The 100,295-nt window shown below is 72.4% G+C and carries 87 protein-coding genes and 3 tRNA genes; 33 read left to right on the top strand and 57 right to left on the bottom strand.

What is annotated here, in order from left to right; genetic code table 11:
• Positions 1 to 107 precede the first annotated feature (107 nt).
• The 23 genes from NOCJ54_RS0113405 to NOCJ54_RS0113295 form a co-directional block, all read right to left on the bottom strand.
• A complete protein-coding gene (locus NOCJ54_RS0113405; protein WP_028655897.1) occupies positions 108 to 512 on the bottom strand; it encodes an NUDIX hydrolase in 405 nt (134 codons plus the stop codon).
• A gap of 38 nt (positions 513 to 550) precedes the next feature.
• A complete protein-coding gene (locus NOCJ54_RS28350) occupies positions 551 to 1,135 on the bottom strand; it encodes a copper resistance CopC family protein (RefSeq protein WP_051485827.1) in 585 nt (194 codons plus the stop codon).
• On the bottom strand, positions 1,114 to 2,079 hold the full coding sequence (locus NOCJ54_RS28345; protein ID WP_051485826.1) for a polyprenyl synthetase family protein: 966 nt from the start codon (positions 2,077 to 2,079) through the stop codon (positions 1,114 to 1,116). The genes NOCJ54_RS28350 and NOCJ54_RS28345 overlap by 22 nt, the downstream gene beginning before the upstream one ends.
• Complete coding sequence (locus tag NOCJ54_RS0113390; RefSeq protein ID WP_028655896.1) at positions 2,079 to 3,473, bottom strand: nucleotide pyrophosphatase/phosphodiesterase family protein; 1,395 nt, start codon at positions 3,471 to 3,473, stop codon at positions 2,079 to 2,081. Before NOCJ54_RS0113390 ends, NOCJ54_RS28345 begins: the two co-directional genes overlap by 1 nt.
• A 24-nt stretch (positions 3,474 to 3,497) precedes the next feature.
• Positions 3,498 to 4,664, bottom strand: a complete 1,167-nt coding sequence (gene eboE / locus NOCJ54_RS0113385) for a metabolite traffic protein EboE (protein ID WP_028655895.1) — start codon at positions 4,662 to 4,664, stop codon at positions 3,498 to 3,500.
• A complete protein-coding gene (locus tag NOCJ54_RS0113380; protein ID WP_028655894.1) occupies positions 4,661 to 5,530 on the bottom strand; it encodes a TatD family hydrolase in 870 nt (289 codons plus the stop codon). Before NOCJ54_RS0113380 ends, eboE begins: the two co-directional genes overlap by 4 nt.
• Before the next feature lies 1 nt (position 5,531).
• Positions 5,532 to 6,170, bottom strand: coding sequence for an EboA domain-containing protein (locus NOCJ54_RS29960; RefSeq protein ID WP_186449791.1), 639 nt, complete (start codon positions 6,168 to 6,170; stop codon positions 5,532 to 5,534).
• Positions 6,167 to 7,033: a sugar phosphate isomerase/epimerase family protein gene (locus NOCJ54_RS29955; RefSeq protein WP_051485825.1), complete on the bottom strand. Its 867-nt coding sequence runs from the start codon at positions 7,031 to 7,033 to the stop codon at positions 6,167 to 6,169. The genes NOCJ54_RS29960 and NOCJ54_RS29955 overlap by 4 nt, the downstream gene beginning before the upstream one ends.
• Positions 7,030 to 7,911 (bottom strand): SCO3242 family prenyltransferase, encoded by an 882-nt coding sequence (locus tag NOCJ54_RS0113365; protein WP_028655893.1) that lies wholly within the window; start codon positions 7,909 to 7,911, stop codon positions 7,030 to 7,032. Before NOCJ54_RS0113365 ends, NOCJ54_RS29955 begins: the two co-directional genes overlap by 4 nt.
• On the bottom strand, positions 7,908 to 9,080 hold the full coding sequence (locus tag NOCJ54_RS0113360) for an inositol-3-phosphate synthase (RefSeq protein WP_084255188.1): 1,173 nt from the start codon (positions 9,078 to 9,080) through the stop codon (positions 7,908 to 7,910). Before NOCJ54_RS0113360 ends, NOCJ54_RS0113365 begins: the two co-directional genes overlap by 4 nt.
• Before the next feature lie 3 nt (positions 9,081 to 9,083).
• Positions 9,084 to 10,046, bottom strand: coding sequence for a helix-turn-helix transcriptional regulator (locus NOCJ54_RS25760; protein WP_186449792.1), 963 nt, complete (start codon positions 10,044 to 10,046; stop codon positions 9,084 to 9,086).
• Between the two features lie 25 nt (positions 10,047 to 10,071).
• Entirely contained in the window at positions 10,072 to 11,079 is a 1,008-nt protein-coding gene (locus NOCJ54_RS0113350) for a sugar phosphate isomerase/epimerase family protein (RefSeq protein WP_028655891.1), read from the bottom strand.
• 303 nt (positions 11,080 to 11,382) lie between these two features.
• Positions 11,383 to 17,463 carry a ThuA domain-containing protein gene (locus tag NOCJ54_RS30320; RefSeq protein ID WP_157514902.1) on the bottom strand — a complete coding sequence of 2,027 codons (6,081 nt, stop codon included), beginning with the start codon at positions 17,461 to 17,463 and terminating at the stop codon, positions 11,383 to 11,385.
• A 185-nt stretch (positions 17,464 to 17,648) separates the two neighbouring features.
• Positions 17,649 to 18,815 carry a xylose isomerase gene (gene xylA / locus NOCJ54_RS0113340; RefSeq protein ID WP_028655890.1) on the bottom strand — a complete coding sequence of 389 codons (1,167 nt, stop codon included), beginning with the start codon at positions 18,813 to 18,815 and terminating at the stop codon, positions 17,649 to 17,651.
• Entirely contained in the window at positions 18,812 to 20,011 is a 1,200-nt protein-coding gene (locus NOCJ54_RS0113335) for a Gfo/Idh/MocA family protein (protein WP_051485824.1), read from the bottom strand. The genes xylA and NOCJ54_RS0113335 overlap by 4 nt, the downstream gene beginning before the upstream one ends.
• 70 nt (positions 20,012 to 20,081) lie before the next feature.
• Complete coding sequence (locus NOCJ54_RS0113330; protein ID WP_232221777.1) at positions 20,082 to 21,140, bottom strand: substrate-binding domain-containing protein; 1,059 nt, start codon at positions 21,138 to 21,140, stop codon at positions 20,082 to 20,084.
• 45 nt (positions 21,141 to 21,185) lie between these two features.
• Entirely contained in the window at positions 21,186 to 22,325 is a 1,140-nt protein-coding gene (locus NOCJ54_RS0113325; protein WP_084255184.1) for an ABC transporter permease, read from the bottom strand.
• Positions 22,322 to 23,848, bottom strand: coding sequence for a sugar ABC transporter ATP-binding protein (locus NOCJ54_RS0113320; protein WP_028655886.1), 1,527 nt, complete (start codon positions 23,846 to 23,848; stop codon positions 22,322 to 22,324). Before NOCJ54_RS0113320 ends, NOCJ54_RS0113325 begins: the two co-directional genes overlap by 4 nt.
• The gene (locus NOCJ54_RS0113315) at positions 23,845 to 25,095 is read right to left on the bottom strand and encodes an ROK family transcriptional regulator (RefSeq protein ID WP_232221776.1); all 1,251 of its coding nucleotides are present in this window, start codon (positions 25,093 to 25,095) and stop codon (positions 23,845 to 23,847) included. The genes NOCJ54_RS0113320 and NOCJ54_RS0113315 overlap by 4 nt, the downstream gene beginning before the upstream one ends.
• A gap of 287 nt (positions 25,096 to 25,382) precedes the next feature.
• A complete protein-coding gene (locus tag NOCJ54_RS25750) occupies positions 25,383 to 26,525 on the bottom strand; it encodes an ROK family protein (RefSeq protein WP_051485823.1) in 1,143 nt (380 codons plus the stop codon).
• Positions 26,526 to 26,588: 63 nt separating this feature from the next.
• A complete protein-coding gene (dmpG, locus tag NOCJ54_RS0113305; RefSeq protein WP_028655884.1) occupies positions 26,589 to 27,605 on the bottom strand; it encodes a 4-hydroxy-2-oxovalerate aldolase in 1,017 nt (338 codons plus the stop codon).
• On the bottom strand, positions 27,602 to 28,549 hold the full coding sequence (locus NOCJ54_RS0113300) for an acetaldehyde dehydrogenase (acetylating) (RefSeq protein ID WP_028655883.1): 948 nt from the start codon (positions 28,547 to 28,549) through the stop codon (positions 27,602 to 27,604). Before NOCJ54_RS0113300 ends, dmpG begins: the two co-directional genes overlap by 4 nt.
• Positions 28,546 to 29,361 carry a 2-keto-4-pentenoate hydratase gene (locus NOCJ54_RS0113295; protein WP_028655882.1) on the bottom strand — a complete coding sequence of 272 codons (816 nt, stop codon included), beginning with the start codon at positions 29,359 to 29,361 and terminating at the stop codon, positions 28,546 to 28,548. Before NOCJ54_RS0113295 ends, NOCJ54_RS0113300 begins: the two co-directional genes overlap by 4 nt.
• A 69-nt stretch (positions 29,362 to 29,430) precedes the next feature.
• Between NOCJ54_RS0113295 and NOCJ54_RS0113290 the strand changes: the two genes are divergently transcribed.
• Positions 29,431 to 30,201 carry an IclR family transcriptional regulator gene (locus tag NOCJ54_RS0113290; protein ID WP_028655881.1) on the top strand — a complete coding sequence of 257 codons (771 nt, stop codon included), beginning with the start codon at positions 29,431 to 29,433 and terminating at the stop codon, positions 30,199 to 30,201.
• Between the two features lie 241 nt (positions 30,202 to 30,442).
• Entirely contained in the window at positions 30,443 to 31,000 is a 558-nt protein-coding gene (locus tag NOCJ54_RS0113285) for a hypothetical protein (RefSeq protein WP_157514901.1), read from the top strand.
• A gap of 178 nt (positions 31,001 to 31,178) precedes the next feature.
• Here NOCJ54_RS0113285 and NOCJ54_RS0113280 read toward each other — a convergent pair.
• A tRNA-Leu gene (locus NOCJ54_RS0113280) sits at positions 31,179 to 31,262 on the bottom strand.
• Between the two features lie 220 nt (positions 31,263 to 31,482).
• Here NOCJ54_RS0113280 and NOCJ54_RS0113275 point away from each other — a divergent pair.
• From NOCJ54_RS0113275 to pknB, 7 genes are read left to right on the top strand one after another with little or no spacing between them, the layout of a single operon-like run.
• Complete coding sequence (locus NOCJ54_RS0113275) at positions 31,483 to 32,205, top strand: FhaA domain-containing protein (RefSeq protein WP_028655879.1); 723 nt, start codon at positions 31,483 to 31,485, stop codon at positions 32,203 to 32,205.
• Positions 32,206 to 32,673 (top strand): FHA domain-containing protein FhaB/FipA, encoded by a 468-nt coding sequence (locus NOCJ54_RS0113270; protein ID WP_028655878.1) that lies wholly within the window; start codon positions 32,206 to 32,208, stop codon positions 32,671 to 32,673.
• Positions 32,673 to 34,205, top strand: a complete 1,533-nt coding sequence (locus NOCJ54_RS25745; RefSeq protein ID WP_084255182.1) for a PP2C family protein-serine/threonine phosphatase — start codon at positions 32,673 to 32,675, stop codon at positions 34,203 to 34,205. The genes NOCJ54_RS0113270 and NOCJ54_RS25745 overlap by 1 nt, the downstream gene beginning before the upstream one ends.
• On the top strand, positions 34,205 to 35,590 hold the full coding sequence (locus tag NOCJ54_RS0113260; RefSeq protein ID WP_028655877.1) for an FtsW/RodA/SpoVE family cell cycle protein: 1,386 nt from the start codon (positions 34,205 to 34,207) through the stop codon (positions 35,588 to 35,590). The genes NOCJ54_RS25745 and NOCJ54_RS0113260 overlap by 1 nt, the downstream gene beginning before the upstream one ends.
• Positions 35,587 to 37,095 (top strand): peptidoglycan D,D-transpeptidase FtsI family protein, encoded by a 1,509-nt coding sequence (locus NOCJ54_RS0113255; protein WP_028655876.1) that lies wholly within the window; start codon positions 35,587 to 35,589, stop codon positions 37,093 to 37,095. Before NOCJ54_RS0113260 ends, NOCJ54_RS0113255 begins: the two co-directional genes overlap by 4 nt.
• On the top strand, positions 37,092 to 38,603 hold the full coding sequence (locus NOCJ54_RS25740; RefSeq protein ID WP_051485822.1) for a serine/threonine-protein kinase: 1,512 nt from the start codon (positions 37,092 to 37,094) through the stop codon (positions 38,601 to 38,603). Before NOCJ54_RS0113255 ends, NOCJ54_RS25740 begins: the two co-directional genes overlap by 4 nt.
• Complete coding sequence (pknB, locus tag NOCJ54_RS25735) at positions 38,600 to 40,564, top strand: Stk1 family PASTA domain-containing Ser/Thr kinase (RefSeq protein ID WP_051485821.1); 1,965 nt, start codon at positions 38,600 to 38,602, stop codon at positions 40,562 to 40,564. Before NOCJ54_RS25740 ends, pknB begins: the two co-directional genes overlap by 4 nt.
• 15 nt (positions 40,565 to 40,579) lie before the next feature.
• Here pknB and NOCJ54_RS25730 read toward each other — a convergent pair whose 3' ends face one another.
• Entirely contained in the window at positions 40,580 to 41,380 is an 801-nt protein-coding gene (locus NOCJ54_RS25730) for a DUF881 domain-containing protein (RefSeq protein ID WP_051485820.1), read from the bottom strand.
• A gap of 90 nt (positions 41,381 to 41,470) precedes the next feature.
• Here NOCJ54_RS25730 and NOCJ54_RS0113235 point away from each other — a divergent pair, with 90 nt between their 5' ends.
• Complete coding sequence (locus tag NOCJ54_RS0113235) at positions 41,471 to 41,977, top strand: cell division protein CrgA (RefSeq protein WP_028655875.1); 507 nt, start codon at positions 41,471 to 41,473, stop codon at positions 41,975 to 41,977.
• 181 nt (positions 41,978 to 42,158) lie between these two features.
• On the opposite strand, the gene NOCJ54_RS0113230 is transcribed toward NOCJ54_RS0113235, so the two are convergent.
• Together NOCJ54_RS0113230 and NOCJ54_RS0113225 are read right to left on the bottom strand one after the other, a co-directional pair.
• On the bottom strand, positions 42,159 to 43,082 hold the full coding sequence (locus NOCJ54_RS0113230) for a rhomboid family intramembrane serine protease (RefSeq protein WP_028655874.1): 924 nt from the start codon (positions 43,080 to 43,082) through the stop codon (positions 42,159 to 42,161).
• Between the two features lie 43 nt (positions 43,083 to 43,125).
• Complete coding sequence (locus tag NOCJ54_RS0113225; RefSeq protein WP_028655873.1) at positions 43,126 to 43,665, bottom strand: peptidylprolyl isomerase; 540 nt, start codon at positions 43,663 to 43,665, stop codon at positions 43,126 to 43,128.
• 165 nt (positions 43,666 to 43,830) lie between these two features.
• On the opposite strand from NOCJ54_RS0113225, the gene NOCJ54_RS30530 reads away from it, so the two are divergent.
• Positions 43,831 to 43,953 (top strand): hypothetical protein, encoded by a 123-nt coding sequence (locus NOCJ54_RS30530; protein WP_261376616.1) that lies wholly within the window; start codon positions 43,831 to 43,833, stop codon positions 43,951 to 43,953.
• 15 nt (positions 43,954 to 43,968) lie between these two features.
• Here the strand turns inward: NOCJ54_RS30530 and NOCJ54_RS0113215 are convergent, their stop codons facing one another.
• Both NOCJ54_RS0113215 and NOCJ54_RS25725 read right to left on the bottom strand, forming a co-directional pair.
• On the bottom strand, positions 43,969 to 44,304 hold the full coding sequence (locus NOCJ54_RS0113215; protein ID WP_028655872.1) for a DUF3817 domain-containing protein: 336 nt from the start codon (positions 44,302 to 44,304) through the stop codon (positions 43,969 to 43,971).
• On the bottom strand, positions 44,301 to 45,107 hold the full coding sequence (locus tag NOCJ54_RS25725; RefSeq protein WP_198020217.1) for an SURF1 family protein: 807 nt from the start codon (positions 45,105 to 45,107) through the stop codon (positions 44,301 to 44,303). The genes NOCJ54_RS0113215 and NOCJ54_RS25725 overlap by 4 nt, the downstream gene beginning before the upstream one ends.
• Before the next feature lie 115 nt (positions 45,108 to 45,222).
• Between NOCJ54_RS25725 and NOCJ54_RS0113205 the strand changes: the two genes are divergently transcribed.
• Positions 45,223 to 45,957, top strand: coding sequence for a FadR/GntR family transcriptional regulator (locus NOCJ54_RS0113205; RefSeq protein WP_028655871.1), 735 nt, complete (start codon positions 45,223 to 45,225; stop codon positions 45,955 to 45,957).
• Entirely contained in the window at positions 45,954 to 46,712 is a 759-nt protein-coding gene (locus NOCJ54_RS0113200) for a sterol desaturase family protein (protein ID WP_157514900.1), read from the top strand. The genes NOCJ54_RS0113205 and NOCJ54_RS0113200 overlap by 4 nt, the downstream gene beginning before the upstream one ends.
• 42 nt (positions 46,713 to 46,754) lie before the next feature.
• Here the strand turns inward: NOCJ54_RS0113200 and NOCJ54_RS0113195 are convergent, their stop codons facing one another.
• Genes NOCJ54_RS0113195 through egtB form a run of 3 tightly spaced genes read right to left on the bottom strand, consistent with a single transcriptional unit; the run spans position 46,755 to position 50,045 of the window.
• A complete protein-coding gene (locus NOCJ54_RS0113195) occupies positions 46,755 to 47,738 on the bottom strand; it encodes a hypothetical protein (protein WP_157514899.1) in 984 nt (327 codons plus the stop codon).
• 31 nt (positions 47,739 to 47,769) lie between these two features.
• Entirely contained in the window at positions 47,770 to 48,741 is a 972-nt protein-coding gene (egtD, locus tag NOCJ54_RS0113190) for an L-histidine N(alpha)-methyltransferase (protein WP_028655868.1), read from the bottom strand.
• The gene (gene egtB / locus NOCJ54_RS0113185) at positions 48,738 to 50,045 is read right to left on the bottom strand and encodes an ergothioneine biosynthesis protein EgtB (RefSeq protein ID WP_051485818.1); all 1,308 of its coding nucleotides are present in this window, start codon (positions 50,043 to 50,045) and stop codon (positions 48,738 to 48,740) included. The genes egtD and egtB overlap by 4 nt, the downstream gene beginning before the upstream one ends.
• A 213-nt stretch (positions 50,046 to 50,258) precedes the next feature.
• Between egtB and NOCJ54_RS0113180 the strand changes: the two genes are divergently transcribed.
• The gene (locus NOCJ54_RS0113180) at positions 50,259 to 50,732 is read left to right on the top strand and encodes a UPF0158 family protein (RefSeq protein ID WP_028655866.1); all 474 of its coding nucleotides are present in this window, start codon (positions 50,259 to 50,261) and stop codon (positions 50,730 to 50,732) included.
• 11 nt (positions 50,733 to 50,743) lie between these two features.
• Here NOCJ54_RS0113180 and NOCJ54_RS0113175 read toward each other — a convergent pair whose 3' ends face one another.
• Complete coding sequence (locus NOCJ54_RS0113175; RefSeq protein ID WP_028655865.1) at positions 50,744 to 52,204, bottom strand: plasmid pRiA4b ORF-3 family protein; 1,461 nt, start codon at positions 52,202 to 52,204, stop codon at positions 50,744 to 50,746.
• Between the two features lie 122 nt (positions 52,205 to 52,326).
• On the opposite strand from NOCJ54_RS0113175, the gene NOCJ54_RS29930 reads away from it, so the two are divergent.
• Positions 52,327 to 53,238, top strand: coding sequence for a nuclease-related domain-containing protein (locus NOCJ54_RS29930; RefSeq protein WP_198020216.1), 912 nt, complete (start codon positions 52,327 to 52,329; stop codon positions 53,236 to 53,238).
• 322 nt (positions 53,239 to 53,560) lie between these two features.
• Here NOCJ54_RS29930 and NOCJ54_RS0113165 read toward each other — a convergent pair.
• From NOCJ54_RS0113165 to gyrB, 6 genes are all read right to left on the bottom strand, one after another.
• Positions 53,561 to 53,633 (bottom strand) — tRNA-Ala (locus NOCJ54_RS0113165).
• A 31-nt stretch (positions 53,634 to 53,664) separates the two neighbouring features.
• On the bottom strand, positions 53,665 to 53,790 hold the full coding sequence (locus NOCJ54_RS30315; protein WP_222430621.1) for a DLW-39 family protein: 126 nt from the start codon (positions 53,788 to 53,790) through the stop codon (positions 53,665 to 53,667).
• A 61-nt stretch (positions 53,791 to 53,851) separates the two neighbouring features.
• Positions 53,852 to 53,925 (bottom strand) — tRNA-Ile (locus NOCJ54_RS0113155).
• A gap of 120 nt (positions 53,926 to 54,045) precedes the next feature.
• Complete coding sequence (locus NOCJ54_RS0113150) at positions 54,046 to 54,552, bottom strand: DUF3566 domain-containing protein (RefSeq protein ID WP_028655863.1); 507 nt, start codon at positions 54,550 to 54,552, stop codon at positions 54,046 to 54,048.
• Positions 54,552 to 57,245, bottom strand: coding sequence for a DNA gyrase subunit A (gyrA, locus tag NOCJ54_RS25720; RefSeq protein ID WP_051485817.1), 2,694 nt, complete (start codon positions 57,243 to 57,245; stop codon positions 54,552 to 54,554). Before gyrA ends, NOCJ54_RS0113150 begins: the two co-directional genes overlap by 1 nt.
• Before the next feature lie 51 nt (positions 57,246 to 57,296).
• Complete coding sequence (gene gyrB, locus NOCJ54_RS0113140; RefSeq protein WP_051485816.1) at positions 57,297 to 59,393, bottom strand: DNA topoisomerase (ATP-hydrolyzing) subunit B; 2,097 nt, start codon at positions 59,391 to 59,393, stop codon at positions 57,297 to 57,299.
• A gap of 403 nt (positions 59,394 to 59,796) precedes the next feature.
• Here gyrB and NOCJ54_RS0113135 point away from each other — a divergent pair, with 403 nt between their 5' ends.
• The 4 genes from NOCJ54_RS0113135 to NOCJ54_RS28330 all read left to right on the top strand — a co-directional run bounded on the left by NOCJ54_RS0113135 (position 59,797) and on the right by NOCJ54_RS28330 (position 64,697).
• A complete protein-coding gene (locus NOCJ54_RS0113135) occupies positions 59,797 to 60,390 on the top strand; it encodes a class F sortase (protein WP_157514898.1) in 594 nt (197 codons plus the stop codon).
• 120 nt (positions 60,391 to 60,510) lie between these two features.
• A complete protein-coding gene (locus tag NOCJ54_RS30525) occupies positions 60,511 to 62,331 on the top strand; it encodes a DUF7507 domain-containing protein (RefSeq protein ID WP_157514897.1) in 1,821 nt (606 codons plus the stop codon).
• Positions 62,332 to 62,581: 250 nt separating this feature from the next.
• Complete coding sequence (locus tag NOCJ54_RS0113125) at positions 62,582 to 64,000, top strand: DUF11 domain-containing protein (protein ID WP_028655860.1); 1,419 nt, start codon at positions 62,582 to 62,584, stop codon at positions 63,998 to 64,000.
• An 82-nt stretch (positions 64,001 to 64,082) separates the two neighbouring features.
• Positions 64,083 to 64,697 (top strand): class F sortase, encoded by a 615-nt coding sequence (locus NOCJ54_RS28330; RefSeq protein ID WP_198020215.1) that lies wholly within the window; start codon positions 64,083 to 64,085, stop codon positions 64,695 to 64,697.
• An 11-nt stretch (positions 64,698 to 64,708) separates the two neighbouring features.
• Here the strand turns inward: NOCJ54_RS28330 and NOCJ54_RS0113110 are convergent, their stop codons facing one another.
• The 8 genes from NOCJ54_RS0113110 to dnaA form a co-directional block, all read right to left on the bottom strand.
• Entirely contained in the window at positions 64,709 to 65,395 is a 687-nt protein-coding gene (locus NOCJ54_RS0113110; RefSeq protein WP_051485813.1) for a response regulator, read from the bottom strand.
• Between the two features lie 2 nt (positions 65,396 to 65,397).
• The gene (locus NOCJ54_RS0113105; RefSeq protein WP_028655858.1) at positions 65,398 to 67,740 is read right to left on the bottom strand and encodes an ATP-binding protein; all 2,343 of its coding nucleotides are present in this window, start codon (positions 67,738 to 67,740) and stop codon (positions 65,398 to 65,400) included.
• 136 nt (positions 67,741 to 67,876) lie between these two features.
• Positions 67,877 to 68,734: a hypothetical protein gene (locus tag NOCJ54_RS25705; protein WP_157514896.1), complete on the bottom strand. Its 858-nt coding sequence runs from the start codon at positions 68,732 to 68,734 to the stop codon at positions 67,877 to 67,879.
• A gap of 198 nt (positions 68,735 to 68,932) precedes the next feature.
• Positions 68,933 to 69,535: a DUF721 domain-containing protein gene (locus NOCJ54_RS0113095; protein WP_028655857.1), complete on the bottom strand. Its 603-nt coding sequence runs from the start codon at positions 69,533 to 69,535 to the stop codon at positions 68,933 to 68,935.
• Entirely contained in the window at positions 69,528 to 70,694 is a 1,167-nt protein-coding gene (recF, locus tag NOCJ54_RS0113090; protein ID WP_028655856.1) for a DNA replication/repair protein RecF, read from the bottom strand. Before recF ends, NOCJ54_RS0113095 begins: the two co-directional genes overlap by 8 nt.
• A gap of 46 nt (positions 70,695 to 70,740) precedes the next feature.
• Positions 70,741 to 71,649, bottom strand: a complete 909-nt coding sequence (gene gnd / locus NOCJ54_RS25700) for a phosphogluconate dehydrogenase (NAD(+)-dependent, decarboxylating) (RefSeq protein ID WP_036517904.1) — start codon at positions 71,647 to 71,649, stop codon at positions 70,741 to 70,743.
• Between the two features lie 456 nt (positions 71,650 to 72,105).
• A complete protein-coding gene (gene dnaN / locus NOCJ54_RS0113080; RefSeq protein WP_028655855.1) occupies positions 72,106 to 73,248 on the bottom strand; it encodes a DNA polymerase III subunit beta in 1,143 nt (380 codons plus the stop codon).
• A gap of 711 nt (positions 73,249 to 73,959) precedes the next feature.
• Positions 73,960 to 75,537 (bottom strand): chromosomal replication initiator protein DnaA, encoded by a 1,578-nt coding sequence (gene dnaA / locus NOCJ54_RS0113075; RefSeq protein ID WP_028655854.1) that lies wholly within the window; start codon positions 75,535 to 75,537, stop codon positions 73,960 to 73,962.
• A 600-nt stretch (positions 75,538 to 76,137) separates the two neighbouring features.
• Between dnaA and rpmH the strand changes: the two genes are divergently transcribed.
• The 11 genes from rpmH (at position 76,138) to NOCJ54_RS25665 (ending at position 84,864) form a co-directional block, all read left to right on the top strand.
• Positions 76,138 to 76,275: a 50S ribosomal protein L34 gene (gene rpmH, locus NOCJ54_RS25695; protein WP_036517902.1), complete on the top strand. Its 138-nt coding sequence runs from the start codon at positions 76,138 to 76,140 to the stop codon at positions 76,273 to 76,275.
• A 51-nt stretch (positions 76,276 to 76,326) separates the two neighbouring features.
• Positions 76,327 to 76,722: a ribonuclease P protein component gene (rnpA, locus tag NOCJ54_RS0113070; protein ID WP_028655853.1), complete on the top strand. Its 396-nt coding sequence runs from the start codon at positions 76,327 to 76,329 to the stop codon at positions 76,720 to 76,722.
• The gene (yidD, locus tag NOCJ54_RS25690; protein WP_084255171.1) at positions 76,719 to 77,030 is read left to right on the top strand and encodes a membrane protein insertion efficiency factor YidD; all 312 of its coding nucleotides are present in this window, start codon (positions 76,719 to 76,721) and stop codon (positions 77,028 to 77,030) included. Before rnpA ends, yidD begins: the two co-directional genes overlap by 4 nt.
• A gap of 32 nt (positions 77,031 to 77,062) precedes the next feature.
• Positions 77,063 to 78,061, top strand: a complete 999-nt coding sequence (gene yidC, locus NOCJ54_RS25685) for a membrane protein insertase YidC (RefSeq protein ID WP_051485830.1) — start codon at positions 77,063 to 77,065, stop codon at positions 78,059 to 78,061.
• Between the two features lie 104 nt (positions 78,062 to 78,165).
• Positions 78,166 to 78,627 carry a Jag family protein gene (locus tag NOCJ54_RS25680; protein ID WP_232221780.1) on the top strand — a complete coding sequence of 154 codons (462 nt, stop codon included), beginning with the start codon at positions 78,166 to 78,168 and terminating at the stop codon, positions 78,625 to 78,627.
• 117 nt (positions 78,628 to 78,744) lie between these two features.
• Positions 78,745 to 79,488: a 16S rRNA (guanine(527)-N(7))-methyltransferase RsmG gene (rsmG, locus tag NOCJ54_RS0113050; RefSeq protein WP_028655852.1), complete on the top strand. Its 744-nt coding sequence runs from the start codon at positions 78,745 to 78,747 to the stop codon at positions 79,486 to 79,488.
• Entirely contained in the window at positions 79,485 to 80,642 is a 1,158-nt protein-coding gene (locus NOCJ54_RS25675) for a ParA family protein (protein ID WP_332248993.1), read from the top strand. Before rsmG ends, NOCJ54_RS25675 begins: the two co-directional genes overlap by 4 nt.
• Before the next feature lie 167 nt (positions 80,643 to 80,809).
• Positions 80,810 to 81,682 (top strand): ParB/RepB/Spo0J family partition protein, encoded by an 873-nt coding sequence (locus tag NOCJ54_RS25670; RefSeq protein WP_232221778.1) that lies wholly within the window; start codon positions 80,810 to 80,812, stop codon positions 81,680 to 81,682.
• A gap of 313 nt (positions 81,683 to 81,995) precedes the next feature.
• Positions 81,996 to 83,219, top strand: coding sequence for a pyridoxal phosphate-dependent aminotransferase (locus NOCJ54_RS0113035; RefSeq protein ID WP_442937334.1), 1,224 nt, complete (start codon positions 81,996 to 81,998; stop codon positions 83,217 to 83,219).
• A 62-nt stretch (positions 83,220 to 83,281) separates the two neighbouring features.
• A complete protein-coding gene (locus NOCJ54_RS0113030) occupies positions 83,282 to 84,055 on the top strand; it encodes a lysophospholipid acyltransferase family protein (RefSeq protein ID WP_028655850.1) in 774 nt (257 codons plus the stop codon).
• A 104-nt stretch (positions 84,056 to 84,159) separates the two neighbouring features.
• Entirely contained in the window at positions 84,160 to 84,864 is a 705-nt protein-coding gene (locus NOCJ54_RS25665; RefSeq protein WP_157514894.1) for a GNAT family N-acetyltransferase, read from the top strand.
• Here the strand turns inward: NOCJ54_RS25665 and trxA are convergent.
• The 7 genes from trxA to NOCJ54_RS0112990 form a co-directional block, all read right to left on the bottom strand.
• Positions 84,854 to 85,183 carry a thioredoxin gene (gene trxA, locus NOCJ54_RS0113020; protein ID WP_028655849.1) on the bottom strand — a complete coding sequence of 110 codons (330 nt, stop codon included), beginning with the start codon at positions 85,181 to 85,183 and terminating at the stop codon, positions 84,854 to 84,856. The genes NOCJ54_RS25665 and trxA overlap by 11 nt on opposite strands.
• 46 nt (positions 85,184 to 85,229) lie before the next feature.
• Positions 85,230 to 86,219: a thioredoxin-disulfide reductase gene (trxB, locus tag NOCJ54_RS0113015; RefSeq protein ID WP_028655848.1), complete on the bottom strand. Its 990-nt coding sequence runs from the start codon at positions 86,217 to 86,219 to the stop codon at positions 85,230 to 85,232.
• A 77-nt stretch (positions 86,220 to 86,296) separates the two neighbouring features.
• Entirely contained in the window at positions 86,297 to 87,118 is an 822-nt protein-coding gene (locus NOCJ54_RS28325) for a hypothetical protein (protein ID WP_028655847.1), read from the bottom strand.
• Positions 87,119 to 87,175: 57 nt separating this feature from the next.
• On the bottom strand, positions 87,176 to 87,916 hold the full coding sequence (gene sigM, locus NOCJ54_RS25655) for an RNA polymerase sigma factor SigM (protein WP_051485811.1): 741 nt from the start codon (positions 87,914 to 87,916) through the stop codon (positions 87,176 to 87,178).
• Complete coding sequence (locus NOCJ54_RS28320; RefSeq protein ID WP_198020214.1) at positions 87,900 to 89,798, bottom strand: protein kinase family protein; 1,899 nt, start codon at positions 89,796 to 89,798, stop codon at positions 87,900 to 87,902. Before NOCJ54_RS28320 ends, sigM begins: the two co-directional genes overlap by 17 nt.
• Before the next feature lie 103 nt (positions 89,799 to 89,901).
• Complete coding sequence (gene murJ, locus NOCJ54_RS0112995) at positions 89,902 to 91,584, bottom strand: murein biosynthesis integral membrane protein MurJ (protein ID WP_028655845.1); 1,683 nt, start codon at positions 91,582 to 91,584, stop codon at positions 89,902 to 89,904.
• Positions 91,581 to 93,800 carry a DUF6049 family protein gene (locus tag NOCJ54_RS0112990; protein ID WP_157514893.1) on the bottom strand — a complete coding sequence of 740 codons (2,220 nt, stop codon included), beginning with the start codon at positions 93,798 to 93,800 and terminating at the stop codon, positions 91,581 to 91,583. Before NOCJ54_RS0112990 ends, murJ begins: the two co-directional genes overlap by 4 nt.
• Before the next feature lie 121 nt (positions 93,801 to 93,921).
• On the opposite strand from NOCJ54_RS0112990, the gene NOCJ54_RS0112985 reads away from it, so the two are divergent.
• Positions 93,922 to 95,343, top strand: a complete 1,422-nt coding sequence (locus tag NOCJ54_RS0112985; RefSeq protein WP_442937336.1) for a CCA tRNA nucleotidyltransferase — start codon at positions 93,922 to 93,924, stop codon at positions 95,341 to 95,343.
• A gap of 13 nt (positions 95,344 to 95,356) precedes the next feature.
• Here the strand turns inward: NOCJ54_RS0112985 and NOCJ54_RS0112980 are convergent, their stop codons facing one another.
• The gene (locus NOCJ54_RS0112980; protein ID WP_028655842.1) at positions 95,357 to 96,379 is read right to left on the bottom strand and encodes a hypothetical protein; all 1,023 of its coding nucleotides are present in this window, start codon (positions 96,377 to 96,379) and stop codon (positions 95,357 to 95,359) included.
• A 155-nt stretch (positions 96,380 to 96,534) separates the two neighbouring features.
• On the opposite strand from NOCJ54_RS0112980, the gene NOCJ54_RS0112975 reads away from it, so the two are divergent.
• Entirely contained in the window at positions 96,535 to 97,017 is a 483-nt protein-coding gene (locus NOCJ54_RS0112975; protein ID WP_028655841.1) for an SRPBCC family protein, read from the top strand.
• A 42-nt stretch (positions 97,018 to 97,059) separates the two neighbouring features.
• Positions 97,060 to 98,073, top strand: coding sequence for an endonuclease/exonuclease/phosphatase family protein (locus NOCJ54_RS28315; RefSeq protein ID WP_051485810.1), 1,014 nt, complete (start codon positions 97,060 to 97,062; stop codon positions 98,071 to 98,073).
• A 100-nt stretch (positions 98,074 to 98,173) separates the two neighbouring features.
• On the opposite strand, the gene NOCJ54_RS0112965 is transcribed toward NOCJ54_RS28315, so the two are convergent.
• Positions 98,174 to 99,256: an inositol-3-phosphate synthase gene (locus NOCJ54_RS0112965; protein ID WP_028655840.1), complete on the bottom strand. Its 1,083-nt coding sequence runs from the start codon at positions 99,254 to 99,256 to the stop codon at positions 98,174 to 98,176.
• Between the two features lie 70 nt (positions 99,257 to 99,326).
• Positions 99,327 to 99,917: a PadR family transcriptional regulator gene (locus tag NOCJ54_RS25640; RefSeq protein WP_036517889.1), complete on the bottom strand. Its 591-nt coding sequence runs from the start codon at positions 99,915 to 99,917 to the stop codon at positions 99,327 to 99,329.
• Positions 99,918 to 100,295 lie beyond the last annotated feature (378 nt).

Below are 100,295 nucleotides of genomic sequence, written 5' to 3'. Positions count from 1 at the left end.
GCAGCGTGGCGCCCGCGCCGAAGGCGCGTCGAGGGCAAGTGCGGGCCGAGCTTGCGAGGCCTGCGCGCAGCCCTCGACAGGCGACACGCTCGCGCAATCAAGCACAGCTAGCGCAGCGCGGGCAGCACGTGGTGCTCGAGCATCGGGGCGAGGTCGTCGAGGCCGGCGGGGTCGAGGGGGGTCCAGCGGAGCTCGGCGATCTCGGCGGCCGCGACCGGGTCGCCGGCACTGGTCGCGGTGAAGACCGTGGAGACCAGCCGGTGGCCGGGCTCGTTGGCGGCGTCGGAGACGTACTCACCGAGCAGCTCGACGTCGGCGAGCTCGAGGCCGACCTCCTCGCGGGCCTCGCGGACCGCGGCGTCGCGGGCGTCCTCGCCCGGCTCGAGCTTGCCGCCGACGAGCATGAACCGCGAGGTGCCGCGCTTGCGGACGGTCAGCACCGCGCCGTCGCGGACCAGGGCGACCGCGGCGACGACGATGGTCGGGGCGTCGGGGCTGGTGGGGGCGGGCACGAGGCCCAGTCTCTCGCGCCGGGCGACCGCGCCCGCGATCAGGCCCGGGACTGCTCGCCGCCGAGCCGCCGGCGGCGTACGACGACCAGGCCACCCGCGCCGGCCACGAGGACGCCGCCGAGGACGAGGATGCCGAGGCTGCCGTCCCAGCCGCCGGAGCCCTCCGCCTGCTCGCGGGCGATGGCGGTCGCGGTGGGACCGGACGTCGGGCCGACCTCGAAGTGGATCTCGCCGGTCACCTCGTGCCCGTCGGAGGAGACCACCTCGTAGGCGATCACGTAGTCCCCGTCAGGTCCGGCCCAGAGGTTCTGCCGGACCTCCGCACCGTACACGGAGGGCGCGCCGTTGGTCACGTCGCCCTCGGGTCCGGTCACGGTGACCTCGCGCACCTTGCGCACCGGTCCGCTGAGGGTGAGCACTGCCCGCGACGGCAGCTCCTCGACGACGCCGGAGTCGGCGGGGTCGGAGAGGACCAGGTCGTCGTGGGCGGCTGCCGGTGGCGCCGGCACCCACGCCGCGAGCGCGGCGAGCAGCGCGACCACCAGGGCCAGGATCGCCGGGCGCCGCGGGGCGTGGTCGAGGGGGTGGTCGAGGGGATGGGTCAGGGGGTCGAGGTAGCGCATGGCTGGGGCTCCGTCATCGGGGTGGGGGTGGCGAGCCGTCGGTCGACGCGGTCGAGGACCGCGGTCACGCCGGCAGCGAGGGGGTGGTGGTCGTCGGCGCCGGACGCGCGCAGGGCCCGGCGCAGCGACGCGGTGGCCCACCGGGCAAGGTCGTCGGGGACGCCCGCCGCGGCCAGGGCGGCAACGGCGGCATCGAGCTCGCGGCCGACCAGGCCGGCGACGTCCTCGCCGGTGTCGCGCCCGGCGAGCAGCGACACCGCGGTGGGTACGCCGTTGGCCGCATCCAGCCCGGTGGGCTTGCCCATCCGGTCCGGGTCCCCCAGCACGTCGAGCAGGTCGTCGAGGTGCTGGAAGGCCATGCCGAAGTGGAGCGCGAACCGGCCGAGGGCACGGACCCGCCCGGGCGGTGCGCCGGCGATCAGGGCGCCGGCCTCGGCGCTGGCCCGGAAGAGCTCTGCGGTCTTGAGCGAGACGTACTCCGCGTGCGCGGCGATCGAGGGGGCGGCGACGAGGTCCGGCTCGAGGAGCTGTCCGGTGGCCATGCAGGCGAGCGCCCGGGCCCACGTGGCTGCCACCCCGGCGTCCGCGGCGGCGGCGACCCCGCGGGCCAGCAGCAGGTCGCCGACGACGATCGCCTGCTCGGCGCCGACGGACGCGACGACGGAGGGCCGCCCGCGGCGCAGCGGTGAGCCGTCGATGATGTCGTCGTGCACCAGCGTCGCCAGGTGCAGCAGCTCGATCGCGGTGGCCCCCGCGACGAACCGCTCGGCGAGGTCGTCGTCGACGCCGCCGGCAGCCGCCGCGCTCCGCAGGAGGAGGTCGGGGCGCAGCAACTTGCCCGGGCGCATGGCGTCGGCGACGACCCGGTCGAGGGACGCGGCGCCGCAGCCCGCCGGCGCGCGCAGCCGCTCGCGCACGCGGTCGAGCAGGAGCGCGGGGTCCATCACGGCACCGTCGACCCCACTGCTCGCCCGGCACCGACGCCGACGAGGTCGAGCAGCAGGTCCCGCACGCCCTGCGCGGCGACCCGGTCGCCCAGCACGCCGGGCTGGTCGCAGATCACCATCGGCCCCTCCTCGTCGCGCGCGGGGAGCCGGCCGTGCGTGCCGCGCACCGGTGCAGGGTCGAGCGGGACGACCTTCATGGAGTACCGCAGCCCGGCGGCCTTGCGGGCCAGGGTGAGCGCGGCCCGGGCCTTGACCAGCCGGTCGTCCGGGTCGAAGAAGAGCTCGGCGGGGTCGTAGCCCGGCTTGCGGTGGATCTCGACGCCGCGGGCGAAGTCCGGCGCGCGGGCGTCGTCCTCCCAGTAGTAGTAGGTGAACCAGGCTGTCGGCTCCGCGACGAGCACCAGCTCGCCGGCCCGCTCGTGGTCGAGGCCGTACGCCGCCTGGCCGGACCGGTCGAGCACCTCCGCGACGCCGGGCAGGTCTGTGCAGATCTCCCGCACCCGCTCGAGGTCGGCAGGATCCGCGACGTAGACGTGCGCGACCTGGTGGTCGGCGACGGCGAACGCCCGCGAGGCCCACGGGTCGAGGTACTCCATCCCGTCCTGCGTGTAGACCTCCAGCAGGTGCGCGGCCCGCAGGGCGCGGTTGACGTCGACGGGGGTGTCGGCCCGGGTGATGCCGTACTCGGACAGCACGACGACGCGGGCTCCGAGCAGCTCGGCGTCCATGAGCAGCGGCGAGAGCGCGGTGTCGACGTCCCGCGCGGCCTTCCTCGCCTGCGGGGAGTCCGGTCCGTAGCGCTGGAGGTCGTAGTCGAGGTGCGGCAGGTAGGCCAGGGTCAGGTCGGCCCGCGGCAGCAACCGGCGGGTCGCGCCGACGATCCACTCGGTGGAGCGGATCGAGGCGGTCGGCCCCCAGTACTGGAACAGCGGGAACGGGCCGAGCTCGTCGACCAGCTCGTCGTGCAGCCCGACCGGGCGCGTGTAGCAGTCCGGCGCCTTCTTGCCGTCGGCGTAGTAGATCGGCCGCGGGGTGACGGTCCAGTCGGTCGACGCGCCCATGGCGTACCACCAGCACACGTTCGCCACGGTGTAGTCGGGCACGTGCCGGCGCACCGTCTCCCACACCTTCTCCCCCGCGACCAGGCGGTTGTGCTGGCGCCAGAGGTAGACCTCGCCGAGGTCGCGGAAGTACCAGCCGTTGCCCACGATGCCGTGCTCCGACGGCGGCAGGCCGGTCAGGAAGGTCGACTGGACCGAGCAGGTGACGGCCGGCAGGACCGGGTCGAGCGGTGCGGACGAGCCCCGCTCGGCCAGGCGCCGCAGCCGCGGCATGTGCTGGAGCAGGTCGGGGGTGAGGCCGACGAGGTCGACGACGAGCAGCTGGTCCATGGGGTCCTCCGGGTGGGTGGGTGCTCAGCAGGGGGTGAGGCCGAGGCCGACGACCTCGCGGTGGACCCAGCCCAGCTCCGCGGCCATGCCCTCCGCGAGCGCGGCGTCGCCGTCGGGCTGGCCGCCGGGGAGCACCGACCAGGTGTAGGTCTCGACCTCGAGGTGGTGGACCCGGGCGCGGGGACCACCGACCAGCGCGGCCAGCGAGGCGGACAGGTCGTCGCGGCTGTTGCGCAGCGGCGGGGTCGGGTCCGCGTGCACCGGGACGTGGAAGTGCACCCGCCACGGGGTGCCGGTGCGCAGCGCCCGCCGGCCGTCGAGCGCCTCGGGCAGGTCGTCGCGACCGACCAGCCGCGCACCCGCCTGCTGCCGGACCTGGTGCAGGAAGCGGTCCTCGGCGTACGACGACAGGGCGGTGCGCGCCGCGACGTCGGCCGGGTCGTCGACGACCAGCGCGGCGGCCGGCTGGGCCTTCACGACGCGCAGGCCGGCCTGGTCGAGGCTGGCCAGGGCGTCCTCGGCCGACTCGAACCCGACGGCGAGGTGGCACAGGTCGAGGCACACGCCGACCCAGTCGCGGTCCACGGCACCGAGCCGGGCCACGGCCTCGGCGGTGGTCTCGATGACGCAGCCCGGCTCCGGCTCGAGGCCGACCCGGACGGTGCGCCCGGTCTCCCCGGCGAGCGCGGCCAGGCCCTCGGCCAGCTCGGCGAGGTGGTCCTCCGCCGCGTGCTGCCGGTCGGCCAGCCAGGGCGCGTGCCAGCCGAGCGGGAGCGAGGAGATCGAGCCCTGCGCGACGTCGTCGGGCAGCAGCCCGGCGAGCACGCGCGCCGCGGCGAGGGTGTGGTCGAGGCGGTCCCGCTCGCTCCACGTCGGGTGGTAGACCGCCTTCTTCACGACCTCGCCCTGGAAGTCGGCGTACGGGAAGGCGTTGAGGGTGACCACCTCGACCCCGTGGTGGTCGAGGATCTTGCGGAGGCGCTGCAGCTCGGCCGGGTCGGCGGCGAGGCGGTGCGCGGCGACCGCGGGCAGCCACATGCCCAGCCCGACCCGGTCGACGCCGAGCCGCCGGCGCAGCTGCTCGCCGAAGGTCGTCGCCTGGGCCGCGATGCCGTCGATGTCCTGCGCCGGCAGCACGTTGGTGCCGTAGGCGAGGTGGACGAGCGAACCGTCGGGGTGCTGGTACCTCATGCGTCGGCCCTCGGCCCGCGGAGCACGGAGTTGCCCTGGAAGGTCTGGGCGAGGTCCGGCTCCGCGTCGACCTGGTCGAGGAGGAGCCGGCCGCTCTGCCCGAAGAACTCGACGGGGTTGCGCCACAGCACGCGGTCCACGTCGTCCTCGCTGAACCCGGCCTCGAGCATCGCCTGCCCGGTCTTCGCGGTCTTGAGCGGGTCGCTGCGGCCCCAGTCGGCGGCGGAGTTGACCAGCACCCGCTCCAGCCCGCGCTCCTGGAGGATCCGCACCATGCGGTGCTCGTCCATCTTGGTGTCGGGGTAGATCGAGAAGCCCATCCAGCAACCGCTGTCGGCCACGGCGCCGACCGTCATCTCGTTGAGGTGGTCCACGACGACGCGGTGCGCGCCGATGCCGGAGGCCTCCACGAGCTCGAGGGTCCGCCGGGTGCCGGCCTCCTTGTCGCGGTGCGGTGTGTGCACCAACGCGGGGAGCTCGAACTCGACGGCGAGCTCGAGCTGGCGCACGAACGCCTTCTCCTCCTCGGTGGTCATCGAGTCGAAGCCGATCTCGCCCACCGCGACCACGCCGTCCTTCGCGAGGTAGCGCGGCAGCACGTCGAGCACCTCGGTGCAGCGCGGGTCGTTCGCCTCCTTGGGGTTGAGCGCGATCGTGCAGTGGTGCACGATCCCGAACTGCGCGGCCCGGAACCGCTCCCAGCCGACGAGCGCGTCGAAGTAGTCGACGAAGGACGCGACGTGGGTGCGGGGCTGGCCGAGCCAGAACGCCGGCTCCACCAGCGCGCGTACGCCGGCCGCGTGCATCCGCTCGTAGTCGTCGGTCGTGCGCGACGTCATGTGGATGTGGGGATCGAAGATGCGCATCTCAGCCCTCCTGGCCGGTGGTGGTGTCGGTGCGGGCGAGCAGGGACGTGGCGTCCTCCGGCACCGGCCGTCCCGCCGCCCGTCGTTCGTCGGCGTAGCGCCGGACCATCGCGACGAGCTCGGCGTCGGCGCGGGTGTCGAGGTCGGCCACCTCGGCGAGGGGAACCCCGACGAACAGGCACTTGAGCACGCCGTGGCGCCACTCGTGGTCGGAGAGGGTGCGGGCGTGCGGGCCCATCGCCGCCGCGACGAGGCGGACGTCGTTGGTCCGCAGCGCGTCGAGCAGCACCTCGCGCCCGTCGACCTGCCCGTCGAGCACGGACAGGGCCAGCAGCACCGCCCGCTTCTCGTCGGCGTCGCCGTAGCGGTAGAGCTGCTCCAGCTCGGCGCCGACCTCCTCGGGGCCGAGCGCCGCGGCGGCCCGCACCACGAGCTCGACCCGGACGGCGTCCTCGATCCGCGGACCGCCCTCGCCGAGGTCGCCCCGGGCCGTGCGCCGGGCCGCGGCGGGGAAGACCCGGCCGAGGGTGCGCGGGTCGGCCGCGACCCGGGCGGCCATCTCGTCGAGGGCGGCGACGGCGGCGGGCGGCAGGGCCGAGCGCAGCCGGTCGGCGGGGACCAGGAGCGGGGTGGACGTCATCGGGCTCCTCCTGCCGGGGTGGTGGCGCCGAGCCGGTCGAGCGAGGCGCGCAGGGCGGACATGGTCGACGCGGCCACGGCGGGGGCCGCGTGCGAGTGGCGGGGCAGCTCGACGCAGGCCAGGCCGGCGTACCCGACCTCGACGAGGGCGGCGAGCACGGCGTCGAGGTCGAGCTCGCCGTGGCCGAGCTCGAGGTGCTCGTGGACGTCGCGCACCATGTCGTCGACCTGCACGTTGGCCAGCAGCGGCCCGGCACGGCGCACCGTGTCGGCCGGCGGGCGGGGCTCGTTGCAGACCAGGTGGCCGAGGTCGAGGGTGACCCGCAGGTGCTCGGGCGCGCCGAGGCGTTGCCGGAGCTCGAGCACGTCGTCGAGGGTGGCGAGGAACATGCCGGGCTCGGGCTCGACGCAGAGCACGACACCGAGCGCGGCGGCCGCGTCGACCACCGGGCCGAGGCCGTCGAGGACGCGGCGCCACAGCTCCGCCGCACCGACGCCGGCGGGCGCCGTGCCCGACCAGCACGACACCGCCTCCGAGCCGAGCTCGGCGGCGATACGGACCGCACGCAGCAGCAGGTCGGTACGACGCTCCCGGCCCTCGTCGCTGACCAGCGTCGGCTCGTGCTTGTGCCAGGGGTCGAGCACGTAGCGCGAGCCGGTCTCCACGACCGAGGCGAGGTCGTGCACCTCGAGGCAGCGGCGGGCGTGCGCGACCTGGCCGGGCAGGTCACCGAAGGGGTCGAGGTGCGGCTGGTCGAGGGTCAGGCCGACCCCCTCGTAGCCGAGCCCGGCCACGACGGCGCAGGCGTCGGCGAGCCGGTGGCCGGCGAAGCCGTTGAGGCCGTAGCCGAGGCGCACGCTCACGTCGGGCTCACCACCCGGGCGAGCCGGCGCAGCAGCGGGCCGGCACCGGCGACCGTGGCCGCGGGGAGGACGCGGCCACGGCCGGCCAGGCAGGCCGCCTGCAGGAGGGTGAGCCCGCCGATGCCCGTGCCGGTCGCGGCACGGACCCGGCCCGCGTCGTCCGGGGTGGCCGCCGCACGGGCCTGGGCGGTGCCGACCCGGGCGGCGTAGAGCAGCGCGAAAGCGGTGGCCGCCCAGCGGTGGGCGGCGGGCACGGCGGGGTCGCGCCGGACCGCGGTCCACGCGATCGCTGCGGCGGCGCCGGTCGCGGCCATCGCTGCGACGGCGGAGGTACGGCGGGTGCCGTGCACCTCGCCGCGGCTGAGCAGCGTGACACCGGCGGTGTGGACGGCGACAGCGGCGGCGGGGGCGGCGGCAGCGGCCGGTGAGGTCGCCGCGCCGAGCAGCACGTCGAGGCCGCGGGTCGAGGCCATCACAGCCGGACCGGCGGGCGAGTCCTTGGCCACCACGTCGTAGGCCGCGACGAGAACGGCGAGCGGGACGCTCAGCCGCAGCGCGCGGCGACCGCCCGCGGCGGCCGTCAGGGCCACCCCGGCGGCGCCGAGGCCCACCGCGACGCCGAGGGCCGTGCCGGCACCCACGCGTCCGGAGGGGATGACCCGCTCGGGCCGCTCGACCGCGTCGACCTCGCGGTCCGCCCAGTCGTTGAGTGCCATGCCGGACCAGTAGAGGCAGACCGAGCCCAGCGGCATGAGCGCTGCCGTCGTACCCCCTGCCCCCGCCCAGGCGGCACCGGACCACGCGTCACCGGGCACCGTCAGCGCCGCCGGTGCCCGCACCAGCTCGGTGAGGTCGCGCACGGCGGGGGCCCCGGTCATGCGGCCAGCTCCCGGCGCCAGGCGACCAGGGTGTGCCACTGCTCGGCGAGGCGGTGCTCGCTCGCGCCGACGGGGTCCTTGAAGAAGAACGCGAGCTCGGGCAGCGGGCCGGACCGGCCGGCGGCGTGCGCGGCCGAGACGAGCCGGACGAGGTCGAGCACGAGTGGCGCGGCGAGCGCCGAGTCGCAGCCCTGCCAGGTGAACTGCAGCGTCATCCGGGCGCCGAGGAAGCCGTCGAAGCGGACGTGGTCCCACGCCGTCTTCCACTCGCCGAGGTCCTCGACCTGGTCGATGTGCATCGGTCCCGGCACGGCGTGCCCGACGATGGCGTCGAGCCCGCTGCGCTTCGTGGCGGTCTTGCTGCGGGCAGCCTCGGGGTCGGCGAGGGTCGCGCCGTCGCCGCCGCCGAGCAGGTTGACCGACGTCCACGACTGCAGCGCCAGCGCCCGGGTGGCGAACATCGGCGCGAGCGCGGACTTCACCAGCGTCTCCCCGGTCTTGCCGTCGCACCCGGCGTACGGCAGGCCGCTGCGCGCCGCGGCGTCGACGACGACCGGCAGGCGCAGGCACGGGCTCGGGGTGAAGGAGACGTACGGCGCGCCGGCGCGGAACGCGGCGAGGGCGTAGACCGCGGTGACCGGCAGCGCGTGGTCGACGGCGGTGACCGCGTCGGGGTCGTCGACGGGCGGTTGGGTGCTGGCGACGTCGACCACCACGACCCGGTCCAGCTGGTGCTTGTGCGCGAACGCGGTGATGTCGCCGGCGAGGCGCTCGACCGCCACGGCGACGGGCTCCTCCCCCACGACGTACCCCGGCCGCACCTCGGCGTCGACGGTGGCGAGGTCGGCCGCGACGGCTCCGAGGACCCCGGCGGGCAGGACCCCGGCGCTGACCAGCGCCTCCGCCTTCTTCGCCATCGACCCGGAGCCGAGCTCGTGCCCGCCGAAGAAGAGGTCCGCGATCCCGACGAGGCCGTCGGGTGCGAGCTCGGGCAGCTCGGTGACCAGGCCGGTGGTCGGCACGAGGCCGTGGCTGACGCCGAGCGCGCCGACGACAGCGGTCGTCGCCACCGAGCCGCCCGCGCCGACGAACCACACGCCGGTGCCGCCACCACGCCGGTCGCGGACGTCGGTGCCGCGCTCGTGGTCAGGGTTGGGGGTGTTCTGCATGGGTCACCTTGCTGCTCGGGTGGTGCGACGCACCACGGGGGTCGGCCGGGACCGGCCGGGGATCGCGGCGTCGAGGGCGCCGGCGGGAAGTCGGTAGAGCGCGGCGAGGGCGGCGCGCTGGGCGGCGGGCGGCACCTTGCGCCCGGCCTCCCAGCTGCGGACCGCGGACGTCGAGCGGCCGCAGTGGCGCGCGACGTCGCGCTGGGTGAGCCCGCTCCAGGCACGCAGGTCGCGCAGCACCTGCGGCAGGTCGCCCGGCCGCCAGGCGGCGGGGCGCAGGCCGAGCGGCGGGGTGGTCGCGAACCAGGCGCTCACCGTGGCGACGTCGGTGCCGAGCACCTCGGCGAGCCGGCGCTGGTGGGCCAGGCGGGGCGCGCGGCCGCGCTCCCACGCTCCGACGAGGTGCCGCGAGACGCCGAGGTGGTCGGCGAGGCGGGCCTGGGTGAGGCCGCGCCGGGCGCGGGCCCGCTGCAGCGGCCCGCTGTGCCTGCTGCGCCGCGGCTGGTGCGCGGCGAGCAGAGCGCGGAGCTCGCGCGGCGTGACGCTGCCGGCGGGGGCGCCGATCAGGGAGGCCAGCCGCGGCAGCAGCTCGAGCGGCATGCCGGCGCGGCCGGCCTCCCAGTTGAAGACGGTGGCCACCGGCACGCCCAGCCCGGCGGCGACGTGCGCCGCGGTCCAGCCGCGCCGGTGGCGCAGGGTGCGCAGCCCGGTGGCCCGCACCCGGGTGCCGGGGCGGGGCGGTGGGCGGTGCGCGTCGAAGAAGGCCACCACGGCGGCCCGGTCGGTGGCCAGGACGCCGGCCAGGGCGGCGATGACGTCCGGCCCGGGGAGCCGCTCGCCCCGCTCCCACCGCAGCACGGTGGCGGTGTGCACGCCGAGCGCGGCCGCCACCTCCCGCGGGGTGAGCCGGAGCTCGCCACGGCGCGCCCGCAGGTCCAGCGGTACGCCGGACCGCGGGCCACGCACCTGACCGCCCTGGCTCACCGCGGCCTCACGAGGAGGTCGAGAACGCCGCGTCGAACGCCGCGCTCGGCGGGTCGAAGGCGAGCCGGCGGACGAACTCGAGCGCCTCGGGCGCCCCGACGAGCCGGTCCATGCCGGCGTCCTCCCACTCGACGGAGATCGGGCCGTCGTACCCGATGGTGTTGAGCATCCGGAAGGACGCCTCCCACGGGACGTCACCGTGCCCGGTGGAGACGAAGTCCCAGCCGCGGCGCGGGTCCGCCCACGGCAGGTGCGAGCCCATGCGGCCGTTGCGGCCGTTGCCGACCTGGCGCTTCGCGTCCTTGCAGTCGACGTGGTAGATCCGGTCCTTGAAGTCCCACAGGAAGCCCACCGGGTCGAGGTCCTGCCACACGAAGTGCGACGGGTCCCAGTTGAGCCCGAAGGCCTCCCGGTGGCCGATCGCCTCGAGGGTCTGGACGGTGGTCCAGTAGTCGTAGGCGATCTCCGAGGGGTGCACCTCGTGGGCGAAGCGGACGCCGACCTCGTCGAAGACGTCGAGGATGGGGTTCCAGCGGTCGGCGAAGTCGCGGTAGCCCGCGGCGACCATCTCCTCGGTGGCCGGCGGGAACATCGCGACGTACTTCCAGATCGCCGAGCCGGTGAACCCGACGACGGTGCTCACGCCCAGGCGCTGGGCGGCGCGGGCGGTCATCTTCATCTCCTCGGCCGCACGCTGCCGCACGCCCTCGGGGTCCCCGTCGCCCCAGATCCGCTCGGACAGGATCCCGTGGTGGCGCTCGTCGATCGGGTCGTCGCAGACGGCCTGCCCGGTGAGGTGGTTGGAGATGGTCCACGTCTTGAGGTCGTACTTCTCGAGCAGGTCGAGCTTCTCCTGGACGTAGGCGTCGTCCTCGGCTGCTCGCCACACGTCGAGGTGGTCACCCCAGCAGGCGATCTCGAGGCCGTCGTACCCCCACCCGGAGGCGAGTCTGCAGACGTCCTCGAAGGGCAGGTCGGCCCACTGGCCGGTGAAGAGGGTGATCGGGCGTGCCATTGCGTGCTCCTTTGTCGGTGCTGTTCGTCCAGCTGGTCGTCCAGCGGCGGACGTCGGTGGGTCCTACGGGTGGTCCTGGGTCGGCCTGGTGGCCGGTGCGAGCCGGTGCCGGGGCGGAGCGCACAGCCCCGGCACCGGCGCGCGGGGAGCGGAGCCTCGCGGTCCCGCTCCCCCGTCCGGGACGGGGAGCCGGCCACCGGCCGTCACGCAGGGCCGAACCTGCGTGCGGTCGGCTGCCGCACCGAGCGGTACGGCGTGGCCGGGCATCCCCATCCGAACGTCCTCCTCTCCTCTGCCGGCGCCCTAGAGCTGGGCCTTCAGGCGGCGGGCGAGGTCCTTGAGCGCGGCCTTCGCCTTGGCGTTGCGCACGCCGTTGGCGAGGGTCTGCACCCGGGTGAGGGACCGGACGGCCTGGCGGTCCTGGCCGCGCCGGTCAGCCCGCTGGGCGGTGGCCAGTGCGCTCTTGAGCTGGCCGGCCAGTCGGGCACCCACCTTGTTCTCCCGGTCGAGCCGGTTCACCAGCTGCTTGCCGTTGGCGTAGGAGGCGACCACCGTGAAGGTGACCGTCTTCTTGCGCTGGTTGCCAGCAGCGTCGACGACCGTGACCACGAGGCGGTGCTTGCCGGTGCGGAGCACCATCGCGTCGATCCGCGGGCGGAGGCCGACGGCCTTGCCGTCCAGGCGGATCTTGCGGGTGGCGACGCTCGAGGCCGGCTCGGTGATGGTGATCCGGGCGTTCTTGACCGCGGCGGGGCTCAGTCGCGCCCCGTTCTTGATCCCGGTCACCTTCACCTGCGGCGCGGTGCGGTCGATCTTGACCGTCAGGGTCTTGATCGGCGACACGTTGCCGTCCTCGTCACGGGCACGGGCCTGGACCCGGGTGACCTTCTGCTTGGTCACCTTCACCGGGGCGGTGTAGGTGGTCCAGGGGCCGTTGTCGATGCGGTACTCCACGACCAGGTCGCCGACCCCGCCGCTCCCGGCGACGCTGACGGTGACCGGGCCCTTGAACCAGCCGCGGCGGCCGTCCGGCACCGCCGGGGACGTGGTGATGGTGACCGACGGGGTGGTGCCGGCGCCGACCTCGACGGTGGAGGTGCCCTCCGCCGAGACGTTGCCCGCCACGTCGACCGCGCGGTAGCGCACGACGTGGGTCCCACTGTCGAAGGACAGCGGCGAGGAGTAGGTCGACCACTCCGTGTCGCCGTCCACCTGGTACTCGATCCGGTCGAGACCGGACGTCGCGTCGGTGGCGGTCAGGGTGAGGGTCTTCGGCTTGTCGCCACCCTCCTCCGCCGTCACGGCCGGAGCGACCGTGTCGACCTTGACCGTCTCGGACTTGACCTCCTCGACGTTGCCTGCGGCGTCCGTCGCCCGGAACTCGACCAGGACCTCGCCCTCACCGGGCACCTCGACGGCGTCGGTGTACTCGGTCCAGTCGCCACCGGCGATGCGGTACTCGACCAGCTCCACGCCCGACCCGTCGGGGCCGTCCGTGGCCGCCAGGGTGAACGAGGGACGGCTGGTGTGCCAGCCGGCCTCCCCGTCCGCGTCCGGCAGGGTGATGGTCGTCGTCGGCGCGGTGGTGTCGGCCGGCTGCTCGCCGTCCGGACCACAGGCCTCCGGACCCACGGCGAACCAGTCGAAGCTGGCCGTGATGCCGGCTCCGTCGTTGGTGTTCGCCGCCGCCAGCAGGCCGACCCGCGGGTCGTCGATGCCGGTCAGGTCGTAACCGCCGGGCATCTCCGTCCAGGTCTCACCATCGGTGCTGTACGAACCGATGACCTGCTCGCCGTCCTCGCTGGTGAGGCGCAGCCAGACAGTGCTCGGGAACTCCTCGCCGAGCGACGGGGTGTTGGTCTCTGCTGCGGTGCCGTCGAGCTCCTTCGCGGTCTGGATGATGTTGGACGCAGAGTTCGGCTCGCCGCTGCGACCCTGGAACACGTGCTTGATGTAGTTGTCGTCGTCGCCGTAGATCAGCAGGCCCGCGGACTGGTAGGACCGGTTGATCGGGGCGCTGACCTTGGTGGTGACCACGAACGGTCCGTCGGGAAGGTCGGTGAGGACCAGGTCCCGGGCGTTGTTCGTGTTCTGGTAGAGGTCGGTGGCCTCGAGCGGGATGCTCAGCTCGCCACCGGCCACCTCGAGGTTGCCGCTCGGTCGGACGACGTCCCAGTCCCCGCCCAGCGTGTTGCCGTCGAAGGTGTCGACGAAGCACGACGGGGCGCACGGCTCGGCCGTGTCGTCGGGGGTGATGGTGAAGTAGTCGAACTCCGCGGTGATCCCGACGGAGCCCGCCTGGTTGCCCAGCGCGAGCAGGCCCACCTTCGGGCTGCTGATGCCGGACAGGTCACGCACTCCCGTGACCTCGGTCCAGGTCGCACCGTCGCTGCTGTACGACGCCGTGACCTCGTTCCCGTCGGTGCTGGTCATCCGCAGCCACACGGTGTCCGGGAAGTCCGCACCCAGGTTGGGCGTGTTCGTCTCGGTCGCCGTGGCGCCGACCTCCTTGGCGAACTGGACCACGTTGTTCGCCTTGTTGGCGGTGTTGGACCGGCCGGAGTAGACGAGCTTCAGGTAGTTGTCGTCGTCCCCGTAGACCACGAGTCCGCCCTGCTGGTAGGCCCGGTCGGCCGGCAGCGTGAGCTTCGTCGTCACCTCGAAGGCACCGGCCGGCAGGTCCTGCAGCACGATGTTCGGGGTGGTGTTGGTCCCCTGGTAGATGTCCGTCGCCGTGATCGGGATGTTCAGCGACCCGTCCACCACCGTGAGCGACTGGTCGACGCGGACGCTGCGGTTCCAGCGGTCCGTGTCGAGGGCGTTGCCCAGGAAGTCGTCGGAGCGGCCGCTGAAGCAGGTGTCCGACCCGGCGGTGGCGGTGACCTCGAGGGTCTTCGTGGTGGCAGCCCCGCGGGCGTCGGTCGCGGTCAGCGAGACGACGTACTTGCCGGGCGTGGTGAAGGTGTGGCTCGGGTTCTCCTCGGTGGAGGTCTCCGAGTCACCGAAGCTCCACTCGTAGGTGACCGGGTCGTCGCCGTCCGGGTCCTCGACCTCGCTGGTGAACTGCACGGGCAGCGGGGCCGGGCCACGGTCGGTGCTGGCGCTGATCGACACCACCGGCGGCTGGTTGTCGGTGATGCCGCGACCCTCGAACTGGATCCAGTTGACGTTCGCGCCACCCGACGTCGCCACGAAGTACAGCGGCTCGCCGTCCTCCGAGGCACCGGTGAAGTCGGTCGAGACCTCCTGGAAGGCCTGCGCCCCACCGGTGTTCGGGACCTCGATGGTGCCGATCGTCTCGCCGGTCGGCGAGCCCTGCCGGATGGCGAAGGCAGCACCGTCGGTGTTCGAGGCGACCCGCAGGGTCGCGCCGGTGATCCCGGTCAGGTTCATGACGTCCCAGCCGAACCAGTCACCGGTCTCCACGCCGGTGACCATCTGGCCGCCACCCGTGTCGCTGGTGGCCTGGGTCGCCACGCCCGGGGTGCCGCCCGGCTCCTCGCCGGTGCGCCCGGTCTCGTCGAAGAACTCGGCCTCCTTGTGCTTGGTGTGCACCACGACGCCGTCGACACCCATGAGCGGACCGGCCGCCCCGTTGCCGTCGTCGGTGTAGGTGGCCTTGATCGTGCCGAAGATGTTGGCGCCGACGTGGCCGGCGTCGCCCGGCAGCGGGAAGGTGCCGCTGCAGCCGTGGTACTGCTCGTAGTCGTGCGAGTGCTCGTCGTGGCCGAGGCCCGGCTGCACGACGACGCGCTCGCAGTCGATCTCGCCGTCCTCCGGGTCGGTGACCTCGACCTCGTACGCGATGTGGTCACCGAAGTCGAAGAACCCGCCGTTGAGGGGCAGGACGAGCTTCACCGTCGGGGCGGTGTTGCCCGAGACGATGTCGATGTTCGTCGTGCCCGTGCGGCCACCCTCGTCGGTCACCGTGAGCCGGGCGGTGTAGTTGCCCGGGTCGGTGTAGGTGTGGCTGCCGGTCGGGTCGGTCGAGTCGGCCTCACCGTCGCCGTCGAAGTCCCAGGCGTAGGTCAGCCCGGTCGAGTCGCCGGTGTCGGGGTCGAACGAGGCGGTCCCGTCGAACTGGACGGTCAGCGGCGCCGGACCCGAGGTGCGGTCCGTCGTCGCGCGGGCGACCGGGGCACGGTTGCCCTCGACGTAGTCGATCCGGTAGACGCCGGAGTCGGTGTTGTTGCCGTTGAAGCCGCTGCCCCACTCGATCATGTAGAGCGCACCGTCCGGCCCGAACTGCAGGGCGTGCGGACGCACCATGGGCAGGCTGGGGAGGAAGCGGTTCAGGTCGGTGTAGCTGCTCCCGTCCCCGTTCATCTGCACGGTGAACAGCCGGCTGTTGTTCCAGTCGGCCCAGATCGCCTTGCGGTCGAAGTACTCCGGCCACTTGCGGTCGGAGACCAGGTCGGGGTCGTAGGCGTAGGTGCCCGAGGTCATCGGCGCACCGCTGGCCCCGATCTCCGGGGTGCCGGTGATCGACGGGTTGTTGCTCTGCCACATCACCGCCGGCTTGGCGGGCGGAAGCTGGGTCAGGCCGGTGTTGTTGGGCGAGTCGTTGACGGGGTTGTCGCAGTCGAAGGCCGCGCCCGCCGTGCTGCTGGCGAAGTTGTAGTCGTTGTACGGGGTGTTGTCACCCACGCAGTACGGCCAGCCGTAGTTGCCGGGCTCGTCGAGGATGTTCCACTCCACGCGACCGTTGGGACCCCGCGTGGCGCTGGTCGTTCCGGCGTCCGGGCCGTAGTCGGCGACGAGGATGTTGTTGTTCTGCTCGTCGAGGCCGATCCGGAACGGGTTGCGGAAGCCCATCGCGTAGATCTCGGGCCGCGTCTTGTTGTCGGTGTCCTCGTCCTCGTCGAAGAGGTTGCCCTCGGGGATCGAGTAGCCCCCGTCCGGCAGCGGCGTGATCCGCAGGACCTTGCCGTTGAGGGTGTTCGTGTTGCCGGACGTGCGCTGGGCGTCCCAGGCCTCACGGCCCGGGCGCTCGTCGATCGGCGTGTAGCCGCTCGAGTCGAACGGGTTGGTGTTGTCACCCGTCGCCAGGTAGAGGTTGCCGTCCTTGTCGAACTCCAGCGACCCACCGGCGTGGCAGCACTGGTCGCGCTGCGTCGGCACGTCGAGGATCGTCGTCGCGGTGTCCAGCTGGAGCGTGTTGCCGTCCATCGTGAACCGCGAGATCCGGTCGATGGCCGCGGCCCCGGCCGGCGAGTAGTAGAGGTAGACCCAGTTGTTCGAGGCGAAGTCCGGGTCGAGCGCGATGCCGAGCAGGCCGAACTCCTGGCCGGTGTAGACCGGGATCGTGCCCGCGGTCACCACCGAGCCGTTCGGCAGGATGATCCGCACGGCACCGTTGCGGTCGATGTAGAACACCCGACCGTCGTCGGCGATGTCGAGCTCCATCGGGTTCGACGTGTTCTCGTCGAGCGCGACCTTCTCGAAGCTGGGCTCGAGGGTGGCCTTGCAGTCGGAGGGCACGACGCCGGCAGCGGACTGGATGCCGCCGAGCAGGTGCTGCAGGAAGGTCTCGTCGGTGAAGGACTCCTCGGTGTGGCCCATGCCGGTGTACCAGCTGCGGCCGCCGTCGTAGTCCTGGCACCAGGCGATCGGGTGCTCCACACCCATCGCGCCGCCGCCGGGGCTGTACGTCGACTCGTCCATCGAGGCGAGGACGTGCACCTTCCCGCGGGGGTTCGTCTGGAAGTTGTACCACTCGTCGACACGCTCCCAGAGCGGCGCGATGCCGGCGGTGGAGGCGTGTGCGGGGTCCTCGACCTTGACGGTCGCGGTCGGGGTGCCCGGCGGGTGGTTGGCGAAGTAGGAGCCGACCAGCTCGCCGTACCAGGGCCAGGAGTACTCGGTGTCGGACGCGGCGTGGATGCCTGCGTAACCGCCACCGGCCTGGATGTAGCGCTCGAACGCGCCCTGCTGGGCGGTGTTGAGCACGTCGCCGGTGGTCGAGAGGAAGATGACGACCTCGTACTGCTCGAGGTTCTCGTCGGTGAAGACGGTGCTGTCCTCGGTCGCGGTGACGTTGAAGCCGTGCTCGAGCCCGAGCTGCTGGATCGCCGCGACGCCCTCGTCGATGCTGCTGTGCCGGAACGCGGCGGTCTTGGAGAAGACGAGCGCGTCGAACTCGTCGGCCTCCGCGGCGGCGGCTGCGGCCTTGTCGGCCGTCCACGGCACGGCGTTGCTCGGCGGCGCCGCCTCCTTCAGGGCCGACGTGCCCTGCGCAGGTGCCGCGGCCCGGTCGGCGACCGGTGCCGCTGCGGCGGGTCCGGCGAGGGCTGCCGCGCCCAGGGGCAACGACACGATCATGGCGACGGTCGCGCCCAGCGTCGTGCGCGAGCCTCTCCGTAGCCGCGTGATGACGTTCTTCATCACGTATCCCTTCGTTTGACGGATGTGCGCTCCATCGGTTCCGGGGCGGTCCCCGGGCGTTCGGCCCTGGTGTGGTGCTGGTCGGTGCTGGTCGGTCTGGGTCGAGCTGGTCGAGGGGTGGTCGGGTCGGTGTCGGTCGGGTCGGTTCCTTCTCCTGGTCTCTCTGGTTGGTCGGGTCGGTCGGGTCAGCGGACGCCGAGCAGGTGCTCCATCGCCAGCTGGTCGAGGGCCTCCATCGCGACGCTGCGCGCGCTCATGGCCTCGAGGTCGTAATGGGCGTCGCGCAGGTCGGCGAGCGCCTCGCCGGGCGCGAGGGTCGGGGTGCTGAGCTCGTCGACGAGCGCAGCGTCGAGCGCGGCCCGCACGTCGGGGTCGGCACGGAACGCGGACGCCCGCTCCCGGAGGATGAGGTAGTTGCGCATGCACGCCCGCGCCGACTCCCACACGCCGTCGACGGCCTCGGCGCGCGGCGGCTTGAAGTCGAAGTGCACGAAGCCGTCGTACGGCGCCGTGCCGGCGCCACCGAGGAGGGTGTCGACCGTCCAGAACGCCCCGCGCAGGTTGCCGGCACCGAAGCGCAGGTCCTGGTCGAAGCGCGGCCCGTGCTGGCCGTTGAGGTCGATGTGGAAGAGCTTGCCGTGCCACATCGCCTGGGCGATGCCGTGCGCGAAGTTGAGCCCCGCCATCTCCTCGTGGCCGACCTCGGGGTTGAGGCCGACCATCTCCGGGTGCTCGAGCTCGGAGATCAGCGCGAGGGCGTGGCCGATGGTCGGCAGCAGGATGTCGCCGCGCGGCTCGTTGGGCTTGGGCTCGAGCGCGAAGCGCAGCTGGTAGCCCTGCTCCTTCACGTAGGCGCAGACCAGGTTGAGCGACTCGGCCATCCGGTCGAGCGCGGCCGGGATGCTCTTGCTCGCGCCGTGCTCGGCGCCCTCGCGACCGCCCCACATCACGAAGGTCTCGGCGCCCAGCGACGCGGCCAGGTCGATGTTGCGCAGCACCTTCGCGGTCGCGTAGCGCCGCACGGTGCGGTCGTTGGCGGTGAGCCCGCCCTCCTTGAAGACCGGGTGGCCGAACAGGTTGGTGGTCACCATCTCGCAGCGCAGGCCGGTGTCGCTCAGCGCCTGCTCGAACTTCTTCAGCGTCACGTCGCGCGACGCGTCGTCGGGCAGCAGGTCGTCGTCGTGGAAGGTGACCGCGGCCGCGCCGAGCTCGGCGAGCTTGTAGGTGCTCTCGATCGGGTCGAGGGGCGGGCGGCTGGCCGGCCCGAAGACGTCGACCCCTTCCCACCCCACGGTCCACAGACCGAAGGAGAACTTGTCCTCGGGGACGGGCTGGTACGGGTCGTTGGTCATGCGGGGATCTCCTGCCAGGTTCGGTTCGTCGCGCTGGTCTCGACGGCGTCGAGGACGCGCTGGATCTGCAGGCCGTCGGCGAAGGTGGGCGTCGGCTCGACGCCGTTCGCGATGGCGGTCACCAGGTCGACGGCCTGGTGGGTGAAGCCGTGCTCGTAGCCGAGGCCGTGGCCGGGGGGCCACCACGCCGCGACCCACGGATGGGTCGCCTCGGTGACGAGGATCCGGCGGAAGCCGGCCTCCTCGTCGGGCAGCGTCGCGTCGAAGAAGTGCAGGACGTTCATGTCCTCGAAGTCGAACGCGAGGCTGCCGAGCGAGCCGTTCACCTCGATCCGGATCGCGTTCTTGCGTCCGGTCGCAAATCGGGTGGCCTCGAACACGCCGGCCGCCCCGCTGCTGAAGCGGGCCAGGAACAGGGCTGCGTCGTCGACGGTGACCTCGCCGCGCTCCGTCGAGGCCGTGCCCGACAGGCCGGCGTGCTCGGTGGCCAGCGGACGCTCCTTGACGAAGGTCTCGAGGTGGCCGGAGACCTCGGCGATGGTGTCGCCGGTGATGTGCTGGGTGAGGTCGATGATGTGGGCGCCGATGTCGCCGAGCGACCCGGACCCGGCGCGCTCGCGCTGCAGCCGCCAGGACAGCGGCGCCTCGGGGTCGGCGATCCAGTCCTGGAGGTACTGGGCGCGGACGTGGCGGATGGTGCCGAGGCGGCCGTCGGCCACGAGCTGGCGGGCGAGCGCGATCGCCGGGACCCGGCGGTAGGTGAACCCGACCATGGCGCGCACGCCGCGCTCCGCGGCGGCCGCGGCGGCCTTCGCCATCTCCTCCGCCTCCGCGACCGAGTTCGCCAGCGGCTTCTCGCACAGGACGTGCTTGCCGGCCTCCAGCGCCGCGATCGCGATCTCGGCGTGGGAGTCGCCCGGCGTGCAGATGTCGACGAGGTCGACGTCCTCGCGTCGTACGAGCTCACGCCAGTCGGTGACGTGGTCCTCCCAGCCGAGCCGCTCGGCCGCGGCAGCGGTGCGGGCGGCGTCGCGCCCGCCGAGGACCCGCATCACGGGGACCAGGGGGAGGTCGAAGAACCGGGGTGCGGACCGCCACGCCTGGGAGTGGGCGGCACCCATGAAGGAGTGACCGACCATGCCGACGTTGATGCGGGCGACGGCCTGGTCGCTGGGGCTGGGGGTGGCGTTGGCCATGGTTCACCTGACTTTCTGGAGGTGCCCGCCCCGGGTCGCGCGCCGCGCGACCCGGGGAGAGCTCGTCGGATCAGGACTCGAAGGCGGTCGGCAGGTACTTGTCGACGTTCTCGGCCGTGACGACCGGGGCGTAGAGCTGGACCAGGCGCGGGACCTCGACCTCGACGAGGTCGTCGACCGACCGGTCCTGGGCGAGCAGGCGGGCCAGCTTGAGGCCGTCCGCGCCCTGGGTCGACGGGTAGATGACGGTCGCCTTGAGGACGCCCTCACCGGACTTGATCGCCTCCATGGCGTTCTTCGACCCGGCACCGCCGATCATCACGAACTCGTCGCGGCCGGCGTTGTCGATGGCCGCGAGGACGCCGACACCCTGGTCGTCGTCGTGGTTCCAGAGGTAGTCGATCTTCGGAGCGGCCTGGAGCAGGTTGGTGGCCGCCTCCTCGCCACCCTGGACGGTGAAGTCCGCGGCGACGCGGTTGTCGACGTCGAGGCCGCACTCCTTGAGCGCGTCCTTGAACCCGCGGCTGCGGTCCTGGGTGAGCGGCAGCGAGTCGATGCCGGCGATCTCGGCGACGATCGCGTCCTTGTTGCCGCCGGCCTGCTCGCAGATGTACTCGCCGGCGGAGACGCCCATGCCGTAGTTGTCACCGAGCACGGTGACGCGCGCGGCGTTGGGGTCGTTGAACTCGCGGTCGACGTTGATGACCGGGATGCCGGCCTCCATCGCCTCGAGCGCGATCGGGGTGAGCGCGGCACCGTCGAAGGGCAGCAGCACGATCGCGTCGACCTTGTCGTTGATGAAGGTCTCGATCTGCTGGATCTGCACCTGCGGGTCGTTGGTGCCCTCGGCGACGATCAGCTCGACGTCCTCGTAGTTGTCGGCGACCGTCCGGGTCGACTCGGTGATCGACGCCATCCAGCCGTGGTCGGCGGCCGGGGCGGAGAAGCCGATGCGGACGGTGTCGCCGGCCTCGTCGTTCGAGCCCTCCTCGGCCTGGGACGTGCCGCCCCCGAGGTTCTCGTTCGCGTCGTCGGGCTCGTTGCTGGTGCAGGCGCTGAGGCCGACGACGGCGACCACGGCGAGTGCTGCCATGAGCTTCTTGCGTGCGGTGGACATCTTCAGGGACATGCGGTGCTCCTCGGGTGGTGGTGCATGACGGTTCGGACGGATGGTTCAGCTGCTGCTCTTCCGAGACGCCAACCACTGCTGGAGCAGGACGGCGGCGACGATGATCACGCCCTTGAGCAGGGACTGCTCGGAGTTGTCCCTGTTGTTGAGCGTGAAGACATTGGTCAGGGTCGTGAAGATGAGGACCCCGAGGACGGTGCCGGTGATGGTGCCCCGTCCCCCGGCCAGGAGGGTGCCGCCGATCACGACCGCGGCGATGGCGTCGAGCTCGAGCAACATGCCGTGCGTCGACGAGCCGGTCGTCGTACGGGCGATGATCAGCAGCGCGCCGATGGCCGAGCAGACCCCGACCAGGACGTACAGCAGCACGGTGTGGCGCCGGACGTTGATGCCGGCGAGCCGCGCGGCCTCGGGGTTGCCGCCGACGGCGAAGGTGCGCCGGCCGAAGGTGGTGCGGTTGAGCAGCACCCAGCCGACGACGGCGACGGCGGCGAACACCCAGATGGACATGTCGATGCCCAGCGGCTTGGCGGTGAAGAAGTCGAAGAAGCCAGGGACGTCGGTCGCGATCTGCGTCTTCTTCTGGGAGATGATCTCCGCCAGTCCGCGGGCGGAGACCAGCATCGCCAGGGTGGCGATGAAGGCCACGACCTTGCCGTAGGCGATGAGTATCCCGTTGACCAGCCCGCACCCGGCGCCGACGGCGATCGCGGTGAAGACCATCAGGCTCCAGTGCACGTCGACGGCCATCTCCCGCGTCGCGAGCGTGGTCGCCCAGACTGACGACAGGGCGAGGATCGCGCCGACGGACAGGTCGATGCCGCCGCCGGTGATGACGAAGGTCATCCCGATCGCGACGACGCCGATGACGGTGGACAGGCGCAGGATCGTCAACAGGTTGTCGCTGCTGGCGAAGCGCTCGCCGGCCGTGACCATGCCGACGACGCACAGCAGTGCCAGCGCGATCAGCAGGCCGAGCATGCGGAAGAAGCCGACCTCCGCCAGCCAGGCGGTGCCGCCGGCGGAGCCCTTGTGGGCGCCCTCGGCCTCCATCCCCTGGGTGGAGTCGGTGGTGGGGACGACCGGCAACGCGCGGCTGGTCCCCTCGGCCTCGGCCGACTTCCCGAGATCGACGGGCGAGGTGTCGGTCGGCCCCGTGACGGGGCTCGTGCTCTGGTCGCTCATGCGGGGGTTCCTTCCATGACCAGGTCGAGGACCCGGGACTCGTCGATGTCGTGGGATGCGCTCTCGTGGACGACCCGGCCCTCGCGGACGACGAGCACCCGGTCCGACAACCCGAGCACCTCCTCGACCTCGCTGGACACGACCACGACGGCGACCCCGGAGTCGGCCAGCGAGCGGATGAGCTTGTAGATCTCGGCGCGGGCACCGACGTCGACGCCGCGGCTCGGCTCGTCGAGCAGCAGCACCCGGCAACCGCGCAGCAGCCAGCGGGCCACGACGACCTTCTGCTGGTTGCCGCCGGACAACGTCCGCACGTGGCGCGAGATGTTGCGCGGGCGTACGTCGAGGGAGTCGACCAGCTCGGTGGCCCTCGCCCTCTCCCGGGCCCGCTGGATGAAGCCCGCCCGCTGGAAGCGCTTCATCGAGGAGGCGGAGATGTTGGCGAAGACCGGCTGGTCGAGCAGCAGGCCCTGGCTCTTGCGCTCCTCGGGGGCGAGGCCCAGGCCGGCCTGGACGGCGGCGTGGACGGCACCGCGGCGCAGGCGCTTGCCGTCGACGGTGACCGTGCCGGTGCTGGCCCTGCGGGCGCCGTAGACGGTCTCGAGGATCTCGGTGCGCCCGGAGCCGACCAGCCCGGCCAGCCCGACGATCTCGCCGGCCCGCACGTCGAAGCTGACGTCGTGGAACACACCGGCCAGGGACAGGTCCCGCACCTCGAGCACGGCGGGGGCCTCGGCGTCGGGGCCGTCCCCGCGCGGCGGGAAGACGTACTCGATCGAGCGGCCGGTCATCAGCCGGATCAGGTCCGCGGTCGGGGTGGTGGCGGCGGGCAGGCCGGTCGCGACGGTGGAGCCGTCCTTGAGGACGGTGATCCGGTCGCCGATCTCGCGGATCTCCTCGAGTCGGTGGGAGATGTAGACGATCGCGACGCCCTGCTCGGTCAGCGCGCGGATGACCCGGAAGAGGTTCTCGACCTCGCCGGCGTCGAGCACCGCGGACGGCTCGTCGAGGATGAGCAGGTCGACGTCGTGCGAGAGCGCGCGGGCCATGCTGACCACCTGCTGCCCCGCCGGTGAGAGGTCGCCGACCAGCTGGGTCGGGCTCAGCTCGCCGTGGCCGAGCCGGGCGAGGATGCCCTGCGCCCGCTCGTTGGTCGCGGACCGGCGGGAGAACCCGACGGTCGAGATCTCGTGGCCGAGGAAGATGTTCTCCGCGACGGTGAGGCCGGGCACGAGGTCGAGCTCCTGGTAGATCGTCGCGACGCCGGCGTCGATCGCGGCCTGCGGGTGGCCGAAGTGCACCTCGCGGCCCTTCCACCAGATCGTCCCCTCGTCGGGCTGGTACGACGCCGAGAGGATCTTGATCAGCGTCGACTTGCCCGCACCGTTCTGCCCGAGCAGGCAGTGCACCTCGCCCGCGGCGACCTCGAGGTCGATGCCGTCGAGGGCGCGGACCGACGAGAACTGCTTCACGATGCCCGTCATCCGCAGCAGGGGCGTGCCTGCGTCCTGGGTGGTGCTCACTGTGCTTCTCCTGTCGCCGGTCGGCGGGGCACTCGGGTCGGGTCGGCGAAGACCGACTCGAGGGAGGCGGTGGCGCCGCCGCGCACCGCGGCCCCGAAGCCGAGCGTCGACAGCTCGACGCGGGTGCCACCGGCACCGGGGGCGACGACGCGGTCGCGGAGCTCGCGCTCGATCGCGGGCCGCATGTGGTGGCCGACCGCGGCGTAGTAGCCGGTCAGCACGATCGTGGTCGGGTTGAGGGCGTTGGCGAGGATCGAGGCCCCGACGCCGACCCAGGAGCCGACCTCGTCGAGCGCGTCGAGGGTGCGGGTGTCGGCCAGGTCGGCGCGGCGGTTGATCTCGGCGAGCCGGGCGTCGATGTCCATCCCCGGGTTGCGGATCGGGTCGTCCGGGTCTGCGGCGAGCTCGATGAGGGCGCGCAGGCCACTGACGGTCTCCCAGCAGCCCTGGCGCCCGCACCCGCACTGGCGACCGCGGGGGTCGACGATCATGTGGCCGAACTCGCCGGCGTACCCGTGGCTGCCGCGGAGCAGCCGGCCGCCGGTCACGATGCCGCCACCGACACCGATCTCGCCGTGCAGGACGAGGATGTCCTGCCGGGACGGGTCGCCCGGGGTGACCTCGGCGGCGGCGGCCAGGTTGCCCTCGTTGTCGACGACGACCGGGTACGAGCCGTCGAGCTCGTCGCGCAGGATCGTCCCGACCGGCACGTCGTACCAGCCGAGGTTGGGGCCGTGGGTGAGCACGTCGCGGGTCTGGTCGTAGAGGCCGGCGACCCCGACGGTGAGCCCGACCGGCGCCGCGCCGCGCGACTCGAGGCCGCCGACCGTCTCCTGCACGAGGTCGACGAGGCGCTCGATCACCCGGCCGGCGCCCAGCGAGCGGGCGTCCAGGCCGATCTTGCGCTCCTCCACGATCTGGCCGCGCAGGTCGAGCGCCATCGTCGAGACGTGGTTGACGTTGATCTCTGCGCCGATGCCGCACACGGCGCGGCCGTCGAGCTCGACGGCGGTGCTGGGCCGGCCGACCGCGTTCTGCACGAGCGGGCCGTCGCTGGCCAGGCCGCGCTCGATCAGCTCGGTGATCAGGGTGGAGACGGTGGAGCGGGTCATGCCCAGCTCGACGGCGAGGGCCGCGCGGGAGCGGGCGCCGTGGTCGCGGAGGTGCCGGAGGACGAGCCCGAGGTTGGACCGACGCACGTCGGGGTTCCCCAGGCTGTGGCCCGCGGTGTGGCTCAAGGTCGACACCACGTCTCCTCTCCGGACAGGCTCGCGCCGAGGGCGCGCTCGATCGGCGCGTCGGCAGGGCTGCGCCGACGTCAGAAATGGGGGTGGCCAGGGGCACGTGCGCCCGAGAGGACCCGCACGTCGCTACAGGTGCCCCGGTGTGACGACCGTCACTGGTTTGTTGGGGCGCCGCCCAAACTAAGCCGGTTCAACAAGGCCTAGCAAGAGCCTGGCGCTGACGAACCGGGACGATTTCCCGAGTTATGACGAATCGAGAATCAAATCTGACGATATTCGTCACAAGTTCGTCATCGGGCGCTGCGTCCGCCGGCAATCCAGGCCTCCACGGCCTCGGAGCCGGCGCCGACCAGGACGGCGTGGTCGCCCACCTCGCTCAGCACGATGTCGAGGTCCTCGGCCAGCCGGGCGGGCGCGAGCCGGTAGACCGTGGTGCGCAGGTCGCCCAGCAGCTGCGCCCCCAGCGCGGCCACCGGTCCGCCCAGCACCACCCGGAGCGGGTCGGCGTGCGCGACGACCCCTGCGAGCACCTTGCCCAGCCGCTGGCCCAGGTCCCGGGCGAGCTGGACGACGACCGGGTCGCCGGTCCGGCCGGCCGCGACGAGGTCGGCGAGGTCGAGGGCGCCGTTGCGGGAGAGCGCGTCGGCGAGCACCTGCGACCGGCCGCGGTGGGCCTGCTCGGTCGCCTGGGCGACCAGCGCGGACGCGCTGACGAACGCGTCGAGGCACCCGGTCAGGCCGCACACGCACGCCGGCCCGAACTCCTCGACCCGCAGGTGCCCGACCTCGCCGGCGTGCCCGGACCCACCGGTGCTCAACCGCCCGCCGGACATGGTGGCGAGCGTGACGCTGCCGCCCAGCCGGACGGCCACGAAGTCGTCGATGCCGCGGGCCGCACCGGCGCGCCGCTCACCGAGCGCCATCGCCCGCGCCGCGGGTACGGCGGCAGCCGGCGTGGCGTCGTACCGCTCGGCGAGGGGGCCGGCGAGATCGACGTAGGCGACGGGCGCGGTGCCGGCAGCTGCCACGCCGATCGCGGCCGGCCGCCGGTCGCGGAGGACCTGGTCGACGGCCCGCAGCACGGTGGCGGTCATCGACGCCTGGTCGTCACCGAGGTCCTGCACGTCGATGCTGACGCCGCTCTCGATCGTCAGGTGCCCGTCCAGCGCCGCCACACGGACCCGCCGCTCGGCCAGCGACAGCGCGAGGAACACGCGGTCGGCCGGCGCCGGCATCGCCACGGTCACCGACCGCCGCCCGCCCGAGCTGGCCGCGAGCGGCCCGTCCCGGACGTCCCCCGCCTCGGCGAGCGCACGCAGCGGTGACGCGAGCGTCGTGCGCGGCACGCCCAGCTGCTGGGCGAGCTGGGTCCGCGTCAGCGGCCCGTGGTCCCGCAGCCGCCGCAGCACCTCGCCGTCGAGCTCACCGGTCACGCGGGTCAAGATCTCACACCGCGCGGCCCCGCCGGACGGTCAACCCGCTCCGTCAGTGTGTGGTCACGCGCTCCTGCGTGCGGCCGCGGTCAGGGCGATGTCGACGATCATGTCCTCCTGGCCCCCGACGAGGCCGCGGCGGCCGCACTCCATGAGGATGTCGCGGACGTCGACGCCGTACTGCTCGGCAGCACGCTCGGCGTGGCGGAGGAAGGACGAGTAGACGCCGGCGTACCCCAGGGTCAGGGTCTCGCGGTCGACCCGGACCGGCCGGTCCTGCAGCGGGCGGACGATGTCGTCGGCGGCGTCCTGGAGCTTGAACAGGTCGCAACGGTGCTCGAACCCGGACAGGTCGGCCACGGCGACGAACGCCTCCAGCGGGCAGTTGCCCGCCCCGGCGCCGTGCCCGGCAAGGGACGCGTCCACGCGACGCACGCCGTTCTGGACCGCGACCACGGAGTTGGCCACCGACAGCGACAGGTTCTCGTGGGCGTGGATGCCGATCTCGGTGGCAGGGTCGAGGACGTCGCGGTAGGCACGGACCCGGGCCACGACGTCGTCCATGGTGAGCCGGCCCCCGGAGTCGGTGACGTAGACGCAGTGCGCACCGTAGGACTCCATCAGCCCCGCCTGCTTCGCCAGGTCCTCCGGCGCGGCCATGTGGGAGAGCATGAGGAAGCCCGACACGTCCATGCCGAGCTCGCGCGCTGCCTCGATGTGCTGGGCCGAGACGTCGGCCTCCGTGCAGTGCGTCGCGACCCGCACCGACCGGACGCCGAGGTCGTAGGCCCGCTTGAGCTCGTGGATGGTGCCCACCCCGGGGAGCAGCAGCGTCGTCAACCGGGCGCGCTCCAGGACCGAGGCGGCAGCCTCGATCCACTCCCAGTCGGTGTGCGAGCCGGGACCGTAGTTGACCGACGAACCTGCGAGGCCGTCACCGTGGGCCACCTCGATGGCGTCGACCCCGGCCTCGTCGAGGGCAGAGACGATCCGCTTGACGTCCTCGGGGCTGATCCGGTGGCGTACGGCGTGCATGCCGTCGCGCAGCGTGACGTCCTGGATGAAGATGGGCGTGCTCACAGGGCGCTCTCCTTGGCAGCTGCGATCCGTTCGGCCACCTGCAGGGCGGCCGACGTCATGATGTCGAGGTTGCCGGCGTAGGCCGGGAGGTAGTGGGCGGCACCCTCGACCTCGAGGAACACCGACACCTGGTGGGTCGGGCGTTGCCCGCCGGGGGCGAGCAGGTTCTCGACCGGCTGGTCGGAGGGGATCTCGGCGATCTGGACCGCCTGCTTGAGCCGGTAGCCGGGCACGTAGGCCGCCACCTCGGCCGCCATCTTCTCCACGCTGCGCCGGATCTCGTCGTGGGTGGCCGGGTCAGGCGCGCTGACCAGCGCGAAGACGGTGTCCCGCATGATCAGCGGGGGCTCGGCAGGGTTGAGGATGATGATCGCCTTGCCCCGGCGCGCGCCGCCGACCTCGACGATGGCGGCCGAGGTGGTCTCGGTGAACTCGTCGATGTTGGCGCGGGTGCCGGGTCCGGCGGACTTCGACGCGATCGAGGCGACGATCTCGGCGTACTCGACGGGGACGACCCGGCTGATGGCGGCCACGACCGGGATGGTCGCCTGCCCACCGCAGGTCACCATGTTGAGGTTGGGCGCGTCGAGGTGCTCCTCGAGGTTGACCGCCGGGACGACGTAGGGCCCGATCGCGGCCGGCGTCAGGTCGACCAGGCGCTTGCCGAGGGGCTGCAGCCGGGCGGCGTTCACCTCGTGCGCCTTGGCGGAGGTGGCGTCGAAGACGATCTCGATCTCGTCGAAGCCGGGCAGAGACACCAGGCCCTCGACGCCCTCGTGGGTGGTCGCGAAGCCGAAGCGCTGCGCCCGCGCCAGCCCGTCGGAGGCCGGGTCGATGCCGACCATCGCGCCCATCTCCAGGTGCTCGCTGGTGCGCACCACCTTGATCATCAGGTCGGTCCCGATGTTGCCCGAGCCGATGATCGCCACCTTGGTCCTGCTCATGCCTGTGCTCCTTCGCTGATGGTCACCGAGACCGCGCCGAGGCCGGTCAGCTCTGCCGTGACGTGGTTGCCCGCGACGACCGGGCGCATCGGCCCGAGCGCGCCGGAGAGGACCACGTCGCCGGCACGCAGCGGCTGCCCCAGCTCGGCAGCAGTACGCGCGAGCCACACGACCGCCTCGACCGGGTCACCCAGGCAGGCCGCGCCGTTCCCCGTGGAGACCAGCTCACCGTCGATGGTCATGGACATCTGGACCTCGACCGGTGTCACCTGCGCCAGCGTCCGCCGCTCGGGGCCGAGCACGAAGGCGCCGGCCGACGCGTTGTCGGCCACGGTGTCGGCGAAGCTGATGTCCCACCCCTCGATCCGGCTGCCGCAGACCTCGAGGGCTGCGACGACGTACGCCGTGGCGTCCCGGACCTGCGTGGCGTCGAGGCTGCCGTCGGCCAGGTCCGCGCCGAGCACGAAGGCGATCTCCGCCTCGATCCGCGGCTGCGACACCCGGTCCACGGGGATGGTGTCGCCACCGACGTGGGCCATGTCGTCGAACAGGACCCCGAAGTCGGGCCGGTCGACCCCGAGCTGCTGCTGGACCGCGGGCGAGGTCAGCCCGATCTTGCGCCCGACGACGCGGGCGCCGCCGGCGAGGCGGCGACTGGTCAGCAGCTGCTGCACCGCGTACGCCGCGGCCACGTCGTCGCGGCCGATGAGGTCGCGCACGGGTGCGCACGGCACGCCGGACTCCGCGGCGCCGGCGAGCCGGTCCGCGGCGGCGGCGATCGCCGCGTCGCTGGAGATGGAGGTCTGCGTCATGGCTCCACTGTGGGGCGCACCGGGACCGGCCCACCAGCGAAATGTCTCACTGAGCGATACGTTTGATCCATGGAGGCGAACACGAACCGCGACACGGTGCTGGGCAAGGCGGTCACGATCCTGCGGGCGTTCCGGATCGAGGACCAGGCGCTGTCCCTGGCCGAGCTGGTCCGCCGCACCGGGCTGCACAAGGCGACGACCCATCGTCTGGCCGGGGAGCTGGTCGCCAACCGCCTGCTCGATCGCGTCGACGGCGGGTACCGCCTCTCGGGCGGCCTCTTCGAGCTCGGCATTCGGGCGTCGTTCGAGCGCAGCCTGCTCGAGGTGTCGATGCCCTTCCTGCAGGACCTCTACGAACGCACCCACGAGACCGTCCACCTCGCCGTGCGGGAGGGACACGAGGTCGTCTACATCGCCAAGATCGGCGGTCACCGCCAGGCGCGCTCCCCGTCGCGCACCGGCGGTCGGATGCCCCTGCACTGCACGGCCATCGGCAAGGCACTGCTCGCCCACGGCGACCCGGCGCTGCGACGGGAGGTCCTGGCCGGACCCCTCGAGCGACGCACCCCGCACACGATCGTGGCGCCGGGGCTGCTGCGGCGCCAGCTCACCCAGGTCGCGTCCACGGGCGTCGCCTTCGAGTACGAGGAGTCCGCCGTGGGCATCAACTGCGTCGCCACACCGGTGCTCGGCGCCCGCGACGAGGTCCTGGCAGCGATCAGCATCACCGGCCCGACGGGTCGGTTCCGGCCCGAGAACCACGTCGTACCGGTCCGCTCGGCCAGTGCCGCCCTCTCCGCGACGTTGCGCCGCACGGACCGGCAGCGTCGGGAGCGCTGATCCTGCCTCTCCCGGTGGTCGCGGCCGGCCGGCGGTCCCCACGAACGGGAGAGCCGCCGGCTGGCGAGGCGGGGTGACCAGGATGAACGGACCGTACGGACCTGCTGGACGGCGTGCCTGCGGGGCGGGCCCGCGGGCCGTCGATCCTCCCTCGAGGCGCCGTCGAGGCGCCGGCGAGGCGCCGGCGAGGGGCGTCACCCGCGTGCGGTTGACCCGCGCTTCCCGCGGGCACGCTGACGACGTGCCCCGCAACCCAGCTGCCACCCGACAATCACTCGCCTCGGGCGTCGCGACGGTCCTGCTCGCCTGCAGCGCCGTCTTGGGAGGGGTCTGGTTCGCCGCCACGGCCGACATCGTCCGCGTGAACGTCATCGACGCGCGGTTGGCCTACGACGTCGGCTACAACGGCGAGGTCACCCAGCGCGAGGGGCTCTGGGAGCCGCGGGGCCTGGACTTCGCGGAGCTGATGTACGTCCCGTTCGGCGCGACGGCGCTGGCCCTCTTCGCGTTCCCGCTGGCCGTGGTCACCCGCCGCGCGCTGGGCGACCCGGCCGCCGTCCGCTACGCCCTGGGTACGACGCTGGTGGCCTCCCTCCCGGGTTTCGTGTGGCTCTCCCTCGACTGGGTGCCGCTCGACGCGCAGGCCGACATCGTCAAGGAGGTCGCCCGCGTGTCGGACCTGTGGATGCCGGTGCTGATCGCGCTCGCCGGCGCCGGGTTCCTCACCGCCTGGTGGCGGACCTGCCCCGGACCGGCTGCTGGCGTCGACGACCGACTCGACGACCGGCTCGACGCCTGACTCGACGAGTGACGGGGCTGACCTACTCGCGGCCGGACCCTGCGGAGGGCCTCTGGCACCGCCGCGGCTGGGCCGGACACTCATGACACGCCCGAACCAGTCACATCTTCTGACCCATGACCCGACCTGTCACCCGAAAAATGCACGTAGCCCCGGGTCATCCCCGGGGCTACTCACGTGCGCGAGGGGGGAGTTGAACCCCCACGTCCTTTCGGACACACGGACCTGAACCGTGCGCGTCTGCCTATTCCGCCACTCGCGCGCTGCCGACCGTGATGCAGGTTGGTACGGCCGGGCAAGGCTATCCCAGCCGACCCGTGCAACCCAAAACCGGGGGGCCGCGGACGAGGTCCCGGGTCCGCGAGGGGGCCACCGATACGATCGAGTGGCCCGTGTCCGGGGTACCGGGCCGCACGAGCACGCACCGACCCGGGCCCGTGCCCGGACACATGCCCGCAACGACGCAGGAGAGGAGGCCGCCCGTGGGGGGACTGCAGCGGTTCGAGCAGCGACTGGAGCAGGCGATCTCCGGTGTCTTCGCCCGCACCTTCCGCAGCGCCGTGCAGCCGGTCGAGATCGCCGCCGCGCTCCAGCGCGAGCTGGACAACAAGGCGCAGGTGCTGTCCCGGCAGCGTCGGCTGGTGCCGAACAGCTTCGTCGTCGAGCTCTCCACCGGCGACCTGGAGCGGCTGGCGCCGTACGACTCCACGCTGGCCAGCGAGCTGACCGACCAGCTCACCGAGCACGCGGAGCTGCAGTCCTACGTCTTCCCCGGCCCGATCCGGATCGTCTTCGAGTCCGCGGAGGACCTGACCACCGGCCGGTTCCGGGTGCGCAGCCAGGCCGAGGCGGCGGTGACTGGGCACTCCCGGCGCTCCACCAACGGCCAGCGCACCCGCGCGGTCCTCGAGGTCAACGGCACGCAGCACCCGCTGCAGGCGCCGGGCCTGGTCGTGGGCCGCGGCAGCGAGGCGGACATCCGGATCAACGACCCCGGCGTCAGCCGCCGGCACGCGGAGTTCCTCCTGACCGCGCCCTCGGGCTCCGCGCCCGACGCGCCGGTGCACGTCGAGGTGCACGACATGGGCTCGACCAACGGCATCCGCGTCGACGGGCAGAAGGTCGCGCGGGCGACACTGCGCGACGGCTCACGGGTGCAGGTCGGCCACACCTCCCTGGTCCTGCGGTTGCTCGAGGAGCGCTGATTGTCCGAGCTGACCCTCTTCCTGGTGAGGATCGCGTACCTCGCGATCCTCTGGATCTTCGTGCTCTCGGCGATCTCGGTCATCCGCTCCGACATGTTCGGGGCGCGCGTGCCGACCGCGGCCGCGCCGGGCAAGCAGCCGCGCGCGCCGAAGCCGCCCCCGGCCCCGCGCCGCGGCCAGCCCAGCCACGTCGCGGTCGTGCAGGGCGTCAACACCGGCGCCACCGCTGACCTCGCGAACGCGCCGGTGCTCATCGGCCGCGGCAACGACGCGGCGATCCGGCTCGACGACGACTACGTCTCCACCCGCCACGCGCGGATCGTCTCCTCCGGCGGCCAGTGGTACGTCGAGGACCTCGGCTCCACCAACGGCACCTACCTCGGCAGCCAGCGGATCACGCAGCCGGTGCCCATCGGCCTCGGCTCCCAGGTCCGGGTCGGCAAGACCATCCTGGAGCTGAGGAAGTGATGGCCCCCAACCCCGACGGCAGCCCGCTCGACGACTCCGCACCGGACACGGTGGAGAACCCGGAGGCCCCCGAGCGGCCGGTCCCCGAGCCCACCTCCGAGGTGCCGCAGGTCTTCGAGCAGGACACCGTGGACGCCCCGGCCCGGCCGCCGCGCCCGCAGCTCACCCTCGACTTCTACGCCGTCTCCGACGTCGGCCGGGTCCGCAAGGACAACCAGGACTCCGGGTACGCCGGGCCGTGGCTGCTGTCGGTCTGCGACGGCGTCGGCGGCGCGGCCCGCGGCGACATCGCCTCGGGCACGGCCGTCAACGAGCTGCGCCAGCTCGACGAGCCGCCGGGCTCGGCCGACGTCCTCGACCGCGTCAACGACGGCCTCCACGAGGCGCACGTCGCGATCGGGCACCAGGTCGACCAGGACCCCTCCCTCAACGGCACGAGCACGACGGCCACGGTCGCGCTGTTCGACGGCAGCCGGCTGGCGCTCGGCCACGTGGGCGACTCGCGGGCCTACCTGCTGCGCGACGGCGAGCTCTCCCAGCTGACCAACGACCACACCTTCGTGCAGAGCCTGATCGACGAGGGCCGGATCACCGAGGTGGAGGCGCGGGTCCACCCGCACCGCAACCTCATCCTCAAGGCGCTCGACGGGCTGCACGACGTGGAGCCCGACCTGTTCGCCCTCGAGCTCGTGCCGGGCGACCGGCTGTTCCTGTGCAGCGACGGCGCGTGCGGCGTCCTCGACGACGCCCGGATGACCGAGATCCTCAAGGACGGGTCCCCGGAGTTCTGCGCGATCGAGATGGTCCGCGCCAGCCTCGAGGCCGGCAGCTCCGACAACGTCACGTGCGTCGTCGCCGACGTCACCGAGGCCGCGCCCGACGCCGGGGCGCGCGATCCGATGGTCGTCGGCGCCGCCGCGGACCTGCGCCAGCGCCGGCCCCGCGCGCTCTTCCGCGGCCACCGCTCCGGGGACACCGGGGAGCTCGAGCCGGTCGCGGCGGAGATCCCCGAGGGCATCGACTACGCCATCCACGCCGACCCGCCGGTCGACCCGGAGGCGATGCGCTACGCCCCGCAGGCGCCGCCGCGATTCATCTGGCCCCGCCGCCTGCTGGCCCTCGCGGTGCTGGTCGGCCTCGCCTGGATGGTGGTCGGCACGGCGTACTGGTGGAGCCAGCGGCAGTACTACGTCGGCGAGGACGACGGCGTCGTGGTGATCTACCGCGGCGTCGAGGTTCCCGGCCTGTCCTCGGTCCACGAGGTCTCAGACATCGAGGTCGCGGACCTGCCCGACGGCCTGGCCCGCACGATCCAGGACGGCATCGCCGCCGACGACTACGCCTCGGCCCGCGAGAAGGTCCAGCAGATCGCCGGCCGCGTCGGCGACCGCGACGAGGACGACGCGGCCGAGGACGAGGACGAGGGACTCTCCGACCCGCTCCCGGCCAGCCCGACCGACCAGACCAGCTCCGACCCGACGTCGCCGGCCGACTCCTCCGGGAGCGCCAGCGACTTCGCCCCGGTGGAGTGATGGCGACCAACTCCTCCACCCTGATGGGCTTCGTCCACCGACGCCGGCGTGGCGCCGAGCTGTTCCTGCTCGTCCTCGCGCTCGTCGTCGGCATCGGCGCCTACGCCGCCGTCGGCCTGGGCGTGGACGGCGAGGTGCCCACCAACCTCATCGGGTACGGCGGCTGGCTGGCCGTGCTGACCGTTGCCGCGCACGTCGTGGTCCGCTTCGTCGCGCCGTACGCCGACCCCGTGCTGCTGCCCGTCGTCGCGGCCCTCAACGGCCTCGGCCTGGCGGTCATCCACCGCCTCGACCTCGCCAAGGACACCGGGCTGGCCAGCCAGCAGCTGACCTGGATGACGCTCGGCGTGATCCTCTTCGTCGCGACGCTGGTGTTCCTGCCCGACCACCGCCTGCTGGCGCGGTTCACCTACACCTCGGGCCTCGCGGCGATCGTGCTGCTGATCCTGCCGATGCTCCCGGGGCTGGGCACGCAGATCAACGGTGCGCGGATCTGGATCGCGGTCGGTCCGTTCAGCTTCCAGCCCGGCGAGCTCGCCAAGGTGCTGCTGGTCATCACCTTCGCCGGCTACCTCGTCGTGCACCGCGACGCGCTGGCGCTGGCCGGGCGCCGCGTGGTCTTCATCGACCTGCCGCGCGGGCGCGACCTCGGCCCGATCCTGATGATGTGGGTGGTCAGCCTCGGCATCCTCGTGCTGCAGCGCGACCTCGGCTCGAGCCTGCTGTTCTTCGGCCTCTTCCTCGTCATGCTCTACGTCGCGACCGAGCGGCCCGGGTGGCTGGTCGTCGGCGGCCTGCTCTTCTTCGGCGGCGCGGCCGTCGCGTTCCGCCTGTTCTCCCACGTCCAGAAGCGCGTCGACATCTGGCTCGACCCGTTCGCCGACCCCGACGGCAGCGGCTACCAGCTGGTCCAGGCCCTCTACGGCTTCGGGTGGGGCGGCATGATCGGCCGCGGCTTCGGCGAGGGCATGCCCGAGCGGGTGCCGTACGCCGAGTCCGACTTCATCCTCGCCGCGATCGGCGAGGAGCTCGGCCTCACCGCGGTGATGGCGGTGCTGCTGCTCTACGGCCTCGTCGTCGAGCGGGCGCTGCGCGCGGCCCTGATCTCCCGTGACGGCTTCGGCAAGCTCGTCGCCACCGGCCTGGCCGCGGTCCTCGCGCTGCAGGTGTTCGTCGTCATCGGCGGCGTGACCCGGCTGATCCCGCTGACCGGCCTCACCACGCCCTTCCTGTCGTACGGCGGCTCCTCGCTCGTCGCGAACTGGGTGATCGTGGCGATCCTGCTGCGCATCTCCGACCAGGCCCGCCGCCCGCTGCCCGACCTCACCGAGGACGAGGACGCCGACGAGCAGGCCACCCAGGTCGTGAAGGTGGTGCCTCAGTGAACAAGCCGATCCGCACCGTCTCCATCTTCTGCATGTTCTTGTTCCTCGCCCTGATGGCGAACGTGACCTACCTGCAGTTCTGGCGCTCCGAGGACCTCAACACCGACCCGCGCAACGCCCGGGTCGCCGCGGCGGCGTTCAGCCGCGAGCGCGGGCTGATCCTCGTCGGCGAGGACGCCATCGCCCGCAGCGAACCGGTCGACGACCGCTACAAGTACCTCCGCGTCTACCCGCAGAAGCAGCTCTACGCGCCGATCACCGGCTACCTGCAGCTCGGCAGCCAGACCGGCCTCGAGCGCAGCCAGAACAAGGTGCTCTCCGGCGAGGACCCGCGGTTGTTCGTCAACCGCCTCGTCGACCTGCTCAAGGGCGACACCAACCAGGGTGGCAACGTGTCGCTGACCCTGGACCCGCGGGCCCAGCGCGCGGCCTTCACGTCGCTGCGCGACACGGTCGGGCCCGAGGGCGAGGGCGCCGTGGTGGCGATCCAGCCGAAGACCGGGCGGATCCTCGCCATGGTCTCCTTCCCGTCGTACGACCCCAACGAGCTGGCCTCGCACGACCGCGAGGTCCGCGAGCGTGCGTACGAGCGCCTCGACGGCAGCGAGCACCAGCCGCTCCTCAACCGTGCGATCCAGACCCGGCTCTTCCCCGGCTCGACGTTCAAGGTCGTCACCGCCGCGGCGGCGATCGAGGAGGGCGTCTACGACCAGGACGACCAGGTCCCCTCGGGCGCGACCTGGCAGGCGCCGGGCACGACCGGCGAGCAGAACGTCATCGACAACGAGGGCCGCACGGGGTGCAGCCCGGAGCGGATCTCCTTCGCCACCGCGATGGAGGACTCCTGCAACACGGCCTTCGCCAAGATGGCCGTCGAGGTCGGCCCGGAGAAGCTGCGGGAGACCGCCGAGGCGTTCGGCTTCAACAGCGACTACCTCCTCGACCTCGGCCCGCAGGCGCGCTCGGTGTTCCCCGAGGACGTGGTCGACGTCATCGACGGCGAGGAGCAGGAGCCGCGCGAGCTGAACGGCGCCGAGACCGCCCGGTCCGGCTTCGGCCAGTTCTCGGTGCAGGCCACGCCGCTGCAGATGGCGATGGTCGCCTCCGCGATCGCCAACCGCGGCGCGCTGATGCGGCCCTACCTCGTCGACCAGGTGCAGACCGCCAGCTTCGACGTCCTGGAGACCACCGAGCCCGAGAAGCTGCGCGACGCGATCTCCCCGCAGACCGCCGCGCAGCTGACCGACCTGCTGGTCTCGACCGTCGACAACGGCACCGCCTCCCCCGCCGCCATCGACGGCGTCAGCGTCGCCGGCAAGACCGGCACGGCGCAGCGCGGCATCGAGGGCAAGGCGCCCTACGGGTGGTTCATCTCCTTCGCCCCGGCGCAGAACGCCGAGGTCGCGGTGGCGGTCATGATCCAGGAGGCACCCGGCAAGCAGATCGCGGGCGGCCAGCTCGGCGGCCCGATCGCGAAGGCAGTCATGGAAGCGGTGTTGCAGTGAGTCAGTACGCCGACCGGGCCCGTCGCTACCACCTCGACTCCGTGATCGCCACCGGCGGCATGGGCGTCGTGTGGCGCGGCACGGACACCCGGCTCGACCGACCCGTCGCGGTCAAGGTCCTCAAGGCGGAGTACGCCGACGACCCGCTGTTCCGCACCCGCTTCGAGGGCGAGGCCCGCAGCGCCGCCGCCCTGCACCACCCCGGGATCGCCGGCGTCTACGACTACGGCGCCGACGACACCGGCGAGCTGCCGCCGTACCTGGTGATGGAGCTGGTCGACGGACAGCCCCTGTCGACGCTGCTCGCGACCGCCCGCTCCAACGGCCGGGTCATCGACACCGCCGTCGTGCAGGACCTGCTCGCGCAGGCCGCCGACGCGCTGGGGGTCGCCCACCGCGCCGGCATCGTGCACCGCGACGTGAAGCCCGCGAACCTGCTGGTCACGCCCGACCGCCGGGTGAAGATCACCGACTTCGGCATCGCCCGCGCGGCCGACGCCGCGGCGCTGACCCGGACCGGCTCGGTCATGGGCACGCCGCAGTACCTCAGCCCCGAGCAGGCCCGCGGCAACCCCTCGACGCCCGCCTCCGACGTCTACTCGCTGGGCGTCGTGGCGTTCGAGTGCCTGACCGGGCGACGCCCGTTCGAGGCCGAGACGCCCGTCGCGACGGCGCTCGCCCACCTGCAGCAGCCGGTGCCCGAGCTGCCCGACAGCGTGCCCGCGCCGCTGGCCGCGGTCGTGCGACGTGCGCTGGCCAAGGACCCGGCCGAGCGCTTCCCCGACGGCACGGCGTTCGGTGCCGCGCTCCGCGACCCGTCCTCGGCCTCGGCCGCCGCCGCGGCCGCCGGGCCCGCCACGCCGGCCGAGGGCGCCACCCAGGTGCTCCCCGCCACCGGGGTGCTGCCGCCGACCCCCGCCGGACCCGCGACGCCGATGGAGCGGCTCGACTCGCCCTCGCCGTACGCCGGCGAGGAGGAGAAGGAGCAGCGCAGGTCCCCGTGGCCGATCGCGGCCGCGGTGATCCTGCTCGTGGTGGCGGCCGTGGTCGCCGCGATCCTGCTGCTCGGTGGTGACGACGAGGACCCGGTCGCCGACGACCCGACCTCGGAGCCCACGACGGAGGCGACGACCGAGGAGACGACGACAGAAGCGGCGACCGTGGAGTTCGACGCCGACGACTACGTCTGCTCCCAGGACTACCGCGTCGCCCAGTCCGACCTCGACGAGCTGGGGCTGCGGACCTCGGTCGAGCGGTTCAGCACGCCCAACGACGGCAGCTGCCCGGCCGACAGCGTCGCGGAGTTCTCCCGCTCCGGCACCCTGACCGAGGGCGCCCGCGTGGTCATCTACTACTGGGGCCCGGTCGAGCAGGAGGAGGAGCCGACGCCCACCCCGGAGCCGACGCCCACGGAGACGACCGAGGCACCGACGACGCCCACGGAGACGACCGAGGCACCGACCACCGAGCCGACCGATCCGCTGACCGACCTGGGGGAGGACGGATGAGCCAGCCACCCGAGAACGGCACCGGAGGCCCCGTCGTCGGGGGCCGCTACCAGCTCGCCGAGCTCCTCGGCCGCGGCGGCATGGCCGAGGTCCGCAAGGGCACCGACACGCGGCTCGGCCGCGTCGTCGCGGTCAAGCGCCTGCGCACCGACCTCGCCAGCGACCCCACCTTCCAGGCCCGCTTCCGCCGGGAGGCCCAGTCCTCGGCGTCGCTGAACCACCCGGCCATCGTCGCGGTCTACGACACCGGCGAGGAGCGCACGCCCCAGCCCGACGGCAGCGACGAGGTCGTGCCCTACATCGTCATGGAGTACGTCGCCGGGCGGACCCTGCGTGACATCCTCCGCGAGGGCCGCAAGATCCTGCCCGAGCGGGCCCTGGAGATCACCAGCGGCGTGCTGTCGGCGCTCGACTACAGCCACCGCGCGGGGATCATCCACCGCGACATCAAGCCCGGCAACGTGATGCTCACGCCGGCCGGCGACGTCAAGGTGATGGACTTCGGCATCGCGCGGGCGATGAGCGACGCGCAGTCGTCGATGACCCAGACCGCGGCCGTGGTCGGCACCGCGCAGTACCTCTCGCCCGAGCAGGCCCGCGGCGAGACCGTCGACTCCCGCTCCGACGTCTACTCCGCCGGCTGCCTGCTCTACGAGCTGCTCACCGGCCGGCCGCCGTTCGTCGGCGACTCCCCGGTCGCCGTCGCCTACCAGCACGTCCGCGAGCCCGCCGTACCCCCGTCGCGGCACGAGGACGACCTCACCCCCGAGATCGACGCGATCGTGATGAAGGCGCTCGCGAAGCGGGTCGAGGACCGCTACCAGTCCGCGGCGCAGATGCGCGCCGACATCGAGCGCTACCTCGCCGGTCGCCCGGTCCAGGCCACCGTCCCCGACGTGCCCACCGGCCCGGTCCCCGCACCCGTGCCCGTCGCGGCGCACGACCCGCAGGAGACGGCGATCCGCCCGGCGGTGCCGCCCGTGCAGGACGACCGCCGCAGCCGGGTCGGGCTGTGGGTGCTGCTCGCCGTGCTGCTGCTCGCCCTCTTCGGCACGGCGTACGCCGTGTGGCCCAAGCTCTTCGACGACACCCCGACCGACGTCGCGGTCCCAGGCGTCGTCGGCAAGGAGGTCGACGCCGCCCGCAGCGACATCGGCGACGTCGGCCTCGAGAGCGACCACAGCGCGGTCGCGTGCAGCGACGACTACGACGCGGGTGTGGTGGTCAAGCAGGACCCGGAGAGCGGCGACTACATCGCGCCCACCGGCACCGTCTACCTCACCATCTCCAGCGGCCCGTGCGACTTCCCGATGCCGGCCGTGACCTCCTCGCGCCGCGCCCAGGCGATCAACACGCTCACCGACGCGGGCATCCCGCGGGAGAACATCAGCTTCGAGGAGTGCGACGCCGACGACCCGAAGGGCACCGTCGTCGAGCAGAACCCGATCCCGGGCACGCCGGTCGGCACCGACACCGAGGTCACCCTCTGCGTCTCCGACGGCCCGACGAAGGTCCCCGACGTCGTGGGCAAGACCCGCGCACAGGCGGAGAAGCTGATCCGCGACGCGGGGTTCAACCCGATCGTGCGCAACGCCGACGCCTCCGACGACAGCCAGCCGAAGGGCCGGATCACCGAGCAGCTCCCGGCGGCGGGCGAGGCCCGCAACCAGGGCGACGACGTGATCATCTTCGTCTCGGTCTACGAGGAGCCCGAGACGCCGGTCGACACCGACGGCGACGGACTCTCCGACGAGGACGAGGAGAAGGCCGGCACCGACGCGAACAACCCCGACACCGACGGCGACGGCATCAACGACGGCCAGGAGGTCGCCGACGGCACCGACCCGACCAACCCGCTCGACCCGGGCCCGGGTGGTGGCGGGACGCCCGACCCGGGTGGCCCGGGTGGCGGCGGCGGTGGTGACAGCGTCGGGCGCACGGTCCCGCTGACCGTCCGCTGAGGCTGTCCGGCTCGGTCAGTCGCGCAGCGGGCGTGCGTACTGCACGTCCAGCACGCCGTCGTACGCCGGCGCGCTGACGATGTCGCGGGTCTCCAGGGACCAGCCGATGCCGATCTGGCTGTTGGCGGAGTCGGTGCGGTAGCCGGAGACCAGGTCGTCGCCGTCGATGGCGTCGAGCAGGGCCGTCTGGTCGCCGACGGCCTCGATGACGAACGGCTGGGAGTAGGGCACGCCCTGCAGCTGCACGACCGGGCCGCGGCACTTGATGCCGGTCGTGGAGATGATCCGCTGCCCGGCGATGGTGACCGCGGTGGCGCCGCCGGCCCACAGGGCGTTGACGACCGCCTGGATGTCCTGCTGGTGGACGACGAACCGGTTGAGCTTGATCCGCTCCTCGGGCTCGACGTTCTTGTTGAGCTCGATCGCCTCGTCGACGAGCTCGTCGGGCGCGTCCTGCATGGTGATCCGCAGCCCCGGACCCTGCCGGGGGGTGAGCCCGGCCGGGTCGCGCAGCTCGGCCGCCTCGGCGCGCGCGAGGTTGACCCCGCGGTCGCTGACCCGGGCGCCGAGCCGGTCCACCTCCGCGGTCAGCTCGTTGAGGCGGTCCTCGACGTCCTGGAAGTCGTTGGCCTCGGCTTCCACGAGACCGGCCAGGTCGGTGTAGCGTCCGGGCCGGAGGTCGGTCCCGTCGCTGTTCGCCGCGGACACGGCGAGCAGGCTGCCGCTCAGCAGCGCGACGACCGGCGTCCCCACCCGCCAGGCCAGCGACCTGCCGGTCCGGTGGCCGGGCGGCGCGCCCGCGTGCGTACCCGTCATACTGACAGTGTCCACCACACCCCTGACCGCACCACCCCAACCCCGGCCGGCGCTGACCAAGGGCCGGCCGGAACGACGAGGAGCCCCGACGTGGCCAAGCTGCCCCGCCTGTCGAAGAACAAGGACGGAGACGTCTTCGCCGACCCCGAGCGCGGCCCGGTGATGACTGCGCGCTTCGCCGTCGCGCTGGTGCTGATCCTCGGCGGCGTCGGCTGGATCCTGTACTACTACTTCGGCATCCGCCCGACCGACGGCTTCGGCAGCCTCAACTCCGAGGGCAAGCCGAACCAGCCGGGTGGCCCCTCCTTCTTCGCCGACCTCGAGGGCAAGAACTACCTGATCGGGTTCATCGCGCTCTTCCTCGGCCTGGCGATCTCCGCGCACCCCAAGACCCCGCTCGGCCGCGGCCGCGGCGTCGTGGTCGGCATGCTCGGCTGCTTCATCATCGGCCTGGTCTGGATCTGCATCTTCTACATCTTCCTGACCGGCAACGACCCGAAGGACATCCCGATCTTCAACGACCTGGGCCAGAAGAACCTCTTCGTCGGCATCGGGTTCATGGCGGTCGGCTTCACCTTCGCCACGCGCTGGGAGTAGGCAGCCCGCACCCAGCACAACACAGCACGACGCGGCGCCGGTGGTCTCCACCGGCGCCGCGGTCGTTTTCCACCTGCGGTCGTTTTCCACAGGGTTCTCCCCAGCTGGGGAGAACTACACCGGTGTGATTCATCCACATCGGTGGAAAAGGCTGGGGATGACTCGTACGGCGGGTCCCTGCTCAGGCGGTGTACGTCGCCATCCGCAACACGGTCAGGCCCACCAGCACCAGCGCGACGGCCGCGAGGCCGACGCCCTGGACCAGCCCGCGCCGTTCCCGGGGCGCGTAGGCCAGGACCACTGCGACCACCCCGCCGCCGATGAACCCGCCGAGGTGGCCCTGCCAGGAGATACCCGGAAGCAGGCTGATGATGACCCCCAGGAGGAGGGTCGATCCCAGGCTCGAGGTGTCGGCACCCACCTTGCGGGCCACGACGAGGTGCGCGGCCAGCAGGCCGAAGAGCGCGCCGGAGGCGCCGACGGCCGAGCCGCCGGACAGCCACATCACCGCGACACCCCCGCTGATGCCGGCGAGCAGGTAGAGCGCGAGGAAGCGCACCCAGCCGAAGACGCGCTCCAGCTGCGGGCCGAGCTGCCACAGCGCGAGGGCGTTCATCGCGATGTGCCACACGTGCACGTGGGTGACGACGTGGGTCAGCAGGCGCCACACGCCGCCGTCGGCCACGCCGGGGTACCACCGGGTGTCGCCGATGCCGGTGCACGTCGCGGCGGACTGGATGCCGGGGTAGCCCAGGCCGGGGTCGCTGATGATGCCGCACCACCCGCCGGTGCGCATCGCGAGCCAGTTGAGCAGGACGCTGTCCTCGCCGCCGGTCGCGGTGATCGCGACCCAGGCCACGGCGATGACGGCGAGCAGCACGGTGGTGACCCGGCCGGGTGTGCGGTTGACGACGCCGCCGTACGCGCCGGTGGCCTGGCGCTGCGTCTTGCGCCCCTCGGCGACGCAGGAGGGGCACTGGAAGCCCACGGCTGCGTCGTTCATGCAGTCGGGGCAGATCGGGCGCTCGCAGCGCTGGCAGCGCACCCAGGTCTCGCGGTCGGGGTGCCGGTAGCAGGTCGGCACCCCGACCGGAGGCGTGCTCATGGTGCTGTGCTGGTCCTTGGTGCTGGTCTCGGGTGGTCCGGGCTCAGCCCTTGATCTCGACCGTCTCGATGACGACCGGCTCGACCGGCTTGTCGTTGCGGCCGGTCTGGACGCCGGCGATCGCGTCGACGACGTCGCGGCTGGCCTGGTCGGCGACCTCGCCGAAGATCGTGTGCTTGAAGTTCAGCCACGTGGTCGCGCCGACGGTGATGAAGAACTGCGAGCCGTTGGTGCCCGGGCCGGCGTTGGCCATCGCGAGCAGGTAGGGCTTGTCGAAGGTGAGCTCGGGGTGCGGCTCGTCCTTGAACTGGTAGCCCGGGCCGCCGGTGCCGATGCCGTCGGGGCAGCCACCCTGGATCATGAAGCCGGGGATGACCCGGTGGAACGTCAGGCCGTCGTAGAACGGGCCGGAGCCGGTGGAGCCGCCGCGGCGGTCCGGCGTGTACGGGCCGTCGGGCGAGACCTCGACGGGGTTGCCGGTGGCGAGACCGACGAAGCTCTTGACCGTCAGCGGCGCGTGGTTGGGGAACAGGTTGAGCGTGATGTCGCCCTTGTTCGTCTTCAGGACGGCCTGGTCTGCCATGGGGTAAGCCTCGTCTCAGATCGATGTCGTGCGCGCCGGTCGGCCGACCGGCAACGCAGTCGATCCTACGAGCACTGCCACGGCTTGCGTCCGTGGACCATGCTGGTGCGGAAGCGGTCCGGTTGCCGTCTGGGCAGCCGGCCGGTCGACCCAGGAGGGTGAGTGATGAAGGTGCTGAAGAAGCTGGTGCTGGTGGGCCTCGTCGGCGCGGCCGTGGCCGCCGTCGCGAAGAAGCTGCAGGGCGGCGGCTCGTCGTCGCAGTGGCAGTCGGCGGACCCGTCGGCCTGAGCGGTCCCGGACCGGTCAGGTCCGCACGAGCTCCGGGTGGTCGGCGCGCAGGCGCTCGACCACCCGGCGCTCGACCCAGAAGATGAGGCCGGGGACGAGCCCGGCGACCAGGAGCAGCAGCAGCTGGGGCATGGACCAGCGCGCCTTCTGGCTCAGCAGGAACGCCACGACGACGTAGACCATGTAGATCCAGCCGTGGATGATCCAGATCGGGGTGAGGTCGTCGCCGAGCTGCTGCAGCGCGGTGCCGTCCTCGAGGAGGTACTTGGCCACCGAGCTGAGCGCGCCGACCACGAGGAGGACGCCTACCACGAGCGCGAGCACGCGGTAGGTGGGGAAGAGCCTGGTCACGGCTTCGAGGGTACGACGGCGTCGTCCGCCGGGTCGGCGCCGGGCCCGTCCGCTGCCCGCTCGGTGGTGGCGTCGCGCACATGGCGCCACCAGAGGAAGATCGCGAAGGCGGCGAAGACCCACCACTCGATGGCGTAGAGGATGTTGCGCAGGCCGGTGAACCGGCTCGCCGGCGGCAGCTGGTCCAGCGTCGCGGCCGCCACCCCCGCCGAGGCGTCGGCGGCCAGCGGCTCCTGCGCGACGACGTAGGCGCCGTACAGGTCCTGGCCCTCGAGCAGCTGGACCAGGTCGGCGACCCGCAGGCTCGGCACCACCCGGTCGTCGGCCTCGTCGTCCGCGGCGTCACCGCCGCGTGCGGCCTCGGTCGGCTGCAGCCAGCCGGTGAGGTCGACCGTGCCGGTCGGCGGCGCGGGGAGGTCGTCGAGCGAGGCGTCCGCGGGCACCCACCCGCGCACGACGGGCACGGCGGGCTGGTCCGGCTCGCCGACGCTGAGCGGGGTGACCAGCCACCGCCCGTCCTCGCCGTCGGCGCCGTCGCGGCCGGAGACCAGCACGGTGCCGGCGTCGAGGAAGGTGCCGCTGACCTCGACGGGCCGGCCCAGGCCAGCGCGCGGGAACGGGTCGTCGGGGCCGATGACGTCGGTGATCGGGACCGGGGCGACCTCGGTCAGGTCCTCCTGCTCCGCAGCCCGGCGCTCCTGCCAGGCGTCGAACTGCCACACGCCCATCCCGGCGGCGAACCCGACGCACACGAGGGCGAGGAGGTGGGCGCCCCACAACCGAACGCTCCACCACCGCAGCACCTCCTCAGGGTACGAGGGGCCGTGGCCGCCCTCCTCGCCGGCCCGGCCGTCGCCCGCCTCACACGACTGGTCTGACCACTTGACCACCGGACCTGAGCCGCCTACCGTCATCGTCATGGCACTGCGACCCGTGACCCGACGCTCCGTGGCCGACCAGGTGTTCGACCAGGTGCTCGACGACGTCCTCGACGGCGAGCTCGCCGTCGGCGAGCCCCTGCCCAGCGAGCGCCGGCTGGCGGAGGTGCTCGGCATCTCCCGACCGGCCGTTCGCGAGGCGCTGCAGCGCATCGCCCAGACCGGGCTGGTGGAGGTGCGGCACGGCGGGGCGACCACCGTGCGCGACTTCCGCCGCGCCGCCGGCCTCGACCTGCTCCCGCGGCTCCTCGTCCGCAGCGGGCGGCTCGACGCGGCGGTCGCCCGCAGCGTCCTGGAGGCCCGTGCCGAGGTCGGCCCCGGCATCGCCGCCCTGGCCGCCGAGCGCGGCGGGCCCGGCCTCGCCGCAGATCTCGACCGCGTGGTGACCGACCTCGAGGCGGCCCAGGACGCGGTGCGCTGGCAGGAGCTGGCCCTGGACTACTGGGACCTGCTCGTCGACGGCGCCGACTCCCTCGTCTTCCGGCTGATGTTCAACAGCCTGCGCGCCGCCTACGAGCCGGTCCTGCCCGCGCTCTCCGCGGTGCTGGCCGCCGAGGTGGGCCAGGTCGAGCCCTACCGGCTCCTGGCCGCGGCGATCCGCAGCGGCGACGCCGCCACCGCCCGGGCCGCCGCGACCCGCGTGCTCGCGCCGACCGCCGAGGCGCTGCTGGCGGCCCTTGACGCGGTGGGGGACGCGGCGGAGAACGACCGGTGAGCCCCCGCGAGGCGCACGCCGCCCGCCGCCTGGCGGAGGACGAGGCGCGCCTGGCCGGGAAGCTGGACGGGAAGCTGGACGGGAAGTACGTCGGCGACCGAGCTGCCGGGCGTCGTACGAATCTGTCGATGGGCGAGGTGCTCGCCGAGTTCTGGCGCCACCCCAGCCCGTGGCTGCTCGGGACCTGCCTGGCCGCCGCCGTCACCGGTCGGGTGCTCGCCGGGCCCGGGTCGTGGTGGGAGCTGGCCGTCCCGCTCGGCCTGGTCGCGGTGCTGCCGGTCGTGGAGTGGGTGGTCCACGTGTTCATCCTGCACTGGAAGCCGCGCCGGCTCGGACCGGTGACCCTGGACCCGCTGCTGGCGCGCAAGCACCGCGCGCACCACGCGAACCCGCGCGAGATCCCGCTCGTGTTCATCCCCTGGCAGGCCCAGCTGTGGCTGGCGCCGGCGTGGACCGCGCTGGCGTGGCTGGTGATGCCGACGACCTCGGCGATGTTCACGCTGCTGGTCGCGGTCTACACGATCAAGTCCGGCTACGAGTGGACGCACTACCTGCTGCACAGCGACTACCGGCCGAGGTCGGCGTGGTACCGCAAGGTCTGGCGCAACCACCGGCTGCACCACTACAAGAGCGAGCACTACTGGTTCACCGTCACCACGGCGGGGACGGCCGACCGGTTGTTCGGCACGGCGCCGGACCCGGGCACGGTGCCGACCTCGCCGACCGTGCAGCGGTTGCACGACCTGGACCTCTGACCGGCTGACCGGCCGACCAGCCGGTCCCGGGGTTCGCGGAGTTCAGCCCAGGGAGCGGCAGACCGCGAAGGGCAGCTGGCGGGCCTTCGTCAGCTCGGCCGCACCGCGCGGGTCGCGCAGGGTGTAGCCGAGCCGGCCGCTGGAGGGATCCGCGACGCCGCGGTCCATGACCGTGCCGAAGTCCGGGTCGGTCCGCGGCATCACGTCGGCGAGCCGGACCCGGTCGAAGGCGTCGCCACGGTCCGGGCCGAGCTGGACGGTGACGAGCTCGGCGCCGAGGGCGACGGACCACGCCTCGAGCTCGTCGATGGCCCGCAGCGCGGCCTTCGGGGCCTTGGCGAGGCTGGCCTCCATGCCGTCGCCGAAGACGTCGTCGAAGTCGCGGCAGGACCGGTCGACGAAGGTCGAGATCGCCTCGCGGCCGGTCAGCGCCGCCATCTCCGGCACGGCGCCCCACGACTGGTCGCCCGCGGGCGGCCGCGCGGAGGTGACGAGGTGGCGGTCGGCATCGACGACGGCACCCCGGAGCGGGCCGACACCGGCCCGGACGGCGCGCTGCACCGCGCGCATGGGCACCGAGTCGTGGAACGCGAGCGCCCAGCCGGACTGCTCGCCCTCCCAGCTCGCCTCCCAGGCGACGTCGTCGCGGCTGAAGCCGAAGTCGGCCCGCAGCTGCTCGTCGACGTCGCGCAGCAGCCCGAGCGAGAGCGTCGCGGTCCGCCCGGCGCGGCGCCAGAAGGTCTCGCGCTCCTCCGGCGGGCTGGCGCTGTCGAGGGAGCCGAAGCCGAGCACGAGGCGGAGCTGGTCGAAGTCGGTGACGGTGAGGGAGGTGGCGCCGGCCGGCACCAGTGAGAGCACGGCGGCGGACGGCTCCAGCGAGGCGTCGTACTCGCGCACGACTGCCTGCGGCGCCGTGTCGTCCTGGTAGACCGGCTCCGGGTCGTCGCTGCAGGCGGCGAGGCCTGTCACCAACGTCGCGCAGACCAGCGCTCCCAGCCACGTGCGGCCGGCCCGGGCTCCCTTCACGGCGCTGAGTCTGCCACGAGCCGGCGCGGGATCAGCCCTTCGTCGCGAGGGTGAGCGCGAAGTCACCGGCGTCGTCGGTCCACGCCTGCGCCACCCCCAGGCCCGCCGCCTCGAGCTCGGCGGCGAGCCGCTCGGGCCGGAACTTGGTGGAGATCTCGACCCGGAGCTCCTCCCCCATCGCGAGGTCGAGCTCGAGCCCGGCGCCGGGCAGGCGGACCCGCTGCGGCACCTCGGCGCGCAGGCGCAGGTCCATCCGCTCCATGTGCGGGTCCCAGAACGGGACGTAGGAGAAGGCCGACTGGTCGAAGTCGGCGCCGAGCTCGCGGTTGACCACGGTCAGCGCGTTGCGGATGAACGCTTCGGTGACGCCGGCGGAGTCGTCGTAGGCGGCGATCAGCCGGTCGGCGCTCTTGACCAGGTCGGTGCCGAGCAGGAACGAGTCGCCCGGCTCGAGCAGGTCGGCGAGCGCGCCGAGGAACGCCGCGCGCTCCTCGCGGTAGAGGTTGCCGATCGTGCCACCGAGGAACGCGACCATCCGGCGCCCGCCGCTGGGCAGGTGACCGAGGTGGAGGGTGAAGTCACCGACCAGGCCGACCACCTCGACGCCGGGGTACGCCGCCGCGATCCGCGCCGCCGCTTCCCTGAGCGTGCCCTCGGAGACGTCGACGGGGGTGAACCGGGTGAGCTGGCCCTTCGCGGTGAACGCGTCGAGCAGCAGCCGGGTCTTCTCGCTGGTGCCGCTGCCCAGCTCGACCAGCGTGGTCGCCCCGCTGGCGGCGGCGATGTCGGCGGCGTGCTGCTCGAGGATCGAGCGCTCGGCGAGGAAGGGGTAGTACTCCGGCAGCCGGGTGATCTGGTCGAACAGCGCGGACCCGCGGTCGTCGTACAGCCAGCGGGGCGGGAGGGTGCGCGGGTGGCTCAGCAGCCCGCGGCGCACGTCGTCGACGAGGCTGCCGGTCTCCCAGTCGGGGTCGAGCAGGACCTTGAGCTGCGGTTCGCTCACCGGGGCTCTCCCCCGTCGGCCAGGCGCACCCCGGAGAGCGCCCAGCGCGCGCCGGGTGGGAAGAAGTTGCGGTAGCTGGCGCGCGCGTGGCCGGGCGGGGTGAGCGCGCACCCGCCGCGCAGCACCATCTGGTTGGACATGAACTTGCCGTTGTACTCCCCGATCGCCCCCTCCGCGGGGTGGAAGCCCGGGTAGGGCAGGTACGCCGACGAGGTCCACTCCCAGCAGTCGCCGTAGACCTGGCGCAGCCGACCGGTCGCCGGTCCTGCGGGGCGGGGGTGGAAGGTCTCGGTGTCGGCGAGGTTGCCGACCAGCCCGTCCGCCACGTCGGCCGGGTCGCCGGTGTCGGTGCGCACCGCGTGCTCCCACTCGGCCTCGGTCGGCAGCCGCTTGCCCGCCCAGGTCGCGAAGGCGTCGGCCTCGTAGTGGCTCACGTGGCTGACCGGCAGCCCGGGGTTGACCGGGAAGGTGCCGTGCAGCGTGTGCTCGAACCACACGCCGTCGACCTCGGTCCAGTAGAACGGCGCCTCCCAGCCGTTGGCCTTCACCTGCGCCCAGCCGTCGGAGAGCCACAGCTCCGGGCGCCGGTAGCCGCCGTCGGCCATGAACTCCAGCCACTCCCCGTTGGTGACCAGCCGGTCGGCGAGCCGGTAGGGCTCGAGCCAGGCCTGGTGCAGCGGGAGCTCGTTGTCGAAGGAGAAGCCGTCGCCGCGGTGGCCGACCTCGACCAGGCCACCCTCCACGTCGACCCACCCCAGCTGGTCCGGCTCCGCCTCGGGGACTGGCCGGCCGGCGTACACGGGCTGGAGGGGGTTGAGCGAGAGCACGTGCTTGATGTCCATCAGCAACAGCTCCTGGTGCTGCTGCTCGTGGTGGAACCCGAGCTCGATCGTGTCCGCCAGCTTGTCGACCGTGCCCTGGTCGAGCCGCGCGACGAGGTCACGCACCCGGTCGTCGACGTTGCGCCGGTAGAGCCCGACGTCGTGCGCCCCCGGCCGGCTGATCACCCCGCGCTCGGCCCGGTTGTAGCGCGGCCCGACCGCCTCGTAGTAGCTGTTGAAGAGGAACCAGTACCGGTCCTGGTACGGCGCGAAGCCGGTCTCGTTCTCCGCCAGCACGAACGTCTCGAAGAACCACGTCACGTGCGCCCGGTGCCACTTCGTCGGCGACACGTCCGGCATCGACTGCACGGTCTGGTCCTCCGGCGACAACGGCTCCGCGAGCCGCTCCGTGTGCGCCCTGACCTCGTCGTACCGCGCCAGCAGCGCGTCAGCGGTCCACCGGGAGTCCTGCGTGGCGGTCATGGGAGCCTCCTCGCCGTCCGCGGCCGCACCCTGCGGTCGCCGAAGACGTCTGGAATCGACCCTAGGGCGGCCCGCCGACAATGCAAGGGACAAGTCCGCGGCACGCTGTGGAAGCGGCCACTTACACCCTTGCCCCGCGGGCTTCGGAGGCTCAGGCGAGGCCCCAACCACAACCCCTTGGGGAACGAGCGTCGGCCGGCCTACGCTGCCCGGATGGTCGACCTGGACGCGATCAACCTCGAGGAGCTGGCATCATCGCTGGCCGACCAGACCGACTACGACCACCGGTGGTTGATCGACCCGCAGAGCGGGGAGATCGTGCTCTGGACCAGCGACACCGGCGTCGACGGCGAGAACCCGGTCGACATCGACGAGCTGGACCACCTGGTCCTCATCGACCCGCTGCCGTCGTACGTCTGGTACCAGGACATGGTCGACTTCGCCCAGCGAATCAGCGACCGCAGGGCGGGTGAGCGGCTGAGCCGCGCGCTCCAGGGCAGGGGCGCCTTCCGGCGCTTCGGGAACGAGCTCCATCAACGTCATCCCGACCTGGTGCCGGTGTGGCGTGCCTTCAGCGACAGCCGCGCGATGGTGCGGGCCGTGCGTTGGCTGGCCGACGAGGGGCTCGTCGACGACGACGACGCACAACGGTTCTGGCGGGACAACCCCGAGGCCCAGCTTCCCTGACTCGACGACGGTCAGGTCCGCCGGATCGCTGCACGTGCCACCGCGGCGACCGCGAGGTCGGTGCCCTTGACCTCGCCCCACCGAGCGCCGGCGGCGCCGGCCAGCTGCTCGAGCACCTCGAAGGTCGGACTCCACGGAGGAGGCGGGGACAGCCGATCACGACCGTGGCTCCATCCCAGGTCGTAGAGGAGGTCCGCAGTCTCGTCGTGCCAGTGCTCGACCGGTGTCCCGCTGCCTGCGACCGCCAGGACCATCCACCCGGCCTGGCGATCGAAGTCCTTGGTGCCGAGCGGTAGACGGCCCACGATGTGGGCGAGCAGCGCCTGCGGGTCGCCGGCGCAGCGGCGAGCAGCCGCGGTCGGAGTGAGCTGCCCGCTGCGGACGCTGACCAGACCGAGGGCACGGGCGGTGTCGCGGATCGCGGCGACCGGGCGGGTCAGGTCCTCGCGGTTGGCCTTGCCGATCCACCACTCGGCGATGCCGGTCCGGGTGGCGATCTCCTCGACCACGGCCGGCCGCAGGTAGCCCGCGGCGGTGAGCGTGACGCCGTCGCCGATGATGTCGAGGAAGGTCCGGTAGGTCTCGGTCGAGCTCGCGGCCTGAGCATCACTGAGGTCGACGGGGCCGTGGGAGAGCGGGCGTCCGAGCACCTCCCGCAGGGCCGTGAGCCCACGACGCGTCAACCTGTCGGCCAGCTCGGCCAGCTCGCCACCGACGTCGACCGGTTCTGTGGTCGCGATCGCCAGCGACTCGTTCACCTCGCCGAGGTCGAAGTGGTCCGGGTGCCACCCCTCGGGCAGCCAGTCCCGGCCGTGCTCGGCGTCCTCGAACGACCGCGGCAGGAGGGTGTCGTCGTACCCGCTGCGCACCCAGGCTGCGATCTCGTCGTAGCCCCAGATCCCGCCGCAGTCCTCTGGCGGACAGGCCATCCGCCCAGCGGTGCAGCGCACGGTCGCGGGCGATTCATCCAGGACCGCCTCGACGACCAGCTGGTGGTCCCACCCGTCACCGAAGTCGTACTCGTACCAGAGCTCGTCGCCCTTCGCAGCGAGGAGCTGGTCGAGGCGTACGTCGGCCTCAGGCATCCCCTCGTCACCCTCGTCGAGGTCGAACTCGGTCGCGAAGTAGGGCGACCGGCGGTCCTTGCTCACACGGAAACGGTGGAGGTGGGAGTCGTACCAGCCCATCGCGGCCTGGATCGCGACGTGCACCTGCGGCAGCGTCAGGTCGCCGGGTAGCTCGAGGCGGCGCCAGACGGGCGGCTTGGCTCCGTGCAGGTCCAACCGGACACGGAACCCGCGCACACGCTCCGGGACGGGCAGCACCGCGGGCCGTTCATCGCGCTTCAGCTTCTCGAAGATGGTGGTGACCTGACCGTGCATCAAGGCATCGAGAAGCGCCTTGCCTTCCTCGGGACGGGCGCCGGCCATCAGCTGCTTCACGAGGTGCTGGACGTCGGTCTCGTCGGCCACGGCGACAGTCAACCATCGGCGCTGCAGGCGTTCAGCTAAGACACCCAGCCCACGTGACTACGGATTCGTCTGCGGCATCGCCGCTCCAGTGCGACCCTCGGTGAGCGAGGAGGTGAGCCGACGTGACCGAGTGGATCGTGCGCCGGTGGGCGCGTTACGGCCACGAGCGGCTCTACGCCGAGACGCCGGGCGGGACGGCGCTGGGCTACTACGACGTGAAGACCGGGCGTCATCACTCCGATGACCTGTCGAACGTGCCGTTGCTGCAGCGGGCGATCGCTGACCACCTGGCGGCGCGAACGCCGACGGCGCCACCAGCGCCGTCCTCACCGAACCCACTCGACCTCCACCACCACTCGGTGGAGCCACCGCCGCCAACGCCGCCGGCACCGCTTCCCCCTCCCCGTCCCGCCTGGCACGACCTCAGCGCGAATCGCGCGGGCGCCGCTGCCCGCGAACGTGCGATGGCGGAGCGCGAGGCCCAGGGCCCCTTCAAGTACGTGCTCTCCCGCCTGGTGGGGGCACGCACCGAGGAGCGCGCGTGGCGGATCGGTGCCGAGGGCGAGGAGGCCGTCGCCGCGCAGCTCCTCGCCCTCGGACCGGCGTGGCGGGTCCTGCACGCGATACGCGTCGGCGAACGCGGCTCGGACATCGATCACGTGGTCGTCGGTCCAGCCGGGGTCTTCACCATCAACGCCAAGCATCATCCCCACGCCTCGATCTGGGTGGGCGGTGACACCTTCATGGTCAACGGGCAGCGAGTGCCCTACATCCGCAACAGCCGGCACGAGGCCCAGAGGGCAGGGCTACTTCTCACCGAGCAAGCCGGCTTTCCGGTCACCGCCACCGGCATCGTCGCGGTGATGGGAGCCCAGAAGGGCTTCAGGATCCGCGCTCAACCCAAGGACGGCGCCGTCGTCGTCGTGATGCGCCGACGTGTCTGCAACCACCTGCTGTCGCAACCGCACCGACTTACCCCGGACCAGGTCGACACGATCTACGACGTGGCGAGGCGCTCGACCACGTGGCAGTAATGACCCCTGCGTCCATGGGGGACACCGAACTGATCGAATCGTCGAGTTCCGACTGACGTACTCCCCAGGCTCGCCGGAGAAGAGTCAGGGCGAAGAAGCGCACCTGTGCGACGACGCGTCCTCGCCCAGGCTTTGGTGTTCGGTCACTACCGAACACCGAACACTTGTCAGCCGCAATGACGAACGGTGATGCGAGCGCGTCCACGTCGAACGACAGGTCGGCTCACACCCACCCGGCATCCTTGAACTCAGTCGTGAGAGCGACAAACCCGACCGCTCTTGAAACGCCAGAAACCGCAGGCTGGCCTGCGGTTTCGTCGAGTGGAGCCTAGGGGACTCGAACCCCTAACCCCCTGCTTGCAAAGCAGGTGCGCTACCAATTGCGCCAAGGCCCCGTGGTGGGGGTCGGTGGACCCCCGGTGGGATTCAGTTCTTCGGGAGCTTGTCGGTGGCCTCGGCCCAGAGGGCCTGCTCCGCCTTGCTCTCCTGGAGCTTCTTGCCGGCGACGACGACGCCCACTGCGGCGAGGGCCGCGAGGAGGACCTTCTTCATGCCAACACTCCCGTTCTTCCCAAGAAGCCCCGGTCCGCGAGTCGCGGCCGGGGCTTTCCGGTGGGCCTAAGAGGACTTGAACCTCTGACCCCCACATTATCAGTGTGGTGCTCTAACCGTCTGAGCTATAGGCCCGGGTGGCGAGCCGCTCTGGGTGGAAGCCCCGCGGCAGCAAGCCGAGACGGAACCTTACCCGAGCAGGTTCGGGAGCGACAAAACGAGGCTGCTTCATTCACCGTGAATGAACAGCGTCGCTCAGGCGTCCTCGGCGAGCGTGATCTCGATGCCGCCGAGCAGGGCGGCGGACATGTTGTAGAGGAAGGCGATGAGGGTCGCCGCCGCGGTGATGAGTACGACGTCGATGGCGGCCACGAGCATCGTGAACCCGAGCACGCGGCTGGTGCCGACGTAGTCCTCGATCCGGAAGCCGGCGACGTCCTCGCCGCCGATGCTCTCCTGGATGGTGGAGTTGATCGACTCCCACACGCCGGCGGCGCCGAGCACCTGCCAGACCATCGCGACCGAGACCACGGTGACGACCGCGAAGGCGATGGAGAGCAGGAACGAGGTCTTCATGACCGACCAGGGGTCGACGCGGGTGAGCCGCAGCCGGGCCCGGCGGGGGGCGCGCGGACGCGGCGCCCCCGCCGGCGGGTTGACCGTGGGGCCGGCCTGGACGGGGCGCGCCGGGGTCACCGGGGAGCCGATGGGCCCCTCCAGCGGCGGGCGTACCGCCGTCGTGTCCTCGACGCGCTCAGTCATCAGCTCTCACTCTCCCCGGGTTCGGGCGCCCCACCGGCCTCGGTGCCCGCCTCGCCGGCCTCGTTGCCGGGCTGTGCGGCGTCCGCCCCGTCGTCTGTTCCTCCGATTGTGGCACCCGGGGCCTCATCGGGCGATTCCGTCGAGCCCTCCTCGCCCTCCTCGGGGTCCTTCGACTCGACCGAGCGGGCGACGACGGCGACCGAGTCGCCCTTCTTCGGGGACACGAACTTCACGCCCTGCGTGGAGCGTCCGGTGGGCCGGAAGTCGTCGTTGATCGGGCTGCGCACGACCTGGCCGTTGGCGGTGATCGAGAGGACCTCGTCGCCGTCCTGGACGATGAACGCGCCGACGAGCACGCCGCGCTCCTCGTTCTCCAGCTGCATCGCCTTGATGCCGAGGCCGCCACGGGTCTGGGTGCGGTACGTCGGGCGGCCGTCGGTGTCGAGCTTGAGCTCGGTGCGCTTGGCGTAGCCGCCGTCGGTGATCGTGAAGACGTACTGGCGCGGGTTGTTCGGGTTCTCCGCACCGGCCCGGACCACCGACATCGACAGGAGCGAGTCGCCGTCGCGGAACTTCATGCCCGTGACGCCGGCGGTGGCGCGGCCCATCGGGCGCAGCTGGTCGTCATCGGCGCGGAACCGCAGGGCCTGGCCCTTGCGGGAGATCAGCAGGATGTCGTCCTCGCTGTCCACCAGCTCGGCGCCGATCAGCTCGTCGTCGTCGTGCTTGAAGTTGATCGCGATGACGCCGGCCTGGCGCGGGCTGTTGTAGTCGCCCAGGCGGGTCTTCTTGACCAGGCCCTTCTTCGTCGCGAGGACGAGGTAGGGCGCCTGCTCGTAGTCGCGGATCGCCAGCACCTGCGCGATCCCCTCGTCCGGCTGGAACGACAGCAGGCCGGCGACGTGGCCGCCCTTCGCGTCGCGGCCGGCCTCGGGCAGGTTGTAGACCTTGGTCCGGTAGACCCGCCCGGCGGTGGTGAAGAACAGCAGCCAGTGGTGGCTGGTCGTGGAGATGAAGTGGTCCACGACGTCGTCGCCGCGCAGGGTCGCGCCGCGCACGCCCTTCCCGCCGCGCTTCTGGGTGCGGTACTGGTCGGCGCGGGTCCGCTTGGCGTAGCCACCGCGGGTGATCGAGACGACCTGGTCCTCGTCGGGGATCAGGTCCTCCATCGACAGGTCGCCGGCGGCCGCGATGATCTGGGTACGACGGTCGTCGCCGTACTTCTCGACGATGCCCTGCAGCTCCTCGACCACGATCCGGCGCTGCCGGCTGACGTTGGCGAGGATGTCCTTGAGGTCGGCGATCTCGGCCTCGATCTTGGCGAGCTCGTCGATGATCTTCTGCCGCTCGAGGGCCGCCAGGCGGCGCAGCTGCATGTCGAGGATCGCGTTGGCCTGCAGCTCGTCGATGTCGAGCAGCTCGATGAGGCCGCGGCGGGCGTCCTCGACCTCGGGCGAGCGCCGGATGAGGGCGATGACCTCGTCGAGCATGTCGAGGGCCTTGACGAGCCCGCGCAGGATGTGGGCCCGGGCCTCGGCCTCGCGCAGGAGGTACTCGGTCCGCCTGCGGATGACCTCGACCTGGTGATCGACCCAGTTGGTCACGAACTGGTCGATGGTCAGCGTCCGCGGCACGCCGTCGACCAGCGCCAGCATGTTGGCGGAGAAGTTGGTCTGCAGCTCGGTGTGCTTGAGCAGGTTGTTGAGCACGACCCGGGCGACAGCGTCGCGCTTGAGCACGACCACGATGCGCTGGCCCACCCGCGAGGACGTCTCGTTGCGGACGTCGGCGATGCCCTGCACCTTGCCGGCGTCGGCCAGCTCGGCGATCTTGATGAGCAGGTTGTCCGGGTTGACCATGTACGGCAGGTCGGTGATCACCAGGACGGTGCGGCCCGACTTGTCCTCGTCGACCTCGATGACCGCGCGCTGGGTGATCGAGCCGCGGCCGGTGCGGTAGGCCTGCTCGATGCCCTCGCGGCCCACGATGAGCGCGCCGTTCGGGAAGTCGGGGCCCTTGATCCGCTCGATGAGCGCGTCCTGCAGCTCCTCGCGGGTGGCGTCGGGGTGCTCGAGCGCCCAGATCGCGCCGTCGGCGACCTCGCGCAGGTTGTGCGGCGGGATGTTGGTCGCCATGCCGACCGCGATGCCGGCCGAGCCGTTGACCAGCAGGTTCGGGAACCGGGCCGGCAGGATCGTCGGCTCCTCGGTCTTGCCGTCGTAGTTCGGCGTCATGTCGACCGTCTCGCGGTCGATGTCGCGGACCATCTCCATGGCCAGCGGCGCCATCCGGCACTCGGTGTACCGCATGGCCGCGGCGGGGTCGTTGCCCGGCGAGCCGAAGTTGCCCTGGCCGTCGACGAGCGGGTTGCGCATCACCCACGGCTGGGCGAGGCGGACCAGGGTGTCGTAGATCGCCGAGTCGCCGTGGGGGTGGTAGTTACCCATGACGTCGCCGACGACGCGCGCACACTTGTTGAAGCCGCGGTCGGGGCGGTAGCCGCCGTCGTACATCGCGTAGAGCACGCGCCGGTGCACCGGCTTGAGGCCGTCGCGGACGTCGGGCAGGGCGCGGCCGACGATGACGGCCATCGCGTAGTCGATGTAGGAGCGCTTCATCGACTCCTGCAGGTCGACGGGGCGGATGCGCCGGCCGCCGTAGCCCGGGAACTCCTCGGTGGGGGTCTCGCTCACGATTGCTCTCTCTGGTTCGTTCTAACGATGTCTAGGAAAGTTGCTAGAGACCTAGATATCGAGGAATCGGACGTCCTTGGCGTTGCGCTGGATGAAGGAGCGGCGCTGCTCGACGTCCTCGCCCATGAGGATCGAGAAGATCTCGTCGGCCTGCGCCGCGTCCTCCAGGGTCACCTGCAGCAGCACGCGCTGGTCGGGGTCGAGGGTGGTCTCCCACAGCTCGTCGGCGTTCATCTCGCCCAGACCCTTGTAGCGCTGGATCGGAGCTTCCTTGGGGAGCTTCTTGCCCTGCTCGAGGCCGTCACGCATGACGGCGTCGCGCTCGGCGTCGGAGTAGACGTACTCGTGCTCGGCCGGCTTGTTCCACTTGATCCGGTAGAGCGGCGGCTGGGCGAGGTAGACGTGGCCAGCCTCGATCAGCGGGCGCATGAACCGGAAGAGCAGGGTCAGCAGCAGGGTGTTGATGTGGTGGCCGTCGACGTCCGCGTCGGCCATGAGCACGATCTTGTGGTAGCGCAGCTTGTCGAGGTCGAACTCCTCGTGCACGCCGGTGCCCAGTGCGGAGATGATCGCCTGGACCTCCTGGTTGGCCAGGACCTTGTCGATGCGGGCCTTCTCGACGTTGAGGATCTTGCCGCGGATCGGGAGGATCGCCTGGATCCGGTTGTCGCGGCCCATGACCGCCGAGCCGCCGGCGGAGTCACCCTCGACGATGAAGACCTCGCACTCCTCCGGGTCGCGCGAGCTGCAGTCGCGCAGCTTGCCCGGCAGGCCGCCGCCGCCGAGCAGGCCCTTGCGGTTGCGGGCGAGGTCGCGCGCCTTGCGGGCCGCGATGCGCGCGGTCGCCGCGGCCTGCGCCTTGCGGATGATCTCCTTGCCCTCGGTCGGGTTCTTCTCCAGCCAGTCGCCGAGCTGGTCGTTGACGACCGACTGCACGAAGCCCTTGGCCTCGGTGTTGCCGAGCTTGGCCTTGGTCTGGCCCTCGAACTGCGGCTCGGAGATCTTGAGGCTGATGATGGCGGTCAGGCCCTCACGGATGTCGTCACCGGTGAGCCTGTCCTCCTTCTTCTTGATCAGGCCCCACTCCTCGCCCCAGCGGTTGATCAGCGAGGTGAGCGCCGCCCGGAAGCCCTCCTCGTGCGTGCCGCCCTCGGGGGTGTTGATGTTGTTGGCGAAGGTGTGGACCGACTCGTTGTACGACGACGCCTGCCACTGCATGGCGACCTCGAGGCTCATCGAGTTCGGCGCGTCGGCACCGGTCTCGGCCTCGAACGGGATGATCGGGGAGATCGGCTGCTTGCGCTGGTTGAGGAAGTCGACGTAGTCGGCCAGGCCGCGCTCGAACTGGAAGACCTGCTCGAGGACCTTGTGGTCGGCACCCTCGACGGCGTGGATCTCGCCGGAGCGGAAGCGCTCCTGGGTGTCCTGGCTCAGCTCGGAGGTGCCGTCCTCGACGGCCTCGAGGACCTGCTCGGCCTTGGGCCGGGCGTCACGCAGGACGATCTTGAGGCCCTTGTTGAGGAAGGCCATCTCGCGGAAGCGGGCGGAGACCGTCTCGAGGTTGTACTCGGTGGTCTCGAAGACCTCGGGCGAGGCCCACCAGGTGATGGTCGTGCCCGTGCGCTCGCCGTCCTCCATCGGGCGGACCTCGCGCAGGTCGTAGTCCGGGACGCCCTTGGTGAACTCCTGCTCCCAGACCCGGCCGCGGTTCTTGATCTCCATCCGCAGGTGGGTCGACAGCGCGTTCACGACCGACGAGCCGACGCCGTGCAGGCCGCCGGACACCTTGTAGCCGCCACCGCCGAACTTGCCGCCGGCGTGCAGCACCGTCAGCGCCAGCGTCGCGGCCGGCAGGTCCTGGCCCGGCGCGGTGTCGGTCGGGATGCCGCGCCCGTTGTCCTCCACGCTGACCGAGCCGTCGTCGTTGAAGGTCACGTTGATGGTGTCGCAGTAGCCCGCGAGCGACTCGTCGACCGCGTTGTCCACGATCTCCCAGATGAGGTGGTGCAGGCCGCGCTCGCCGGTCGAGCCGATGTACATGCCGGGGCGCTTGCGGACCGCTTCGAGTCCCTCGAGGACCTGGATCGCGGAGGCGTCGTACTCGGGGACCAAGTCGTCTGTCGACACGCGGTGACCTCTGTTCTGCATCGGGGTGTGTCCGCCACTGCCGATGGCATGGCGAAGGCCGAGTCAGGCGCCGCGGAGGCGCAGTCCCGGCCAGGAACCCATTCTATCCCGTTCAGGGCCCCAGGACACGTACCCGGGCCCCGCGGGGGGACGTCCCCTGCCGAAAACACGCCGCACAAGACCCGCAAACGCCGATCGGAGCGCCGAGCAGGGGGGCCGATGGGGGCGGGTACGGCGGCGCCCGCGATCGGGCGGCACACCAGGGCCCCCGTTCAGGGGGCAATCGGGCACGGCTCGCTCCATCGCGGACCGCACGCGCTCCCCCGCTGGCTACCGTCCGGCTGTGCACAGTGAACGACACAGGTCGGCGACCGGCCCCGGCGGCCCCCACCTTGCTCGCCGGGCAGCGGTCACCGTGCTGGCGGTGACCCTGGTGGCGGGCACGCTGGTGGCACTGGCCACCACGCCAGGCCCTGTCCCGGTCCCCGCGGCCGCACCGGCGGCCCTCGCCCTGACGAGCGCGACGAGCACCGGGACCTGCACCAGACCGGCTCGCGCCTTCCGGCCGGCTCGGTTGCGGCTGTCCGCCCCGGCCCGGGCTGTGCGCGTCGTCCGTGTGCCGCGCACCAGGAGCGGCGCGATCGGGACGCCGCCGCGCACCCGCGCAGGCAAGTGGCTCGCCGGCTGGGACGACCAGACCCGGCCGGGCAGCGGGCGGGGCTCGGTGGTGCTCGTGGCCCACACCTGGCCGGACGGATCGGCCCTCGGCAACGCGCTCCTGCGCCGGACCCGGGTGGGCGCGCGCCTGGTCCTGCGCAATCACGACGGCGCCCTGCGCGCCTGCTACCGCGTCACCGAACGCCGCCAGTACCGCGCCGACGCGGTGCCACGGGCCCGCACGTTCCGCTCGTGGGGGCCCGAGCAGCTGGTGGTCGTGGTGTGCTCCGGCAGGCGCCTGGGGCCGGGACGCTGGACCCACCGCACGGTCTGGTACGCCAGCCCTGTCGGCGCGCGGTGACCGGCGTCCCCCGGACAGGGGTACGCCGCGGCCTGGCCTGACCCCCGTACAGGGGTGAATCCGTCCTCACGCCGGCGAAGTCCGGGACACCCCCCGAGCGGCCTGAGGAAACTCCCGGCCATGAACTTCTCGACGACAAGACCCACAGGACCGCTGTCCCCGGTGCGCATCGCCGGCGTCGCCGCGCTCGCGGCCGGCGCACTGGTCATCGCACCCCTCGGCGTCCCGGCCGCGCTGGCCGACCCGGCCCCCGAGGCCGAGACCACCACGCTGGGACCCGGCGTCCACCGCCTGGGCGCCGCCCCCGGCGCCTGTGCCGCGGTCGTCACGATCGAGGGCGCCAACGGCGGCACCGCCGTCTCGGGTGCCGAGGACGACGAGAACCCCGGCGAGGACGACCCGGACCAGGTCGGAGGTGGCCAGGGCGCCCGGATCTCCTTCCGCATCCCCGTCGCACCGACCGACGTCCTCGACCTGGTCGTCGGAACGGGCGGGAGCAGCGGCGGTCCCGGCGGCGTCTCCGGCGACGACCAGGGCGGTGAGGGCGGTCCCGGTACGCACCGTGGCGCCGGCGGTGGCGGCTACACCAGCTTCGCCATCAACGGCACGGAGGTCGCCCTCGCCGGCGGAGGCGGCGGGTCGGGCGGCGGGCACAACCCGGATGCCGGCGGGGGTGGTCACGCGGGCGTCGTCGAAGGGCCCGGCGTGTGGGCCGGCCAGGAAGGCGCCGCCGGCAATGACGACTCCGCCCCCGGTGCCCCCGGCGGCGGAGCCGGCGGCGGGACCAGCCTGCCCGGCGCCGGCGGGGTCCACCCCAACGACGCAGCCCTCAGCGGGCTGGCGGGTGTCGGCCGCAACGGAGGGACCGGCGGTACCGACGCCTCGGCCGACCAGGGCGGCGGCGGCGGTGCCGGCTACACCGGCGGTGGCGGCGGCGCGTCCACGGTCGGCGACGTGAGCGGTGTCAACGGCGGCATCATCGGTGGCGGTGGCGGAGGCGGCTCCAGCTACTTCGCCACGGCTGACACCGGCGCCTCGTTCATCGCACCCGCACCCGACTCGGGCGAGGCGCTCGCGCCCAACGGTGGCGGCCGCAACGGCACCGCGCAGCTCGACTGGGAGCCGTGCACCTACGACCTGACCGTGGCGAAGTCGGCCGGCTCGAAGGTCTTCGAGCCGGGCGTCCCCGTGACCTTCAAGGTCGTCGTGACCAACAACGGCGCCGAGCGGATGGGCCTGGGCGACACCGTCACCATCACCGACCCGAAGGCGACGGGCGCCACCCTCCTCAGCGTGCGGTCGAGCAAGGGCGCACCGTTCACCTGCGACGTGGCGGTCGGCGAGGTGATCGCCACCGGTGTCCTCGACTGCTCGCAGCCGGTCGGGGAGCTCGGTGTGCGGGGCCTGGACGTGCGCGAGCAGCTCACCGTGCGCTACCGCCAGACCTACACCGAGCCCTACGCGATCAAGAACACCGTGAGCGTGACCGACCGCGGCAACCAGGACAACAACACCGCATCGGCGGTGGTGAAGTCGGCGAAGCCCGGTCTCCGCCTCGTGAAGAAGGCGAGCAGAACGAAGGTCACCCGGGTCGGCCAGAAGGTCACCTACACCTTCCGGGTGCGCAACACCGGGAACATCGAGCTGAAGCCGATCCGGATCGTCGAAGGCGCGTTCTCCGGTCGCGGCACGCTCCGGCCGACGTGTCCCAGGGCGGCGCAGAGCGGCCTGGCACCGCAGCAGGTCATCGTCTGCACGGCGACCTACCGGGTCACCCGCGCGGACCTGAACCGTGGCCGCATCGACAACACCGCCACGGTCCGCGGCCGGACCCCGAGCGGGCGCCTGGTCGAGTCAGCACCCTCGACGGCCCGGGTCACCGCCCGGCCGCCGCTGCCCGGCGTCCCCGCCACGGGTGCCCGGGTCGCTCCCCGGTCCTGACCCCGTCCCCGTCGCAGGAGGCACCCCAGGGCCCGGTCCCGCCACGTACGGCGGGCCCGGGCCCTGTTGCTGTCCCGCCACCGTTCGTCCGGATGCCTGGCCGTGACCCCCGCACGGTTGGTCATGGCTCTGCCCCGACCCCTGTCCGGGGGTCAAACCGACCCGGGATCCTGCAACCGGCCCCGTGCCCGGTCCCGATCATCCGAGGATGCGGCTGTCTGTACCCTTCCAAGCTCCGAGGAGCGCCTCGATGAACCTCCCCCTCCGACTCGCAGCCGTCACGGGCTCCCTCACGCTGGGTGCGCTGTCGACCACGTCGCTCGCCCCCGCTGCGCATGCCGCACCGGGCGACCCCTTCGACCCTGCCCGCCCGACCGTCTTCATCGTCCAGGGCGACCCGAGCCAGCTGCAGGTCGCGCAGCCTGATGCCGCCGGCAACTTCACCTTCTCCGACGAGGGCACCGCAGCTGGGGTCCAGTACAACGGCATCAGCTACTCGACCGCCGATGACTTCCTGTACGGGTTCGCGACCGCCGACTCGGCCGACCATCCGCTCGGCTCGCTGCTCCGCATCGGTCAGGACGGTGTCGTCACCCGGGTGGGCACGCAGACCTGGGCCATCGACGGCAGCAGCTTCAACGTCGGCGCCATCAACCCCGCCACGGGCCATATCCACGCCACCGTGACGTCCGACGACCAGATGTACGTCATCGACCCGGCCACCGGCGAGCAGGTCGGCGCCCCCATCGACCTGCCCGGCACCATGGTGTCCTACGGCGAGGTCTCCGACTGGACGTTCTCCCAGGGCTACCTGTGGGGCCTGGGCGCCAACCGCACCATCGTCCGCATCGATCCGTCGACCGGTGCCCTGTCGCAATGGACGCTGGCCGACAACCGCGTCGACACCGGGTTCACCGGAGCCGCGTGGACCTACGTCGACGGCACGCTCGGCTTCTCCCACAACGCCTCCGGCCAGGTGGAGCGGATCGCCGTCGACCAGCCGGCGTCCGCCACGCCCGTGTTCACGGTGCTCCGGGTCGGCAGCGGTCCGTCCAGCTCGCTCAACGACGGCGCCGCCTCCCCCGGTCTCCCGGCCGACCTGGCGCTGGCCAAGGTGTCCTCGGGGTTCGCTCCCGGTGCGACCGTCACCTACACCCTGAGCGTCACCAACAACGGCGACGGCTGGTCGACCGGCTGGACGCTGACCGACGCGGTGCCGGACACCCTCGGTGACGTCTCGGCCACCAGCTCGGCCGAGGACGTCCAGTGCTCGGTCGCCGGCAACGACGTGACCTGCGTCAGCAGCGGCGAGCTCGCCCCCGGCGACACCGCCGAGGTGACCGTGACGGCCACGGTCCCCGAGGAGCTCGAGGGCAGCGTCCGCAACTCCGCGCGGGTCGAGGGGAACGAGGAGGACCCCGATGACAGCAACAACAGCGCTGGCGTGACCGACAGCGTCGACGAGCCCGACCCCACTGATCCCGGTGCCGACCCGGACACCGACCCCGTGGTCGTGCCGGAGAACCCAAGCGTCCCGGCCGGCGGCGGGCAGGCCGGTCCGGGCGACGGCACCGCGACCGCGGCCTGGCTGGTGGGCGGCGCGGTCCTGCTGGGTGCCGCCGGTGGCGTCCTCAGCCGGCGTCGACCGAGGGGAACGCGGCATTCCTGAGCAGCCCAGGCACCGCAGGGCCCGGGCCCGTCGTGATCGACGAGCCCGGGCCCTGCTGCTGCTCGAGGTGGTCCTGCTCCTCGTGGCACTCACGGTGCCGGGCGACCTCCTGCCCGGTCCGGCGCGCGACGGGGCCGGACCGGGCCTCGCCGCTCCCGACGACCGTCCCGCCGCTCCCGCCCGGCGGGCCGAACCAGCCACCACGGGCCCGCGCCTGGAGCTGGCCGCGGTCGGGCTGTCCGCTCCCCTTGACCCGATCCGGTTCGAGGGCTCGGTGCTCGAGCCTCCCGAGGACGTCTCCCGGGCCGGCATCTGGACCGACGGCTTGCCGCTCGCCGCGGACTCCGCCGGACCGACGGTCGTCGTGGGGCACGTCAGCGACCGGGCCGACCGGGCCGGTGAGTTCCTCAAGCTCTGGGACGTCGAGCCCGGAGACACCGCCGTCACCGTCGACGAGGCGGGAGCGCGTCGTACCTGGCGGGTCACCGCGGTGCGCCAGGTGCCCAAGACGGAGCTGTCGCGCGAGGAGTTCCTCCCCGGCGTCGACCGCGTGCTGCGCCTGATCACCTGCGCCCGGCGGGAGCGCGACGGCGGCGGGTTCCACTACGCCGACAACCTGCTGGTCGACCTCGTCCCCGTGCAGGAGGAACCCACCACCCGGGACGGACCGGTGCAGGCAGCGTCCCCGGGGAGGTGAGCCGGGCCGGGTCAGCCGCCCGGACCGTCGAGGAATCCGTCGCGCAGGGCCTCCCGGTGCAGGTCGATCTTGGTCCGGACCTCACGCCCCACCGTGGCGTACTTCGCCTTCACCCGGCTCAGGTACTTCTTGGCGGTGTCCTTCTGGACGCCGATCGCCTCCGCCACCGCGTCCAGGGTCAGGCCCGAGGCGTAGAGCACCAGGGCCCGCTCCTCCTGGTCGCTGAGCTGCGGCCGGTCGGAGTCGCCGGCGATCACGCTGGCCAGCTCCGGGGTGTGCCACTGGCCGCGGCCGAGGACGGTCCAGATGGCGGCGACGATGTCCTCCTCGGTGTCCCGCTTGCCCACGATGCCGCCGATGCCGGCCCGCAGCACCTTGCGCACCAGCTCCGGCGATGCCATGGCGGAGAGGACCAGCACCTTGACACCGGCCCGGGTCAGGTCCCGCACCGTCGCGGGGTCGACGCTGGCGCCCCTCTCGACCATCAGGTCCAGGATCAGCAGGTGGGGCCGCTGCGCCTCCGGCACGGTGGCGAGCCACTCCATGCACTCGGGGAGGCTCTCACCGCTCCACACCGTCCGCAGGCCGGGCTGGGCGTGGACCAGCTCCTCGGTGCGCCTGCGCTGGAGCAGGTGGTCTTCGACGATCGCCAGCCGCCACTCGTAGCGGCGCGCGCCCTGCCGTCCGTGGGTCTTCACAGTCATTCTCCTCGAGGAGCCGGGGTGGGCAGGCCGGGACCGGGCGCCGCGGGCACGACCACCTCCACTAGGTCCTGGCTCGCGAAGGTCTGCACGGCAATCGACAGGTCTCCCGGCGGGGGCCGTTCCCCGATCGTCCCGGCCACTGCTGCCGAGAGGTGCGGCGCCGGCCCGACCAGGGTGAACCGCAACGACGACGGCCCCGGGAACAACGTCGTCGTCACCTGCTGGCCGCTGGGCACGGAGGAAACCGCGCTGAGCAGCAGCTCCCCCAGCACCGGCGCGACCTCGGCGTCGACGTCGACGCTGCCGGACCGGACGACGAGCGATGCCCTGCTGGTGCGTGCCTCGGCGAGCGCCCGGGCGAACCAGTCACCCATCGCGACCAGCTCGGGGTTGAGCTGGGTCAGCTGGCGCAGGTAGGCCTCCTCCTCGACGCAGGCGCGGCGCAGCCCCTCGTCGGAGGGCGCGATCTCGCCCGAGGCGACCTTGTCGAGCAGCACCACGGACTCCCGCAGGCCGGCTGCCGACCAGCGCCGTCGGGCCCGGCTGGCCGCCTCCCGCTTCTCGGCCTCCAACCGCGCCGCCGACAAGGCCTTCTGGTCCCGCACCGCCTGGCGGCCGACCTCGCGCAGGCTGGCCTGGAAGCGCGACCACGCAGCGACCAGCCCGAGCCCCACCAGGCCGCCGACGACGACGGTGACCGCCGCCGTGATACTCCCCGGGGCGACGACGCCGGCGACGGCGAGCACGGTGGCGGCGTACAGGCCGGCGGCCCAGGGAGTGCGACCGTGCCAGCCCGGCGTGCCGAGCATCATGAGCAGCGGTCCGACGGGACAGATCGCCTGCCACAGGAAGGCCTTGTCGCGGCCGAAGTCCACCGCGGCGGCCGAGAGGACGAATGCGACGCAGGCGCCGAGGGCAAGGAGGATCGGGACGACGACCCGCGACGAGCGGCCCCACCAGGCCACGGCGCAGGTACCTGCGACCACACCGACCATGAGGTAATCCTCGGTCCACTGACCGCGATGGTTCGTCACCGCGAGGAAGACCCCGACCGCGACCATGCCCCGCGCGAACAGCCCGCTGGCCCGCCGCTGCAGGGCCTCGACCACCTCCCGGAAGCCGGGTGCACGGACCCGGTCCGGGCGCGCGGCGGCACCGGCGGTGGATCCCGGCCAGGCCATCCGCACCCGGGTGCCCCGGTCGGGGGCGGTGTCGAGCTCGACGTCGACGTCGACCTCGGCCAGGCGGGCCACGACCGACTCGGACAGTCCTCGTCCCTCAGGCGCCAGCCCGTCGAAGCCGACGCCGTCGTCACTGACCTCCACCACGAACGCCAGGTCCTCCACGCCCACGTGGACCTCGACCTCGTCGGCGCCCGAGTGCTTCTCCGCGTTGCGGACCAGCTCCCCGGTCGCACCCGCGAGGGCGGTCAGGACCTCAGGCGGGAGCAGGGCCTCGCGGCGGGCCAGCTCGTCGTCGTCGATCCCGGTGTGCCGCACCCGGATCCCGGCGACGAAGAGCGGGGCCCTGATACCGGCCTGGAGATGGACCTGGTCGTCGGCGGCGATGGCCTCGACGGTGGCGACGTCGCGGGCGCAGCGGGCACGCACGGCGTCGTGGTCGCCGACGGAGGCACCACCGTTGGCCAACGCGGCCAGCGTGTTGATGACGGTGTCGTGGAGGATCCGGCCGTCCTCGGCGGCCCGGGCGCTGGTGACCCGGCGTACCTCGAGCTCCTGCTGGGCGGCCTCGGCCTCGGCGTGCTCGCAGTCGACCTGCCGGGTGAGCTCGAGGACCGACCGGAGCCCGAGCCGGGTGACCACGAAGATCGCCAGGCCCGTGCCGAGCACCGCCAGCGGCAACAGGTCCCCCGCATGGGGACGGACCGCCACCATCAGCAGAGGGACGACGACAGCAGCCACCAGCGGGTAGGCCAGGGAGGCCACGCCGCGCAGCACGAACGCCGGCGAGGCGGCGGCGAGGTTCACCTGCCAGCACGCAGCGAGCATCAGCGGGTCCCCCAGCGCCGGCACGGCCGCCCAGTCAGCCACGAACAGCAGGTGCGACGCGCCGATCACCACCAGCGGCGGGCACGCTCCGCGGACGGCGGCCAGTGCCATGCACACCAGGAGCAGGTGGCCTGCGACCAGGCCGGTGGCGGTCGGCAGCGACGGGGGCTCGACGAGGATGGCCCCGACCACCGCCAGCTGCCAGCAGGCCGTCCCGACCAGGATGGTCCGGCGCAACGACCGGGTGAACGCCGTGGTCGCCCAGCCGGGTTCGCCGGAGGGGTGCAGGTCGGCGAGGACCTGCCGCCGGAGGAGATCCCAGGCCTGCACGAGCTGCTCGTCCTCCTCCTGCGCACCGACCGGTCTGCCGCAGGCACGCTAGTGGAGCCAGGGCACGCAGGTCCGCAAAAGCGACGTCCTGACCCCCGGTCGGGGGTCAGGACGTCGTTGCTGGGGGTGGGAGGGGTCAGGGAGCGACCGGCTGGCCCGAGAGCCTCTTGTAGGTGAAGGCGGTGCCGACCAGGATCACCGGGATCGCGACCAGCAGGCCGACGCCGCACAGCACCGCGCCGACGAGCGCGATGACGTAGGCGACGAGGTACCAGATGATCGTCGAGCCGACGTTGTTCTTCACCAGGTCGATGCTCGCCTTGATGGCGTCGACCGGCGAGAGGTTCTTGTCGACCACGAAGAACAGGCTGAACATCGTCATGAAGGCGAAGATGATGCCCGGCAGCACGCACAGGATCGTGCCGATGAAGGTGCCGACGCCGACCAGCAGGCTGGTGACGATGACGTTGCCGATGTTCTGGAACTTGAACACGCCGGCGGTCGTGAACGGGCGGCCCTCGGTGACGGCCAGCGCCTCGCGGATGAGGCCGGCGCCGATGACCTGCGCGTAGATGAAGAACACGACGTACAGCAGGGCCAGCACGATCAGCCCGATGATGCCGAGCCCGCCGGAGTCGCCGGAGCAGACGTACTCGCCGGCGCTGTTGAACCGGCACGAGTAGTCCGAGTCGCCCGCCGGGATGATGATCGCGAAGAACGCGATCGCGTAGATGACCACGGCGCCGACGAAGATCGCCAGCGCGGCGAGGATCATCTGGCCCATGTTCTGCTGGAACTTGGACCAGCCGTAGCTCACCGCCGAGCCGACGTCCCAGGGCTGGGCCTGGCCGGGACCGCCGAAGCCGCCGCCCGGAGGACCGGCCGGAGGCGGTCCGCCGTAGCCACCGCCCGGAGGACCCGCCGGGGGCGGCGCGCCGTAACCGCCGCCACCGCCGGGAGGCGGCGGAGGAGCCGGGGGCTGGTAGTTGCTCATGCTGGTCTCCTTGCCAGGCGCGCGTCTGGTGCGCCATGTCGATCAGGGTCGATCAGGGTCGATCAGGGTCGATCAGGTCAGTCATCGAACGATGCTGCATCGTAGCGGGGTCGAAACCTCCGACGTGGGCAAAAACCTGCCCTTTGCCTGTGCCGGCGACACCCCGGAACGGTTCACGCGGCTGCGCACCGGCGCTGCTCAGCCGTAGGTGTCGCGCGGCCCGCGGCCGTCGCGGATGCCGCGCCGGCCGTGCTTCCACGACGGCGCGTGCGGGCCGAGCACCTCGACGAGGGTGACCGTCCCGTCGCCCAGCTCGGCGTTGAGCCGCTGCACGAGGGTGGCGGTGAAGAGCTTGAGCTGGGTGGCCCACGCCGTGGAGTCGGTACGGACGACGAGGGTGCCGTCGGTCAGGGTCTCCGGCGTGGAGTGCGCGCCGATCTCGTCGCCGACGATCTCGGTCCAGCGGGCGAAGACGCCCCGCACCTGGAGGTCGAGCGCCCAGCCACGGGCATCGACGAGCCGGTCCAGCTCGGGCCCGAGCGCCTGCGGGTCGCGCCCGTCGGGGCGGGCCCCGGAGAACTGCGGGCCGCTCGAGCGGCCGCGCCCGGCGGACCGGACGCCGGATGTCCGGCCGTCCGAGCTGCGCGGGAGGCGGCGCTTCGCGGGCGTCGTACCCGCGGCGGCGGTGCCGAGGGTGAGCGAGCGGGCCAGGTCGAGGCCGTCGGGACGGTGCTCCGGCTCCGGTTCGGCGTCGGGGGTGGCCGGCGTGGCGTCGTCGCCCGGCTCGGGTGCCTCAGGCACGGGTCACCTCCCCCGCGGCGACGTGGAAGGTCGCCCCGCGCAGGGCCTCCGGCACGTCGGCGGCGACCGCGGCGGTGACCAGCACCTGCTCGGCGCCCGCCACCAGCGCGGCCAGCTGCTCGCGCCGGTCGGCGTCGAGCTCGGCGAAGACGTCGTCGAGGACGAGGATCGGGTCGTCGCCGTCGGCCCGGAGCAGGTCGTACGACGCCAGCCGCAGCGCCAGCGCGAAGGACCACGACTCCCCGTGGCTGGCGTAGCCCTTCACCGGCAGCCGGTTCTCGTCGCCGGGGCCGAGGGTCAGCAGCAGGTCGTCGCGGTGCGGCCCCACCAGGGTGACTCCGCGCTGGATCTCGTCGGACTGCCGGCGCGCCAGCTCGGCGCGGAACACCTCCGCGCGCAGGGAGCGCGGGTCGCGCCCGCCCTCGGGGTCGGTGTCCGGCTCCGCCGGCGGCACGGTCGAGGAGTACTCGATGCGGGCGTCGTCGCGGCTCGCCCCGCGGGCGACGACCTCGTAGGCCTTGCCGAGGTACGGCGCAAGGTCGGTCACCAGCTGCTCGCGAGCCACCAGCAGCTCGGTGCCAGTGGCAACCAGGTGGTCGTCCCACACCGCGAGCGTGGCGAGGGCGGCGTCGCGGCTGGAGCCGCGGGCAGCGTACAGCGTCTTGAGCAGGGTGTTGCGCTGGCGCAGCACCCGGTCGTGGTCGGCGATCACGCCGGCGTAGCGCGGGGTGCGCAGCACGAGCAGGTCGTCGAGGAAGCGACGCCGCTGCGCCGGATCCCCCTTGACCAGGGCGAGGTCCTCGGGGCTGAACACCACGGTGCGCACCAGGCCGGCGAGGTCGCGGGTGCGCGGCAGCGGCGAGCGGTTGACGCGTGCGCGGTTGGCGCGGCCGGCGTTGAGCTCGACCTCGAGGATCGCGGTCCGGCCGTCGCGGACCACCGCCGCGCGCACGATCGCCTGCTCCGCGCCGGCGCGGATGAGCGGCGCGTCGGTCGCGACCCGGTGCGAGGAGAGCCGCGACAGGTAGTCGATCGCCTCGACCAGGTTGGTCTTGCCCTGGCCGTTGCTGCCGACGAACGCCGTGACCCCCGCGTCCAGCGCGACGTCGACGTCCGCGTAGGAGCGGAAGTCGTGGAGGGTCAGGTGCGCGACGTGCACCCGACCATCATCCCCCGGCGCCGGAGGCGGGCGTGAACGGACCCGCTCAGACGTCGGGGTTCGCCTCGCCGCCCGGGGGCGGCTCGGTCTGCACGGCGTGGCCGCCGAACTGCCGACGCATCGCGGCGATGGCCTTCATCGCCGGGCTGTCGTCCTGGCGCGAGGTGAACCGCGCGAACAGCGAGGAGGCGATGACGTGCATGGGTACGGCGTGGTCGATCGCCGCCTGGACGGTCCACCGGCCCTCGCCGGAGTCCTCGGCGTAGCCGCGCAGCGCGTCGAGGTGCTCGTCCTCCTCGATCGCCTCGGTGAGCAGGTCGAGCAGCCAGGACCGGATGACGGTGCCGTGGCGCCAGGAGTCGAAGATCGCCGGGACGTTGTCGACGATGTCGACCTTCTCGAGCAGCTCCCAGCCCTCGGCGTAGGCCTGCATCATCGCGTACTCGATGCCGTTGTGGACCATCTTGGCGAAGTGGCCGGCGCCGGGCGTGGTGCCCGCGTGCACCGCCCCGCCCTCCTCGGGCTTGAGCGCGTCGAAGGCCGGCTGGACCTTCTCGATGTCCGCCACCGCGCCGCCGTACATCAGCGCGTAGCCGTTCTCCAGGCCCCACACCCCGCCGGAGACGCCGCAGTCGACGAAGCCGATGCCCTTCTCCGCGAGCGACGCGGCGTTCTCGGCGTCGTCGGTGTACTTGGAGTTGCCGCCGTCGACGACCAGGTCACCCTCGCCGAGCAGCTCCCTGAGGTCCGCGATGGTCGAGCGGGTGGCCTCGCCGGCGGGCACCATCACCCACACGACCTTCGGCGAGGGCAGCGCCTCCACCATGGCCGCGAGGCTGTCGACGTCGGAGAGGTCCGGGTTGCGGTCGTAGCCGACGACGGTGTGCCCGGCGTTGCGGAGCCGGGTGCGCATGTTGCCACCCATCTTGCCGAGTCCGACGAGTCCGATGTGCATGCCGCGAGCCTAGCCCGCACCCCCGAAGCACGACGTGCCCGCGCCCGCTGGGCCGGCGCCCGGGCGTTACGTCCGTCTGGCCGCCGGGCGGACTGTGCCACCTGCCGGGGGCAACCGCGGCGCGGCAGCGTGGCGCCCTGCGCCGCAGGCTGTGCCGGGCGCCGTCGGGTGCAGCGAGGCCACTGGTTTCGAGGCTCGGCCGCGGGCGGCCTCGCACCTCAACCAGCGGCGGTCGGCGGGTGGGTGGGGGCTGGCTCCCGGTGGTTGAGGTGCGACGAGCGCTAGCGAGGAGCCTCGAAACCTCCGGGCCTGGATGGCGGGCTGTGGCCGGCAGAGTCCGACGGTCGGCGCCTCGTAGCCAGACCAGCGGGTGGGAGACCACGGAGTCGCCCATCGCGCGTCTCGAGCGGGAGATGTAGAGCAGCATCTTCTGCTGCTGCGCACACGCTCGCGCAGTCAGCTCAGCAGGCGGCGCGGCATGAGCAGGTAGCGGAACGACCCGCCCTGCTCGCCGGACTCCTCGCCGGTGCCGCTGATCACGACCGGCTTGGAGGCCTGGGTGAACGCGAGCTCCACGACCGGCTCGTCGATGGCGCCGAGGCCGTCGAGCAGGAAGGTCGGGTTGAAGCCGGTGACCAGGTCCTCGCCCTCGATCTGCGCGGCGACCGACTCCGAGGCCTGCGCGTCGTCGCCGGATCCGGCGTCGAGGATCAGGGTGCCGTCGCGGAAGCTCAGCTGGACCGCGGTGTTGCGGTCGGCGACGAGCGAGACGCGCTTGACCGACTCGATGAGCTCGGCGCGGTCGATCTTCGCGGTCGTGAGCTTCTCGGTCGGGAACAGGCTGCGGACCTTGGGGAACTCGCCGTCGAGGAGTCGGGTCGTCGTACGACGCACGCCGCCGGGGCCGGTGCCCTCGAAGCCGATGATGCCGTCGCCGGAGCCGGACGCGGAGAGCGCGATCGTGACCTCGGGGCCGGCGGTGAGCGACTTGGCGGTGTCGCCGAGCACCTTCGCCGGGACGAGCGCGGCGAGCGAGGCGTCGGGGGTGCCGGGGTTCCAGGTGAGCTCACGCTGGGAGAGGCGGAAGCGGTCGGTGGCGAGCAGCGCGATGGTGTCGCCCTCGATCTCGATCCGCACACCGGTGAGCACCGGGAGCATGTCGTCGCGGCCGGCGGCGGTGACCGCCTGGGCGACGGCGTGGGCGAACGCGTCGCTGGCAACGGTGCCGGTCGCGGCCGGCATCTCCGGGATCGTCGGGTAGTCCTCGACCGGCATGGTCTGCAGCGAGAAGCGCGAGGAGCCGCAGGTCAGCGAGACGCGGGCACCGTCGAGGGTGAGCTCGACCGGCTTGTTCGGCAGGCTGCGGCAGATGTCGGACAGCAGCCGGCCGCTGACCAGGGCCTTGCCCTCGTCGTGCACCTCGGCGGCGAGCGTGGCGCGTGCGGACGTCTCGTAGTCGAACGTGGAGAGCACCAGGCCCTCGTCACTGGCCTCGATCAGCAGCCCGGCCAGGACCGGCGCGCTGGGGCGGACGGGCAGGCTGCGCGCGGCCCAGGCCACGGCGTCGGCGAGCACATCGCGGTCGACACGGAACTTCACGTTCGTCGTACCTCATCACTGGGATCGGGTGGGCCGGCGCTCAGCAACGACAGCGAGCGCACGTGTGGGGTTGCATCCTGCCACGTCGCCAGTGAGCGCGGCACTGCCTGTCGAGGTCGAGGGGCTGCGAGGTCGTGTTGTTCCACAGGTCGGGGCCCGGGAGGAGTTCCGCGATCGATCGACCCGTGGATGGATTCGGAGTGGTCATAGGTCCGGTGGAAACTGGGGAGAACTCGTGTCGTCGCAGGTCAGCGGCCGATGACCCCGTGGATGACCTGTGGGCGGCCGTCGTGGTGAACCTGGTCGGGCTGGGGAGGAACCACAGCGTGTGGACGCCCGAGCTGCAGACTCCACGGAATCCTCCCCGTGTAGTTCGCACAGTTTTCACCCCTTTCTCCACAGGCTCGTACGACAAGAAATCGGTGTCGTTCGGTGTCGGTCCGTGTTGGTCGGGGTCGGTCGGGATGGCGGCGAGGCGTGCCGACGCCTGTTGTCGGAGGGTCGGTGGTCGGGCGCCTGCGGCGCCTGCCGTCCGGTTCCCTGTGGCGGCTGCAGAGCGCGCCGTCGCCGACGTCCACCCTCGAACGGTGGCTTGGTGTGGCCTCCGGACGCCGGCGGCGACCCGACTTGCCGCCACAGGGACCGGCCGTACGGCGCCTCCGGCGCCCGACCACCTCGTGGGTGGGCAGGCGTCGGTACGCGCTTGCGCAATCAGCCCTGCCGAGCCTGCATCTTGACGCGGTTGGTCAGCTCGCTGACCTGGTTGAACACCGCGCGCCGCTCGCCGAGCAGCTGGTTGATCTTGCGCTCGGCGTACATGACGGTCGTGTGGTCGCGGTTGCCGAACTGCGCGCCGATCTTCGGCAGCGACAGGCCGGTGAGCTCGCGGCACAGGTACATCGCGATCTGGCGCGCCATCACCAGGTGGCGCCCGCGGCTGGGGCCGGTGAGCTCCTCGATGGTGAGGCCGAAGTACGCCGCGGTCTGGGCGATGATCAGCGGCGCGGTGATCTCTGGCTCGCCGCCCTCGGGGATGAGGTCCTTGAGGACGATCTCGGCCAGCGTCATGTCGACGTCCTGGCGGTTGAGGTTGGCGAAGGCGGTGACCCGGATCAGGGCGCCCTCGAGCTCGCGGATGTTGGTCTGGATCTTGCTGGCGATGAACTCCAGCACGTCCGAGGGGGCCGTGAGGCGGTCCATCGCGGCCTTCTTGCGCAGGATCGCGATGCGGGTCTCGAGGTCCGGTGCCTGGACGTCGGTGATCAGGCCCCACTCGAACCGGTTGCGCAGCCGGTCCTCGAGCGCCTCGAGCAGCTTCGGCGGACGGTCGGACGTCAGCACGATCTGCTTGTTGGCGTTGTGGAGCGTGTTGAAGGTGTGGAAGAACTCCTCCTGGGTCTGGGTCTTCCCCGCCAGGAACTGGATGTCGTCGATGAGGAGCACGTCCACCTCGCGGTACTTCCGCTTGAACCGGTCCTGCCGGTCGTCGCGGATCGCGTTGATGAACTCGTTGGTGAACTCCTCGCTGGAGACGTAGCGCACCTTGGAGCCGGCGTAGATCGTGCGCACGTAGTGGCCGATCGCGTGCAGCAGGTGGGTCTTGCCCAGCCCGGACTCGCCGTAGATGAGGAGCGGGTTGTAGCTCTTGCCCGGCGCCTCGCTGACCGCGACGGCCGCGGCGTGCGGGAAGCGGTTGGACGAGCCGATGACGAAGGTCTCGAAGGTGTACTTCGGGTTGAGCCGCGACTCGCCGGTCACCGGCGGGCTGGCGCCCGGGGCCGGGAGGATCGTCGGCCGGTCCGCGGCGGGGTAGCCCTCGTCGAAGGCCGGCGTGGTGCGGTCCTGCGTCGACGAGTCGATCTGTTGCTTTGTCGACATGTCGACCATGCCCGGCTGACTGCCGGGGTGGTGCGCACCCGGGTCGGAGGCCAGCGGGGCGCCCTGGTCGACCGGCACGTCGTCGTACCCGCCGTCGAGGTTGGGGGTCAGCGAGTGCTGGAGGGAGCTGTCGACGGTGACCGCGAGCTGCACCTCGTGGCCGAAGCGCTCGGTGAGGGTGTCCTCGAGCTGGCCGCGCAGGCGACCCTCGAGGCGCTTGCGGGTGAAGTCGTCGGGCACGGCGACGATCGCGGTCGTCCCGTGCAGGGTGACCGGCTTGCTGGCCTGGAGCCAGGCGCGTTGGTGCGCCTGGAGCTCGCCGACCACGGCGGCCCACTCCCGCTCGAGTCGCGCGATAGGCGACTCCGGGGTCTCGTCGGTGGCCGGGGGCTGATCGGGGTTGCCGGTCACGCCTCACACCTCTCGCTGTCGTCTGTCCGGATCGGGGCCCTGGTCTGGCTCCACAACTTTGTCCACAGGGTGTGAACAATTGCATCACCGCCGTCGCGGCGGTCGACCGAGGCCGTTCCGAAACGTCCGTCCGGCCACGTTTGCGCAGGTCAGCGGCCCGAGAAGAGGGCCTGGGAGCTGATCGGCGCGGACGGCCGTCCGGTGTTGCGGGGGACCGGCGGGGAATCCCGGATCGCCCGAACCTAACTGCCGACGGGCCTGTGGATCAACCCGCTATCCACAGGTCGGTGCCGCATCGGCAAGAATCGGGTAGGTCGACGGGCCGCCGGGCCCGGACGAAGGGGCGGATCATGCGCCACCCCGGCCGTGCGTGGCCGGAGGCGCGCCGGTTTGACCCCCGATCCGCGCTCCGCGTACCGTTGATTGGTCAACCGGGGTCGACCGGTGCCGCATGTCCACGAATGACCACCCCCGCACAGCCGTGCGGAGGCGATCGATCGTGGCTGCGCGGTGCCGGCCGACAGGCCTCACGACTCCCGACCGGAGTCGCTCGCAGGCTGCCGCGCGACCCTTCCCGAACCTGACCTGAGAGGCCGACTCGTGAGCAAGCGGACGTACCAGCCGAACAACCGTCGTCGTCACAAGACGCACGGCTTCCGACTGCGGATGCGCACCCGCGCCGGCCGCGCCATCCTGGCCAACCGCCGCCGGAAGGGTCGCTCGAGCCTCGCTGTCTGAGGCCGGGCAGGTCCGGGGGTGTCCGCTCGGCGGAACCCGCGGGGCTGACCGATGCTCGCCGCCGGCAACCGTCTGACGGACCCCGAAGGATTCCGGGCCGCCAGCCGACGGGGCCATCGAGCCGGTGCCCGCACCGTCGTCACGCACCTGTTGCCCCCAGCTGGGCAACAGGTCGTCGGCATGCCCGGGGACGGACACCCGACGCTGGTCGGCTTCGTCGTCAGCAAGGCCGTCGGCACGGCGGTCGTGCGGAACCGGGTGAAGCGCCGGCTGCGCCACGCGGTGCGCGAGCGCGTCGACGCGCTGCCCGCCGGGTCGGTCCTCGTGGTCCGTGCCCAGCCCGCGGCCGCGGCGACGCCGTACCCCCAGCTCGTCGCCGACCTGGACCACTGCCTGCAGCGGGTCACCGAGAAGGCCGGCCGTCCCGAGGCCGGGGTGCCGCGATGAAGTGGCTGCTGATCGGGCTGGTCCGTGCGTACCAGCTGCTCGTCAGCCCGCTCCTCGGCCCGACCTGCCGCTACTACCCCTCCTGCTCCGCGTACGCCGTCGAGGCGCTGCGCGTGCACGGCGCGATCAAGGGCACCTGGCTCGCCGCACGGCGTCTGCTGCGCTGCCACCCGTGGTCGCCCGGCGGCGTCGACCACGTCCCGCCGCGCCGTGACCGCTCCCCCGCCACCGGGGACGCAGCGGAGCGCGACATCGAACTCCTGCCGGCGACCGCCGGCGGTCACCTCAGCCAAGGAGAGAACCACTAGTGGGTTTCATCGGCGACATCGGCCACTTCATCATGGTGCCGCTGTACTACATCATCTCGGCGGTGCTCATCGGCTGGCACGAGCTGCTCAGCGCGATCGGCCTCGACCCGGCGGGCGGCCTGTCCTGGGCGCTGTCGATCATCGGCCTCACCCTCGTGATCCGCGCGGCGCTGATCCCGCTGTTCGTCAAGCAGATCAAGTCCAGCCGCAACATGCAGCTGCTGCAGCCCAAGGTGAAGGAGCTGCAGAAGAAGTACGGCCACGACCGGCAGAAGCTGGCCGAGGAGACGATGAAGCTCTACAAGGAGGCGGGCACCAACCCGTTCGCCTCCTGCCTGCCGATCCTGCTGCAGATGCCGATCTTCTTCGCGCTGTTCCGCCTGCTCGACCAGGCGGCGCGCAGCGGCAAGGCGCACGGCTTCCTCGACGCGAAGCGGGCCGACCAGTTCGGCCAGTCCGAGGTCTTCGGCGCGATCCCGCTGGCCGACTCCTTCTGGGGTGCCCGCACGTGGGGCCCCGAGCCGCACGGCGTCGTCATGATCGTCGCGCTGGTCCTCGTGCTCGCGATGACGGCGACCACCTTCACCACGCAGCGCCAGCTGATGGCCAAGAACATGCCGGCCGAGGCGATGAGCGGCCCGTACGCCCAGCAGCAGAAGATGCTGCTCTACATCCTCCCGGTGGCCTTCGGCCTCGGCGGTGTCGCGTTCCCGATCGGTGTCCTCCTCTACTGGACCACCTCGAACCTGTGGACCATGGGCCAGCAGTTCTACGTCATCCGCAACAACCCCGCGCCCGGTACGCCGGCCTTCAAGGCCAAGCAGGAGCGCGACCGCGCGAAGGCCGCCAAGCACGGCCACCCGGCCGCCGAGGCCGAGGTCGTGACCGAGGCGCCCGCCAACGAGCGACGCCCCGCGGCCCGGCAGCAGCCGAAGCGGCAGACGCGTTCGCAGCGCAAGAGCAAGCCAGGCGCCGGCGGCACCGCCCGCGGCGCCAGCAACGACACCACGAACGAGGGAGACAGCAAGTGAGCGCCGAGACCGAGACCGCGTCCGTGACCGAGGAGAACCCCGTCGACGCCCCCGTCGACGCCCCCGAGGCAGGGACCGACGCGCCCGCCGGCGGCACCGACAAGATCGCCCGCCTCGAGCAGGAGGGCGACATCGCGGCCGACTACCTCGAGGAGCTCCTCGACATCGCCGACCTCGACGGCGACCTCGACATCGACGTGGAGGCCGACCGGGCCGCCGTGTCCATCGTCGGCGCCGAGCTGACCCAGCTCGTCGGCCGCGACGGCAAGGTGCTCGAGGCGCTCCAGGAGCTGACCCGCCTCGCGGTCTACCGCGAGACCGGTGAGCGCTCGCGCCTGATGCTCGACATCTCGGGCTTCCGCGCCGACAAGCGGTCCCGACTGACCCAGCTCGGCGCCGAGACCGCCGCGCAGGTTGCCGAGTCCGGCGAGCCCGTGTCGCTGGAGCCGATGTCGCCGTTCGAGCGCAAGATCGTCCACGACGCGGTGGCCGCCGCGGGTCTGCGCTCGGAGTCGGCGGGCGTGGAGCCGCGACGCTACGTCGTCGTCCTGCCGGCGGACGCCTGAGCGTCCTGCTCCGTCGCCGACGTTTCACGTGAAACATCACGACCGACGCACACCCCCGGTGTCTCCGGATCCGCTGGATCCGGCAGGCCCGGGGGTGGTTGCTGCTGGGGGGTGCCCATGACCGCCCACGACAGCACGCTGCCCCCTCCCCCGGCGTCCGTCGCTGCACTCTTTCCGGCGGACCGGGTGGACACCGCCGTCGCGTACGCCGAGCTGCTCGCCACCGACGGGGTGGTGCGCGGCCTCATCGGACCCCGTGAAGCGCCCCGCCTCTGGGAGCGCCACGTCCTCAACTGCGCCCTGCTGGCCCCCGCGATCCCGCCGGACGCGCGCGTGGCCGACATCGGGTCGGGAGCCGGGCTCCCCGGCGTCGTCCTGGCGATCGCCCGCCCGGACGTCCAGATCACCTTGGTGGAGCCGCTGCTGCGGCGGACCACCTTCCTGGAGGAAGCCGTCGCCAGCCTCGGGCTGACCAACGTGGTCGTGGTCCGGGGCCGTGCTGACGCCCTCCACGGACATGCCGTCTTCGACGTCGTCACCTCCCGCGCCGTGGCGCCGCTCGACCGCCTGCTCGAGTGGTCGATGCCGCTGGTCGCCCCGGAGGGTGCCCTCGTCGCGATGAAGGGAAGCTCGGCACCCGAGGAGGTCGAGGCCGCTGCGGCGGTTCTCACACGCCTCGGTTGTGCCGCCCCGGAGGTCGTGACCCTGGGTGAGGACGAGGCGTTGTCCGACGTGAGCCCGATCCGCGTCGTGCGGGTGACGTGGGCCGACCCGGCCCGCGTATCGTTGCCGTCCCGGCCGCAGCGTGGTGCTCGGGCACCGCGCCCTTCCCGTGGCAGGAACAAGAGGAGGAAGTCGTGACCGACGCCGAGGCCCCTGGCGGGTTTTCCACCGATCAGGGTGGGGGTGCTGAGCGTGAGCATCCACAGAACGCCCCCGGTTATCCACAGGCTCCGTCCACTGGTGCTTCGTCCTCGGAAGGCGAGGTTTCACGTGAAACGTCGACGCCGGAGGGCGCGGCGGAGTCCGGTGTTTCACGTGAAACCGACACTGCCGCCAAGCCGCCCGTCGCGGGTGGCGTGATGACCGCGGCCCAGCTCGCGGAACGGGCTGCCGGGTTCGACGACGCATCGACCCCGCTCGCGCGTGCTGCGCAGGCCACGGTCATGGTGCGGGCCGGCATTCCCCAGGAGCAGCTCGCTCGGCCGTCCGAGACGCGCGTCTTCGTGGTGGCCAACCAGAAGGGCGGGGTCGGCAAGACGACCTCCACGGTCAACCTCGCGGCGGCGCTCACCCAGTTGGGCCAGCGGGTGCTGGTCATCGACCTCGACCCGCAGGGCAACGCGTCGACGGCGCTCAACATCGAGCACCACCAGGGCACCCCGTCCACCTACGAGCTGCTCGTGGACGGCGCCGCCATCGTCGACATCGCGCAGCCGTGCCCCGATGCCGCAGGCTTGTGGGTCGTGCCGGCGACGATCGACCTGGCGGGAGCGGAGATCGAGCTGGTGAGCGTGGTGGCCCGCGAGCAGCGGCTCAAGCGCGCTCTCGACGCCCACCCGCGGATCGGGTCGGCGGACACCGCCGGCGAGGAGCGCTTCGACTACGTGTTCATCGACTGCCCGCCCTCGCTCGGCCTGCTGACGCTCAACGCCCTCGTTGCGGGCGCGGAGATGCTGATCCCGATCCAGGCGGAGTACTACGCCCTCGAGGGCCTCGGGCAGCTGCTCGCCACCGTCGACATGGTGCGCGCCCACCTCAACCCCGAGCTGGCCGTCTCCACCATCGTGCTGACCATGTTCGACGCACGCACCCGACTGGCCGCAGGCGTCGCCGCGGAGGTCCGCGAGCACTTCGGTGATCAGGTGCTGAGCACCGCCATCCCCCGCTCGGTCCGGGTGTCGGAGGCACCGTCGTACGGCCAGACGGTGATGACCTACGATCCCGGATCGCCGGGCGCGCTGAGCTACCTCGAGGCGGCGCGCGAGATCGTCACCCGAGGAGCCCACCTGTGAACGCCCCCCGTCGCGGCCTCGGCCGCGGTCTCGGATCGCTCATCCCGACCGCTCCCCCGACGCCGCCGGCGCCCGCCGGAAATGAGTCGGGGAACGGCGCGGCTGTCAACCAGAGCGACCAGAATTCGGACGACGCCGCTGGAGCGCCTTCCAGCGCCTCGGTGGACCTGGGGTCCACCGGCGCCGGGAACGGCCCTCAGGGCGCCGATTCGGGTCTGGCGCCCGTCGAAGGTGCCTTCTTCGCCGAGCTGCCCGTCGAGCGCATCCGGCCGAACGCCGTCAACCCGCGGACGGTCTTCGACGAGGAGGCGATGGCCGAGCTGGTCCACTCCATCAAGGAGATCGGACTCCTCCAGCCCGTCGTCGTCCGCAAGACCGGCCCCGAGGACTACGAGCTGGTCATGGGCGAGCGCCGCTGGCGCGCCACCCAGGCGGCCGGCCTCTCCACGATCCCTGCGATCGTCCGCGAGACCGACGACACCGACATGCTCCGGGACGCCCTCCTGGAGAACCTGCACCGCAGCAACCTCAATCCGCTCGAGGAGGCCGCCGCCTACCAGCAGCTGCTCGAGGACTTCTCCTGCACGCACGACGAGCTCGCCCAGCGCATCGGCCGCTCGCGCCCGCAGATCAGCAACACGCTGCGCCTGCTCAAGCTCTCCCCCGCGGTCCAGCGCCGCGTCGCCGCCGGCGTGCTCTCGGCCGGCCACGCCCGCGCGCTGCTGGCCGTGCCTGACGCCGACCAGCAGGACCGGCTCGCCCAGCGCGTCGTCGCCGAGGGCATCTCGGTGCGCGGCCTGGAGGAGATCGTGGCCGTCGGTGACGGCGAGGTCACGCCCAAGCGCACGTCGCGTCCCAAGCCGAAGGCGCCCGGCCTCGCCGAGCTCTCCGAGCGGCTGGGTGACCGGCTGGAGACCCGGGTGAAGATCAATCTCGGCAAGGCCAAGGGCAAGATCTCCATCGAGTTCGCCAACACCGGGGACCTGCAGCGCATCGTCGACCTCATCGACCCTAGGAACAGGAACGACAAGGTCGTCTGAACCTGTCTGGCGCACTGCGCCCGCGAGAGTCCGTCGGGTGGGCTGCAGGTTTCGAGGCTCGGCGCCGGGGCGCCTCGCACCTCAACCAGCGGCAGTTGGTCGCCGTCTGACGCCGTGCTCCCGGTGGTTGAGGTGTGACGAGCGCCAGCAGGCGGGCGGAACAGGCCCTTTTGTCGACATGGCGACTTGTCGCTCTAGCCACTTGTCTCCCACGAGTCACCAGATGTTTCCCGTGAAACATGGTGTGAGCGGGGAGGCGCGGGCGCCGGGTGGTGCTGCACCGCGGAAAAACGGGTGGCGGCGGCCTGCGAGAATGGCGTCCGTGCGCCAGATCCGCCAGAGCAAGAAGCTCTCCAACGTCCGCTACGACGTCCGGGGCCCCATCCTCGTCGAGGCCCAGCGCCTCGAGGCCGAGGGCCACAAGATCCTCAAGCTGAACATCGGGAACCCGGCTCCCTTCGGCTTCGAGGCGCCGGAGGCGATCGTCGCCGACATGGTGCACAACCTCCCCGATGCCCAGGGCTACAGCGACTCCCGTGGCATCTACTCGGCGCGCACGGCCGTGGCGCAGTACTACCAGTCGCGCGGCCTCAAGGAGACGGCCGTCGAGGACGTCTTCATCGGCAACGGTGTGTCCGAGATGATATCGATGGTGCTCCAGGCGTTCCTCGACGACGGCAACGAGATGCTCGTGCCCGCGCCGGACTACCCGCTGTGGACCGGCGCCGTGTCGCTGTCCGGCGGGACCCCGGTGCACTACCGGTGCGACGAGGAGAACGGCTGGATGCCCGACCTCGACGACATCGAGTCCAAGATCACCGAGAACACCCACGGCCTGGTGATCATCAACCCGAACAACCCGACCGGTGCCGTCTACAGCAAGGAGATGGTCGAGAAGCTCGTCGACATCGCCCGGCGCCACAACCTGGTCGTCTTCTCCGACGAGATCTACGAGAAGATCCTCTTCGACGACGCGGTGCACCACCACGCGGCGGCCGCTGCAGGCAACGACGTCCTGTGCCTCACCTTCAGCGGCCTGTCCAAGGCCTACCGGGTCTGCGGCTACCGCGCCGGCTGGGTGATGGTCTCCGGGCCCAAGGAGCTCGCCGAGGACTTCCTCGAGGGCCTCACCCTGCTCTCCAACATGCGGATGTGCGCCAACGTGCCCGCCCAGCACGCGATCCAGACCGCCCTCGGCGGCTACCAGTCGATCAACGAGCTCATCGTCCCCGGTGGTCGCTTCTACGAGCAGGCGATGCTCGCCGACCGGCTCCTCAACGAGATCCCCGGGGTCAGCTCGGTACGCCCGAAGGGCGCGCTCTACTGCTTCCCGCGCCTGGACCCCGAGGTCTACGCGATCGACGACGACGAGCAGTTCGTGATCGAGCTGCTGCGGGCGAAGAAGATCCTCGTCACCCACGGCACCGGCTTCAACTGGTTCGCCCCCGACCACTTCCGGCTCGTGACGCTGCCGGACGTGGACATGCTCGAGGAGGCCATCGGGCGGATCGCGGACTTCCTCGCCACCCGGCGCTGAGCGGGCGCCCGCGGATCCGGACCAGGTCGCGCGGGCACGGGCCGGGCTGCGAGACTTCTCCGGTGCTCGACATCACCTACCCGCCCGTCATCGTCGCCGCCAAGGTCCTCTTCAAGGCCATGCGCCAGCGCGTGGTGGTGACCGGCTCGGAGTCGATCCCCCGCAAGGGCGGCGCCCTGCTCGCGATCAACCACACCGGCTACATCGACTTCATCTACGCCGGTGCGGGCGCCGAGCCGCAGAAGCGCCTGGTCCGGTTCATGATCAAGAAGGAGATGATGGACAAGCCCGGCGTCGGGCACCTGCTTCGCTCCTTCCACCACATCCGCGTCGACCGCTCCTCGGGCGTGCAGTCGATGAAGGACGCGCTGGCCTACCTCAAGGCCGGCGAGGTCGTCGGGATCTACCCCGAGGCCACCATCTCCCGCTCCTTCGAGATCAAGGAGCTCAAGTCCGGTGCCGCCCGGATCGCGGCCGACGCCGGCGTGCCGCTCATCCCGGTCATCGTGTGGGGCGCCCACCGGCTGATGACCAAGGACCACGAGAAGGACTTCTCCCGCTCGCCCAAGACGATCCTGGTGAAGGTCGGGGAGCCGATGTACCCCACCGGCGAGGACGTCGCCGCGGAGACCGCCGAGCTGCGGGCCGCGATGCAGCAGATGCTCGACGAGGCGATCGCGGAGTACCCCGAGGACGAGAAGAAGCCGGGCTCGTGGTGGATCCCCGCCCGCTTCGGTGGCTCCGCCCCCACGCCGGAGGAGGCCGACGAACTCGACAAGGCCGAGCTCCGCGCCCGGGCCGCGAAGCGCGCGGCCAAGCGGCAGCACGGGAAGTAGCACGCCGTTGGCTGTCGACCTGTCGCCTTGTCGACGAGGCGACATGTCGACATATCTCCTCCCGGCAGCGGCGGCACCGGGCCTGACGGTCCTATCATCGGGACGTGGCCCGGACGACGGTTCCGCTGACCCTCGACCTGCTCGACGCCCTCGACGCGCCGTGCCGCACCTGCCTGTTCTGGGAGCGGGAGCCGGTCCACCGTGACGGCCTCGACCCGCAGGAACGAGCGCGGGAGAAGGAGGCCTGGGTCTCCGAGGTGCTCCGGGAGTGGGGCTCGTGCGGCCGGGTGGCGGTGGTGGACGGCGAGCCGGTCGGGTATGTCGTCTACGCCCCCGCCGCGTTCGTGCCCGGCGCGGGAGCGTTCCCCACGGCGCCGGTGTCCCCCGACGCCATCTTGCTGACGACCGCCTGGATCCGCCCCGACCACGCCGGCGGCGGGCTCGGCCGGCTGCTCGTGCAGGGGATGGCCCGCGACCTCGTCGCCCGCCGCGACGGCGTCCGTGCCGTCGAGGCGTTCGCCCGCACCGGCCGGGCACCGGTCGGCGGCCACGAGGAGTGCGTCGTCCCGGCGGAATTCCTCGCCCGGGTCGGCTTCAAGACCCACCGCCCCCATCCGCGCACGCCGCGGATGCGGATGGAGATGCGCTCGCTGGCCACCTGGCGCGACGAGGTCGAGGCGGCGTGGGAGCGCATCGTTGGCGCCGTACGACGCCCGCGGCCCTCGCCTGCGCCGGTGCCACGGGAAGCACGAAGCCCCCGACCCTGGGGGCCGGGGGCTTCGCGGAGGACGTCGCTGGTCAGGCGATGAACTCGGAGAGCTCGTTGAGGATCGCGGCCTTCGGGCGCGCGCCGACGATGGTCTTCACGACCTCGCCGCCCTGGTAGACGTTGATCGTCGGGATGCCCGTGACGCGGTACGACGCCGGGGTGACCGGGTTCTCGTCGACGTTCATCTTGAGGAAGGTGACCTTGTCACCGTGCTCGGAGGCGATCTCGTCGAGGATCGGGGCGACCTGGCGGCACGGGCCGCACCACTCGGCCCAGAAGTCGACCAGGACGGGCTTGTCGGACTTGAGGACCTGCGCGTCGAACTCGGCGTCGGTCACGGCGGAGATGTTGTCGGCCACGGGGGCACCCCTTCAGATGGTTGAACGAAACGTCTGGTGATGGAACCTACGCGCCGGCCGGGACATTCCCGGCGGTCGCGGCGGCGTGGTCGAGCGCGGCGAGGTAGCGCTCGGCGTCGAGGGCGGCCGAGCAGCCGGTGCCCGCGGCGGTGATGGCCTGGCGGTAGACGTGGTCGACGAGGTCGCCGGCCGCGAAGACACCGGGCACGTTGGTGGCGGTCGAGCCGGGCTGGACCAGCACGTAGCCGTTGTCGTCGAGGTCGACCTGGCCGACCAGCAGCTCGGAGCGCGGCTCGTGGCCGATCGCGATGAACAGGCCGGTGGCGGGCAGCTCACTCGTCTCGCCGGTGACGGTGTCCTTGAGGGTCAGCGACTCCAGGGACTCCTCGCCGTTGATCGACTCCACGACGGAGTTCCAGATGATCTCCAGCTTTGGGTCGGCGAAGGCGCGCTCCTGCATGATCTTCGAGGCGCGCATCTCGTCGCGGCGCACGATGAGCGAGACCTTCGAGCCGAAGCGGGTGAGGAAGGTGGCCTCCTCGACGGCGGAGTCGCCGCCCCCGACGACCGCGATGTGCTGCTCGCGGAAGAAGAAGCCGTCGCAGGTGGCGCAGTAGGACACGCCGCGGCCGGACAGGCGCTCCTCGTTGGGCAGGTCGAGCTTGCGGTAGCCCGATCCGGTGGAGAGGATCACGGCCCGCGCGGTGTAGGTGTCGGTGGCGGTCTTGACGACCTTGACGTCACCGGTGAGGTCGACCTCGACCACGTCGTCGGCGACGAGCTCGGCACCGAAGCGCTCGGCCTGGGCCCGCATCTCGTCCATGAGCTCGGGGCCCTGGATGCCGTTGCGGAAGCCGGGGAAGTTCTCGACCTCGGTGGTGTTCATCAACGCACCGCCCGCGGTGACCGAGCCCTCGAAGACGAGCGGGTTCAGCTGCGCCCGCGCGGCGTAGATCGCGGCGGTGTAGCCGGAGGGGCCGGAGCCGATGATGATGACGTTGCGCGGCTCGGTGGCGGCCGCGGCGGACTCGGACATGGGACTCCCAAAGCGGTGGAACGGGACAGTGCTGCAACCCGATCGTAGGCGCCGGCATTCCCCGGGCCCACCTCGCCTCAGCTGGCGGGCAGGATCGTCGAGTGCAGCACGTCACCGGTGCCGCACGCGAGCACCTCGGCGACCTGGTTGGAGCCCATCGGCTCCCGGAACGCGACGACGGCCGACCCGCCGTCGTACGTCACGCCGACGAGGTAGCCGGCCCCGAAGTCCGCGGGCTCGCACATGAAGTCGGCGGGCGCGGTGAGCACCGCGTTGCTGTAGTCGGCGGTCGCCCGGGTCGGCAGGGCCAGGTGCTGGATCGCGACGAGGTCCTCCCGGAGCCGGTCGGGCCGGACCTGGCGCAGCGGCTCGTCGGTGACGACCCGCTGGAGGGCCCCGCGCGGCGCGACCTCGGTCGGGGCGGCCTCCTCGTCGGCCGACGCGTCCGCCTCGTCGCTCCTGAGCATCCCGTTGGCCGGCGCCTCGCTGGCAGAGCCGCCACCGGAGCCGCCTGCGGCCTCGCGGGCGGGAGCCTCGTCGGACGCGGCACTGGTCGCGTCACCGACGCCCCCGCCGCCGCCGTTGACCACCCCGGCGCCCACGGCGACCGCGACAACGGCCGCGGCGGCGCCGAGCAGGGCGCGCACCCGCACCCGGCGGCGCCGGGCGGCGTCGTCGAGGGGGACCACGATGCCGGCGTGCTCGGGGTGCGACACCGACGGCGTGCCGGAGGCCGAGCGCTCCTCGGCGAGGCCGGCGATCACCCCGTCGAGCCGGGCGGCGACCTCGGCGGGCATCGCCTCGGGGCCGCCTGCCGCCGCGAGGGTACGACGGACGGCGGCCTCGCGGGCCGGGTCGAGGTCCTCGGTGGGCTCGGTGGGCTCGTTCGGGTCGGTCACGGTGTGTCCTGCTGTCCCTGGCTGGTGCGGTGCCGCACCCGGGAAGGGAGCGGCTGGTCAGTCGACGGTCGGGGCCTGCGGCGCGAGGCCGGCCCCGGCGGCCGGTGGACCGCGGCGGGTCAGGGATCCGACGTCCGGCCCGGCCGCCGGGTTCCCGTCGACGGTGCCGGGGGCGTCCTCGGGTGCCTTGGGTGCCGCGTCGTCCAGCACGTCCGCGAGCAGCACGGCCAGGCGCGCCCGCGCACGGGAGCAGCGGCTCTTGACCGTGCCCTCGGCACAGTCGAGGACCTGGGCGGCCTCCGCGACGGAGTAGCCCTCCATGTCCACCAGCACGACGGCCGCCCGCTGCTCCGGGCTCAGCTCGCCGAGCGCGGACAGCACGACGCGACGCCGCTCGCTGGCCAGCGAGTGGTCCGCCGGGTCGGTCGGGACGCCGGGGCCGACGGGGTCGCCGGCGACCGGGCGCAGCGGCCGCGGGCCGTCGACGTCCTCGGGCAGCGGCTCGGCGCGACGCACCTTCTGCGCGCGCAGCCGGTCCAGGCAGGCGTTGACGACGACCCGGTGCAGCCAGGTGGTGACGGCTGCGTCACCGCGGAAGGAGCCGGCCCGCCGGAAGGCGGCGACGAGCCCGTCCTGCAGGCCGTCGGCCGCGGTCTCGGGGTCGCCGCAGGTGCGCAGCGCCACCGCCCACAACCGGTCGCGGTGGCGGGCGAAGAGGGTGCCGAAGGCGGCGGCGTCCCCGGCGACGTGGGCGGCCAGGAGGTCGACGTCGGTCCGCTCGTCAGGCTCGCTCGCCACGGACCACCACCTCTGCGATCTCGGCCCGGAAGTCGCCTCCGTCGACCTCGGGGAGCGAGGTCAGCCAGAGGACAAGGTAGCGGGCCGGGGCCGACGTGCCGTCGGTCGGCGTCAGGGTGAGCTGGTCGGCCCCCTCGGCCCGGGCGAGCGGGCGACCGGTCGGTGCCTGCGTGGGCGGCTCGTCGTAGGCGTGGAGCTCGACGGTGGTGGCGCCGAGCAGGCGGACGTCGACCTCGCTGACCTGTCGCGGCTCCCCGAGGTCGAGCAGGATGCCGACACCGGTCTTCAGGCCCGGGGGCGGGCCGAGCTGGTCCTTGTAGGTGCTGGTGCGCCACGTCGTCGACACGCGGCCGTCGAGCACGTCGGGGACCGATCCCGGGTTCTCCTCCCCGTCGGTGCCGAGCGGGTCGAAGTCGGTCGCGGTGACGTCGCGCAGCACGCTCGCCTGGCTGGCCGACGCCGACGGGGAGCTCGTCGGCTCCTCGTCCGGGTCGCCGCCGAGGACGGTGCGCCCGCGGCCGAGGTTGAACGCGACCGCGATGCCCACGAGCAGCAGCAGGGCGACCGCGACGCCGAGTGCCAGCCGCAGCCAGCTGCGCCCGGGGACGATCTCTCCCGTCGCCTCGAAGTCCGACGACGGCGAGCCGTCCTCCTCCCACGGCCAGTACCCCGTCGGCGATGCGGGGTCGTCGGTCACCGACGCCGGCCAGCCGTTGCCGGCCGGGCCCGGTCCGAGGTCGGGTCGCGGTCGTCGTACGCCGTCGGCGAAGAGGGGGCGCTCCGGCGGGTCCTCGAACGGCGGCGGTGGCGGGGGCGGCGTGCTGCGCGTGCGCAGCCACTGGACCTCGTCGTCGTCCTCGCCGAACACCGGCATGCCGGCCTCGGTCGGCAGGTCGGTGACGTCCGGCGGGCTGGCCGGCTCCCTCGCCGGCTCTCCCCCCGCGTCCGCCTGCCCCGCCGCCGGCTCCCCCTCCGGCTCGTCCCCCTCCGGCTCGTCGCGCTCCTGCGCGGGACGCACGACGGGGATGTCGTCGCGGGAGGAGTCGTGGGGCAGCGGGTCCTCGACGGAGGGCAGCCACACCGGGCGGAGCTCGTTGACGGGCGGGATCGCCTGGGCGAGCGACTCCGGCATCCCCGTCGGGTCGCCGACGAACGCCAGCAGCTCGTCGGCGATGCCGCGCGCGGAGGACACGTCGGGGTGCTCGACGCCGAACATCCGGCGGCCGTGGCCGTGGTGGTGCTCGCCGGTGCACTCGAACTCGCGCCAGACCAGGTCGAGGGGCTTCGGCACGCCGGCACGGACCTGGCGGGGACTGAGGAAGGCGCCGTTCTCGCGCGGCGCCGCGGGCACGATCGAGCCCGACGGCCCGGGCCACACGCCGGTGAGCGCACAGTAGAGCAGGCCGCCGAGGTCCTCGAGGTCGCCCTGGACGTCGCCGGGCGGCAGGCCGTGCAGTGCGGCGTCGACGCACATGCCGATCAGCCGGACCGAGCCGTAGCGGTCGATCAGCACGTTCTCCGGGTTGAGCCGGCCGTGGGTCACCCCGACCGCGTGCGCCCCGGCGATCGCGTCGGCCACGTCGGCGACCAGCCAGGCGGCGCGCCGCGGCCCGAGCGGTCCGGCGTGGGTGACGAGGATGTCGAGCGACGTGCCGGTCCCCCACTCGTTGACCACGAAGCAGCGGTCGTCCTCCTCCGCGGCGTCGAGCACGCGCAGGATCCGGGGGTCGACCACGGCGGCGGAGGTGCGGGCGGCCTCGACCAGCCCGGGTGCGCGCGGGTCGTCGGCGTCGATGACGTGGAGGGCGACGAAGCGCTCGAGGACCGCGTCGTGCGCACGCCAGAACCGCCCGCCGCCGCTCTCGCTCAGCAGGTCGATCAACCGGTACCGGCCGGCGAGCACATCCCCCGACCGCGTCGACGTCGCCACCTGGTGCCCAGTCCCTCTCTCGTCACGGCCATCCTAGGCCGCGGGCGGTCCCCCGCTAGCGCCGTACCCGCGCCAGCACGGTCTCCACGACCGACGTCACCTCGCCGATCCGCAGCACCCGGGCGGCCCCGAGCAGCGCCGCGGCGCCCGCGGCCGAGACGACGCCCAGCTCGACGACCGCCCACAGCCAGCTGCTGCTCGAGGTGACCTCGTCGATGGTGTCGCGCACGACGATCCGCACCACGGCGGCGACCCCGAAGACGACCCCGGCGGCCGCGAGCAGCCGGGCCACGAAGCCGGTCCAGGCGCCGACGCCGCCGGGCCGGTGGCCGCGCCGGGCCAGCACCCGCAGGAGCACGACGCTGGAGAGGACCGAGCCGACCGCGTAGGCGCCGGTGTAGGCGAGCACCAGCATCGGCGAGGTGTCCCACGGGTCCACGCGAGCGACCAGCACGATCGCGAGGGTGATGTTGGTGGCGGCGATGACGCACTGCACGAGGAAGACCGTGCGGGTCTGCTCGAGGGCGTAGAAGCCGCGCAGGACGAGGTAGTGCACGGTGAACGCGACGACGCCGAGGCCGAAGAGCACCAGCGAGGACTCGAAGCGGTAGTAGTTCTCCGACGTCGCCCCGTGGCCCCAGATGACCTGCGCCAGCGGCAGCGCGATCGACGGCAGCAGCGCCGCGAACGGTACGACGACCACGAGCGCCGTGCGCAGCGTGCTGCCCAGCGTCCGGGCCAGCGCGCGGTGGTCGTCGTTCGACGCGGCGGCCGAGAGCCGGGGCAGGATCGCGGTGGCCAGGGAGACGGTGATGATCGAGTGCGGGACCATCACGACCAGCATGACGCTGGAGTAGATCGTGATGCCGGTGCCGTCGTCGGCGGACGCGGTGCCGCCCGAGGCCAGGCGCACGACGACGACGTACGCGACCTGGTTGACGACGACGAAGAGCACGGTCCAGATGCCCAGGCGCAGGGTGTGGCCCAGTCCGGTGCCGCGGAAGTCGAAGCGCGGCCGGTAGCGGATGCCGGCGGAGCGCAGGTAGGGCACGAGGATCAGCAGCTGCGCGGCGATGCCGAGCGTGGACCCGACGCCGAGCAGCAGCTCCTGGCCGGGCGTGAACGGGCCGACCTGCTCGGCCGCCGTGGCCGGGCCGAACACCACGAGGTAGGTCACCAGCACCGCGACGGAGATGACGTTGTTCGCGATCGGGGCCCACATCATCGGGCCGAACCGGCCGCGCGCGTTGAGCACCTGGCCGACCAGCACGAACATCCCGTAGAAGAAGACCTGCGGCAGGCAGAAGCGCGCGAAGTCGATCGCCGACTGCCGCTGCTCGGCGAACTCCGGCTCCTGGAGCTTCTCGCTCATCACGAGCTCCATGACGTACGGCGCGAGGACGACGAGCAGCACGCTGACCGCGGCGAGGAAGCAGATCGCGAGCGTGATGATCCGGTCGACGTACGCGGCGCCGCCGTCCGGGTCGTTCTTCATCGACCGCACCAGCTGCGGGACGAGCACGGCGTTGAACACGCCGCCCGCGAGCAGGATGTAGAGCATGTTCGGCACGGTGTTGGCCACCGTGAACAGGTCCGCGTGCAGCGAGACGCCCAGCGCCGCCGCCAGCAGGGTGGAGCGGATGAAGCCGCTGAACCGGGAGACCACGGTCCCGGCCGCCATCACCGCGGTGTTGGCCAGGATCTTGCGCTGCTCGACGCCCTCGGCCGGCTCGCTCACGCGGGAGCCTCCCCGCGCCGGCGGTAGCGGCGCACCAGGCGGATCGCGATCGCGACGAAGAGGATGCCGGCGCCGGTGCCCATGATCGCCCAGATCACGACGCCGGCCTGGCCGGTGCGCATGGGGAGCGTGTCGATCCCGCCGAGCGCGGTGCCGTCGGTGTCGGTGATCCGCAAGGTCACGTTGTGCACCCCGGTGCGGCTCATCGTCGCGTCGATCGGCACCGACGTGCGGCTCTGCGCGGCGAGCCGGATCGGGTTGGCCACCTCGATCCGCGCGCCGGAGTCGGCGCTGGCGCTGATCGCGACGGTGACCGGCACGTCGAGGTCGTTGCGGACCGAGATGTTGAAGCCGCCGGACGTGCCGGAGAGCGTCACGCCGTCGGGAGCCTCGATCGTGATCGCCTCGAGCTGGTCCTCGACCCACTCGCGGGTGGTGTGCAGGCGCGTGGCGACGAGGTCGTCCCCACGCTGCGAGTACGACGACCCGGTGAGCGCCTCGCGGACCAGGTCGGTGCCGACGGTGTACTCCTCGCCGAGGATGGCCGCGTAGGAGCGGGCCGCGCGGATCAGCTGGCCGGCCTCGACCAGCACGCTGCCGGGCAGGTCCTTGTCGGCCTGCGCCTCCGGGTAGCTCAGCTCCATCGGGTCCAGCTCCCGCTGCGCCTCGGACTTGCCGTCGGCGCCGCCGCCCGGCGGCACCACGAGCTCGTCGAGCGAGGACAGGTCGAGCCACGGCACGTCGAGCCCGGACCAGAAGGCGGCAGCGCCCGCGACCGGCATGTCGGTGGGGAGCACGACGACGAGCGGGTCCGGTGACTGGCCACGCGCCCGGAGCAGGCGCACCACGCCCTCGGCCAGGATCCGCTGCCGCAGCGCGACGGGCGCGCGCGCCTCGTCCGGCCCGGGCCCGCCCTCGGCGGCGGCGTGCGAGACGACGAGCACCGGGCGGTCGCCCACCAGTCCGGCGACGGGCGGCCGGTCGGAGAACATCTCGCGGGGGAACATCCGGTCCCCCAGCAGCAGGGCGGCACCGTCGTCGACGGACTCGATGGCCTCGGCGTCGAGGAAGCCGTCGGGCGCACCGGCGACCGGCACGGTCTCGAGCTGCCAGGCCTCCAGCTCGGTCGCGACCTGCTCGCGGGCGGAGCGGTAGAGGCTGGGCAGGGTGTCCGCCGCCGCGGTGAGGTCCGGGTCGCCGTACGGCAGCGCCGCGACCGTGCCGGTGCCGAGCTCGCGCTGGGCCTGCACCAGCCACGAGCGGGCGGCGCGGGCGACGGGGGTCTCGAGCGCGGGGTCCTCCTCCGCCTCCTCCTCGCCGTCGGGGGAGGCGCTCCCGCTGGGCGACGGGTCCTCGGGCACGGTGACCGGGACGACCTCGCGGGCGGGGTTGCCCTGGGCGAGGCGGCGCACCGCGTCGGGCACGGCGGGGTCGAGCAGCCAGGTCACCGGCGCGGCGCCGGAGGCCGCGCCGAAGGCGAGCGGCCCGCCGAGCGGGCCCTCGACGCCGAGTGCGTCCTCCCAGCCGTCGGCGTCGGTGATCGTGCCGTCGCCGGCGTGGCTGATCTGCTTGCGCAGCGGCAGCACCACGGCGGTGGGGACCTGCGGCCCGTCCGTGCGGCGCACCGAGGGCAGGAAGGTCCGGGCCCGGCCGTCGGCGTTGGTGTCGTCGGGGGTGGTCGCGCTGGCGCCGAGTGCGTGCACGCCGAACCAGTGCACGCCCGTCGCCCGCTCCGGGAAGAGCTGGCGCAGCACCCGCTGCGGCACGGTGAGCCGGTACGACGTCGACTGGCCCGGCTCGAGCGAGGCGATGTCGTAGCGGACGCTGGTCTCCCGCACCCCGACCGGCGCCTCGGGGTCCGACTCGGCTGCGAGGGCCAGGTCGGCCGCGGTCGTCATCAGCTCGCCGCAGGTCGTGCTGGTGCAGCCCGACCCGGCGTCGAAGAGCGGGTAGAGCCGGATCGTGCTCCACGTCTCGAGGTCGGTGTTGGTCACCGTGCCGGTCACGACCAGCGGCCCGGTGCGCGGCAGCACCCCGGGGGTGAGGCTGTCGATGGTGATCTCCAGCGGTGCGTCGTACCGGTCCTCGTCGGGCTTCGCGGCCGCGGGCGCGGCCGCGGGCGCGGCCGCCGCGAGCGAGGTCACGAGCGGGGCCGTGAGCGCCAGTCCCGTCACCACTCCCGCGAGCGCGCGCAGGAGTGACGGTCGGGCAACCACGCTCCTGAGGGTAGTGGGGTCACCTGTGCGGGTCGGGGACCCGGCCCGCACCCTAGACTCGTCGCCCGTGACCGATGCCGACTCCCCGACCGCGCCCGGGACCCCGCTGCGCCTGGTCGACGTGCAGGCCGCGGTCTCGGCGGAGCTCGACCGGATCGGGCCCGTGCTCGACGAGCTCGGGGCGCTCTTCGCCGACGCCGGGCACGAGCTCGCCCTCGTCGGCGGCCCGGTCCGCGACGCCATGCTGGGCCGGCGCTCCAACGACCTCGACTTCACCACGTCCGCCCGGCCCGAGCAGACCGACAAGCTGCTGCGGGCCTGGGGCGACGCCTGGTGGGACATGGGCCGCGACTTCGGCACCATCGGCTGCCGCAAGGGCGACTGGGTGGTCGAGGTGACGACCTACCGCTCCGAGGCCTACGAGCGCGACAGCCGCAAGCCCGAGGTGCAGTACGGCGACAGCCTCGCCGGCGACCTCGGCCGTCGCGACTTCACCGTCAACGCGATGGCGGTGCGCGTCCCCGGCAACGAGATCGAGGACCCGTACGGCGGCGTCATGGACCTGGCCCACAAGGTGCTGCGCACCCCGGGCACCCCCGAGCAGTCCTTCTCCGACGACCCGCTGCGGATGATGCGGGCGGCCCGGTTCGCCGCCCAGCTCGGCTTCACCGTCGCCCCCGAGGTCGTCGCTGCGATGACCGAGATGGCGGAGCGGATCGAGATCATCTCCGCCGAGCGGGTGCGCGACGAGCTGGTGAAGCTCGTCTGCGCGCCGTACCCCCGCCTGGGCCTCACCCTGCTGGTCGAGACCGGCCTGGCCGACCGGGTGCTGCCCGAGCTGCCGGCGCTCAAGCTCGAGCGCGACGAGCACCACCGCCACAAGGACGTCTACGAGCACACCCTGACCGTCCTCGAGCAGGCGATCGACCTCGAGCCGCGCCTGGCCGAGCGCGCCGGCATCGAGGCCCCCGACTTCGTCTCCCGCTTCGCCGCGCTCATGCACGACGTCGGCAAGCCGAGGACCCGACGGTTCGTCGACGACGGCACGGTCACCTTCCACCACCACGACGTGGTCGGCGCCAAGCTCACCCGCAAGCGGATGAAGGCGCTGAAGTTCAGCAACGACGAGGTCGACGCCGTCGGCTCGCTCGTCGAGCTGCACCTGCGCTTCCACGGCTACGGCTCCGGTGAGTGGACCGACTCCGCGGTGCGCCGCTACGTCCGCGACGCCGGCGACCAGCTCGAGCGGCTGCACGTGCTCACCCGCGCCGACTGCACGACCCGCAACAAGCGCAAGGCCGACCGGCTGCGCCGCACGTACGACGACCTCGAGGCCCGCATCGACCGGCTCTCCGCGGAGGAGGAGCTCAAGGCGATCCGCCCCGACCTCGACGGCAACCAGATCATGGAGATCCTCGGCATCCCGCCCGGCCGTGAGGTCGGCGAGGCCTACAAGTTCCTGCTGGAGCTGCGCCTCGACAACGGCCCGATGTCGGAGGAGGACGCCACCGCCGCGCTGGAGGAGTGGTGGGCGAGCCGGTGAGCGGCTCCCACCCTCACCCGGCGGGAAGCGGCACCGGGACCAGCGCGTAGTCGTGGTCCCGGTCCACCGGCACGACCACGCCGCCCTCGGTGCCCGGCACCGCTCGGCAGGCGCCGTCCGGCACCGTGCAGGTGACGACCACCCAGGCCTCGTCCCCGCCGGCGGAGACGTAGACCGTGCCGACCGCGGTCGTGTCGTCGAGCCAGGAGTCGAGGCTCCAGTAGAGGTCGCCCGGTCCGGCGCCGGGCTTCGCCGTGATGCCGAGGCTGTCTGCCGTGGGGCGGGGCCGCACCACCGTCTGGTCCTCCCCCTCGATCCGCGGCCCGCCCGGCCGGATCCGCCAGCGGCCGTCGGGGCTGCGGGCGACCAGCCCCTCGCGCGGGGCGTCGAAGCGCAGCCGGGGCGCGTCCTCGTCGTACGGCACCTCCTCGGTCTCGCCGCTCTCGAGGTCGAGCCGCCACGACTCGCCGGTCGTCGTGTAGTGCAGCGCGCCGTCGACGAACCCGTCGATCCCCGGCGTCGCGTCCTCGTAGAGGTCGGCCAGGTCGTCGGACTCGGGGTCGCCCATGTCGTCGTCGCTGCGCAGCACCTCCTCCCCGGTCTCGAGGTCGACCACCACGACCTCCGCGACCGGGGTGTCGAACTGGTCGCGCCGCGCGCCGCGGTCGATGAATGCCAGGTAGCGCCCGTCGGACGAGGTCGTCAGCGTCCAGCGGTCGGGGTGCACGCCGAGCGGCTCGGTGCCGTCCGGGGTGACCCGGTGCAGCTCCGGCCACGGGTCGTCGTCCCGGGACCGCGGCACGACGTAGGCACCGCCACGTGCGACCACGAACCGGTCGACCGGGACGTCGGAGGTCAGCGTGGCGCCGTCGCCGAGGTGGATGGTCCTCCCCCGCGCCCAGGCCAGCCCGCGGTGCTCGACCTCGGCGGTCGCCTCCCAGTCGGTGGTGGCGCTGCTGCCGTCCTCCTCACCGCACGCGGCGAGCAGGACGAGCGGGACCAGGAGGGCGAGGGCGGGGATCCCGAGAGTGCGCACGCTCCCTGCCTACCGGTCACGGGCACCGGGACGCCACTGCTGTGGCACGCATCACGTACCGCCGGTCTGCTACCCGGGGGTAGGTTCCCAAGACCCCGACACACCCGTCGTGGCCCGACACCGTCGTCACCCGTCGTCACCCGGAGGCTCCCACCATGTCCGACACCTACGAGAAGCTCCTCGAGGACTCCATCGACATCGCCGCCCCGGCCGACCGGGTCTGGTCGCTGGTCACCGACGTCCCGCGGATGGCGAAGTGGAGCCCCCAGGTCGTGAAGTCGACCGTCAAGGGCGGCGAGGTGAAGCTGGGCGCCACCTTCTCCAACCTCAACAAGCAGGGCATCAAGCGGTGGCCGACCGCCGGCAAGGTGGTCCGGTTCACCCCGCCGGCCGGTGACACGCCCGGTGAGTTCGCCTTCCGCATCCGCGAGAACAAGACCATCTGGTCCTTCACCCTCGAGCCGACCGCCGACGGCGGCACCCGGCTGACCGAGCGCCGCGAGACCCCGCAGGGCATCTCCAGCCTCTCCCTGCTGCTGACCAAGGCCGTCCTCGGCGGCCAGCAGCCGTTCACCGAGGAGCTGCGCCGCGGCATCCGGCAGACCCTCGAGCGGATCAAGGCCGAGGCCGAGGCCTGAGGTCCCGCCCGACCGGTTTCGTCCGCGGGGTTGAATGACCCCGTGGACGAGCCCGGCAAGAACGAGAAGCTGCAGCTGCCTGCGGCGAGGCCGGGCGCCAGCAAGGCCACCCAGGTGGCCACGGCAGCGGTGGCCACCGTCGTGCTGCTCGTCCTCGGCCTCGTCTTCGTGCTCCAGGACGGGCGCGAGCCGACGCCGCCCCGGGCCGACCTCCCGGTGCCGACGACCGTGCCCGACGAACCGTCGTCCGGCTTCCAGCCCAGCGCCGAGTCCTCGCTCGCCGCGCCGCCGCTCGACGTGCCGGCGAGCCTCTGCCCGACCGACCTCACCCTCGAGCACCCGTTCACGGTGCTCTCCTTCAACATCCACTCCGCCTTCCGCAAGGGAAGCGGCCTCGCCGTCGGCACCCTGATCAAGGAGGTCCGGGCGTGGGAGCCGGACATCGTCCTGCTCCAGGAGGTCGACAGCTTCCGCCGCCGCTCCGGCGGGGTCCGCCAGGCCCAGCAGATCGGCGACGCGCTCGGTCTGAGCTGGGTCGCCGGCACCGGCCAGACCGGCAACGCGATCCTGTCCCGCTTCCCGGTCAAGGAGCACCGGATCATCGGCCTGCCCCGCGCCGGCGGGAAGTTCCCCCGCCACGCCGTGCACGCCGTCGTCGACGTCGCGGGCACCGACGTGAGCGTCTACTCGACCCACTTCGACCACAAGTCCCGCGGCGCCCGGATCGCGCAGGCCACGGCGCTGGCGAAGGTCGTCGCCGCCGACGCGCGGCCGAGCATCGTCGGAGGCGACCTCAACAGCCAACCCGGCTCCGACGCCGTCGCCCGGCTGCGCGCCGCCGGCCTCGGCGACGTCTGGGCCGTGGGCACGGGCAACGGCAACACCGCGCCCGGCCGCAACCCGCGCCTGCGCATCGACTACGTCCTGCACGACGCCTTCCTCGAGCCGCTGCAGTCCGTCGTGCTCGCCTCGAGCGTCTCCGACCACCGCGCCGTGTGGTCGCGGCTCCAGGTCAGCGAGAAGGTCGGCTGCCTCGACGTCGGGATCCCGGACTGACCAGCCAGCCGGCGGGCCAGCGGGCCAGGCGGAAAACCACACCGCCCCGGTCCGACGAGCGGACCGGGGCGGTGGTGGAGCTGGAGGGTGACCGGTCAGGTCACTCGCCGGCGATGAACTTCTCGAGGAGCGCGCGGCCCTCGGTGTCCTCGATCTGGACCGGCGGGCTCTTCATGAGGTACGCCGAGGCCGGGATGATCGGGCCACCGACGCCGCGGTCCTTGGCGATCTTCGCCGCGCGGACGGCGTCGATGATGATGCCGGCCGAGTTCGGGGAGTCCCAGACCTCGAGCTTGTACTCCAGGTTCAGCGGGACGTCACCGAAGGCGCGACCCTCGAGGCGGACGTAGGCCCACTTGCGGTCGTCGAGCCACGCGACGTAGTCGGACGGGCCGATGTGGACGTTCTTGTCGTCGATCTTGCCGGACAGCGGGCCGTTCAGGTTCGACGTGACGGCCTGGGTCTTCGAGACCTTCTTGGACTCGAGGCGCTCGCGCTCGAGCATGTTCTTGAAGTCCATGTTGCCGCCGACGTTGAGCTGGTAGGTGCGGTCCAGCACGACGCCGCGGTCCTCGAACAGCTTCGCCATCACGCGGTGGGTGATGGTGGCGCCGACCTGCGACTTGATGTCGTCACCGACGATCGGGACGCCGGCGTCCTCGAACTTCTTGGCCCACTCCGGGTCGGAGGCGATGAAGACGGGCAGGGCGTTGACGAAGGCCACGCCTGCGTCGATCGCGCACTGGGCGTAGAACTTGTCGGCCTCCTCGGAGCCAACCGGGAGGTAGGAGACGAGCACGTCGACCTGGTTGTCCTTGAGGACCTGCACGACGTCGACCGGGTCGGCCGCCGACTCCTCGATGGTGGCCCGGTAGTACTTGCCGAGGCCGTCGAGCGTCGGGCCGCGCTGGACCTCGACACCCAGGGTCGGGACGTCGGTGATCTTGATGGTGTTGTTCTCGGAGGCGTTGATCGCCTCGGAGAGGTCCTTGCCGACCTTCTTGTCGTCGACGTCGAACGCGGCGACGAACTCCACGTCGCTGACGTGGTAGTCACCGAACTGGACGTGCATGAGCCCCGGGACGGTGCTCGTGGCGTCGGCGTCCCGGTAGTACTGCACGCCCTGGATCAGGGACGTGGCGCAGTTGCCCACGCCGGCGATCGCTACTCGAACCGAACCCATGGGGTTTCCTTCCTTGGTACTCATCACATCTCGTGAATGTTCGTGGTGTCCCGGCCGGGGGTGCCCGGTCTCAGGACGTGGTGGGAGACGTCGGAGACGTCGGCGTCTCCGGCGCTGGCTGACCCTGCACGTTCCGCTCAGCGTTGATGAGGTCCGAGAGCCATCGGACCTCGCGCTCCACCGACTCCACACCGTGGCGCTGGAGCTCTGCTGCGTAACGGTCGGCCTCGGCCTGGGTCATCTTCAGCTCACGCTGCACCCGGTCGAGCCGCTCCTGGAGGCGGGAGCGACGTCCTTCGAGGACGCGCAACCGGATCTCCATGTCGGTGGAGGAGAAGAAGCGGAACCTGATGTCGAAGTTGTCGTCCTCCCATGCGGCAGGACCGACCTCGGACATCAGGCGCTGGAACTCCTCGGTGCCCTGCTGGGTCACCTTGTAGACGATGCGCTGCCGCCGGGACTGCTGCCCCGTCGGCACGACCTCCTCGATGAGGTTGCCGCGCAGCATCTTCTTCAGCGCCGGGTAGAGCGAGCCGTACGACAGGACTCGACCCCAACCGAGCATCAGGTTGAGCCGCTTGCGCAGCTCGTAGCCGTGCATGGGTCCCTCGTGCAGCAGTCCGAGGACTGCCAGCTCGATGGTGTCACCACGCCGTGCCATGCGATCTATCGTAGCGATATATCCGCGGAACGTGAACTCTCGATGGGTCGGAGTGTCTCTGGGTGTTCGGCGGGGCTGGTCGGGGCTGGTCGGGGCTGGTTCGGGTCTGGTTCGGGGGGTGCCGGCTCCCTTTCTCGCTCGGGGCCGGGGCGGGCGCCTGCGGTGCCTCCCGGCCGGCTCCCCCTGGCGGCTGCAAAGCGGGTCCCCACCAGCGCCCACCCTGTTACGCGGCGGTGGTCCGGTTGCCAGGCGCTGGAGGGGACCCGACTTGCCGCCAGGGGGACCGTCCGTCCGGCGCCTCCGGCGCCCGCCCCGGTGTCGCTGCTGGTCGCCGGGACCCGCCCTCTCTTCCTGGTCGGGGTGGGTGTGGGTGGTGGC

The organism is Nocardioides sp. J54 (assembly GCF_000519005.1).
GTDB lineage: Bacteria > Actinomycetota > Actinomycetes > Propionibacteriales > Nocardioidaceae > Nocardioides.
Note: the sequence above shows the minus strand (reverse complement) of the source record. Positions and strands in the feature narration are given on the sequence as shown.

Coding starts and splice junctions, on each gene's coding strand:
- NOCJ54_RS28350 (WP_051485827.1), bottom strand. CDS start 1,135: ATGCGCTACCTCGACCCCCTGACCCATCCCCTCGACCACCCCCTCGAC.
- NOCJ54_RS28345 (WP_051485826.1), bottom strand. CDS start 2,079: ATGGACCCCGCGCTCCTGCTCGACCGCGTGCGCGAGCGGCTGCGCGCG.
- NOCJ54_RS0113390 (WP_028655896.1), bottom strand. CDS start 3,473: ATGGACCAGCTGCTCGTCGTCGACCTCGTCGGCCTCACCCCCGACCTG.
- eboE (WP_028655895.1), bottom strand. CDS start 4,664: ATGAGGTACCAGCACCCCGACGGTTCGCTCGTCCACCTCGCCTACGGC.
- NOCJ54_RS0113380 (WP_028655894.1), bottom strand. CDS start 5,530: ATGCGCATCTTCGATCCCCACATCCACATGACGTCGCGCACGACCGAC.
- NOCJ54_RS29960 (WP_186449791.1), bottom strand. CDS start 6,170: ATGACGTCCACCCCGCTCCTGGTCCCCGCCGACCGGCTGCGCTCGGCC.
- NOCJ54_RS0113365 (WP_028655893.1), bottom strand. CDS start 7,911: ATGACCGGGGCCCCCGCCGTGCGCGACCTCACCGAGCTGGTGCGGGCA.
- NOCJ54_RS0113360 (WP_084255188.1), bottom strand. CDS start 9,080: ATGCAGAACACCCCCAACCCTGACCACGAGCGCGGCACCGACGTCCGC.
- NOCJ54_RS0113350 (WP_028655891.1), bottom strand. CDS start 11,079: ATGGCACGCCCGATCACCCTCTTCACCGGCCAGTGGGCCGACCTGCCC.
- NOCJ54_RS30320 (WP_157514902.1), bottom strand. CDS start 17,463: ATGAAGAACGTCATCACGCGGCTACGGAGAGGCTCGCGCACGACGCTG.
- xylA (WP_028655890.1), bottom strand. CDS start 18,815: ATGACCAACGACCCGTACCAGCCCGTCCCCGAGGACAAGTTCTCCTTC.
- NOCJ54_RS0113335 (WP_051485824.1), bottom strand. CDS start 20,011: ATGGCCAACGCCACCCCCAGCCCCAGCGACCAGGCCGTCGCCCGCATC.
- NOCJ54_RS0113330 (WP_232221777.1), bottom strand. CDS start 21,140: ATGTCCCTGAAGATGTCCACCGCACGCAAGAAGCTCATGGCAGCACTC.
- NOCJ54_RS0113325 (WP_084255184.1), bottom strand. CDS start 22,325: ATGAGCGACCAGAGCACGAGCCCCGTCACGGGGCCGACCGACACCTCG.
- NOCJ54_RS0113300 (WP_028655883.1), bottom strand. CDS start 28,549: ATGAGCAGGACCAAGGTGGCGATCATCGGCTCGGGCAACATCGGGACC.
- NOCJ54_RS0113295 (WP_028655882.1), bottom strand. CDS start 29,361: ATGACGCAGACCTCCATCTCCAGCGACGCGGCGATCGCCGCCGCCGCG.
- NOCJ54_RS0113290 (WP_028655881.1), top strand. CDS start 29,431: ATGGAGGCGAACACGAACCGCGACACGGTGCTGGGCAAGGCGGTCACG.
- NOCJ54_RS25745 (WP_084255182.1), top strand. CDS start 32,673: ATGGCCCCCAACCCCGACGGCAGCCCGCTCGACGACTCCGCACCGGAC.
- NOCJ54_RS0113260 (WP_028655877.1), top strand. CDS start 34,205: ATGGCGACCAACTCCTCCACCCTGATGGGCTTCGTCCACCGACGCCGG.
- pknB (WP_051485821.1), top strand. CDS start 38,600: ATGAGCCAGCCACCCGAGAACGGCACCGGAGGCCCCGTCGTCGGGGGC.
- NOCJ54_RS25730 (WP_051485820.1), bottom strand. CDS start 41,380: ATGACGGGTACGCACGCGGGCGCGCCGCCCGGCCACCGGACCGGCAGG.
- NOCJ54_RS0113230 (WP_028655874.1), bottom strand. CDS start 43,082: ATGAGCACGCCTCCGGTCGGGGTGCCGACCTGCTACCGGCACCCCGAC.
- NOCJ54_RS0113225 (WP_028655873.1), bottom strand. CDS start 43,665: ATGGCAGACCAGGCCGTCCTGAAGACGAACAAGGGCGACATCACGCTC.
- NOCJ54_RS30530 (WP_261376616.1), top strand. CDS start 43,831: ATGAAGGTGCTGAAGAAGCTGGTGCTGGTGGGCCTCGTCGGCGCGGCC.
- NOCJ54_RS0113205 (WP_028655871.1), top strand. CDS start 45,223: ATGGCACTGCGACCCGTGACCCGACGCTCCGTGGCCGACCAGGTGTTC.
- egtB (WP_051485818.1), bottom strand. CDS start 50,045: ATGACCGCCACGCAGGACTCCCGGTGGACCGCTGACGCGCTGCTGGCG.
- NOCJ54_RS0113180 (WP_028655866.1), top strand. CDS start 50,259: ATGGTCGACCTGGACGCGATCAACCTCGAGGAGCTGGCATCATCGCTG.
- NOCJ54_RS30315 (WP_222430621.1), bottom strand. CDS start 53,790: ATGAAGAAGGTCCTCCTCGCGGCCCTCGCCGCAGTGGGCGTCGTCGTC.
- NOCJ54_RS0113150 (WP_028655863.1), bottom strand. CDS start 54,552: ATGACTGAGCGCGTCGAGGACACGACGGCGGTACGCCCGCCGCTGGAG.
- gyrB (WP_051485816.1), bottom strand. CDS start 59,393: ATGCAGAACAGAGGTCACCGCGTGTCGACAGACGACTTGGTCCCCGAG.
- NOCJ54_RS30525 (WP_157514897.1), top strand. CDS start 60,511: ATGAACTTCTCGACGACAAGACCCACAGGACCGCTGTCCCCGGTGCGC.
- NOCJ54_RS0113125 (WP_028655860.1), top strand. CDS start 62,582: ATGAACCTCCCCCTCCGACTCGCAGCCGTCACGGGCTCCCTCACGCTG.
- NOCJ54_RS25705 (WP_157514896.1), bottom strand. CDS start 68,734: ATGAGCAACTACCAGCCCCCGGCTCCTCCGCCGCCTCCCGGCGGTGGC.
- gnd (WP_036517904.1), bottom strand. CDS start 71,649: ATGCACATCGGACTCGTCGGACTCGGCAAGATGGGTGGCAACATGCGC.
- rnpA (WP_028655853.1), top strand. CDS start 76,327: ATGCTCGCCGCCGGCAACCGTCTGACGGACCCCGAAGGATTCCGGGCC.
- yidD (WP_084255171.1), top strand. CDS start 76,719: ATGAAGTGGCTGCTGATCGGGCTGGTCCGTGCGTACCAGCTGCTCGTC.
- yidC (WP_051485830.1), top strand. CDS start 77,063: ATGGTGCCGCTGTACTACATCATCTCGGCGGTGCTCATCGGCTGGCAC.
- rsmG (WP_028655852.1), top strand. CDS start 78,745: ATGACCGCCCACGACAGCACGCTGCCCCCTCCCCCGGCGTCCGTCGCT.
- NOCJ54_RS0113035 (WP_442937334.1), top strand. CDS start 81,996: ATGGCGTCCGTGCGCCAGATCCGCCAGAGCAAGAAGCTCTCCAACGTC.
- trxB (WP_028655848.1), bottom strand. CDS start 86,219: ATGTCCGAGTCCGCCGCGGCCGCCACCGAGCCGCGCAACGTCATCATC.
- NOCJ54_RS0112975 (WP_028655841.1), top strand. CDS start 96,535: ATGTCCGACACCTACGAGAAGCTCCTCGAGGACTCCATCGACATCGCC.
- NOCJ54_RS0112965 (WP_028655840.1), bottom strand. CDS start 99,256: ATGGGTTCGGTTCGAGTAGCGATCGCCGGCGTGGGCAACTGCGCCACG.
- NOCJ54_RS25640 (WP_036517889.1), bottom strand. CDS start 99,917: ATGGCACGGCGTGGTGACACCATCGAGCTGGCAGTCCTCGGACTGCTG.